Origin of the sequence: Mycolicibacter nonchromogenicus (genome assembly GCF_002101775.1) — a bacterium.
Taxonomy (GTDB): Bacteria; Actinomycetota; Actinomycetes; order Mycobacteriales; family Mycobacteriaceae; genus Mycobacterium; species Mycobacterium nonchromogenicum.
This window is the reverse complement of record NZ_LQPI01000042.1, coordinates 113,936-225,607: the sequence shown is the minus strand read 5'-3', so window position 1 is coordinate 225,607 and position 111,672 is coordinate 113,936. Positions and strand designations below refer to the sequence as shown.

At 66.7% G+C, this 111,672-nt stretch carries 108 protein-coding genes, 1 tRNA gene and 1 other RNA gene (1 of these 110 running past the window's edge); 52 read left to right on the top strand and 58 right to left on the bottom strand.

Going from position 1 to position 111,672, the window contains the following annotated elements:
* Together AWC18_RS21815 and AWC18_RS11660 are read left to right on the top strand one after the other, a co-directional pair.
* On the top strand, positions 1-353 hold a 353-nt coding region (locus tag AWC18_RS21815; RefSeq protein ID WP_208858354.1), incomplete at its 5' end, for a hypothetical protein.
* Between the two features lie 83 nt (positions 354-436).
* On the top strand, positions 437-1,549 hold the full coding sequence (locus AWC18_RS11660) for an HNH endonuclease (RefSeq protein ID WP_085138820.1): 1,113 nt from the start codon (positions 437-439) through the stop codon (positions 1,547-1,549).
* Between the two features lie 212 nt (positions 1,550-1,761).
* On the opposite strand, the gene AWC18_RS11655 is transcribed toward AWC18_RS11660, so the two are convergent.
* From AWC18_RS11655 to AWC18_RS11630, 6 genes are all read right to left on the bottom strand, one after another.
* A complete protein-coding gene (locus AWC18_RS11655) occupies positions 1,762-1,965 on the bottom strand; it encodes a cold-shock protein (RefSeq protein ID WP_085138819.1) in 204 nt (67 codons plus the stop codon).
* Positions 1,966-2,384: 419 nt separating this feature from the next.
* Entirely contained in the window at positions 2,385-3,110 is a 726-nt protein-coding gene (locus tag AWC18_RS11650; protein WP_085138818.1) for a mycothiol-dependent nitroreductase Rv2466c family protein, read from the bottom strand.
* Positions 3,107-3,907: a maleylpyruvate isomerase family mycothiol-dependent enzyme gene (locus tag AWC18_RS11645; RefSeq protein ID WP_234806501.1), complete on the bottom strand. Its 801-nt coding sequence runs from the start codon at positions 3,905-3,907 to the stop codon at positions 3,107-3,109. Before AWC18_RS11645 ends, AWC18_RS11650 begins: the two co-directional genes overlap by 4 nt.
* 127 nt (positions 3,908-4,034) lie before the next feature.
* Complete coding sequence (locus AWC18_RS11640; RefSeq protein ID WP_165757996.1) at positions 4,035-5,459, bottom strand: TIGR00366 family protein; 1,425 nt, start codon at positions 5,457-5,459, stop codon at positions 4,035-4,037.
* A gap of 91 nt (positions 5,460-5,550) precedes the next feature.
* On the bottom strand, positions 5,551-6,165 hold the full coding sequence (locus tag AWC18_RS11635; protein ID WP_085138816.1) for a TetR/AcrR family transcriptional regulator: 615 nt from the start codon (positions 6,163-6,165) through the stop codon (positions 5,551-5,553).
* Entirely contained in the window at positions 6,162-7,988 is a 1,827-nt protein-coding gene (locus AWC18_RS11630) for a flavin-containing monooxygenase (protein ID WP_165757995.1), read from the bottom strand. Before AWC18_RS11630 ends, AWC18_RS11635 begins: the two co-directional genes overlap by 4 nt.
* A 179-nt stretch (positions 7,989-8,167) precedes the next feature.
* Between AWC18_RS11630 and AWC18_RS11625 the strand changes: the two genes are divergently transcribed.
* A complete protein-coding gene (locus AWC18_RS11625) occupies positions 8,168-8,923 on the top strand; it encodes a DUF1295 domain-containing protein (RefSeq protein ID WP_085138815.1) in 756 nt (251 codons plus the stop codon).
* A gap of 11 nt (positions 8,924-8,934) precedes the next feature.
* Here AWC18_RS11625 and AWC18_RS11620 read toward each other — a convergent pair whose 3' ends face one another.
* Together AWC18_RS11620 and AWC18_RS11615 are read right to left on the bottom strand one after the other, a co-directional pair.
* Positions 8,935-9,756 carry a nuclear transport factor 2 family protein gene (locus tag AWC18_RS11620; RefSeq protein ID WP_085138814.1) on the bottom strand — a complete coding sequence of 274 codons (822 nt, stop codon included), beginning with the start codon at positions 9,754-9,756 and terminating at the stop codon, positions 8,935-8,937.
* 36 nt (positions 9,757-9,792) lie between these two features.
* A complete protein-coding gene (locus tag AWC18_RS11615) occupies positions 9,793-10,767 on the bottom strand; it encodes an NADPH:quinone oxidoreductase family protein (protein ID WP_085138813.1) in 975 nt (324 codons plus the stop codon).
* A 98-nt stretch (positions 10,768-10,865) separates the two neighbouring features.
* Here AWC18_RS11615 and AWC18_RS11610 point away from each other — a divergent pair, with 98 nt between their 5' ends.
* A complete protein-coding gene (locus AWC18_RS11610; RefSeq protein WP_085138812.1) occupies positions 10,866-11,852 on the top strand; it encodes an alpha/beta fold hydrolase in 987 nt (328 codons plus the stop codon).
* A 14-nt stretch (positions 11,853-11,866) separates the two neighbouring features.
* Complete coding sequence (locus tag AWC18_RS11605) at positions 11,867-12,865, top strand: TIGR03617 family F420-dependent LLM class oxidoreductase (RefSeq protein ID WP_085138811.1); 999 nt, start codon at positions 11,867-11,869, stop codon at positions 12,863-12,865.
* Here the strand turns inward: AWC18_RS11605 and AWC18_RS11600 are convergent.
* Positions 12,862-13,977 carry an Rv3169 family protein gene (locus tag AWC18_RS11600; protein WP_085138810.1) on the bottom strand — a complete coding sequence of 372 codons (1,116 nt, stop codon included), beginning with the start codon at positions 13,975-13,977 and terminating at the stop codon, positions 12,862-12,864. The genes AWC18_RS11605 and AWC18_RS11600 overlap by 4 nt on opposite strands.
* Positions 13,977-15,134 carry a phosphotransferase family protein gene (locus tag AWC18_RS11595; RefSeq protein ID WP_420093328.1) on the bottom strand — a complete coding sequence of 386 codons (1,158 nt, stop codon included), beginning with the start codon at positions 15,132-15,134 and terminating at the stop codon, positions 13,977-13,979. Before AWC18_RS11595 ends, AWC18_RS11600 begins: the two co-directional genes overlap by 1 nt.
* A gap of 27 nt (positions 15,135-15,161) precedes the next feature.
* On the opposite strand from AWC18_RS11595, the gene AWC18_RS11590 reads away from it, so the two are divergent.
* The 3 genes from AWC18_RS11590 to AWC18_RS11580 are packed head-to-tail and all read left to right on the top strand — an operon-like array spanning position 15,162 to position 17,450.
* Entirely contained in the window at positions 15,162-15,764 is a 603-nt protein-coding gene (locus AWC18_RS11590; RefSeq protein WP_064999673.1) for a TetR/AcrR family transcriptional regulator, read from the top strand.
* Positions 15,765-15,768: 4 nt separating this feature from the next.
* On the top strand, positions 15,769-16,464 hold the full coding sequence (locus AWC18_RS11585) for a PIG-L deacetylase family protein (RefSeq protein ID WP_085138808.1): 696 nt from the start codon (positions 15,769-15,771) through the stop codon (positions 16,462-16,464).
* A complete protein-coding gene (locus tag AWC18_RS11580; RefSeq protein ID WP_085138807.1) occupies positions 16,461-17,450 on the top strand; it encodes a Gfo/Idh/MocA family protein in 990 nt (329 codons plus the stop codon). The genes AWC18_RS11585 and AWC18_RS11580 overlap by 4 nt, the downstream gene beginning before the upstream one ends.
* 20 nt (positions 17,451-17,470) lie before the next feature.
* Here AWC18_RS11580 and AWC18_RS11575 read toward each other — a convergent pair whose 3' ends face one another.
* The 27 genes from AWC18_RS11575 to hisN all read right to left on the bottom strand — a co-directional run bounded on the left by AWC18_RS11575 (position 17,471) and on the right by hisN (position 45,811).
* A complete protein-coding gene (locus AWC18_RS11575) occupies positions 17,471-17,959 on the bottom strand; it encodes a flavin reductase family protein (RefSeq protein ID WP_085138806.1) in 489 nt (162 codons plus the stop codon).
* A gap of 40 nt (positions 17,960-17,999) precedes the next feature.
* Complete coding sequence (gene nuoN, locus AWC18_RS11570) at positions 18,000-19,613, bottom strand: NADH-quinone oxidoreductase subunit NuoN (protein ID WP_085138805.1); 1,614 nt, start codon at positions 19,611-19,613, stop codon at positions 18,000-18,002.
* A 2-nt stretch (positions 19,614-19,615) separates the two neighbouring features.
* On the bottom strand, positions 19,616-21,175 hold the full coding sequence (locus AWC18_RS11565) for an NADH-quinone oxidoreductase subunit M (RefSeq protein ID WP_109560061.1): 1,560 nt from the start codon (positions 21,173-21,175) through the stop codon (positions 19,616-19,618).
* Positions 21,176-21,189: 14 nt separating this feature from the next.
* Positions 21,190-23,130: an NADH-quinone oxidoreductase subunit L gene (nuoL, locus tag AWC18_RS11560; protein ID WP_085138803.1), complete on the bottom strand. Its 1,941-nt coding sequence runs from the start codon at positions 23,128-23,130 to the stop codon at positions 21,190-21,192.
* Positions 23,131-23,143: 13 nt separating this feature from the next.
* Entirely contained in the window at positions 23,144-23,443 is a 300-nt protein-coding gene (gene nuoK / locus AWC18_RS11555) for an NADH-quinone oxidoreductase subunit NuoK (protein WP_064999679.1), read from the bottom strand.
* A complete protein-coding gene (locus AWC18_RS11550; protein WP_064999680.1) occupies positions 23,440-24,282 on the bottom strand; it encodes an NADH-quinone oxidoreductase subunit J in 843 nt (280 codons plus the stop codon). The genes nuoK and AWC18_RS11550 overlap by 4 nt, the downstream gene beginning before the upstream one ends.
* Complete coding sequence (gene nuoI / locus AWC18_RS11545; protein ID WP_064999681.1) at positions 24,282-24,851, bottom strand: NADH-quinone oxidoreductase subunit NuoI; 570 nt, start codon at positions 24,849-24,851, stop codon at positions 24,282-24,284. Before nuoI ends, AWC18_RS11550 begins: the two co-directional genes overlap by 1 nt.
* Positions 24,844-26,076, bottom strand: a complete 1,233-nt coding sequence (nuoH, locus tag AWC18_RS11540; RefSeq protein ID WP_085138802.1) for an NADH-quinone oxidoreductase subunit NuoH — start codon at positions 26,074-26,076, stop codon at positions 24,844-24,846. Before nuoH ends, nuoI begins: the two co-directional genes overlap by 8 nt.
* A complete protein-coding gene (locus tag AWC18_RS11535; RefSeq protein ID WP_085138801.1) occupies positions 26,073-28,472 on the bottom strand; it encodes an NADH-quinone oxidoreductase subunit G in 2,400 nt (799 codons plus the stop codon). Before AWC18_RS11535 ends, nuoH begins: the two co-directional genes overlap by 4 nt.
* Positions 28,469-29,821, bottom strand: coding sequence for an NADH-quinone oxidoreductase subunit NuoF (gene nuoF / locus AWC18_RS11530; RefSeq protein ID WP_085138800.1), 1,353 nt, complete (start codon positions 29,819-29,821; stop codon positions 28,469-28,471). Before nuoF ends, AWC18_RS11535 begins: the two co-directional genes overlap by 4 nt.
* Complete coding sequence (nuoE, locus tag AWC18_RS11525) at positions 29,818-30,597, bottom strand: NADH-quinone oxidoreductase subunit NuoE (RefSeq protein WP_085138838.1); 780 nt, start codon at positions 30,595-30,597, stop codon at positions 29,818-29,820. Before nuoE ends, nuoF begins: the two co-directional genes overlap by 4 nt.
* A 50-nt stretch (positions 30,598-30,647) precedes the next feature.
* Positions 30,648-31,952 carry an NADH-quinone oxidoreductase subunit D gene (locus AWC18_RS11520; RefSeq protein ID WP_085138799.1) on the bottom strand — a complete coding sequence of 435 codons (1,305 nt, stop codon included), beginning with the start codon at positions 31,950-31,952 and terminating at the stop codon, positions 30,648-30,650.
* Positions 31,952-32,647 (bottom strand): NADH-quinone oxidoreductase subunit C, encoded by a 696-nt coding sequence (locus tag AWC18_RS11515; protein WP_085138798.1) that lies wholly within the window; start codon positions 32,645-32,647, stop codon positions 31,952-31,954. The genes AWC18_RS11520 and AWC18_RS11515 overlap by 1 nt, the downstream gene beginning before the upstream one ends.
* The gene (locus AWC18_RS11510; RefSeq protein WP_064999687.1) at positions 32,644-33,198 is read right to left on the bottom strand and encodes a NuoB/complex I 20 kDa subunit family protein; all 555 of its coding nucleotides are present in this window, start codon (positions 33,196-33,198) and stop codon (positions 32,644-32,646) included. Before AWC18_RS11510 ends, AWC18_RS11515 begins: the two co-directional genes overlap by 4 nt.
* 22 nt (positions 33,199-33,220) lie before the next feature.
* Entirely contained in the window at positions 33,221-33,598 is a 378-nt protein-coding gene (locus AWC18_RS11505) for an NADH-quinone oxidoreductase subunit A (protein ID WP_076047547.1), read from the bottom strand.
* A gap of 387 nt (positions 33,599-33,985) precedes the next feature.
* Positions 33,986-34,390: an Rv3143 family two-component system response regulator gene (locus tag AWC18_RS11500; RefSeq protein WP_085138837.1), complete on the bottom strand. Its 405-nt coding sequence runs from the start codon at positions 34,388-34,390 to the stop codon at positions 33,986-33,988.
* A gap of 87 nt (positions 34,391-34,477) precedes the next feature.
* The gene (locus AWC18_RS21090) at positions 34,478-34,828 is read right to left on the bottom strand and encodes a DUF6285 domain-containing protein (RefSeq protein WP_109560052.1); all 351 of its coding nucleotides are present in this window, start codon (positions 34,826-34,828) and stop codon (positions 34,478-34,480) included.
* Positions 34,825-35,805 (bottom strand): phosphotransferase family protein, encoded by a 981-nt coding sequence (locus tag AWC18_RS11495; RefSeq protein ID WP_109560051.1) that lies wholly within the window; start codon positions 35,803-35,805, stop codon positions 34,825-34,827. The genes AWC18_RS21090 and AWC18_RS11495 overlap by 4 nt, the downstream gene beginning before the upstream one ends.
* Complete coding sequence (locus AWC18_RS11490) at positions 35,802-37,043, bottom strand: acyl-CoA dehydrogenase family protein (RefSeq protein WP_085138797.1); 1,242 nt, start codon at positions 37,041-37,043, stop codon at positions 35,802-35,804. The genes AWC18_RS11495 and AWC18_RS11490 overlap by 4 nt, the downstream gene beginning before the upstream one ends.
* A gap of 24 nt (positions 37,044-37,067) precedes the next feature.
* The gene (locus AWC18_RS11485; protein ID WP_085138796.1) at positions 37,068-37,682 is read right to left on the bottom strand and encodes a TetR/AcrR family transcriptional regulator; all 615 of its coding nucleotides are present in this window, start codon (positions 37,680-37,682) and stop codon (positions 37,068-37,070) included.
* Between the two features lie 8 nt (positions 37,683-37,690).
* The gene (locus AWC18_RS11480; RefSeq protein WP_085138795.1) at positions 37,691-38,596 is read right to left on the bottom strand and encodes a hydroxymethylglutaryl-CoA lyase; all 906 of its coding nucleotides are present in this window, start codon (positions 38,594-38,596) and stop codon (positions 37,691-37,693) included.
* Positions 38,593-39,819: a CaiB/BaiF CoA transferase family protein gene (locus AWC18_RS11475; protein WP_085138794.1), complete on the bottom strand. Its 1,227-nt coding sequence runs from the start codon at positions 39,817-39,819 to the stop codon at positions 38,593-38,595. The genes AWC18_RS11480 and AWC18_RS11475 overlap by 4 nt, the downstream gene beginning before the upstream one ends.
* Positions 39,816-41,000: an alpha/beta hydrolase family protein gene (locus tag AWC18_RS11470; RefSeq protein ID WP_064999695.1), complete on the bottom strand. Its 1,185-nt coding sequence runs from the start codon at positions 40,998-41,000 to the stop codon at positions 39,816-39,818. The genes AWC18_RS11475 and AWC18_RS11470 overlap by 4 nt, the downstream gene beginning before the upstream one ends.
* Positions 40,997-42,091, bottom strand: coding sequence for a homogentisate 1,2-dioxygenase (locus AWC18_RS11465; protein ID WP_064999696.1), 1,095 nt, complete (start codon positions 42,089-42,091; stop codon positions 40,997-40,999). The genes AWC18_RS11470 and AWC18_RS11465 overlap by 4 nt, the downstream gene beginning before the upstream one ends.
* Positions 42,092-42,226: 135 nt before the next feature.
* Positions 42,227-43,435: an acyl-CoA dehydrogenase family protein gene (locus AWC18_RS11460; RefSeq protein WP_064999697.1), complete on the bottom strand. Its 1,209-nt coding sequence runs from the start codon at positions 43,433-43,435 to the stop codon at positions 42,227-42,229.
* A gap of 49 nt (positions 43,436-43,484) precedes the next feature.
* The gene (locus AWC18_RS11455) at positions 43,485-44,888 is read right to left on the bottom strand and encodes an acyl-CoA dehydrogenase family protein (protein WP_064999698.1); all 1,404 of its coding nucleotides are present in this window, start codon (positions 44,886-44,888) and stop codon (positions 43,485-43,487) included.
* 110 nt (positions 44,889-44,998) lie between these two features.
* Positions 44,999-45,811 (bottom strand): histidinol-phosphatase, encoded by an 813-nt coding sequence (gene hisN / locus AWC18_RS11450; RefSeq protein ID WP_064999699.1) that lies wholly within the window; start codon positions 45,809-45,811, stop codon positions 44,999-45,001.
* 23 nt (positions 45,812-45,834) lie between these two features.
* Here hisN and AWC18_RS11445 point away from each other — a divergent pair, with 23 nt between their 5' ends.
* On the top strand, positions 45,835-46,158 hold the full coding sequence (locus tag AWC18_RS11445; RefSeq protein WP_064999700.1) for a hypothetical protein: 324 nt from the start codon (positions 45,835-45,837) through the stop codon (positions 46,156-46,158).
* Positions 46,159-46,164: 6 nt separating this feature from the next.
* Here the strand turns inward: AWC18_RS11445 and AWC18_RS11440 are convergent, their stop codons facing one another.
* On the bottom strand, positions 46,165-47,625 hold the full coding sequence (locus tag AWC18_RS11440) for an FAD-dependent oxidoreductase (protein ID WP_082961284.1): 1,461 nt from the start codon (positions 47,623-47,625) through the stop codon (positions 46,165-46,167).
* A 97-nt stretch (positions 47,626-47,722) separates the two neighbouring features.
* Here AWC18_RS11440 and prfB point away from each other — a divergent pair, with 97 nt between their 5' ends.
* From prfB to AWC18_RS11405, 7 genes are read left to right on the top strand one after another with little or no spacing between them, the layout of a single operon-like run.
* Entirely contained in the window at positions 47,723-48,838 is a 1,116-nt protein-coding gene (gene prfB, locus AWC18_RS11435) for a peptide chain release factor 2 (protein ID WP_085138793.1), read from the top strand.
* 3 nt (positions 48,839-48,841) lie between these two features.
* Positions 48,842-49,744 carry a mechanosensitive ion channel family protein gene (locus AWC18_RS11430; protein ID WP_064999702.1) on the top strand — a complete coding sequence of 301 codons (903 nt, stop codon included), beginning with the start codon at positions 48,842-48,844 and terminating at the stop codon, positions 49,742-49,744.
* Complete coding sequence (locus AWC18_RS11425; RefSeq protein WP_085138792.1) at positions 49,741-50,277, top strand: Rv3103c family proline-rich protein; 537 nt, start codon at positions 49,741-49,743, stop codon at positions 50,275-50,277. Before AWC18_RS11430 ends, AWC18_RS11425 begins: the two co-directional genes overlap by 4 nt.
* A gap of 22 nt (positions 50,278-50,299) precedes the next feature.
* Positions 50,300-50,989, top strand: coding sequence for a cell division ATP-binding protein FtsE (ftsE, locus tag AWC18_RS11420; protein ID WP_064999703.1), 690 nt, complete (start codon positions 50,300-50,302; stop codon positions 50,987-50,989).
* Position 50,990: 1 nt separating this feature from the next.
* Positions 50,991-51,884, top strand: coding sequence for a permease-like cell division protein FtsX (gene ftsX, locus AWC18_RS11415; RefSeq protein WP_076048194.1), 894 nt, complete (start codon positions 50,991-50,993; stop codon positions 51,882-51,884).
* 2 nt (positions 51,885-51,886) lie between these two features.
* On the top strand, positions 51,887-52,387 hold the full coding sequence (smpB, locus tag AWC18_RS11410) for an SsrA-binding protein SmpB (RefSeq protein WP_064999705.1): 501 nt from the start codon (positions 51,887-51,889) through the stop codon (positions 52,385-52,387).
* A complete protein-coding gene (locus AWC18_RS11405) occupies positions 52,384-53,229 on the top strand; it encodes an EamA family transporter (protein ID WP_109560050.1) in 846 nt (281 codons plus the stop codon). The genes smpB and AWC18_RS11405 overlap by 4 nt, the downstream gene beginning before the upstream one ends.
* 37 nt (positions 53,230-53,266) lie before the next feature.
* On the opposite strand, the gene AWC18_RS11400 is transcribed toward AWC18_RS11405, so the two are convergent.
* Positions 53,267-53,974 (bottom strand): DNA-binding response regulator, encoded by a 708-nt coding sequence (locus AWC18_RS11400; protein WP_085138791.1) that lies wholly within the window; start codon positions 53,972-53,974, stop codon positions 53,267-53,269.
* A 286-nt stretch (positions 53,975-54,260) separates the two neighbouring features.
* Between AWC18_RS11400 and ssrA the strand changes: the two genes are divergently transcribed.
* Positions 54,261-54,653: a transfer-messenger RNA gene (ssrA, locus tag AWC18_RS11395) on the top strand.
* Positions 54,654-54,818: 165 nt separating this feature from the next.
* Positions 54,819-55,694 carry an SDR family NAD(P)-dependent oxidoreductase gene (locus AWC18_RS11390; RefSeq protein WP_234806500.1) on the top strand — a complete coding sequence of 292 codons (876 nt, stop codon included), beginning with the start codon at positions 54,819-54,821 and terminating at the stop codon, positions 55,692-55,694.
* Positions 55,695-55,721: 27 nt separating this feature from the next.
* Here AWC18_RS11390 and AWC18_RS11385 read toward each other — a convergent pair whose 3' ends face one another.
* Positions 55,722-56,123, bottom strand: coding sequence for a hypothetical protein (locus tag AWC18_RS11385; RefSeq protein WP_133054991.1), 402 nt, complete (start codon positions 56,121-56,123; stop codon positions 55,722-55,724).
* Positions 56,124-56,226: 103 nt separating this feature from the next.
* A complete protein-coding gene (locus AWC18_RS11380) occupies positions 56,227-57,567 on the bottom strand; it encodes a PPE family protein (protein WP_085138788.1) in 1,341 nt (446 codons plus the stop codon).
* A gap of 127 nt (positions 57,568-57,694) precedes the next feature.
* Between AWC18_RS11380 and AWC18_RS11375 the strand changes: the two genes are divergently transcribed.
* Complete coding sequence (locus tag AWC18_RS11375; RefSeq protein WP_085138787.1) at positions 57,695-58,066, top strand: DUF488 domain-containing protein; 372 nt, start codon at positions 57,695-57,697, stop codon at positions 58,064-58,066.
* Here AWC18_RS11375 and AWC18_RS11370 read toward each other — a convergent pair.
* Positions 58,024-58,596 carry a hypothetical protein gene (locus AWC18_RS11370; RefSeq protein WP_085138786.1) on the bottom strand — a complete coding sequence of 191 codons (573 nt, stop codon included), beginning with the start codon at positions 58,594-58,596 and terminating at the stop codon, positions 58,024-58,026. The genes AWC18_RS11375 and AWC18_RS11370 overlap by 43 nt on opposite strands.
* 49 nt (positions 58,597-58,645) lie before the next feature.
* Between AWC18_RS11370 and AWC18_RS11365 the strand changes: the two genes are divergently transcribed.
* From AWC18_RS11365 to AWC18_RS11340, 6 genes are all read left to right on the top strand, one after another.
* Positions 58,646-59,998, top strand: coding sequence for an MFS transporter (locus tag AWC18_RS11365; RefSeq protein WP_165757994.1), 1,353 nt, complete (start codon positions 58,646-58,648; stop codon positions 59,996-59,998).
* Positions 59,880-61,430 carry a PucR family transcriptional regulator gene (locus AWC18_RS11360; protein WP_085138785.1) on the top strand — a complete coding sequence of 517 codons (1,551 nt, stop codon included), beginning with the start codon at positions 59,880-59,882 and terminating at the stop codon, positions 61,428-61,430. Before AWC18_RS11365 ends, AWC18_RS11360 begins: the two co-directional genes overlap by 119 nt.
* Before the next feature lie 59 nt (positions 61,431-61,489).
* The gene (locus AWC18_RS11355; protein WP_085138835.1) at positions 61,490-62,746 is read left to right on the top strand and encodes an NAD(P)/FAD-dependent oxidoreductase; all 1,257 of its coding nucleotides are present in this window, start codon (positions 61,490-61,492) and stop codon (positions 62,744-62,746) included.
* A 55-nt stretch (positions 62,747-62,801) separates the two neighbouring features.
* Complete coding sequence (locus AWC18_RS11350) at positions 62,802-63,251, top strand: GreA/GreB family elongation factor (protein WP_085138784.1); 450 nt, start codon at positions 62,802-62,804, stop codon at positions 63,249-63,251.
* Positions 63,252-63,312: 61 nt separating this feature from the next.
* A tRNA-Ala gene (locus AWC18_RS11345) sits at positions 63,313-63,385 on the top strand.
* Between the two features lie 352 nt (positions 63,386-63,737).
* A complete protein-coding gene (locus tag AWC18_RS11340; protein ID WP_085138783.1) occupies positions 63,738-64,109 on the top strand; it encodes a hypothetical protein in 372 nt (123 codons plus the stop codon).
* A gap of 148 nt (positions 64,110-64,257) precedes the next feature.
* Here AWC18_RS11340 and AWC18_RS11335 read toward each other — a convergent pair whose 3' ends face one another.
* Entirely contained in the window at positions 64,258-65,226 is a 969-nt protein-coding gene (locus tag AWC18_RS11335) for a D-2-hydroxyacid dehydrogenase family protein (protein ID WP_234806498.1), read from the bottom strand.
* Positions 65,227-65,533: 307 nt separating this feature from the next.
* On the opposite strand from AWC18_RS11335, the gene AWC18_RS11330 reads away from it, so the two are divergent.
* A complete protein-coding gene (locus AWC18_RS11330; RefSeq protein ID WP_085138781.1) occupies positions 65,534-66,790 on the top strand; it encodes a cytochrome P450 in 1,257 nt (418 codons plus the stop codon).
* Positions 66,791-66,810: 20 nt separating this feature from the next.
* Here the strand turns inward: AWC18_RS11330 and AWC18_RS11325 are convergent, their stop codons facing one another.
* The 3 genes from AWC18_RS11325 to AWC18_RS11315 all read right to left on the bottom strand — a co-directional run bounded on the left by AWC18_RS11325 (position 66,811) and on the right by AWC18_RS11315 (position 70,168).
* On the bottom strand, positions 66,811-67,608 hold the full coding sequence (locus AWC18_RS11325; protein ID WP_109560057.1) for a L,D-transpeptidase: 798 nt from the start codon (positions 67,606-67,608) through the stop codon (positions 66,811-66,813).
* Between the two features lie 128 nt (positions 67,609-67,736).
* Positions 67,737-67,931 (bottom strand): YbdD/YjiX family protein, encoded by a 195-nt coding sequence (locus AWC18_RS11320; protein WP_076048205.1) that lies wholly within the window; start codon positions 67,929-67,931, stop codon positions 67,737-67,739.
* Complete coding sequence (locus tag AWC18_RS11315) at positions 67,907-70,168, bottom strand: carbon starvation CstA family protein (protein WP_208858353.1); 2,262 nt, start codon at positions 70,166-70,168, stop codon at positions 67,907-67,909. The genes AWC18_RS11320 and AWC18_RS11315 overlap by 25 nt, the downstream gene beginning before the upstream one ends.
* A gap of 116 nt (positions 70,169-70,284) precedes the next feature.
* On the opposite strand from AWC18_RS11315, the gene AWC18_RS11310 reads away from it, so the two are divergent.
* The 4 genes from AWC18_RS11310 to AWC18_RS11295 all read left to right on the top strand — a co-directional run bounded on the left by AWC18_RS11310 (position 70,285) and on the right by AWC18_RS11295 (position 75,755).
* Positions 70,285-71,043: an SDR family NAD(P)-dependent oxidoreductase gene (locus tag AWC18_RS11310; protein WP_064999718.1), complete on the top strand. Its 759-nt coding sequence runs from the start codon at positions 70,285-70,287 to the stop codon at positions 71,041-71,043.
* Between the two features lie 22 nt (positions 71,044-71,065).
* Entirely contained in the window at positions 71,066-73,231 is a 2,166-nt protein-coding gene (locus AWC18_RS11305) for an acyl-CoA dehydrogenase family protein (protein WP_085138778.1), read from the top strand.
* Between the two features lie 99 nt (positions 73,232-73,330).
* Positions 73,331-75,067: a ubiquinone-dependent pyruvate dehydrogenase gene (poxB, locus tag AWC18_RS11300; protein ID WP_085138777.1), complete on the top strand. Its 1,737-nt coding sequence runs from the start codon at positions 73,331-73,333 to the stop codon at positions 75,065-75,067.
* Positions 75,068-75,257: 190 nt separating this feature from the next.
* On the top strand, positions 75,258-75,755 hold the full coding sequence (locus AWC18_RS11295) for a 2-isopropylmalate synthase (protein WP_064999721.1): 498 nt from the start codon (positions 75,258-75,260) through the stop codon (positions 75,753-75,755).
* On the opposite strand, the gene AWC18_RS11290 is transcribed toward AWC18_RS11295, so the two are convergent.
* Positions 75,752-77,230, bottom strand: coding sequence for a cytochrome P450 (locus tag AWC18_RS11290; RefSeq protein WP_085138776.1), 1,479 nt, complete (start codon positions 77,228-77,230; stop codon positions 75,752-75,754). The two genes, AWC18_RS11295 and AWC18_RS11290, sit on opposite strands and share 4 nt — an antisense overlap.
* Before the next feature lie 162 nt (positions 77,231-77,392).
* On the bottom strand, positions 77,393-78,868 hold the full coding sequence (locus AWC18_RS11285) for a cytochrome P450 (RefSeq protein WP_085138775.1): 1,476 nt from the start codon (positions 78,866-78,868) through the stop codon (positions 77,393-77,395).
* Positions 78,869-78,985: 117 nt separating this feature from the next.
* Here AWC18_RS11285 and AWC18_RS11280 point away from each other — a divergent pair, with 117 nt between their 5' ends.
* Both AWC18_RS11280 and AWC18_RS11275 read left to right on the top strand, forming a co-directional pair.
* A complete protein-coding gene (locus AWC18_RS11280) occupies positions 78,986-79,636 on the top strand; it encodes a TetR/AcrR family transcriptional regulator (RefSeq protein ID WP_085138834.1) in 651 nt (216 codons plus the stop codon).
* A 70-nt stretch (positions 79,637-79,706) separates the two neighbouring features.
* Positions 79,707-80,582 carry an SDR family oxidoreductase gene (locus AWC18_RS11275; protein ID WP_085138774.1) on the top strand — a complete coding sequence of 292 codons (876 nt, stop codon included), beginning with the start codon at positions 79,707-79,709 and terminating at the stop codon, positions 80,580-80,582.
* 12 nt (positions 80,583-80,594) lie between these two features.
* Here AWC18_RS11275 and AWC18_RS11270 read toward each other — a convergent pair whose 3' ends face one another.
* Positions 80,595-81,773: an AAA family ATPase gene (locus AWC18_RS11270; RefSeq protein ID WP_085138773.1), complete on the bottom strand. Its 1,179-nt coding sequence runs from the start codon at positions 81,771-81,773 to the stop codon at positions 80,595-80,597.
* 702 nt (positions 81,774-82,475) lie between these two features.
* Here AWC18_RS11270 and AWC18_RS11265 point away from each other — a divergent pair.
* The 5 genes from AWC18_RS11265 (at position 82,476) to AWC18_RS21085 (ending at position 86,517) form a co-directional block, all read left to right on the top strand.
* Complete coding sequence (locus AWC18_RS11265; protein ID WP_064999725.1) at positions 82,476-82,715, top strand: redoxin NrdH; 240 nt, start codon at positions 82,476-82,478, stop codon at positions 82,713-82,715.
* 55 nt (positions 82,716-82,770) lie between these two features.
* Positions 82,771-83,229, top strand: a complete 459-nt coding sequence (nrdI, locus tag AWC18_RS11260) for a class Ib ribonucleoside-diphosphate reductase assembly flavoprotein NrdI (protein ID WP_085138772.1) — start codon at positions 82,771-82,773, stop codon at positions 83,227-83,229.
* The gene (nrdE, locus tag AWC18_RS11255) at positions 83,196-85,367 is read left to right on the top strand and encodes a class 1b ribonucleoside-diphosphate reductase subunit alpha (protein ID WP_085138771.1); all 2,172 of its coding nucleotides are present in this window, start codon (positions 83,196-83,198) and stop codon (positions 85,365-85,367) included. Before nrdI ends, nrdE begins: the two co-directional genes overlap by 34 nt.
* Positions 85,368-85,582: 215 nt before the next feature.
* Positions 85,583-86,440 (top strand): 3-hydroxyacyl-CoA dehydrogenase, encoded by an 858-nt coding sequence (locus AWC18_RS11250; protein WP_085138770.1) that lies wholly within the window; start codon positions 85,583-85,585, stop codon positions 86,438-86,440.
* On the top strand, positions 86,437-86,517 hold the full coding sequence (locus AWC18_RS21085; RefSeq protein ID WP_234806506.1) for a VOC family protein: 81 nt from the start codon (positions 86,437-86,439) through the stop codon (positions 86,515-86,517). The genes AWC18_RS11250 and AWC18_RS21085 overlap by 4 nt, the downstream gene beginning before the upstream one ends.
* 6 nt (positions 86,518-86,523) lie before the next feature.
* On the opposite strand, the gene AWC18_RS11240 is transcribed toward AWC18_RS21085, so the two are convergent.
* Complete coding sequence (locus tag AWC18_RS11240) at positions 86,524-87,198, bottom strand: winged helix-turn-helix transcriptional regulator (protein WP_085138768.1); 675 nt, start codon at positions 87,196-87,198, stop codon at positions 86,524-86,526.
* 154 nt (positions 87,199-87,352) lie between these two features.
* Between AWC18_RS11240 and AWC18_RS11235 the strand changes: the two genes are divergently transcribed.
* On the top strand, positions 87,353-88,162 hold the full coding sequence (locus AWC18_RS11235) for a class I SAM-dependent methyltransferase (RefSeq protein WP_085138767.1): 810 nt from the start codon (positions 87,353-87,355) through the stop codon (positions 88,160-88,162).
* 77 nt (positions 88,163-88,239) lie between these two features.
* Positions 88,240-88,953: a LysR family substrate-binding domain-containing protein gene (locus tag AWC18_RS11230; protein WP_085138766.1), complete on the top strand. Its 714-nt coding sequence runs from the start codon at positions 88,240-88,242 to the stop codon at positions 88,951-88,953.
* Between the two features lie 18 nt (positions 88,954-88,971).
* Here AWC18_RS11230 and AWC18_RS11225 read toward each other — a convergent pair whose 3' ends face one another.
* Complete coding sequence (locus AWC18_RS11225; protein WP_064999730.1) at positions 88,972-90,153, bottom strand: NAD(P)/FAD-dependent oxidoreductase; 1,182 nt, start codon at positions 90,151-90,153, stop codon at positions 88,972-88,974.
* A gap of 57 nt (positions 90,154-90,210) precedes the next feature.
* On the opposite strand from AWC18_RS11225, the gene AWC18_RS11220 reads away from it, so the two are divergent.
* Positions 90,211-90,957, top strand: coding sequence for a TetR/AcrR family transcriptional regulator (locus AWC18_RS11220; protein WP_085138765.1), 747 nt, complete (start codon positions 90,211-90,213; stop codon positions 90,955-90,957).
* 30 nt (positions 90,958-90,987) lie between these two features.
* On the opposite strand, the gene AWC18_RS11215 is transcribed toward AWC18_RS11220, so the two are convergent.
* Complete coding sequence (locus tag AWC18_RS11215; RefSeq protein WP_234806505.1) at positions 90,988-92,370, bottom strand: cellulase family glycosylhydrolase; 1,383 nt, start codon at positions 92,368-92,370, stop codon at positions 90,988-90,990.
* A gap of 188 nt (positions 92,371-92,558) precedes the next feature.
* On the opposite strand from AWC18_RS11215, the gene AWC18_RS11210 reads away from it, so the two are divergent.
* Together AWC18_RS11210 and nrdF are read left to right on the top strand one after the other, a co-directional pair.
* Positions 92,559-94,073 carry a flavin-containing monooxygenase gene (locus AWC18_RS11210; protein WP_085138763.1) on the top strand — a complete coding sequence of 505 codons (1,515 nt, stop codon included), beginning with the start codon at positions 92,559-92,561 and terminating at the stop codon, positions 94,071-94,073.
* Between the two features lie 98 nt (positions 94,074-94,171).
* Positions 94,172-95,146, top strand: a complete 975-nt coding sequence (gene nrdF / locus AWC18_RS11205) for a class 1b ribonucleoside-diphosphate reductase subunit beta (protein ID WP_109470487.1) — start codon at positions 94,172-94,174, stop codon at positions 95,144-95,146.
* 36 nt (positions 95,147-95,182) lie between these two features.
* Here the strand turns inward: nrdF and AWC18_RS11200 are convergent, their stop codons facing one another.
* Positions 95,183-95,884: a nitroreductase family protein gene (locus AWC18_RS11200; protein WP_085138762.1), complete on the bottom strand. Its 702-nt coding sequence runs from the start codon at positions 95,882-95,884 to the stop codon at positions 95,183-95,185.
* An 18-nt stretch (positions 95,885-95,902) separates the two neighbouring features.
* Positions 95,903-96,547, bottom strand: a complete 645-nt coding sequence (locus AWC18_RS11195) for an HD domain-containing protein (RefSeq protein ID WP_085138761.1) — start codon at positions 96,545-96,547, stop codon at positions 95,903-95,905.
* A 173-nt stretch (positions 96,548-96,720) separates the two neighbouring features.
* On the opposite strand from AWC18_RS11195, the gene AWC18_RS11190 reads away from it, so the two are divergent.
* Positions 96,721-97,929 carry an MFS transporter gene (locus tag AWC18_RS11190; protein ID WP_085138833.1) on the top strand — a complete coding sequence of 403 codons (1,209 nt, stop codon included), beginning with the start codon at positions 96,721-96,723 and terminating at the stop codon, positions 97,927-97,929.
* 22 nt (positions 97,930-97,951) lie between these two features.
* Positions 97,952-98,359, top strand: a complete 408-nt coding sequence (locus tag AWC18_RS11185; protein ID WP_085138760.1) for a DoxX family protein — start codon at positions 97,952-97,954, stop codon at positions 98,357-98,359.
* A gap of 5 nt (positions 98,360-98,364) precedes the next feature.
* Here AWC18_RS11185 and AWC18_RS11180 read toward each other — a convergent pair whose 3' ends face one another.
* On the bottom strand, positions 98,365-99,042 hold the full coding sequence (locus AWC18_RS11180) for a FadR/GntR family transcriptional regulator (RefSeq protein WP_085138759.1): 678 nt from the start codon (positions 99,040-99,042) through the stop codon (positions 98,365-98,367).
* A 141-nt stretch (positions 99,043-99,183) separates the two neighbouring features.
* Here AWC18_RS11180 and AWC18_RS11175 point away from each other — a divergent pair, with 141 nt between their 5' ends.
* Positions 99,184-100,344: a CynX/NimT family MFS transporter gene (locus AWC18_RS11175; RefSeq protein WP_165757997.1), complete on the top strand. Its 1,161-nt coding sequence runs from the start codon at positions 99,184-99,186 to the stop codon at positions 100,342-100,344.
* Between the two features lie 91 nt (positions 100,345-100,435).
* On the opposite strand, the gene AWC18_RS11170 is transcribed toward AWC18_RS11175, so the two are convergent.
* Both AWC18_RS11170 and AWC18_RS11165 read right to left on the bottom strand, forming a co-directional pair.
* The gene (locus AWC18_RS11170; protein WP_085138757.1) at positions 100,436-101,488 is read right to left on the bottom strand and encodes an NAD(P)-dependent alcohol dehydrogenase; all 1,053 of its coding nucleotides are present in this window, start codon (positions 101,486-101,488) and stop codon (positions 100,436-100,438) included.
* A gap of 124 nt (positions 101,489-101,612) precedes the next feature.
* Positions 101,613-102,692: an iron-siderophore ABC transporter substrate-binding protein gene (locus AWC18_RS11165; protein WP_420093327.1), complete on the bottom strand. Its 1,080-nt coding sequence runs from the start codon at positions 102,690-102,692 to the stop codon at positions 101,613-101,615.
* A gap of 138 nt (positions 102,693-102,830) precedes the next feature.
* On the opposite strand from AWC18_RS11165, the gene ctaD reads away from it, so the two are divergent.
* Positions 102,831-104,555 (top strand): aa3-type cytochrome oxidase subunit I, encoded by a 1,725-nt coding sequence (gene ctaD, locus AWC18_RS11160; RefSeq protein ID WP_064999801.1) that lies wholly within the window; start codon positions 102,831-102,833, stop codon positions 104,553-104,555.
* A 52-nt stretch (positions 104,556-104,607) separates the two neighbouring features.
* Complete coding sequence (gene serB / locus AWC18_RS11155; RefSeq protein WP_064999740.1) at positions 104,608-105,840, top strand: phosphoserine phosphatase SerB; 1,233 nt, start codon at positions 104,608-104,610, stop codon at positions 105,838-105,840.
* A 59-nt stretch (positions 105,841-105,899) separates the two neighbouring features.
* On the opposite strand, the gene AWC18_RS11150 is transcribed toward serB, so the two are convergent.
* Positions 105,900-107,285, bottom strand: a complete 1,386-nt coding sequence (locus AWC18_RS11150; RefSeq protein ID WP_085138756.1) for a PE-PPE domain-containing protein — start codon at positions 107,283-107,285, stop codon at positions 105,900-105,902.
* Between the two features lie 148 nt (positions 107,286-107,433).
* On the opposite strand from AWC18_RS11150, the gene AWC18_RS11145 reads away from it, so the two are divergent.
* The 5 genes from AWC18_RS11145 to AWC18_RS11125 form a co-directional block, all read left to right on the top strand.
* The gene (locus AWC18_RS11145) at positions 107,434-108,306 is read left to right on the top strand and encodes an ABC transporter ATP-binding protein (protein ID WP_420093330.1); all 873 of its coding nucleotides are present in this window, start codon (positions 107,434-107,436) and stop codon (positions 108,304-108,306) included.
* A gap of 47 nt (positions 108,307-108,353) precedes the next feature.
* Positions 108,354-109,121, top strand: coding sequence for an NUDIX hydrolase (locus AWC18_RS11140; protein ID WP_234806504.1), 768 nt, complete (start codon positions 108,354-108,356; stop codon positions 109,119-109,121).
* The gene (locus AWC18_RS11135) at positions 109,118-109,864 is read left to right on the top strand and encodes an enoyl-CoA hydratase (RefSeq protein ID WP_085138831.1); all 747 of its coding nucleotides are present in this window, start codon (positions 109,118-109,120) and stop codon (positions 109,862-109,864) included. The genes AWC18_RS11140 and AWC18_RS11135 overlap by 4 nt, the downstream gene beginning before the upstream one ends.
* 110 nt (positions 109,865-109,974) lie before the next feature.
* The gene (locus AWC18_RS11130; protein WP_085138753.1) at positions 109,975-111,003 is read left to right on the top strand and encodes a histidine phosphatase family protein; all 1,029 of its coding nucleotides are present in this window, start codon (positions 109,975-109,977) and stop codon (positions 111,001-111,003) included.
* Between the two features lie 126 nt (positions 111,004-111,129).
* Positions 111,130-111,672 carry the start of a histidine phosphatase family protein gene (locus tag AWC18_RS11125; protein ID WP_085138830.1) on the top strand. Its footprint extends 564 nt past the window's final position, so 543 of the gene's 1,107 nt are visible here — the first part of the coding sequence; it begins with the start codon at positions 111,130-111,132; its stop codon lies beyond the right edge, outside the window.

The following is a 111,672-nucleotide window of genomic DNA, read 5'->3' as shown; positions in this document are numbered from 1 at the left end:
ACCTTCAATCACTCGGCTACGACACGCCGGCACCGCTGATCAGGTCCGACTCGTACACCACTCTGCTGGACGCAACCCCCCGCCCGCGCTGGGGGATCATGTCCCATCGTCCTCCCGACGGCACCAGACCCGGACGTCCTGTCGATTCCTGCGAGGGCTATACCGCTGATTCCTATGATCTGGATGACCTGATCAATGACGACCCCGCCTGGCTCGAGCGGATGATCTCGTGCCGTGGAGCGCGAGGGGAGGAAACTGTTGACCGCAGAGAGGCCTCGGCAACAACCGCCGTCCCGCAGGGTTTGCTGTGCCGTATGGCATGGCGGTCCGAAATATTTGTCGAGCCGAAATAGGACATCCGCGAACGACTTCTACGTCAAGTCGTCGATTCCTGGGCCACACGAGATCAGGTCGCCGACTCTCCTGGCGGGTTCGCATGCGAAGTGAACCGTCGGACATCAAGGTTGTCACCGACCCGTTGCTCCTGGGTCAGCGCGTGGTCGCGATCCTTGAGACAGGACAACGCGACGCCACCTACAAGCTGGCCACACTGATGGCCCTGATAGACCACTGCATCGAGAATCTGCCGGACCATCCCGAAGATATTCTGCGCGTACCTCTCCCGGACCTGGCACATCGCGTCCTAGCTCTCTATTGGCCGCAGGTTCGGCCCTTCGAAGGCCAAGAACTGCGGCAACGCCGGACTGGATCCATTGCCCGTATTCCTGACGCCGCGAAGTCGCTGCGAGAAGCCGCCCAATCGGGAAACAGCGGGCTGTCGTTGGACATCGCCAAGATCCGCGCGCCCAAGCAGTATCAGGCAGCCATCGCCAAGATTGTTGTGGCGCTGGCCAAACAGCCGCTGCCAAGGCTCCAAAAACTTCCCGGCTCGCCAGTAAGCGATCCCTTCTTGTACGACGACTCCTTCCTTGGGGAGGGTGTGTCAATGCGCCAGCTCGCGGCGCACGGCAACGCCATCACCTTGAAGCCCGGTGTCGCGTTCGGCCTTGCCCGTCTGGCCGGATTGCTCAAGCCGGCTCTGGAGATCATGTGGGTTGACGACATTCGTCAGATGAACAAATTCCTCGACGCGGAGGTCCCCGACGTGGCAGGCCATCTCTTCGGCCGCGAGCGAATCGCCATGACATCGGTTCGTGCGGCATTCACAGAGGCATTCGGTCCGCACTGCTTCTACTGCGGTGTCCACCTGCCGGCCGGGAACCCTGTCGATCACGTGCTTCCGTGGTCGCTGGTGGGGATCGACGGCCTGGCGAACCTGGTGCTTGCGTGTATGAAGTGCAATGGCGACAAGGGCGGCGCACTACCGGCCATCGAGATCGTCGATCGCGTCCTGGAGCGGGATCGGGGCGTGTTGGAGGAAATTGCTCGCTCTATCGAATGGCCTACGCAACGGAACCGTGTGGTCGCCGCAGCTCGCGGAATCTTCCGTGGACAGCCCCCGGGCGTTCCAACTTGGGGCGGCTATCGGCAGACGGTCCGCCTAGATGTCGCCTTCCAACCCGAATGGATGCGGGCGGCTTACGGCTGAGCGCCGCAAGGAAGGCTCAGGCGAAGCGGGCGAGCCCGCGACCAGCTCCTCGAAAATCGCCGACTAGCCGCGGTCACGACACGGCGCCGGAATACGAACCACCTGAGCCAACCCACGGGTGCGGGTATCGCAGATGCACGTCGAACACGTAGATCACAAAAAAGGCTGTCGCAGCTTGCGCTGCGACAGCCTCTTGAAGTCTGCGTGTTCGATCAGAGTGCCGAAACGCCCACAGCCTGTGGACCTTTCGCGCCCTGTTCTACCTCAAACTGAACCCGAGCGTTCTCTTCGAGCGTGCGGAATCCGCGGCCGGAGATCTCGGAGTAGTGAACGAAGACGTCAGGCGCTCCGCCATCCGGGGCGATGAAGCCGAAGCCCTTTTCGCCGTTGAACCATTTCACAGTGCCCTGTGCCATTCTTAACTTCTCTCATTTTTCCAAGCGCATCAAGAAAAGATGCGCGTCTTTGACGGTAGCACGGATTGCCCTGGTTGTGGCCCGGGTTGAACCATCCGGAAAAGTTGACGGGCTTCGATGTCAATGTTGCTGAGATGTTGAATCGGCTTCAGGTGTCGGGATATCAAGGGCTGCAACCGTTTTAATCACATCGAAGGGAAATTGGTGCGCAGCCTGCGGGGGATTCGGCATTCGGAGCGCCTCGGTGGGCGCGCTATCAGCTCGCCCATGTCCGAATCGCAGAGAGATTCGCCGCCGATGCCTTGTCCACCAACTGGCCCCTTTCGGCTGCCGGTGCGGCAGCAGACGGAACATTGTCCAGTTTCGGGGATCCGGCGGCGGCCTGTTCGGCGCAATGCTGCGCAATGCTGATGGTGGGCCTAGGGTTCGTCGGCGGCGGGCTGCCCGTGCGCCGGACTGGCGAAGGTGACCACCTCTCCGCGGTTGATCGACACCCAGTCGCGGGCCTGCAGATAGGGACGGAAAGTCTCGGCGATGCGCTGTGCATCGGCAGGAGTTTTCGGCCGCTGAAGCTCGTAGAGGTGCGGAAACTCGGTCCAGGCGACCACAGCGTCCCATAAGCGCAGGGCGGCGTCGCCGGTGGGCGGATCGATGAGCACCGGCCCGAACAGGCATTGCCCGTCGGGAAAGAACAGCGTCGGAACCCCGTAGCCGCTGGCGGCGACCACCCGCTGATGATCGCTCAACACCTCGTCGCTGGTGGTGGGGTCAGCGATCGCCTGGTCGGCGAGCCTGGGATCGAATCCGAGCTCTTCGAGTAGTTCGCGAGCGACCGCCTTCTCGTGCGGCTTGCGGCCCTCGACGTGCAGCGCGCGGCCGGCACGCTGGTACCAGGCGTCCACGTCGGTCATCGATCGGCGACGCAGCAGTGCTCCGATGCGCATCATCGACCAGCCGTAGGACCACTCGCGTTCCCAGGGATGCTTCTTGCCTTCTTGGCGGTTGATCTCCTCCAGGCTGAAGAAGCGCCAGTTCACGGTGAGGCCGGTGAGGTTTCGGACTTCCCGGATCCACCGCGACGTCTGGTAGGCATACGGGCACATGACGTCGAAGTGGAAGTCGACGAAATCCGGGTGAGTCGTCACATCGTGAACCTCAGGTTGCGGGCGGCACGGTCGCCCAGTTCTTCATCGCCTGTCCAGGTGATGGCGCCGGAGTCGATCTGGGCCTGCGGGTCGATGCGCCCGCACGCCAGCTGGATGAAGGTCGTGGAGTCGGTGACTACCTTCACATCCGGATTATCCAGGTGGTCAACAGTTTTGGCTCGTCCGTCCACGGCGACGTGCAATTGGCGCGTGAGGGGTCCGGTCAGGTCGAAGGTGATGCTCTTGCCATCGGGAAGGCCCACCTTCTTGCCGACGATGTATCCCAGGGATCCGGCCACCTCAGCCAGCGCGATCTGGGCCCCGAGACCGGAGTCATCGGTGGTGCGCCCGAGCGGGGTGGTGATGTCTCGTTCGTGTACCCAGAAGTCGAAGACCCGGATCTCCAGGAATCGGCCGTAATTGGCGGGGCCGACCGGAGTCCACGACGGACGCGTCAGATCTGCGTCGGTCAGCGCGGCCAGGTCGCGCCGACGACCGTCATAGATCGCGCCCACCAGGTCGCGGTAGGTGGCGATGTCGGTGTCGGCGTCGCGCAGAAAGTCCGCGGCCTTGTCGAAAGGCGGCGGAGTGCGGTCGTCGTCGGGCAGCCACCCGGCCATGGCCGCTTCGATGCTGGTGACGTGGTTGATCACGTCGCGGATTGTCCAGTCGGGGCACAGTGACTGAGCCTGCCACTCGGCGTCGCTCAGATCAGCGCAGAGCGCTTCGATGGCGGAATAGCAGTCCTGCAGTGCGGTGGAGATACTGCCGACGCTGCCGGCTTCCGGTGAGTTCAACGCCGTTCTCCTTCGCATGGGGAGGCATCGGTGGTTGTTTCTGCCACGAGCATCCGATAACCCCGGGCAGATATCAAGGAACGCGCAAAGCCGCCGTCGGCACAGCCGTAGAGGGCGGTCCCGGCGCTCAGATGACCCACGGTGCGATCAGTGTCATCGCCCCCAGACACACCAAGCCGATGAGGAACGCCACGATGGTAAAGCCCATCACTTGGCGGACATTGAGTTTGGCGATCGCCAGCAGCGGCAGCAGCCAAAACGGTTGGATCATGTTCGCCACGCCCTCGCCGACGGCGACGGCCATGGACACCAGCCCGAGATAGGCCGGTGACTGCTGCCCGATCGCCAGCGCAGAGTCGACGGCGATCGGCCCTTGCACCGCCCAGTGCCCGCCGCCGGACGGCACGAACAGGCTGATGATCACCGAGCCGATGAAGGTCAGGAACGGCAACGTGTACTCGGTTGCGCCGTTGACCAGCGTCTGGGCCAGTAGCGTCTGCAGCGGCCTGGACCCCTCGGCGCCCTGGTACGCCAGCAGTCCGACCAAGCCCCCGTAGAGCGGATATTGCAGCAGCAGCGGGCCAGAGACCTTCGCGGCACCGGTGAATGCCCGGATGAAGCGAATCGGCGTGCGGTGCAGCAGGGCGGCGGTGATCGTGAAAAGCATGATCATCGACGAGATGTTCAGCGCGAAACCACTGGTCACGAAATACGTGATCCCCGCCGCGAACAGCAGCACGTTGAGGATCCACTGATTCTCCAGCCATTCGGCAAATGTCTTGCCGGTCGGGATCTCAACGGCTGCTGTGTCGTCTTCGAACACCGCGGAATCGGGGGGCAGGCTTTCCGACGGCTCCATCCGCCACACCGCGAGCGCGAGCACCCCCAACACGATGAGCGCCGAGAGCCAGCTGTATGGCTGGAAGATGGTCTGGCTCAGTGGCACAGTGAATCCCGCGATCTTGTGGATCACGTTGATGGGGCTGGCGGCATCGGTGTTCGCCAGCGCGATCGACGACGACAACCCCTGCGTCCAGACGATGAACCCCATGAACGCCGCAGCGATCAGATAGCCGAAATGCGACTCGGGGAAACGTCGCGCAACCTGGCGGGCGACCAGCGCACCGGCCACCAGCCCCAGGCCCCAGTTCAGCAGGGACAGCACGGCACTGACGGTGAAGCAGAGCAGGGCGCCCTGCACTTGGCTGCGCGGCATCGCCGCGACACGAATGATGGCCCGCTTCAGCACGGGCGCCTCGGCCAATGTGTAGCCGGTCACCAGGATCAGCACCATCTGGAAGGCGAACGTGAAGATATTCTGCGGACCCCATACCCCGGCATACCAGGCGGCCAGCATGCCGTCGGCCGACGCTCCGCGCACCAGAGCGGCGACCAGGCCCGCGACGATCAGCGTGAGCAGCACCGCGAACAGGTACGGGTCGGGCATCAGGCGTTCGACGTAGCGGACAGTGAGCCCGGTGAGTGCCTGCATGACGCCTCGGCGTTGGGTGGGCCGCTCGGTCGTCGCGCCATCCGCCCGTAGCTCGGTCATCGGGCCAACCTCTCGTCTGCAACATGGCTCGCACCGCGTTCGCTCGTGCGTTGAGCCACGATATGTGCCGGCACGGCTCGGTCTGGCTGTTTCAGCGCATGGTGGCGTGCAGCGCGTCGGTCATCGCCTCGATGGCGGCCTGCCGTTCCAGCGGCCAGCCGTCGACCAGCCACAGGTGCATGAAGGAATCGACCATGGTGTACATCATCGCGATGGCCAGCCGCAGCTGGGCTTCGGTGGCACCGGGCATGGCATCGGCCTCGATCCACTCGGTGACGTTGTCCTCCATGGTGGCTCGGTGCGCCGCGGCGAATTCCGGGTCGGCCGCACGCGCCTGATGCAGTGCCGTGTAGAGCTGCGGCGCGGAGGTGTAGAAGTCGACGACCTTCTCGAAGAAGGCTCTGATCGAGGGCCGTCCCGCTCTGCCGCCACGGGGGGCGTCCTGCTGGGACCACACAGTCATCCGGGTGTTGCGCAGTTCGCGCAGCACGGCAGCCTTGGAGTCGAAGTGCAGATAGAACGTCGCCCGACCGATCCCGGCCCGCCGCACGATGTCGTCGATGGTCACTGCGACGTAGCCGCGTTCGGCGAAAGCCTCCAGCGCGGCGGCCATGATGTGGTCTCGGGTCATGATGCGGTGCCGGTCGCGCATGGTCAGTCGTGGTGCGGTTTCGCCGGTTTCCCCGGCCAGGGTCGACTCCGTCACTTCAGAATCACCCCCTCCAACTGACCGGTGGAGCGCCAGTCGCTCAGCATCGCGAAGAAGTCGACCGGCTTGCCACCGAAATTGGTGGACAGCATGCCGTGTGGATTCTCCCGATCGCCCTCGGAACTCAGGTAACTCGGCGTGCACTCGGCGTAGAAGGCCTTGGGTTTCTCCGACGCCTCCTCCATCGCGGCCAGCCACTGGTCTTCGGCGGCCTTGGTGGCCTCGATGGTTGCCGCGCCCCGCTCGACGAATGTGCTGACTAGGTAGGCGAAGTGGCGGGCCCGTTCTTCGGCGGTGTGGGTGTAGTTGGGGGAGACCCCGGATTGGGTGTAGCCGAGGAAGAAACAGTTGGGAAAACCGTGGGTCTGCAAGCCGTGCAGCGTGCGCATGCCTTTGGCCCACTTGTCGCTCAGGCGCACGCGGTCGCGCCCGACGATGTCGAAGCCGAGCCGGCGGGTGAACTCGGTGCCCACCTCGAATCCGGTCGCGAAGACCAGCGCGTCGAGTTCGTATTCGACGTCATCGACCACCACGGCGGTCTCAGTGAACCGATCGACGCCGCGCCCGTCGGTGTCGACCAGCGTGACGTTGTCTCGGTTGAAGGTGTCGAGGTACTGGTCGTGGTAGCCGGGGCGCTTGCAGTTCAACCGATACCACGGCTTGAGCGCTTCGGCGGTCCTGCGGTCGCGCACGGTCTCGTCGATCCGCGCACGCAGCCGTTCCATTGCGAAATAGTCGGCGCGGAAAAGAAATTCGGCGATCTCCTCAGGCGTCATCTCGCGACCGAGGCGCTGGTTCTCCCGGAAGATCGCGGGCTCGCTGAGTTCGAGGGCCTTCTGCGTCCAGCCGTCGTTGGTGAGGTCGACGTCCATCTCCACGCCGCAGGTCACCCGGGTGAAGTTTTCCATGCGCTCGCGTTGCCAGCCCGGCTGTAGGCTTGCCGCCCACGCCGGGTCGGTGGGACGGTTGCCACGCACCGAGACGGTGCTCGGGGTGCGCTGGAAGACGTAGAGGTGCTGCGCCCACTCGCCGAGGTGCGGGATGCATTGCAGCCCCGTCGAACCGGTGCCGATGACGCCGACGCGCTTGTCGGACAGTTTCGTCAGCCCACCGGACTCGTCGCCACCGGTGTAGCCGAAGTCCCAGCGGCTGGTGTGGAAGGTGTGGCCGCGGAACTCGTTGATACCGGGGATGCCCGGCAGTTTCGGCCGGGTGAGCGATCCGGGCGAGACCGCGACCAGGGTGGCAGTGAAGGCGTCACCGCGGTCGGTGGTGATCTGCCAGCGTTTGGCGGCGTCGTCCCAGTGCAGGTCGGTGACGGTGGTGCTCAGCAGGGCGTTGTCGTAGAGGCGGTAGTGCTTGGCGATGTTCTGCAGGTGCTCGCGGATCTCCGGGCCGTGCGCGTATCGCTCGGTGGGTATGTAGTTCAGCTCTTCCAGCAGTGGCAGATAGATGTAGGACTCGACATCACATTGCACGCCGGGATAGCGGTTCCAGTACCAGGTGCCGCCGAAGTCGCCGGCGGTGTCGATCATCCTGATGTCGTCGATCCCGGATTCCTGCAGCCGTGCGGCGGCGATCAGGCTGCCCAGTCCCGCGCCGATGATCGCCACCTGGACGTGGTCGTGAACCGGGTCACGCTCGACGCGCTCCGTCCACGGGTCATCGGCGTAGTGCGAGAAATCCGCGGTGACCTCGATGAACTGGCCCACCGCGTCCGGGCGCAGTCGTTTGTCGCGTTCGAGCGCGTACTTGGCGCGCACCCACTGCGGGTCGTACTCCGCCGGCTGCGGTCCCAGGGAACTGACCGTGGATGACATTGCGTTTCCTCGCCTCGGGAAGATTTCACTGTACAGAGTGTCTAGTGACCAGACAGAGTGTTATCTTGCCAGATGCGACGTGTCCCGGCTCAAGGCATCGACGCGCATCGACAAGCGCAGGGACGGCGCCGGACGCATGTGCTACTACTGCCTGGCATCCCCGATGAGAGGTTTCCGCCATGGCCGGTCTGTATCACGCCGCCGTCGTCTTCCTGGTCGTGTTGACTGTGGTCACCTTCGCCAGCAGCTTCTGGTTCACCAACCCCTATGGCCGGTTCGCCAGTCCGGACGACCGCTTCACCCTGCCGGGAAAGATCAGCTGGCTGATGTTCGAATGCCCCCAATGGTGGGCTTTCACCGTCACGTTCTGGCTGGTGGCGCATCAGCATGGGGCGCCGGCGATCGTGTTGTACGCACTGTGGCAGTGCCACTACCTCTACCGCGGCCTGATCTATCCGCTGAGCCGCAGGGGAGACGGCAAGCGTTTCCCCATCTCCGGTATCGCCTTCGGTTTCATCTTCAACGCTGTCAACGGGTTCGCCAACGGGTATGCGGTGGCCCTGGCGCCGCACCTGCAGCAGGAGCGTTGGTTCCTCGACCCCCGCTTCATGGTGGGTCTCGCGGTGGCGCTGATCGGCTGGGGAATCAACTTCCAGGCGGACCGTATCCTGATCGGCCTGCGCGCCGATGGCAGCAGCGGATACCGGATCCCTTACGGCGGGGTGTATCGCTGGGTGTCGTCAGGCAACTATTTCGGTGAGCTCGTCTTGTGGGCGGGCTGGGCGATCATGGCCTGGACCGTTCCGGGCCTGATCTTCCTGCTCTTCTCCATCGCCAACCTGGGGCCCCGGGCGATGGCCACCCACAAGTGGTACCGACAGAAGTTCCCCGACTACCCGCCTGATCGCAAAGCGCTCATTCCGGGCGTGCTGTAGCGAGATCTGGCTCAGATATAGAGCCGCACAGCCGAAATCAAACCCCGGTCAGCGGCGTCTTGCGAGAACTCGAACAGTCCCACGCCCCTGTTGCCGTCCAGATGCACCGTCGCAGTCACGGTATGCCCTGCGGCCAGCAACTTTTCGACCGTCAGATGCTTAGCGGTGGCGACGAATTCGGCAACTGACGTCTGCGATACACCGTCGAGGCTCAATGCGGCGTCGGGGGCCAGATGTTCCGAAAACGCCTCCGCATCACCGTGCGCAAGCGCGCCGACAAGGGCGTCGACCCGACGCTTTCCCCGCTTGCCCACGCCGGAGAGTCCGCGCAGAAAACCGGCGCAGCCAGAAAGCCCTTGATGACGAAGCAGTTGGGGGCCCAGAATCACCGAGGCCAGCAGGCCACGCCCACCTGAGGTCAGTAACTGCCCGACCATCTTCTGCAGCTCCCAGTGGGCGAACAACTTCTGGATCCTCAGCGAGCCGTCCGGCCCCTGCGATACCAGGTCGTAGCGCAGGTGCATGGGGATGTGCATGGTGACACCCGTGGACATCGTGGTGTGCACCGTGAGGTCGCGTATCACCGACATTCCCGCGACAACGTCGTGCTGCACATCAAAGGCGATGGCGTTCGGTGCGATGAAGGTGTCGTAGAACCGCCCGATGGCGGCCGTTCCGACATGCGGAGTCGACCCGACGGGATCATTCACCTGCCCGTCTGCGGCGAAGATTCCGACCCAGGCCGACTTATCGTGTACCGCGACAGCTTTCGGCGACTGTTCGACGGCGTTCAGCAGGGCGCTGGCACTGTGTGGCGAACGCTGGTCCGGCATCGGATTCCTCTCGTTTTCGGCGCCGCAGGGACCTCTTCAGTCGCGCATCCGCAGCACGACCTTGCCCGCCGCGGTGCGGTTCTCCAATGCGGCCAACGCATCAGCGGCGGAGTCGAGGTCGAAGACATCCGGCTGCGGCGGGGCCACCTTCCCGGATGCCAGCAGCGGTTCCAACACCTCCCATTGGTGCTCCAACTCGCCGGGGTGCGACATCACCCATGCCCCCCAGCCGACGCCCACCACGTCGATGTTGTTGAGCAGCAGCCGGTTCACCTTCACCTGCGGGATGTCGCCACCGGTGAATCCCACCACCAACAGCTTTCCGGCGGGTGCCAGCGAGCGCAGCGAGTCGGTGACACGGTCACCACCCACCGGGTCGAGCACCAGGTCCACGCCGCGCCCGCCGGTCAGCTGGGCCACCGCCTCGCGGAACCCGTCGGCGAGCACCGTGTCGGTGGCCCCGGCCCTCCGGGCCACTTCGGCCTTGGCCTCGGTGGAGACCACCGCGATCACCCGTGAGGCCCCCAGCGGGCCGGCCAGTCGCAGCGTGGAGGTACCGATCCCGCCGGCGGCGCCGTGCACCAGCACCGTGGCGCCTTCGGTCATATGGGCGCGCGTGGTCAATGCGAACAGCACCGTCAGGTCGTTGAACAACAGCCCGGCGCCGGCCTCGAACGACACCGTGTCGGGCAGCTTGAACACCTGGCCGGCAGGCACTGCGATCACCTGCGCCATCCCGCCGTTGAGCATGGTCAATACCGCCACCCGGTCACCCGGTCGCACGTGCGCGCCGTCCGGGGCACTGCGCACCACACCAGCGGCCTCGCCGCCGGGCACGAAGGGCGGTTCCGGCTTGTGCTGATAGAGCCCGCGGGACTGCAAGACGTCGGGAAACGCCACCCCGGCGGCGTGCACGTCGATGACGACCAGTCCCTCGCCGGCCGGCTCGTCGAGATCGACGACCTGGGCGGCCGCCGGTCCGCTGAGTTCGGAAATCTGTACCGCGCGCATGGGCGAACCCTCCGTCAATAGTGCTTTCCCGAAAACCTAGTCCACACAGGCGTATGCTCGCGATGCGGCAGCGTTGCCGCATTTTTGATGAGGTGACGATGAGTGCTCAACGGTCCAGCCGACGGCGAAATGTCGGCACGTTTCCCACGGCGTTACCGCCGGCCCGCACCCTGGAGGTTCGGGCAGCGGACGGAACAAAGCTGCACACCCAGGTCTTCGGGCCGCCTGACGGCTACCCGATCGTGCTGGCACACGGGATCACCTGCGCCATCCGGGTGTGGGGACATCAGATTGCCGACCTGAGTGCCGATCACCGGGTGATCGCCTACGACCACCGTGGTCACGGCCGCAGCGGGGTGCCCAAGCGGGGCGGATACAGCCTGACGCACTTGGCATCGGACCTGGACTCGGTGCTGGAGGCCACCCTGGCCCCGGGCGAGCGGGCCGTCATCGCCGGGCATTCGATGGGCGGCATCGCGATCAACGCCTGGTCGGACCGTTTCCGGCATCGGGTGCAGCAGCGCGCCGATGCGGTCGCGCTGATCAACACCACCTCGGGCAACCTGCTTTCCGAGGTCGACCTGCTGCGGGTGCCGGCGCCGGCCCAACGGCTGCGCGAGCAGACCGCGCGGCGAGCGCTGCAGACGTTCGGCAGCGTCCCGATCGCGGGGCCGGCCCACATCGCGATGCGGCGATTCGTGCACATGCTCGCCGTCGGTGCGGAGGCCGACCCGTCGGTCAACGCGTTGATCTGCGACCTGTTCGCCAAGACTCCGGCGGTCGGCCGCGGCCATTGGGTGCGGGTGCTTACCGATTCGCTCGGTCCCGGATCCTTCATCGACCTCGACGGTCTGACCGTGCCCACCCTGGTCATCGGCAGCACCCGCGACCGGTTGTTGCCGATACGGGTGTCCCAGCGGATCGCCGACACCGCGCCGAATCTGGCTCGGTTCATCGAGGTCAGCGGGGGCCACTGCTCGATTCTGGAGCATCCGGGCGTGGTGAACCGCGAGCTTCGCGCCCTGGTGGAGCTGGCCGCCGGCTCCGTCCGCGGCGTGGCCGTCGGGTCCGCCTACACCTCGTAGGGGCCGGAGCTGCGTTGAGAGTCCTCGCTGCCCTCAGCGGGCTGACGGGTGTCGCCGATCAGGCACGCGAGCTGCGTGACGCCGGTGTCAGTGGAGTCTTCACCTTCGAAGGCCCGCACGATGTGTTCGCACCGTTGACACTGGCCGCCGGTGTCGGTGGCCTGGACTTGATGACCAACGTCGCGATCGCGTTCCCACGCAACCCGATCCATTTGGCGCACCAGGCCAACGATCACCAGCTGCTCAGCGGCGGGCGCTTCATATTGGGCCTGGGTACGCAGGTGCGCGCCCAGATCGAGAAGCGGTTCGGCGCCGAATTCGACCGGCCGGTGGACCGCATGGTCGAACTCGTCGCGGCGTTGCGGGCGATTTTCGAATCCTGGAATACCGGGGCTCGCTTGGATTTTCGCGGCGACTACTACCGGCACACCCTGATGACGCCGACGTTCAGCCCCGGACCGAATCCGTATGGACCGCCACCGATCTACGTGGGCGCGCTGGGCCCGCGGCTGACCCGTGCCGCAGCCGCGCACGCCGACGGTTTGCTGGTGATGCCGTTCTCCACCAAGCGATTCCTGCATGAGCACACCATGTCCGCGGTGCGCGCCGGCCTTGCCCAAGGTGGGCGTCGCGCCGAGGATTTCACTGTCGTGCCAGAAGTCATAGTGGCCACCGGCGTCACCGCTGCCGAGCGGGAGTCCGCCGAAGCCGCCGCCCGGAAGCTGCTCGGTTTCTACGCGTCGACTCCGGCATACGTCCCGGTGCTGGCCGCCCACGGTTGGCAGGATTTACAGCCGGAACTCAACGCACTGTCCAAGCAGGGCCAATGGGCGCAGATGGGCGCCCGGATCACCGACGAGATCCTGCATACGATCGTCGCCTGCGGTACACCGGCGCAGGTGGCCGCCCACATCCGCGACCGGGTAGAGGGAATCGCCGACACCGTCTGCGTGTACCAGGCGGCGCCGATCGCCCCGGCGGTCGTGGGGCAGATCGTCAGCGAACTGAGCTAGGGCGCCATGGTGACCCAGTCGGGGAATCCCGTCGGGTCATGGCGGCCCAGCACGCCGTGCTCGTAGAGTCCCCAACCCTCGACCGGTGCGGCGTCGCCGTCGCGGCACACCGCCCGCCCCACGTGGTCGATCATCCCGAAGCTGGTGCGCCCGAGGATGCCCGGATCGGTCATGTCATAGGTCCGGCGCTCGGTGAAATTCTCACCCTTCCACTCACCGTGCAGCCAATCGCTGTCCCCGCCATAGCCGCCGCCGACGTGAATGGGCACCGGCAGTTTGGATTCCACCTCGAGCACCACCGGGGTGCCGTCCGGGCGCGTTGCCTCGATGGTGGCTCCGGTGGCGATGCGGGTGCCGGACCGATAGCGCGTGGAGATCCGTGGCCAGCCCAGCTGTTCGACACGGCCGTCACGCCAGATACGGGTGCAGTCGTTGAGCGAACGGAAACCGTCGGGCTCCTCCTGAATGATCAACACCACCGCGAAATCCTCGAACGCCATCGGCAGATACAGCCACCACATGCCGTCGAACGGCGGGTCGGCGGGCCGGCCCGCCGGTTCGCGTTCGCCGACCGGACGGATGCCCCAGGAACGGTCGCGTGAACCGATCCAGACTGCGGGATCGACGGCGATCTCCACGCCGTCGATCACGATCTGGCCGCTCCAAGAACCCAGCTGAGCGAACCGCTGCGCGTCCAGGGTCACCCGGTTGCCGGTCCGCAGGATGTGCCGCTGCTCCTGCACCGGGGCGAACAGCCCCTCCCAGCGGAGGTCGACTGCGATGCCCTCGGTCTCATCCATGACCAACCGCAAGGACCGCAGCGGATCGGTGACCTCGATGCGGTAGGCCCCGACGCGCTGATTGAGCCGGTCGGAGTCGATGGCATCCGAGAGGTGCACCGCCGTCTGGGTGTCGCCGCGGCGTATCAGCACAAAGGCATCCTTGACGCCGAGGTTGGGGTAGTAGCCGCACCCGGTGATCAGGAAGATGTCGCCGGTGCGGTCATGGGCGTTGAGGTAGCACCGGTCGTAGAAGTTGCGATCCGAGGAGCCCGGCCAGGCAATCGGCTGCGGCAGTTGGTGGACCGGGAATTCGTCGAGTGGCCCCAGCATCAGCTCTGTTCTCCGATCAACCTCTTGAGCAATCCGGCGTGATAGAACAACGATTCGGGGTCTTCGGGCCTTTCCATCTCCCCGAAGTGCACCCGGCGGGCCCCGGTGCGCATGAACACGATTGCCCACATCACGCCCGCGTAGACGTAGAACCAGTGCAGGTCACCGAGTTCGACGCCGGTGAGCTGCTGGTAGGTGGCTCGCACGTCGTCCTCGCGCAGCACCTGCGGAAGACCGGGCAGCCCGGCCAGTCCGGCGAGTTCCTCGAACACCAAGTGCGCGAAGATGATCCAGGACACATCCAGTTCTCGCGGCCCCAGTGCCACCATCTCCCAGTCCAGCACGGCCACCGGCTGGAAGTCGCGGTAGAGCACATTGCCCACCCGCGAGTCGCCCCAGCACAACACCGTCTGCCCGGCGGCCACGTCGGCCGGCCAGTTCTCCTCCAACCAGGCGAAGCTGCGGTCCAGCAGCGGTGAACGTCCTATGTCGGGTACCGCGAACTCGTACCACTGCCGCACTCCGGTGAAGTGACGGTGCAGCGCGGAGTCCCCGGTCGAACCCTCGTTGAGGAAGGTGAACGTCTGCTCGGCATCAGCGATGGCGTGCAGCTTGGCGAGCACTTCGATGGTGGAGTCCTGCAGGGTCCGCTGCTGCTCGGCCGAGGCGTCGGCGAACCAGTTGCCGCCGAAGGTGTAGGGCATGACGTCCGGCGGAACCTTGCCGTCGATGCGGTCCATCAGGAAGAACGGTCGGTCCAGCACGTCACCGGTCGGCTCGATCCACCGGACTTTCGGCACCGGGACATCGGTGAGCTCACCCACCCGCCGCATTACCTCGAACTGGTGGTCCAGCCGGTAGTTCGGGAACACCGGCACGTCTTCGGCGGCGGGTGCCACCCGCATCACCCAGCGCTGCTCGACCGGCGAGCCGTCGACTGCCCAGCGGCCGGTGAGCATGATCGTCTCCGACGACATGCCGTTGGTGTCCACGCCGCTTTCCACGGTGATCTCCGGCGTGGGCGCGCCGGGCAACTGGGTGGCAAGCCAGCGAGACATTACCGTGGGCAGTGTGGTGACGTCGCGGCTGGAACGTTGGAGCCGGCCGACGTCCTTTTCCACAGTCGGTTGGTCGACCACGGTTGTATCCTCCGTCAAGGTAATTACGATACGACAGGTAGCGTTATGAAAGCAGAACCCTCAGCCGTTGACAAGGGGTCCGGCGCGGGCCGTCCCCGCGATCCCCGCATTGACGGTGCCATATTGCAGGCCGCCGCGGAACTGGTTGTCGAAGTCGGATATTCGAATCTGAGCATGGCGGCTGTCGCCGAGCGCGCCGGCACCACCAAAACGGCGCTGTACCGCCGGTGGCCCAGTAAGGCCGAGCTGGTGCACGAGGCAGCATTCGCGGTACCGCCCCAGGCGGTGACTGCGCCACCGGGCGACGTCTCCGGCGACCTGCGGGCCATGATGGCCGGTGCGCGGGACGCCTTCACCAACCCCGTGGTGCGGGCCGCCCTGCCGGGCCTGATCGGTGACATGGCCCGCAACGCCGAGTTGACCGCACGCATCCTGGAACGTTTCCAGGGGCTGTTCGAGGTGATGCGCCATTGGGTGGCCGATTCGGTGAGCCGCGGCGATGCACGAACCGATGTGGACCCCGACCGACTCGTCGAAATAATCGGCGGCGCAACACTGCTGGCCATGATGCTGCGTCCCGACGACGATCTGGGCGATGACTGGGTGCAAGCGATCACCGACATCATCGCCCACGGTGTGATGGCATAGATCCATGGCTGAGCCTGACGCGTCCACCGGGCCGCAGCCCTTCCCGCAGGACTGGGTGTCGCTGCTGGTGTTGGTGCCCCACCCCGACGATCCCGAATACGGGATTGCCGCTGCGGTGGCCAAATGGACTGCCGCCGGCAAGACCGTCCGCTATGCCCTGGCCAGCAGCGGGGAAGCGGGCATCGCCGGCATGGAGCCGGAACGGGCCGGACCGCTGCGCGAGCAGGAGCAGCGGCGCGCGGCGGCCATCGTGGGGGTCGCTGACGTCGACTTCTGGGGCTTCCCGGACAGCAGCATCACCAACACGCCGGAGTTGCGCGCCAAGATTGCCGCGGTGATCGGCGAGGTGCGACCCGATGTGGTGGTGGCGATCTACGGCGGCGCGGAGTTCGGCTCAGGCATGCCCAACCAACGTGACCACATCGAATTCGCCGCCGCGGTCACCGATGCCTGGGACATGTGCGGGGATCCGCCGCGCTGGCTGTTCCAGGGTGGCCCGGGTCCCACCCACGTCGAAGATGTGCAGGACTACCTCGAACTCGCGACGCGGTCCCTGGCCGCCCACGAGGTATATCTGTCGGTTCTCGACCCGGCCACGCCGGTCGACGAGCAGGCGCGCAGGGTCGTCGAGATGACGACCGCAACTCACCGCGGTCGGCGGGTGGCCGGCTTCCGCCTGCTGCGGAGTGCCGTCGCATGACGGCGGTGCTGCGTATCGGTGTGCTGGGAGCGGCGCGCATCACCCCGGACGCACTGCTCAAGCCCGCCGCCGCCGATCCGGAGGTCGTGGTGAGTGCGGTGGCAGCCCGCGACATCGGCCGGGCTCGTGCGTTTGCCGCCAAACATCGCATCGGCCGGGTGCACGACAGCTACGACGCGCTGCTCGCAGACCCCGAGGTCGACGCCATCTACAACCCGCTGCCGAACCACCTGCACGGTATGTGGACACGTGCCGCGTTGGATGCCGGCAAACATGTGCTGTGCGAGAAGCCGTTCACCGCCAACGCCGAGGAGGCCCGGGAGGTCGCCGCGGCGGCTGCGGTCAGCGGCCGAGTGGTCATGGAGGCGTTCCACTACCGCTACCACCCGATGACGGCGCGCATCGAAGAGATCATCGCCTCAGGCGAACTGGGTGAGCTGCGACAGGTTCACGCCGCGCTGAGCTTCCCGCTGCCCCGCTTCTCCGACATCCGCTATCAGTATGAGCTGGCCGGCGGGGCCCTGATGGACGCCGGCTGCTACGCCGTGCACATGGCCCGCACCTTCGGTGGGGCCACCCCGGAAGTGGTTTCCGCGCAGGCGAAGTTGCGTGATCCGCTCGTCGACCGAGCGATGACGGCGCAGCTGCGATTTCCCGCGGGGCACACCGGGACCATCCGTTGCTCGCTGTGGTCATCGAACCTGCTGCAGATCAGCGCCCGGGTGATCGGGGAGCGCGGCGAGCTGCGCGCGCTCAACCCGCTGATGCCGCAATACTTCCACCGGCTGCGAGTCAGCTCGCCCGATGGAAGGCGGGTCGAGCGCTTCACCCACCGGGCGTCCTATGCCTACCAGCTCGACGCGTTCGCCGACGCTGTATTACGCGGCGTTGCGGTGCGCACCACCCCCGAGGACGCGATCGAGAACATGAGCGTCATCGACGCGATCTACCAGGCTGCCGGTCTGCCGCTGCGCCAAGCGGGCTGAGGGCTGCTCGGTACCTCTCGTCAGGCGTCGTGGCCGGGTTCGAGATCAACGACGTCGGACAGCGACAGCAGCGTCGCGTCCTCATGGGCGACATACCCGGCCACGGGTTCCAGCAGGTATCCCATGTGGTCGCCGAGGTTCATCCGACGCAGCGTCTTGCCGACAAACCATGCCGGAGCATCGTCGAGGATCGGCATTCCGGCGGGGCCGCTGTGCCATGAGCAGCGTTCGAATTTGTCGATCTCGTCGCCGGTCTCACTGCCGAAGAGGCGGGCCAGTTCGATGTCGCGGCGCGCCAGCACATGAACGGCCAAGTGTTCGGCCTCGGCTGCCACCTCGAAAGTATGGTTGCGCTTGGACATTGCCACCAGAAACCTCGACGGATCGATGCTGGTCTGGGTGGCGAACCCGACCAGACAGCCGGAGGCGCTTCCGTTGCTCGTCGTGGTCACCACGAACATGGTGTAGTCCAGCATGGACACCAGCTGCTGAAACGACTCGTCGGGCATCCCTACATGATGTACCCGTTGAGCGACGGGCGCGCCGGGATTACTGCGCGAACTGTGTTGCGGCGTCCACCAGGTCCAGCAGAGGCTGCGGCAGCACCCCCAGCAGCACGGTGATCGCGGCGCACAGCGCGATGGCCGCCTTGCTCCATACGCTGGGCAGCACCAGGTGCGGCGGGTCGGCGGGGGAGTCGGTGAAGAACATCAACACGATCACCCGGACGTAGAAGTAGGCGGCCACACCGCTGGCGATCACGCCGACCACCACCAGTGGTGCCGCGCCGCCTTCGGCGGCGGCCTTGAACACCGCGAACTTGCTGATGAACCCACTGGTCAGCGGAATGCCGGCGAAAGCCAGCAGGAACATCGAAAACAGCAGGCCCACAACGGGGTAACGCCGCCCCAACCCGGCCCACCGGGACATGTCGAGTTCCTCTTCACCACCGGCACTTCGGATCAGGTTCACCACGGCGAAGGCGCCCACGGTGGAGAAGCTGTAGGCGACCAGATAGAACAGCGTCGCCGAGATCCCCGCCGGGATCGCAGAGAGCACACCGGTCAGCACAAAGCCCGCGTGGGCGATCGAGGAGTAGGCCAGCATCCGCTTGATCTCGTTCTGCGTGATGGCCGCGATAGTGGCGACCACCATGGTCAGTACCGCGATCAGCCACAGCAGCGGACGCCAGTGGTCGTGCAGGGCAGGCAGCGCGACGTAGAGGATCCGTAGCATCGCCCCGAAGGCGGCGACCTTGGTGGCGGCCGCCATGAAACCGGTGATCGGCGTCGGCGCCCCGACATAGACGTCGGGAACCCACGAATGGAACGGCACCGCGCCGACTTTGAAGAATAGGCCCACCAGCAGAAGGACGGCGCCGATCAGCGCCAGCGGGTCGCTGCTGTGGGCGAACAACTGCTCGCCGATGTCGGACAGCGTCAGTGTCCCGGTGGCGCCGTAGAGCAACGCGGTGCCGAACAGGAACAGCGCCGAGGAGAACGCACCCAACAGGAAGTACTTCAGCGCCGCTTCTTGGGAGAGCAGACGGCGGTAGCGGGCCAGCCCGCACAGCAGATACAGCGGCAGCGAGAGCACTTCCAGCGCCACGAACATGGTGACCAGATCGTTGGCGGCGGGGAACACCATCATCCCGCCGACCGCCAACACCGTCAGCGGGAACACCTCGGTCTGGGTCACCCCGGCGCGCGCCGCGTCAAGCTCGGCGACGCTGTCCGGCACCGCCGACGCCTGCGGAGTGAACGCGTCCAGACCGGCGCGTGCCCCAGCGGCGGGAGAGGTGGCGGGTGCGGCCGCTGCACCAGGACCTTCGGGAACGCCCGCACCGATGTTGCGCTCGGAGATGAACAGCACGGCCATGATCCCGACCAGCACGATGGTGCCCTGCAGCACCAGCGCCGGCCTGTCGACGGCCACCGCGCCCAGCACCGTGATGCGACCTGCGGCCGGCAGCTCGCGGCCCACTGCGACGACGGCCGCGAACGCGGCGGCCAGACCACCGACAGCGAGCAGAACCTGCACCACGTAACGCGCCCGGCGGCCGACGAACGCCTCGATGAGCACGCCGCTCACCGCGGTGCCGAAAACGATCAGAATCGGCAGCAGAAGGCCGTATTCGACGGATGGGATTGGCATGCCCGCCATGGTCAGTGCGCCCCCTCAGCGGTCAGCGGTGCCGGATCGGTCTCACCGATCGTGGTCAAGGTGTGCTCGACGCCCGGATTGATGATGTCCAGCGCGGGTTTGGGGTAGAAGCCGAGGAACAGCAGCAGCGCGATCAACGGCGTGACGACCAGCAACTCCCGCGGCACCAGATCACGGATGCCCTCATTGCCCTGCGCGACCGGGCCGGTCATCACCCGCTGATACAGCCACAACATGTAGATCGACGACAACACCAGCGCCGTGGAACCGACAGCCGCCGCCACCCAATACCGGTTGAAGGTGCCGATCAAGACCAGGAACTCACTGATGAAGGGGGCCAGTCCGGGCAGCGACAGGGTGGCCATCGCGGCGACCATGAAGGTGCCGGCCATCACCGGCGCCACCTTCTGCACGCCGCCGTAATCCGAAATCGCCCGGGTGCCACCGCGCCGGGCCACCAGGAATCCCGCGATCAGGAACAGCGCCGCCGTCGACAACCCGTGGTTGAGCATGTACAGCGTCGAACCGCTCTGCCCCTGGCTGGTCATCACGAAGATGCCCAGAATGATGAACCCGAAGTGCGAAATCGAGGTGTAGGCGATCAACCGCATCATGTCGCGCTGGCCGATCGCCACCATCGCCCCGTAGACCACGCCGATGACCGCCAGCACGATGATGGCCGGGCGGAAATACGTGGAGGCGTCGGGGAACAGCTGCAGGCAGTACCGCAGCATCCCGAAGGTGCCCACCTTGTCCATCACCGCCATCATCAGCACCGCCGTGGCCGGTGTGGACTCCACCGCCGCGTCGGGCAGCCACCGGTGCAGCGGCCACAGCGGGGCTTTGACCGCGAAGGCGAACATAAAGCCGGCGAACAGCAGCTTGAGCACGCCCGGGTCCACGGTGGTGGTCGCCGGGGAGAAGATCGAGACCAATTCTCGGAAGTCGAAAGTGCCGCCGGAACCGCTTTCGCCGGAGCTCACCACATACACCCCGATCACTGCGGCCAGCATGATCAGACCGCCGAAAAGGTTGTACAGCAGGAACTTCAGGGCCGCTTGGGAACGCTTTGCCCCGTTGCCGAATCCACCGATCATGAAGTACATCGGGATCAGCATCGCTTCGAAGAACACGTAGAACAGCAGCACGTCCAGCGAGACCAGCGAGATCAGCACCATCGCCTCGACGGTCAGGGTCAGCGCGGCGAACGCGTGCGGGCCCCGGCTGCTGCGATCGGCCCGTTCGCCGTCGTTCCAGCCGGCCAGCATCAGCAACGGCACCAGCCCGGCGGTCAGCAGCGTCAGGATCACCGCGATGCCGTCCACGCCCAGGGTGTAGCTCGCCCCGAATGCCGGTATCCAGGAGTGCGATTCGACGAACTGGTAGGGAGCGGCCACCGGGGTGGTGTCGAATCCGACGGTGACCACGATCGCCACCGCCAGGGTCGCCAGGCTCACCAGCAGGCCGGTCCACTTCGCCAGTGCTGCCGCGCGGGCGGGCAACACGATGACCAACCCGGCACCGATCAGCGGTACCAGCCACAGCAGGCTCAGCCAGGGCACGCCTCCGGTCGCGTTCACAGCTGCACCGCCAGGACCAGTGCGACGACCAGGACCGTACCGGCCAGCATCGTCAGGGCGTAGGAGCGCACGAACCCGGTCTGCAGGCGCCGCACCAGGTATGACGCGATCGCCACCAGCCCGGCCGTCAGGTTGACCGAGCCGTCGACCACCCGGTCGTCGACGCCGACCAGGCCTTGTGCCAGTCGGTTACCCGGACGCATGAGCACCTCCTCGTTGAAGGCATCGCCGTAGAGATACTTGCGCGCCGCCACGGTCAGCGCCGACACATCGGTGGGCGCGGTGATCGGTATCGGCTTGCGGCCGTACATGTTGTAGGCCACCGCAACACCGAGCAGGACAACTCCCAGGGTGATAGCGCCGGTGAGCCAGGCCGGGATGGCGTGCGCCCCCTCGTGGTGGGCGACCGCGGCCGCGGAGCTGACCACCGGCTCCAGCCAGTGCTCCAGGCGCCCGCCGATGGCCAGCGCGGCACCGGCGAACACGGCGCCCAAGGCCAGCACGATCATCGGCCAGGTCATCACCCGCGGCGATTCGTGGGGGTGCTGCAGGGCGCGCTCGGGGCTCACCTCGTTCTCGTCGGCGGCCCAGCGGCGCTCGCCGCCGAACGTCATCAGCATCACCCGGGTCATATAGAAGGCGGTGATCCCGGCGCCCAGGATGGTGACGGCCCCCAGCACCCATCCGCGAGTGCCGCCGGAGGCCAGTGCGGCCTCGATGATGGCGTCCTTGGACCAGTAGCCGGCGAACGGCGGGACGCCGATGATCGCCAGGTAACACAGCCCGAACGTCGCGAAGGTCACCGGCATGAAGCTGCGCAGGGCGCCGTAGCGGCGCATGTCCTGCTCGTCGTTCATCCCGTGCATCACCGAGCCGGAGCCCAGGAACAACCCGGCCTTGAAGAAGCCGTGAGTCAGCAGGTGCATGATCGCCACGGCGTAGCCGGCCGGGCCCAGGCCCGCGGCCAGCACCATGTAGCCGATCTGGCTCACCGTGGACGCGGCCAGTGCCCGCTTGATGTCGTCGTTGGCGCAGCCGATGATCGCGCCGAACAGCAGCGTGAGGGCGCCGACCACGACCACCGCCAGCCGGGCGTCGGGGGATAGGTCGAACACCGGGCCGGACCGCACGATCAGATAGACGCCGGCGGTCACCATGGTGGCGGCGTGGATCAGCGCCGACACCGGGGTGGGGCCTTCCATGGCGTCGAACAACCAGGCCTGCAGTGGAACCTGGGCGGACTTGGCGCAGGCGCCCACCAGCAACAGCAGACCGATCGCGGTGGTCAGCCCGCTCGGGCCGGCATCGCCGACCGCTCCGAACAGGCCGTCGTAGGACAACGTGCCGAATCCGGCGAACATCACGAACAGCGCGAGCGACAGCCCGATGTCGCCGACCCGGTTGGACACGAACGCCTTCTTGCCGGCCGCGGCCGCCACGGGCTTGGCGTACCAGAACCCGATCAGCAAGTAGGAGGCCAGACCGACACCTTCCCAGCCGACATAGAGGGCCAGGTAGTTGTCGGCGACCACCAGCAACAGCATTGCCGCGACGAACAGGTTCAGGTAGGCGAAGAAGCGCCTGCGGTCGGGGTCGTGCTTCATGTAGCCGGTCGAGTAGATGTGGATCAAGGTCCCGACGCCGCTGATCAGCAGGACGAAGCAGATCGAGAGCTGGTCGATCAGCACCCCGAAGTCGACCTGCAGGGCACCGACCGGCACCCAGCTGAACAGGTGGGTGTGGATCGCCCGATCCTCGCCGTCGCGGCCGAGCATGTCGGCCAGCAGGGCGAGCCCGATCACGAACGAGCCGAGCACCGTGGCGCAGGCCAGCAGGTGCCCCCACCGGTCGGTTCGGCGCCCGCCGAGCAACAGGATCAGCGCACCGGCCGTCGGCAGGGCCACCAGCAGCCAGCTCAGCTGACTCACGTTTGTCATAGAGCTCCCACTCCTAGCCGCGCAGTAGGTTCGCGTCGTCGACCGAGGCGGATCGCCGGGCCCGGAAGATCGTCATGATGATGGCCAGGCCGATCACCACCTCGCAGGCGGCGACGACCATGGTGAAGAACGCCACCATCTGGCCGTCGAGCTGGGAGTGCAGCCGTGCGAAGGTGACGAACGCCAGATTGGCGGCGTTGAGCATCAGCTCGACGCTCATGAACATCACCAGTGCGTTGCGCCGCAACAGCACTCCGGTCGCGCCGATGGTGAACAGCATCGCCGACAGGTACAGGTAGTTCTCCGGATTCACTGGTCCGATCCCTCCCCGTTGCCGGCGGGAGCCGCCGCAGCGTTGTCGGCGTCGTTGTCGGCTTGTCGCGCGTTGCCGGTGGAGCCGACCCAGCGGTGCGTCAGCGTGTCCGACACCGACAGCTCGGAGTAGGTCCCATCAGGCAGGCGTGCGGCGATGTCGACGGCGTTGTGCCGGGCGTAGACGCCGGGGGTGGGCAGCGGGGTGGGCCGCCGGCCGGATTGGAAGCGCTGGATGGACAGCTCGCGCTGGGTCAGCCGGGGCTGCAGACGCTCGCGGTGCGTGAGCACCATGGCGGCGAGCACCGCGGTGATCAGCAGCGCACTGGTGAGTTCGAACGCCCACAGGTAGCGGGTGAAGATCAGCGCCGCCAGTCCCTCGACGTTGTGCTGGCCCAGGTCCGCCGAGCCGGTGCCGGTGGCTGCGGGCGTGCCGATGTTGCGCAGGTGCGTTGTCGCGCCGCCGATTCCGGCGATCAGCAGGATCCCGAAGCCGATCCCGGCGAGCGTTCCGGCAACCCGCTGTCCGCGCAGGGTCTCCACCAGGGACTCGGCGGAGTCGACGCCGATCAGCATCATCACGAACAGGAACAGCATCATCACCGCGCCGGTGTAGACCACGATCTGCACCACCCCGAGGAACATGGCGTCCTGGACGAAGTAGAACACCGCCAGGATCAGCATGGTCATCGCCAGAAACAGTGCCGAGTACACCGCCTTGGAAGCCGTGACGACGCCGACGGCGCCGATGACGGCGACGATGCCCAGAATCCAGAAGGCCACCGCCTCTCCGGTGGAGGTGCGGACGACGATGTCGGCGGCGAGCGAGGTGGTGTTCATCAGGCTTTGCCCTGCTTGACTCGGTCGAGCATCACGAACAGGTCTGGGTCGGCGTCGAGCCCGGCAGGGCTGACTCGGCCTAAGTAGTAGTCCTTTTCGGTGGCGCCGGGTGGCATCGCATGCGGCGGCGCGACCATGCCGGGCTCCAGCGGCGCCAGCAACTGGTCGCGTTCCCAGATCAACTCGGCCCGATTGTCGGCGGCCATCTCGTACTCGTTGGTCATGGTGAGCGCTCGGGTGGGACAGGCCTCGATGCACAGGCCGCACCCGATGCAGCGCAGGTAGTTGATCTGGTAGACCCGGCCGTAGCGTTCACCGGGGGAGAAGCGCTCCTCGTCGGTGTTGTCGGCGGCCTCCACGTAGATGGCATCGGCCGGGCAGGCCCACGCGCACAATTCGCAGCCGATGCACTTCTCGAGCCCGTCGGGATGCCGGTTGAGTCGATGGCGGCCGTGATATCGCGGCGCCGTCGGTTTCTTGCGCTCGGGGTAGCCGTCGTTGATCGGCCGTTTGAACATCGTCTTCCAGGTGACGCCGAACCCGGCCAGGGCATCTCGCAGACTAGCCATTGACGTCCTCCTTGACCCGCGAGGGATTGCGTTGCGGCAGCGGTGGTGTCGGGAAGGTTGACTCGGACGGCGGAGGTGCGATGACCACCGGCGCCCGTTCGTCGAGACGACCACTCAATGCGCTGAACTTGCGATGCAGCACCAACAGCAGCACCACGGTGGCCAGCGTGCTTATGCCGGCCAGTAGCGGTTGCCAGTGCTCGTAGCCGTCGTTGCGCAGGCTGCGTATCCCGGCGGCGAGCAGCACCCAGGACAGCGCCACCGGGATCAGGATCTTCCAGCCCAGCGCCATGAACTGGTCGTAACGCAGCCGGGGCAGGGTGCCTCGCAGCCAGATGTAGACGAAGATGAAGCCCCACAGTTTGGCGGTGAACCACAGCACCGGCCACCAGCCGGTGTTGGCGGCCGGCCACAGGTTGAACGGGAACGGAGCGTGCCAGCCGCCGAGGAACAAGGTGACGGCGACGGCCGAAACCGTGGTCATATTGATGTATTCGGCGAGGAAGAACAGCGCGAACTTCAACGATGAGTACTCGGTGTGGAAGCCGCCGACCAGTTCACCTTCGGCTTCGGGCAGGTCGAACGGGGCTCGGTTGGTCTCACCGACCATCGCGGTCAGATAGACCAGGAACGACGGCAACATGAGGAACGTGAACCAGACCCGATCCTGGGCGGCCACGATGCCTGAGGTCGACATCGTCCCGGCGTAGAGGAACACCGACGCGAATGCCAGGCCCATCGCCACTTCATAGGAGATCACCTGTGCGGTGGAACGGATTCCGCCGAGCAGGGGATAGGCGGATCCCGATGACCAGCCGGCCAGGATGATCCCGTACACCCCGATCGACGACATTGCCAGGATGAACAGCACCGCGATCGGCAGATCCGCCAGTTGCAGTGCGGTCCGGTGACCGAAGATGCTGACCTCCGGGCCGAGCGGAATCACGGCGAAGGCGGTGATCGCGGGCACCGTCGAGATGACCGGCGCCATCGCGTAGACCACCCGGTCCACGTTGAAGGGGGTGATGTCTTCCTTGAGCGCCAGTTTGATCGCGTCGGCCAGGCTCTGCAGCCAGCCCTTGGGCCCGACCCGGTTGGGTCCGGGGCGCATCTGCATGCGGCCCACAACTTTTCGTTCGATGACGATCGCGAGGACCACTGTCAAGAGCAGGAACAAGAAGATGCCCAGCACCTTGACCAGCATCAACCACCAGGGATCGGTCATGATCTGCGTCCAATCTGTACCGTCGCGCCGAGGGTGACCCCCAGATCCCGGTGCACCGCGCAGTCGCGCGAATTCATCGGCAGCCACACCACGTTGTCCGGCATCTCGGTGACGGCCAGCGGCAGGGTGATACTGCCGTGGCTGCTACTGACGGTGACGGGTTCGCCTTCCGCCACACCGATAGCGGCGGCCGTCGTCGCCGAAAGCCGCGCCACCGGCGCGCGGGCGGTGCCGGCCAGGTTCGGCTCACCGTCTTGCAGCCGCCCTTCGTCGAGCAGCAAGCGCCAGCCGGCCAGCACGGCTTCGCCGCTGCCCGGCTGCGCGGGCGAGCCGGCGGCCACGTCGGGGTCGGCGACGCGCGCACCGGACCAGGCGCCCAGGCCCGCCAGCTCGTCGCGTGCAGCCTCCAGCGAGGCCAGTCCCAGTGCGACGCCCATCTCCTCGGCGATGACGTCGAGTACCCGCCGGTCGGGCAGGTCGCCGGTGTCACCGAGCGCGGCACCGAACCGGCGGTGGCGGCCCTCCCAGTTGACGAACGTGCCGGACTTCTCCACCGCGGCTGCGACCGGCAGCACCACGTCGGCGCGTTCGGTGACTTCGCTGTGCCGCAACTCGAGACTGACCAGAAAACCGACCGCGTCCAGGGCGGCCAGTGCTGCTGCCGGATCGGCCAAGTCGGCCGGCTCCACTCCGCCGACCACCAATGCTGCCAACGCTCCTTCGGCTGCGGCCGCCAGGATGGCGTCGGTGTCGCGCCCGGCCTGCGACGGCAGGTCGTCGGGGCCGTTGAGACCCCACGCCTGCGCGACCTCGGCCCGCGCCGCGGGATCGCCCAGCGGACGTCCGCCGGGAAGCAGGCCGGCCAGTGCGCCGCCGTCCAGTGCGCCGCGCTCCCCGGCACGCCGCGGAACCCAGGCCAGCTTCGCGCCGGTGGCCTCGGCCAGCCGGATGGCCGCAGACAGCGCTCCCGGTGAGGTCGCCAGCCGCTCGCCGACCAACACCACCGCACCTGGTTGGCGAAGAGACTCTCCGACGTCCCCGGTGTGCAGCCCATCCAGTGCCGCGGCCTCGCCGCCGGGGACGACTGCCAGCAGGGTGCCGAACATCTTGGTCAGCCCGCGGTCGGCGAACGGCGCCAGGCTGAACACCTTGGTGGCGTTCTTGCGGGCCGCCTTGCGCAGTCGCAGGAAGACGATCGGCGATTCTTCCTCTGGCTCCAGACCGGCCAGCAGCACAACCGGGGCGGTCTGCAGATCGGCGTAACTCACCTCGACACCGCGGCCTGCCACCCGGGCGGCCAGGAATGCGGCCTCCTCGGCGGACTGGGCACGTGCCCGGAAGTCGATGTCGTCACTGTGCAGCGCCACCCGGGCGAACTTGGCGTAGCTGTAGGCGTCCTCAGCCGAGACGCGGCCGCCGACCAGCACACCGGTGCGTCCCCGCGCCGCGGCCAGGCCGCGTGCGGCCACCGCCACCGCGTGGGGCCAGGAGGTGGGGACCAGGTTCCCGCCGTCATCACGCACCAGCGGTGTGGTGATCCGGTCGCTCTGAGTGGCGTAGGTGAAAGCCCAGCGGCCCTTGTCGCAGTTCCATTCCTCGTTGACGTCCGCGTCCTCAGCGGCCATCCGCCGCAGTACCTTGCCGCGCCGGTGGTCGGTGCGCTGGGCGCAGCCCGATGAGCAGTGTTCGCAGACGGTGGGGGTCGACACCAGATCGAAGGGGCGGGCCCGGAACCGGTAGGAGGCGCCGGTGAGCGCGCCCACCGGGCAGATCTGCACGGTGTTGCCCGAGAAGTAGGAGTCGAACGGCGTGTCGGTGTAGATGCCGACCTGCTGCAGAGCGCCGCGATCCTGCATCTCGATGAGCTTGTCGCCGGCGATCTCGTTAGCGAACCGGGTGCAGCGCGCACACAAGATACAGCGGTCTCGGTCCAGCAGCACCTGCGAGGAGATGTTGATCGGCTTGGGGTAGTGACGCTTGGTCTCTTCGAAGCGGGTCTCGGTGCGGCCGTGCGACATCGCCTGGTTCTGCAGGGGGCACTCGCCGCCCTTGTCGCAGGTCGGGCAGTCCAGCGGGTGGTTGATCAGCAACAGCTCCATCACCAGGTGCTGCGCCCGATCGGCTTCGGCGGAGGTGTGCTGGGTGCGCACCACCATGCCGTCGGCGGCGGCCACCGCACATGACGGTTGTGGCTTGCGCTGGCCCTCCACCTCGACCATGCACTGCCGGCACCAGGCCACCGGGTCCAGCAGCGGGTGGTCACAGAACCGCGGGACCTCGATGCCCAGTTGTTCGGCGGCCCGAATGATCAACGTGCCCTTGGGGACCGTGATCTGTTGGTCGTCGATGGTGAGCGTCACCGACTCCTGGCCTTCCGGCTGAGAAGTTTGCGTCACGCCACACCGCCTGCTGCTCCACCTGGCACGAACATGCTCGCTTTCGGGTCGAACGGGCAGCCCCCCTCGAGGTGGGCGATGTATTCGTCACGGAAGTACTGGATCGACGACTTCACCGGCATGGCCGCGCCATCGCCCAAGGCACAGAAGGACTTTCCGAACAGGACGTCGGCGATGTCCAGCAGGGTGTTGAGGTCTTCCGGGGTGCCGCGGCCGGATTCCAGCCGCTCGTAGATGGGCACCAGCCAGTAGGTGCCCTCACGACACGGCGTGCACTTTCCACACGACTCGTGTTTGTAGAACTCCGACCAGCGTCCGGCCGCGCGCACCACGCAGGTGGTCTCGTCGAAGATCTGTAATGCCTTGGTACCCAGCATCGATCCCACCGATGCCATGCCCTCGTAGTCCAGCGGGATGTCGAGGTGCTCCTCGGTCAGAATCGGGGTCGAGGATCCGCCCGGAGTCCAGAACTTCAGCCGGTGTCCGTCGCGAATCCCGCCGGCATAGCCGAGCAGTTCGCGCAGCGTGATTCCCAGCGGCGCCTCGTATTGGCCGGGCCGGTTGACATGACCCGACAGCGAGTACAGCGTGAACCCGCGCGACTTCTCGGTGCCCATGGACCGGAACCACTCCGGGCCGTTGCGCAGGATCGACGGCACACTGGCGATCGATTCGACGTTGTTGACCACCGTCGGCGAGGCGTACAGCCCCGCCACCGCGGGGAACGGCGGGCGCAGCCGGGGCTGGCCCCGATAGCCCTCCAGCGACTCGATCAGTGCGGTCTCCTCGCCGCAGATGTAGGCGCCCGCCCCGGCGTGCACGGTGATGTCCAGGTCGAAGCCGCTGCCGCCGATGTCGGTGCCCAGCAGTCCCGCCGCATATGCCTCGGCGACGGCGGCCTGCAGTCTGCGCACCACCGGCAGCACCTCGCCGCGAATGTAGATGAAGGCGTGCCGGGCACGGATCGCGTAGCAGCACACGATCATGCCCTCGATGAGCACATGTGGTGTGGCCATCAGCAGCGGCATGTCCTTGCAGGTTCCTGGCTCGGACTCGTCGGCGTTGACCAGCAGATAGTGGGGCTTGGCCGCTGCGCCTTCGTCGCCCTGGGGGACGAACGACCACTTGGTCCCGGTGGAGAACCCGGCGCCGCCGCGGCCGCGCAAGCCCGAGTCCTTGACCAGGTCGATGACCTCGTCGGGCTTCATCGCCAACGCGCGCTTCATGCCGACATAGCCGTCGTGGCGACGGTAGGTCTCCAGCGTCCAGGACTCGGGTTCGTCCCAGTAGCTGCTGAGCACCGGAGTCAGCGGTGTGCCCTCGGGCGGTGTTCCTTTGGTATGGGTCATTTCGCACCCCTATCGGCGTTGCTGCCGGCCTCGGGTGCCGTCATTCCGCGCTCGCGGGCCACCTGCAGACCGGCCAGCGTCGCCGCGCCCGCACCGCCTTGACCGTCGTCGGCGCGATCATCGGGGAAGCCGGCGAGAATCCGCTCGGTGGCGGCGAAGCTGCACAGCGGCATCCCGCGGGTGGGTCGAACCTCGACGTCCTCACGCAACTTGTCGACCAGTTCGCGCGCCGACTCTGGAGTCTGGTTGTCGAAGAACTCCCAGTTGACCATCACCACCGGCGCGTAGTCGCAGGCGGCGTTGCACTCGATGTGTTGCAGGGTGACCGAACCGTCGGCGGTGGTCTGGTCGTTGCCCACGCCCAGGTGTTCCTTGAGTTCGGCGTAGATGGCATCGCCGCCCATCACCGCGCACAACGTGTTGGTGCAGACGCCGACCAGATACTTGCCGGTGGGGTCACGCCGGTACATCGAGTAGAACGACGCGACTCCGGCGACGTCGGCGCTGGTCAGTCCCAGCAGCTCCGCGACGAACGACAGGCCGGCCGGGGTGATGTAGGTGTCCTGCGACTGCACCAGGTGCAGCAGCGGCAGGATCGCCGAGCGCGGCTGCGGGTAGCGGCCGATGATCTCCTTGGCATCAGCCTCCAACCGGGCTCGCACGTCGGCGTCGTAGGTGGTCGGCGCGCCGGGGTGGTTGAACTGATTGGGTTCTTCGGGCTGTCGGCCCAGTTGCAGAAAAACTCGGGTGCCGTCGGTGCCGGCGGTCGGCGGCATCAACCGCCCGCGTCCGGTCTTGTTGACGTCGATCTCGCCGCCGGGTGCGCTCATCGGTCCACCCCGCCCATCACCGGGTCGATGCTGGCCACCGCGGCAATCACGTCGGCGATCAACCCGCCCTCGCTCATGGCGGCCACCGCCTGCAGATTGGTGAACGACGGATCCCGGTAGTGCACCCGGTAGGGGCGAGTGCCGCCGTCGCTGACCATGTGCACCCCCAGTTCGCCTCGGGGCGACTCGACCGAGACGAACACCTGCCCCGGCGGCACCCACAGATCTTCGGTGACCCGCTTGAAGTGGTGGATCAAACCTTCCATCGAGTGGCCCATGATCCAGCCGATGTGCTCACGGGAGTTGCCGAGGCCGTCCTTGTCCAGCTTGAGGTCGGCCGGCCAGGCGATCTTGCGGTCGGCGACCATCACCGGCCCGGGCCGCAGCTTGTCCAAACACTGTTCGACGATTTTCAGGGACTCCTTGATCTCGGCGATGCGGATCAGGTAGCGGCCGTAGGCATCACAGCCGTCATCGGTGATCACATCGAACTCGTAGTCCTGGTAACCGCAGTAGGGCTCCGCGCGTCTGACGTCATAGGGCAGCCCCGTCGAGCGCAGCACCGGACCGGTGATGCCCAGCGCCATGCACCCGGTCAGATCCAGATAACCCACATCCTTGGTGCGGGCCTTCCAGATGTAGTTCTCGGTGAGCAGATCCTCGATGTCCTTGAGCCGCTTGGGCATCAGCTTGAGGAAGTCGCGAATCATGGGGATCGCCTCGTCGGGCAGATCCACCGACACCCCGCCGGGCCGGACGTACTGGTGGTTCATCCTCAGGCCGCTGATCGCCTCAAAGATGTCGAGCACCAGCTCCCGCTCCCGGAAACCGAAGAGCATCACCGAGAGCGCGCCGAGCTCCATGCCGCCGGTCGCCAGCGCCACCAGGTGTGAGGAAATCCGGTTGAGCTCCATCATCAGGACTCGGATGACGCTGGCGCGCTCGGGAATGTCGTCGGTGATGCCCAGCAGCTTCTCCACGCCGAGGCAATACACGGTCTCGTTGAAGAACGGCGACAGGTAGTCCATCCGGGTCACGAATGTGACGCCCTGGGTCCAGTAGCGGCTCTCCAGGTTCTTCTCGATGCCGGTGTGCAGATAGCCGATGCCGCAACGGGCTTCGGTCACCGTCTCACCTTCGAGCTCCAGGATCAGCCGCAGCACGCCGTGGGTCGAGGGGTGCTGGGGTCCCATGTTGACCACGATGCGTTCGCCGGGGTCGGCGGCCCTGGCGGCCTCGACCACGTGATCCCATTCCTGCCCACCGACGTTGAGGACGGTGGGCGGCGTGTCGGTGCTCATTACTTGTAAGCCCTCCGCTGGTCCGGCGGCGGTATCTGCGCGCCCTTGTACTCGACCGGGATGCCGCCCAATGGGTAGTCCTTGCGCTGCGGGTGACCGTGCCAGTCGTCGGGCATCTCGATCCTGGTCAGCGAGGGGTGGCCGTCGAAGATGATCCCGAAGAAGTCGTAGGTCTCCCGCTCATGCCAGTCGGTGGTCGGGTAGATCTCGAAAAGTGAGGGGATGTGCGGATCTGCGTCGGGGGCAGCGACTTCCAACCGAACACGGCGGTTGTGGGTGATGGATCGCAGTGGATACACCGCATGCAGCTCCCGGTCGGTGTCGCCGGGATAGTGCACGCCGGAGACCCCGAGGCTGAGCTCGAAGCGCAGCGCCGGCTCGTCGCGCAGCAGCTGGGCCACCGCCGGCAGCTCTGCGCGACGGACGAAGAGTGTCAGTTCGTCGCGGTACACCACGACTTTCTCGATGGCGTCGGCGAATTCAATTCCGTTGCGCTGCAGAGCGGCGGCGAGGGTGTCGACGAGTTCGTCGAAGTAGCCGCCGTAGGGCCTTGGGGTCTCGCCGGGGAGTGCGACCTCGGTCACCAGGCGCCCGTAGCCGGACGTGTCGCCGGTGCCCGTCGCACCGAACAGGCCGCGGCGGACCTTGATGACGTCCTCGGGTCCGGTCCGGTCTTCGCCGCTCGTCTCGCTCACCGCAGCAACCCCCTCAACTGCCAGGTGGACGGTGCCGACAGGGCGGCCTCCTCGGTCGCGGCGATCACCTGTTCTCGGTTGGCGCCCAGGGGCATCGAACGAATCTTTTCGTGCAGCTTGAGAATTGCGTACATCAGCATCTCCGGCCGGGGCGGACAGCCGGGCAGGTAGATGTCGACCGGGACGACGTGGTCAACGCCCTGCACGATCGCGTAGTTGTTGAACATGCCGCCGGACGACGCGCAGACCCCCATCGACAGCACCCACTTGGGCTCCACCATCTGGTCGTAGATCTGGCGCAGCACCGGTGCCATCTTCTGGCTGACCCGGCCTGCCACGATCATCAGATCGGCCTGGCGCGGGGAGGCCCGGAATACCTCCATCCCGAATCGGGACAGGTCGTAGTCGGGGGCCATCGTCGCCATCATCTCGATCGCGCAACAGGCCAGGCCGAAGGTCGCCGGCCACAGTGACCCGGTGCGGAAGTAGCCCGCCAGGTCTTCCACGGTGGACAGCAGGAGTCCGCTCGGCAGCTGCTCTTCTAATCCCATGTCTAAGTCCGCCTACTCCGGCTCAATCCCAATTCAGTCCGCCGCGCCGCCAGACGTAGGCGTAGGCGACGAACACGATGACGGCGAACAGCACCATTTCGATGAGGGCGAAGGTTCCGAGCCCGTCGAAGGCAACTGCCCAGGGGTAGAGAAAAACGATCTCGATGTCGAAGACGATGAACAGCATCGCGGTGAGGTAGTACTTCACCGGGAATCGCTGCCCGGGCGGGGCGTGCGGCCCGCTGACCGGCTGGTCTGTGGGTTCGATGCCGCACTCGTAGGCTTCGAGTTTGGACCGGTTGTAGCGCTTGGGGCCTACCAGAGCGGTGATGACCACGGAAAATACGGCGAAACCGGCGGCTAGCGCGGCAAGGACCAGGATCGGCAGGTACAGGTTCATGCTTAGTGACGTAGTTCCCTTCCGGGCGCCGATGTGATTTCAGGCACAGCCTAGCCCGCTGCCGCGAGGCGGTTGGGAAGAATACGAAATTGCTGGTAACTGTGACGGGTATCACCTTTGACGAACGGCGACAGGGGAATTCGCCGCTGAGGCTGCCCTAAACCGGCAGTTCAGCGAGCCTCGACGCAGGAGAGGCGAAGCTGGGACTGCCGTGTCGGTTGGCAGTTCAGCGAGCCTCGACGCAGGACAGGTGAAGCTGGGGCGCGCGGGTCGGTTGGAGCAGTTCAGCGAGCGGCGACGCAGGAGAGGTGAAGCTGGGGCGCGCGGGTCGGGCGGGGCAGGTGTGCGAGGCCCGAGGCGGCAGAGGCGAAGGTTGGGACTGCCGGGTTAGCTGGGGGTCGGCGTGCGCAGCAGGCCGAGCACCGCTCGGCTCAATTCCATCGGGTCGATCGGGTGGGACACCACGGCGTCGGCGTGTGACCATCTGGCCAGCCAGACATCGTCGGCGCGGCCGGTCAGCACCACGATCGGCGGGCACGGCGTGAGCTCGTCCTTGAGCTGTTTGCAGATGCCCATGCCGCCGGCGGGGGCGGCCTCGCCGTCCAGGATGGCCAGGTCGATTCCCCCGGCATCCATCTTCCGGATCACCACCGGCTCGGTGGCGACCTCGACATAACTCAGCTCAGGTAGGTCCGGGTGCAGCTGCCTGCCCAACGCCGTCGTAACCCGCGCACGGGTCGCGGAGTCGTCGCTGTAGACAAGGATTCGCAGCGCGGCATTGGAGTCGGACACGGTCCAGATGCTACTGCGCAGGTCCAGCCGATACATCCGGTTTGGCCCAGCGCCGTCGAAGTGATTGTCGCGCAGGAACTCTAGGGGCTACTGGGCGTATCCCGGGTGGTCGATCGCCAGCCGGTGCTCCACCAGGGTGTACAGGCATGCGGTGAGCGCCTCGGACCGATCGTCGAGATCACCGGCCCGAATGGCGGCGGCCAGCTCCGCTTCATCAGCGAATCCCAGTCCGGCCAGGGCGTCGGTGACGACGCCGCCGGTGGTGTCGTTCAGTTCCCGTTCGACGATGCGCAGCGCATTGGCCGCCACCCGGGCGTGAAACTTCACCTGGTTGTCGTTGGCGGCGTCTGCGTCGCGTTTCACCAGCGATGTTTCCAGAAACTCGGTGACCGCGGCGACCAGTTCGGCCGCGGTGGGGCGGCGCCCCCCGGCGCTCATGGCCGGACCCCGTCGAGCAGGCGCAGCACATCCCACTCCGTTTCGGAGACCCGTCGGCCGATGGTCGCCAGTTCCACCGAGCGGGTCTGGCCGCTCAGGTGGCGCTGCGCCTGGTAGCGGCAGATGATGCCCCACCGCAGCGTGCCCAGCAGCAGCCACCAGTCGAACCGATCCGGATCGACGGCGCCGTTGCCGCTGGCCTGCTCGTAGGCGGCCAACAGGGCGTCGACACTGCCCAGTCCACCGGCGGCGCGCTCCACGGGCGCGCCGAACCGCCAGGCTCGTAGACAGAACCAGGCCAGATCCTCACACCCGTCACCGAGGTGCACCAGCTCCCAGTCCAGTACGGCGGCCAGGTCGCCGTCGCCGGAGACCATGAGGTTGCCCATTCGGAAATCGCCATGTACCAGCTGTTGAGGTACCGGCGGTGGACGGTCGGCGGCCAGGCGCCGGAACGCCCACTCGAAGACAGCGGTGGTGTCGGGCATGGTGTCGAGCTGGGCGCGGCACGCGGACAGTTGGTCTTCGGCGCTCAGCGCAACGCCGCTCGGGTCGGCCCGATGGATGGCGGCCAGCGCCTGCGCACATTGGCGCAGCAGCTGTTCGCGGCCGGTCTCGTCGAGCTGGCGCTCGATGCGACGAACCACTGTCTCGCCATCGATTCGATCGCAGATGAGGTACGGATTCCCCAGTGCTGCAGGGGAATTATCGGCGACCAGCACATTCGGTACCGGAGCGCCGGCCTGACCTGCGACGCGCTGAGCGTTCGCTTCGAGCTCCATGCTGGCGTAGAGCTCCTCAAGGGGCCCGGTGCGCAGAATCAGCGGTCGGCGCTGGTGGGCGTCGGTGACCGCATCGAAAGCCCAGGTGACCCGGCTGGCGCCGCCGGTCAGGGCCCGCAGGTCCTCGACCGCGACGGGTCCCAACGCCGGTGCCAGGACATCGGCCAGCCGGTCCGCGAGCTGATCGGCGGTCATCGCCGGCGGTCGAACCCGAACAGTCGCTGCGCGACTCGGCGGATCTGGATCTCCTCGGCGCCTTCGGTGATCCGGTAACGGCGGTGGTGCCGGTAGATGTGTTCGAACTGCTCGTGGCGGGTGTAGCCGATGCCGCCGTGGATCTGGATGGCGCGGTCGGCGGCCTCGCACACCAGCCGGTTGGCGCGGTAGTTGGCCATCGACACCTTGTCGGAGACCTCCAGGTGGTGGTCGCGGTCCAGGTGCCAGGCCGCATAGTTCACCAGCAGTCGCACCATCTGGGCCTCGGTCTGCAATTCGGCCAACGGCCACTGCACCGCCTGGTTCACCGACAGCGGCTTGCCGAAGACGATCCGTTGCCGAGCGTATTCGGCGGCGCGGTCGATGCAGTACTGGGCGGCGCCCAGGCTGGAGGCGGCCTGGCGGATCCGGTTTTCGTGCAGGAAGGTCTGAGCCACGTCCAACCCGCCGTCGACCTCGCCGAGTACCGCGTCGGCGGGCACCCGCACGTTGCGGAGTTCGACCTCGCCGTGGTCGGTGGGCATGTTGAAGGTCCACCAGTAGAACGGGATGGTGAATCCCGGTGTGTCGATGGGCACCAGGAACGCGGTGATGCCGCGCGCCGAGCCCGCGTCACCGGACGTGCGGGCGAACACCAGGTCGTGGGTGGCCCGATGTACTCCGGTGTTGAACCGCTTGGCGCCGTTGATCACCCAGGTGTCACCGTCGAGTTCCGCGCGGGTCTCCAGCCACGTCGCATCCGAACCATGGTCGGGTTCGGTCAGGCCGAAGGCCATCGACCGTTCGCCGGTGATCATGGCCTCGGAGAACTCAGCGCGCTGCTCGTCGGTGCCGAACCGCTCCATCATGATCACCTGCGGGAAGTTCCCGACGATCGACGACTCGTCCTGCAGATCGTTGTGCAGTCCGAGACCCTTGTGCGCCAGGTGCTCCCGGATCACGGCCATGTCGACGTTGGTGCCGTCCCGGCCGCCGAGGGAGGCCGGCAGCCCATACCGCAGCCACCCGGCGGCATCGGCGCGCCGGCGCATCTCATCGAGCAGTTCTTCCCACTCGCGTCGGGGGACGCCGCCGCGTTCCACGTCGGTCCGGGCAAACTCACGCCGGTGGTCGAAATACTGCATGTGCTCGGCCTGCAGCGGTGCGATCTCGCGCTCGATGAAGTCGTCCATCTCGGCGAGCACCCCGGGAAGGTGTTCGGGCAGTGTGAAATCCATGGCGATTCCTTCAGCTCTCGGTGGTCAACGGCCGTACAGGGTCTTTCTCCAGATCGTGGACAACGTCTCGATGGCATCACTGTCACTGATCTGCCATCCCGGCCCCGACGGGCCGACGAACACGACGGTGAAGTTCTCGAACAGCAGCGCGATGGCCGCCGCGATGTGGTCGGGGTCGAGTTCGCGTCCATAGCCCTGCTGCTGGGCGCGTCGTACCGAGGCGGCGACGATCTCCATGCCGAAGCGGCGGAATTCGTTCTGCAGTGCGGCGAATCGCTCATTGGTGGCCGCCAGCTGGGCGACCGCGATCATGACGCCGATGTTCGGTTTGAACATGGCCCAGTAGGCACTGACCACCGAGGAGAAGAATTCGGTGTCCTCCGGCGACTCCGGCAGTCGCATCTTGAGGCCGGACGGCTCCACCTCGTGGGTGAGAAACGACTCGGCCAACGCCGCCAGCAGATCTTCCTTGTCGCGGAAGTATCGGTACAGGACCGCGGTGGACTTTCCGGCGGATGAGGTGATGTCGGCCAACGTCGTGCCGTGAAACCCGCGCTCGGCGAACAGTTCTCGGGCGGCTTGCTCAATCGCGCCGCGAGTCAGGCGTCCCTTCGAACTGAGCTCTCGCTGGGTGGACATCGAGGCGCTCAGGCCCGCTTCCGGTCTCCGGCGGCCAACAGGGCGCTGGGCAGCCCATGGCCGACCACCCTGCTGGCCACCCCGGCCGCGGCGATGGCGGCATTCAGATCGATGCCGGTGTCGATACCGCAGTCACCGAGTAGGTAGACCAGATCTTCGGTGGCGATATTGCCGGTGGCGCCCGGGGCGAATGGACAGCCGCCCAGGCCGCCGGCCGAAGCGTCGAGCCGGGTGATGCCGGCCTGAACCGCCGCGTAGGCGCAGGCCAACCCCGATCCGCGCGTGTTGTGGAAGTGCGCTCCCAGCGGGATGTCACCGATGATCGGCTGCACCGCGGCGATCAGCTCGGTGACTCGCCGGGGAGTGGCCGTGCCGATCGTGTCGGCGATGGCCAGGCGATCGACCCCGAAACCGGTTGCCGAGGCGGCGATGTCGGTGACACGTCCGGATTCGGTCGGGCCGTCGAACGGGCAGTCCCATGCGGTGGCGATGATCACCTCGACTGAGGCGCCGGCGTCGTGAGCGATGCCGGCGATGTCGGCGATGGCTGCGACGGCCTGCGCCGTGGGACGGCCGACGTTGGCGGTGCTGAAGGTGTCCGAGGCGCACACCACGTACTCGATGGATTTCAGGCCGGCGGCCACCGCTCGGGCGGCACCGCCGGGACTGGCGACCAGCGCGGAGAACTCCAGGTCGGGGTAGCGCCACAGCTCGGCGGCAAGCTCAGCGGCGTCGGCGAGGGCCGGGACTTTGGTCGGTGAGACGAAAGAGGTGACCTCTACCTCGCGCACTCCGGTGGCAGCAATGGCGGCCAGCAGTTCGAGCTTGGCGCTCAACGGGATCGGATCTTCGATCTGCAGACCATCGCGCAGCGCGACCTCGCGGATCGCAACCTGGGTGGGTAGTGCGTTCACAGCACCCCCTGGCTGCGCAGCGTGTCCAGCTCGTCGCTGGTCTTGCCCAGTAGGCCGACGTAGACCTCGTCGTTGTGCTGGCCGGGCCGGGCCGACCCGGCGTTGCGGATGGTGCCCGGGCTCTCCGAGAGCACAGGGATGACGCCGGGGCCCAGCACGGTGCGCTCGGCGCCCTCGTCCCAGTGTTCGGCAAGCATGCCGCGGGCCCACAGTTGCGGGTCTTTGACCACTTCGGCGACGGTGTTGATGGGCCCGGCGATCACTCCGGCATCGCTCAGCGCCGCGATGATGGCATCGGGGGCGCGCTGCGCCGCCCATTCGCCGATGATCGAGTCCAGCTCGTCCTGATTGCGGCCGCGCGCACCGTGGTCGGCGAACCGCGGATCGGTTGCCAGCTCCGGCTGTCCGATGACCTGGCAGAGCCGGGCGAACACGCTGTCCTGGTTGGCGGCGATCACCACCCAGCTGCCGTCGGCCGACCGATAGATGTTCGACGGGGCGATGCCCTCCAGCCGGGTGCCCGACGGCCCGCGGACCACGCCGCCGACGTCGTAGTCGGGGATGGTGGATTCCTGGATGGCCAAACAGGATTCCGTCAATGCGACATCGACCACCTGGCCTTGGCCGGTGACCGTGCGCCGGTAGAGGGCGGCCAGTGCACCTTGAGCGGCGAACATGCCCGCGAGGCTGTCGCCAAGCGACAGGGCCAGCCGTGGCGGCGGGCCGCCGGGAAAACCGTTCATGTGCCGCAGCCCGCTGGCGGCCTCGGCGACCGAGGCGTAACCGGCCTTGTGGGCGTCCGGTCCGGTCTGCCCGTAGCCGGAGACCCGAACCAAGATGATGCCCTTGTTGCGCTGGCGCAGGGTGTCATAGCCCAGGCCCCAGCGCTCCAGCGTGCCGGGGCGGAAGTTCTCCACGACGATGTCGGAGTTGTCGATGAGCTCGAGGAACAGCTCGCGGCCTCGGTCGGTACGCAGATCGAGGGTGACGGCCTTCTTATTGCGGGCGTGCACGGTCCAGAAGAAGTGGTGCCCGTCGACCTCGGCCTGTCCCCAGGTGCGCAGCGGGTCGGGTTTGCCGGGCAGCTCGATCTTGATGACCTCGGCGCCCATGTCGCCGAGCAGTCGCCCGGCGAACGGCCCTGAGATCAGGGTGCCCAGCTCCAGTACCCGGATACCGTCGAGTGCGCCGGCCGAAGCTCCGTGCTCGTGAGCGGAAGTCATGCCGACGAGCCTACGAAATCATGTCGGCCCAGCCAATCGCTGACGATCTGCACGGCCTGTCGCAGCGCGTCGCGCTGATCCGGCCCGGCGTAATAGTGGTTGGCGCCGGGGATTTCGTGCATCTCCTTGTCCTCGGTGCCGATCGCCTCGAAGAGCCGGCGGGTGTGGCTGGGCGTGCAGGCGTCGTCGGCCATGTTGCCGATCACCAGTGCGGGCACCGTGATGTCGCGTCCGCAGTCGACCCCGTCGCCGTGCGCGTCGTCGTAGCTCCATTGGGACAGCCAGCTGCGCAGGGTGCAGAACCGCGCCAACCCGACCGGGCTCATGTTGACCACCTCGGGGTCGCCCAGATAGCAGCTGCCGGGGGCGCGTTCGTTGGGGTCGACCGTGGGGTCCAGCCAGCGCGGGTCGGCCATGGTGCCGTGCACCACGAATCCGAACTCTTGATCGGGCTTGCCGGCTTCCTTGAACTCGGCGAGCTTCGCCTTGACCCAGGCAGTGATCCGGCGGTTGCGGGCGATCTGGGCGGCCCGGTAACGCTCCAGGAACTCCGCGGTGTACGGCGGCTGGTTGGGGTTGTCCGGGTTGTAGAGGTCCAGCTCGGGATCACGCTTGGTGGGGTCGGACTCGTCGAGGATCGAGGCGTCCAGCCACTCGGTCAGGGTGCCGTGGCGGCTGATGTGGGCGGCCAGCAGCATCACTCCGTCGGCTGGGATCAGGTTCAGCTTGGTCAGATCGGGCCCGTCACCCGACGGGCTCGACGTCACCGTTGGGCGCTGCGCCTGCTGCTGGTAGAACATCGACAGCGATCCACCGCCGCTCCAGCCGGCCAGCACCACCTTGCGATAGCCGAGCCGGTTCTTGGCGTCTTTGATGCATTCGCCGAGGTCTTCGACGACCTTCTCCATCAGCAGTGCGGAGTCGGTGCCGCGGAATCGGCTGTTGCAGTAGATGACATGGTTGCCGGCGCGGGCCAGGGCGTTGACCATCGGCAGGTAGGCCCCGCCACCGATCGGGTGCATGAACACCAGCACGGTGTCGCTCGGGGCGTCCTTCGGCCGCAGCAGGTAGCTCTCCAGCACCACCAGTTCGGCGACCCCGCCGTAGACGTCGCGAACGCCCGAGTTGTTCTGATAGGCGATCAGATAGGGGATTCGTTCGTAGTCGTGCTTGGCGGTCATGCGTGTTGTCCTAAGTCGGCGGCGAGCACTTCGGGGGAGGGGACCAGGCGACGGCGGGTGTCGATCGCGATGACCTGCCAGTCGATCCGGTCGAAGTCGTCGAATTTGCGGCGGGCCCGCTCCCGGGCCTTCTCCGGTGCGCCGTGATGCACGCCCTGCGGGGCGTGGCTGATCAAGCCCGGTGGCATGGGGACGCCGTAGAGCGAACCGCCGTGGAAGAACGCGATCTCGTCGAAGTCGACGTTGCGGTGATACCAGGGGGTGCGTTCGGTGCCGGCGACCTGTTCGGCGGGTTTGGGCAGGAAGTTCATCACGTAGATCCCGGTCGCCTCCATGAACAGATGCACCGTCGGTGGCAGGTGCACGCTGTCGGAGGTCACCACGTTGTAGTCGGCGATGTTGAACGAGAACGGGAAGTTGTCGCCGCGCCAGCCTTCGACGTCGATCGGGTGGTGCTGGCAGTACAGCGTCGTGGGCCCTCCGTCGTGGATCAGCCTGACCTCGTAGCTTTCGCGGCCGTCGTCATCGATGGGCGCCGGCTCGGGGATGACCACCAGGGAGGGGTCGAACGGGAAGTGCCGGCCCAGTGGCCCGGGTGGCGGAACCCGGAACTCGTCGGTGGCCTCGATCATCAGCAGCGTGGTCTCGGCCGCGGGCAGCTGTCGCCAGGTGGTTGCCTTGGGCAGGTACAGCCAGTCGCCCTCGCGGTAGTCCAGCGGGCCGAATTCGGTCTCCAGCCGGCCCGATCCGGTATGGACGAAGCAGAGCAGGTCACCGTCGACATAACGCACGTGAAATGGCATCTCCGCGGTGCGCCGCGACAGCCGGATGCGGCAGTCGGCATTGCTGAACAGCAGCAGCGGGTCCCCGGCGGCGTCGGTGGCGTCGGTGGGCTGCAGCTGCGGCGCCAGCACGTCGACGGGCCGCAACGGGCCCTCGGCGCGGTAGGCGGTGGGGTCGTTGCGCCGGTACATGTTGGCGGTGCGGCCGGTGAAGCCGCCGCGGCCCAGCTCGTCGTCCTTGAGGCCGTCGAGGTCGGCGTGTATACGACGCGGAGTTGTGCCTTTGCGCAGGTGGACGAAGGATTCCATGGGCGACTCCCGGGGGGCTCATGCAGACAACGGGCCAGAACTAAAAGTAACGTTACTTTTTGTTTTGGTCCCGGGCAAGAGTGCCCGGGCTCAACGGCCGCCGAAACCCGCGGTATCCAACCGGGGAAAAGTGCGCTACTTCAGTTCGGCCGAGGACAGGCCCAGCAACCGGCGGGCCACCACCAGCAGCTGGATCTGCTGGGTGCCCTCGAAAATGTCGAGGATCTTCGAGTCACGGCTCCACTTCTCCAGCAGCAGCTGCTCGGAGTAACCCAGAGTGCCCGCCAATTCGACGGCCTTGAGGGTGATGTCGCTGGCGACCCGGCCGGCTTTGGCCTTGCCCATGGACGCCTCTTTGGAGTTGGGGATGTTGTTGTCGGCCTGCCATGCCGAGCGCAGCGTCAGCAGGTTCGCCGACTCCCAGTCGGCCTCCATCCGCAGGAATTCCGCGGCCGGCGCGCTCTGGGCGTGTGCCGGCTTGTCATAGGAGATCTCGATACCGGCGTCGGTGAGCATCTTGCGCAGCTCCTCGAGTGCGGCGCGTGCCACCCCGACTGCCATGGCGGCCACGATCGGCCGGGTGTTGTCGAAGGTCTCCATCACCCCCGAGAAACTCTTCTCGGTGTTGATCTCCGGGCTGCCCAGCAGGTTGTCCTTGGGAATGCGGGCATTGTCGAACCGGATCACCGCGGTGTCGGACGCCTTGATCCCGAGCTTGTGCTCCAGGCGCTCGACAATGACGCCGGGGTGCTCGCGTGGCACGACGAACGACTTGATCGCCGCTCGCCCCAGGGACTTGTCCAGCGTCGCCCACACCACGATGTGGGTGCATCGCGAACCGGCGGTGACGAAGATCTTCTCGCCGTTGATCACGTACTCGTCCCCGTCGAGGGTCGCCGTCGTGCTCACCGCCGCCGAGTCCGAGCCGAAGCTGGGCTCGGTGATGGCCATCGCCGCCCAGACCTTGCCCAGCCGTTCGAGCTGTTCGTCGGTGGCCACTCCGGAGATCGCCGCGTTGCCGAGCCCCTGGTAGGGCACCGACAACATCAAAGCGACGTCGCCCCAGCTCATCTCGAGCACCTGCAGCATTGCCGCCATGTTGGCGCCGTTGCGGTTGCCGGTCTGCTCGCCGGTGTCGCGGAATGCCTCGGCGCCGGCCATCGCGTTGTCGCCCGTCCGGGAGACTCCCTCGAACAGGGTTTCCAGGGTGTCCAATTCGACCGGGTAGGCGTGCTCGCGCGCGTCGTACTTGCGCGAGATGGGGCGCAGCATTTCCGCGGCCCCGGCGTGGGTCATCTCAACGACTTCCTTCAGCTTGCGGGGCAGTTCCAGATTGATTGCCATGATCAGACTTTCGTGTTCGCAGCGGAGTGTGATTGATGTCTTGGCCGGCCTAGATGACCACTACGCCCTCGGCGACGCCGAGTGCCCGCAGATCGCGATACCAGCGCTCGACCGGGTGTTCCTTGGTGTAGCCGTGGCCGCCGAGCAACTGCACGCCGTCCAGGCCGATCTGCATGCCCTTGTCGGTGGCGATTCGCTTGGCCAGCGCAGCCTCCCGGATGAAGGGCAGGCCCTGCTCGGCCCGTGACGCGCCGCGCCAGGTCAGCAGGCGCAGGCCGTCGAGCTCGATGGCGATGTTGGCGCACATGAACGCCACCGACTGACGGTGGGCGATCGGTTCACCGAACGCCTCACGCTCCTTGATGTAGGGCATAACGTGGTCGAGCACCGCGTGGCTGGTGCCGACCGCCAGCGCGGCCCAGCCCAGCCGGGACAGCGCGATGGCCTGCGAGTAGTCGGCATCGGTGGCGGCGTCCTCGCCGAGGCGCGCGCTCAGCGGCACCGACACCCCGTTGAGCTCGAGCTGGCCCAGGGCGGCAGCGCGCAGGCCCATGCTCGGGTCGGCCTTCACGGTCAGGCCGGGTGTGGAGGACTCGACGATGAACAGCGCGGGCTTGCCGTTCAGCTGTGCGCCCACGATGAACAGCTCGGCGTCGGCGGCGGCCACCACCAACGACTTGACGCCGTCGAGCCGGTAGCCACTGGGTGTGCGCACCGCGGTCGTCTTGAGGTTGGTCGGGTCGAACAGCGGCTGCGGCTCGGCGATCGCGACGCAGGCCTGCGGGACCTTCTCGCCGGCGAACTCGGGAAGGTAGGTGGCCTGCTGGTCGGCACTGCCCCAGTGGGTCAGGGCCGAAGCCACCCCGCCGGGGGCCAGGATCGGCAGCGCCAGGCCCATGTCCCCGTAGCTGAGCGCCTCAGCGACCAGCACGTTGGTGACCGCGGAACGGTGTGCGGCGATCCCGTCGAAGTCCTCCGGGATGTTGATCGCCGTGATGCCCAGCTCGGTGGCCTTGCCGAGCAGCTCGCGCGGGTAGTCAAGGGTCTCGTCGGCATCGTGGGCGGCCGGGCGCAACAGCTCGGCCGCGAACTCCTCGACCGTGTCGATGATCATCTGCTGGTCGTCATCGGGGGTCAGATCGAAGTAGTCGCCGCCCTTGGCGCGGGCGGGGGCGCTGAGCCGCGCCGGAGGCTTGGTCAGGCCCTGGACCTTCTTGAACTGACGGGTGGAGGCTCCGGCGACGGAGAACACCGTCTTGACGCCGTAGTGCAGACCTTTGTTGAGCGGCTGGCGCAGGCCGTAGCGGTCCAGAAACTCCTGGCTGACAATCGGGGTGACCAGTGCCAGTGCAGCCGCGATCGGGCTGCGCTTGTGCCGAACCGACCCGACGCCGCTGGCGCGGCTGTTCAGCGCGACCTTTGAGCCGTTGGTGGCGGGGGCGATATCAGTCATGTCAGAGCCTCACTCGATGGAAGTTATCGATGAGGCCACCTTACTCCGAAGTAAGATGACTCGAAAGTAAGATGTGACGAAGTCGGCAGGCGCCCCCGCCGGACGCCGCTCTACTCGGGGGTCAAAGCCGCCAGCACCTGCTGGTGCAGGGCGGGGTTGGCGGCCACGGCGCAGTTGCCGTGCGGGCCGGGATTACCGGACAGGTCGGTGAACACCCCGCCCGCCTCGCGCACCAGGATGTCGACGGCGGCCAGGTCCCATACCGACACCGCCGGCTCGATGGCGGCGTCCACAGCACCCTCGGCCACCAGGCAGTACGCCCAGAAGTCGCCGTAGGAGCGGGCCCGCCACACCGCCTCGGTCAGGGCCAGGAATTGGTCGCGCAGGCCGCGCGCCGCCCAGTAGTTCAGTCCGGCGAACGTCAGGCTGGAAGAGCCCACATCGGCCACCGAGGACACCGACAGCGGACGGGCTTCAGCGCCGGCGACGGAACCGAAGGCGCCCTGTCCGCGCGTCGCCCACCAGCGCCGGTGCAACGCCGGAGCGCTGACCACGCCGAGGATCGGCACGCCGTCCTCCAGCAATGCGATCAGGGTGGCCCACACCGGTACCCCGCGCACGAAGTTCTTGGTGCCGTCGATCGGGTCGATGATCCATTGGCGCCCAGTGAAAGTGGCGGTGCCCCCGAATTCCTCGCCGAGGATCTCGTCATCGGCGCGCTCAGCGACCAGCACGTCGCGCAGTGCGGTTTCGACCGCCTGGTCGGCGTCGGTCACCGGCGTCAGGTCGGGTTTGGTGTCGACCCGCAGGTCGAGCGCACCGAACCGCGCCAGCGTGATTTCGTCCGCTCGGTCGGCCAGTGCCAGTGCCAGGGTCAGGTCCTGGTGAAGCTGTGAGTCGAGATTGTCGTTGATCTGCGCCATGGCGAAAGTCCTACCATGGCCGCATGTGGGAGTTCGGGGCGCTGCTGTTGCTACTGGCGATTCTGGCGGTGTTCCTGGCGCCCCGGTTCATCCGATCGGGGCCGGGTGGGGATGCCCAGGACGGCACGCTGCTGGTCACCGGGGTCAGTCCCCGGCCGGAGGCAACCGGCGAGCAGTACGTCACCATCACCGGCGTCCTGCATGGGCCCACGGTCGACGAGCACGAGGTCTACCAGCGCTACGCGATCGACGTCAGCAAATGGCCGAGCGTGGGAGACCTCCTGCCGGTTCGGTATTCGCCGCGCAACCCGGACAGGTGGAATCTGATCAGCGCACCAGGGGACTGATCCCCGTCACTGCGACTGCGACTCCGGCAACGGCACCGGGTAGGAGGTCTGGCCCGCACCGTCGCAGTCCGGGCAGGCGTCGCCGGAGTCCGAGCCGTGCCCGATCCGCAGCATCTCGGCGACGTCGGCCAGCTTCACGCGGGGCCGGCCATGCGGCTCACCGGTGGAGCGCTCGTGGGCGTCGATCAGCTGCCAGTGCTCGGCGGTGACCAATTCCGGTTGGCGCGACAGCAGCCACCGGTGCAGTTGCGCGTCGTAGTCAGCGTCGAGGTCGGCGAGCCCGCCCTGCGCTGCCCGGGCCGCCAGATCGGCGGCGAGTGTGTCGACGGTGGCCTGCGAGTCGCTCTTGTTGGAACCGATCACTCCCGAGGGTCCACGTTTGATCCAGCCGACCACGTACTGATTGCTGGTGCTCTCGATGCGCCCGTCGCTGTGCGGAATGGTGCAGCTGCGTTCGTCGAACGGCAATCCCGGCATCGGTACGCCGCGATATCCGACCGAGCGGACCACCAGCTGGGCCGGCAAAACCTCGCGCTCGCCGGTGTCGTGGGCGGTGACCCGCCCGTTCTCGTCGGTGGTCAGCTCGTTGCGCCCCAGCACAATCTCCTCGACCCGGCCGTTGCCGCGAATCTCGATCGGCGAGGTGCAGAACCGGAACACGATCCGGCGGTGGCCCGGGCGGGTCTCCCGTCCGACATAGTTGCGCAGCACTTTGACGTTCTGCCTGGGATGCTTGGCGGCCGCCTCGATGTCCTCGTCGGTGATCCCGGCGAACTCGGCGGCGTCGATCACCACGTCGACGTCGTCGAGTCCCTTGAGGTCGCCCAGTTCACGTAGTTCGGGGCTGGTGAAGGTGGCCTGCAGTGGGCCGCGCCGACCGACGATCACCACCTCTTCGACGCCGCGCGAACCGAGCAGTTCCAGCGCGTGGTCGGCGATATCGGTGCGGCGCAGTTCGTCGGGCTGACTGACCAGAATGCGGGCCACATCCAGGGCCACATTGCCGTTGCCGACCACAATGGCGCGTTTGCAGCTCAGGTCGGGTGCGTGATCGGCGAAGTGCGGATGGGCGTTGTACCAGCCGACGAAGTCGACCGCGGCGACGCTGCCGGGCAGGTCCTCCCCGGGAATGCCCAGTTGTCGATTGGACTGCGCGCCGATCGCGTAGATCACCGCGTCGTAGCGCTCGGCCAGTTCCTCGGGCATCACATGCTCGCCCACGGTGACGTTGCCGTAGAACCGGAATCGCGGATCGGCGGCGGTCTTCTCGAACTGCGCACTGATCGACTTGATCTTCGGGTGATCCGGAGCCACCCCTGAGCGCACCAGACCCCACGGCGTCGGCAGCATCTCGAGCATGTCGACGCGCACGTCGACCTCCCCGCCGGCAGCCAGCTTGAGCAGCGATGCCGCAGCGAAGTAGCCGGAGGGACCGGAGCCCACGATCGCGACGTGGTAGGGCCGCATCCTCGAACCTTCTTTCGGAGTCGGAAGTCGTTCATGCACCCGCGTAACCCCGATGCTAGAGGTCCCACGCCAACGGCCGCCGGTAACCTCGGTAAACGTGGAACCAGACCGCCAGCCTGACATCGACGCCCTCGACGCCACCTTGACCACGGTGGAGCGGGTGGTTGACGTCGACGGACTGCGCAGCCGTATCGACAAACTCGAGCACGAGGCGTCCGACCCGAATCTGTGGGACGACCAGGCTCGGGCCCAACGGGTCACCAGTGAGCTGTCGCACGCGCAGGGGGAGTTGCGCCGAGTTGAGGCGTTGCGCCGGCGCCTCGATGACCTGCCCGTGCTCTACGAGATGGCAGCCGAGGAGGAGGGGGCGGCCGCCGCCGAAGCTCTGGCCGAAGCCGACGCCGAACTCGCCTCGCTGCGAACCGACATCGAAACCATGGAAGTCCGCACCCTGCTCTCGGGTGAGTACGACGAGCGCGAGGCACTGGTCACGATCCGCTCGGGTGCGGGCGGCGTGGACGCCGCGGACTGGGCCGAGATGCTGATGCGCATGTACATCCGCTGGGCCGAGCAGCACAACTACAGCGTCGAGGTGTTCGACACCTCCTACGCCGAAGAGGCCGGGATCAAGAGCGCCACGTTCGCGGTGCACGCGCCCTTCGCCTACGGCACCCTCTCGGTGGAGCAGGGCACCCACCGGCTGGTGCGAATCAGCCCGTTCGACAACCAGGGGCGCCGGCAGACGTCATTCGCCGAGGTCGAGGTGCTGCCGGTGGTGGAGACCACCGACCACATCGATATCCCCGAGGGTGATGTCCGAGTCGACGTCTACCGCTCCAGCGGGCCGGGCGGGCAGTCGGTGAACACCACCGACTCCGCGGTGCGGCTCACCCACATCCCCACCGGAATCGTGGTCACCTGCCAGAACGAGAAATCGCAGTTGCAGAACAAGGTTTCGGCGATGCGGGTGCTGCAGGCCAAGCTGATGGAACGCAAGCGCTCGGAGGAGCGAGCCGAGATGGATGCCCTCAAGGGCGACGGCGGCAGCTCGTGGGGCAACCAGATGCGCTCCTATGTGCTGCACCCGTACCAGATGGTCAAGGATCTGCGCACCGAATACGAAGTCGGCAACCCCGCCGCGGTCCTCGACGGGGACATCGACGGCTTCCTCGAGGCCGGAATCCGGTGGCGCAACAGGCCGGAAGGCGACTAAGGCATGGTCTTGGCCTTCGCCCCGGGACAGCGCTGGCATGACCTGTGGCGCGGTCAGATCGGCGAGTGGATCATCACCAAGGGCCTGCGGATCGTCCTGCTGCTGATCGGCGCGGCACTGGCATCGCGATTCATCGCCTGGGCGGCGCGTCGCGTCACCCGGCGGCTGGAGCGCGGCTTTGCGGCCAGCGATGCGCTGGTGCGTTCAGAAGCCTCCAAGCACCGCCAAGCCGTGGCCTCGGTGATCTCGTGGGTGTCGGTGGTGCTGCTGTGCGTGGTGGTCGCCGTCCAGATCACCAGCATCCTCGACGTTCCGGTCGGTTCGCTGGTGGGGCCCGCCGCGGTGCTGGGTGGCGCGATCGGCTTCGGCGCCCAAAAGCTGGTGCAGGACCTGCTGAGTGGGTTCTTCATCATCACCGAAAAGCAGTACGGGTTCGGCGATCTGGTGCAGCTGGCCATGGCGGGCGCGCCGACCGAGGCGCTGGGGACCGTCGAAGAGGTCACGTTGCGGGTGACCAAGCTGCGCACCCCCAACGGCGAGGTCTACAACGTGCCGAACGGCAATATCGTCCGGTCGTTGAACCTGTCCAAGGACTGGGCGCGCGCCGTCGTCGACATCCCGGTGCCCACCACCGCCGACCTGACCCTGGTCAACGAGGTGCTTCACCAGGTGTGTGTGAATGCCCGCGAGGCCGACGCCCCGCTGCGTGACCTGTTGCTCGACGAGCCGTCGATCATGGGGGTGGAGAGCATCGAGCTCGGTGTGGTCAATCTGCGGATGGTGGCCCGCACGCTGCCCGGAAAGCAATTCGAGGTGGGACGCCGACTGCGCATCCAGGTGGTGCGAGCCCTGGCGTCGGCCGGTGTGGTCACCGCCGGCGACGTGAAGCCGGTGCAGACACTGTGAAACTCAGCATCCGACGGCCCGACGATTCCCCGCAGAAGCCCGGGGAGGCAGAGCGCAAGCACTGGAAAGTGCCGAGCCATCTGTTCGGCGGCCGGGTCCGCACGTCCACGTTGGTGCTGATCATCGCCTTCTTCGCGGTGTGGTGGGTCTACGACACCTATCGCGAGGAGCCGGCGCCGCCGCCCGCCCCGCAGGTGGTGCCGCCGGGATTCGTCCCCGACCCGGCCTATACCTGGGTGCCGCGCACCAAGCTGCAACAGCCGCCGGTGACCATCACCGAGACCGTCACACCAACGCCAACCACGACCGAACCTCCCGGCCCGGCGGAGCCGCCGGGCAGCGAACCGCCGGCCGCGACGTCGGAGCCGGGATTCCCGTTCTGCCCGCCGCTGTGTCCACCGCCCGCCCCGGCCCCGCCCGAGGAAGGACCGAGCCCGCCAGCTCCCGAGGCGCCCCAGGAGGCACCGTCGGATGCCCGCCAGCCCGTGCCTGGCCCGCCTACTCCTGCGTCCCCGGCCGGTCCGGGCGCCTGACACGGCTAAACTTCGTGCCGTGATGATCACGCTCGACCATGTCACCAAGCAGTACAAATCGTCGGCCCGTCCGGCGCTGGACAACATCAACGTCAAGATCGACAAGGGCGAGTTCGTGTTCCTGATCGGCCCGTCCGGCTCGGGCAAGTCGACGTTCATGCGGTTGCTGCTGGCTGAGGAGACGCCCACCTCGGGTGACATTCAGGTGTCGAAGTTTCACGTCAACAAGCTGGCCGGCCGCCATATCCCCAGCCTGCGCCAAGTGCTCGGATGCGTGTTCCAAGACTTCCGGTTGCTGCAGCAGAAGACCGTGTTCGAGAACGTCGCGTTCGCCCTGGAGGTCATCGGCAAGAAGCCGGAGATGATCAACCGGGTTGTCCCCGAGGTGCTGGAGATGGTCGGGTTGTCCGGCAAAGCGAACCGGCTGCCGGGCGAGCTGTCCGGCGGTGAGCAACAGCGGGTGGCGATCGCCCGCGCCTTCGTCAACCGGCCGCTGGTGCTGTTGGCCGACGAGCCGACCGGCAACCTGGACCCGGAAACAAGTGAGGACATCATGGATCTGCTGGAGCGGATCAACCGCACCGGAACCACGGTGCTGATGGCGACCCACGACCACCACATCGTCGACTCGATGCGCCAGCGCGTCGTCGAACTGTCGCTGGGACGACTCGTTCGCGACGAACAGCGCGGGGTCTACGGAATGGACCGCTGACGTGCGCTTTGGATTCCTGTTCAACGAGGTCCTGACCGGCCTGCGGCGCAACGTCACCATGACGGTGGCCATGATCCTCACCACGGCCATCTCCATCGCGCTGTTCGGCGGCGGCCTGCTGGTGGTACGCCTGGCCGACCAGTCCCGCAACATCTACCTCGACCGGGTCGAATCGCAGGTGTTTTTGACCCCCGAGGTCGCTGCCGAAGACCCGAACTGCGAACAGCAGGCGTGCAAGGCGCTGCGGGAGCAGATCGAGAACCGCAATGATGTGAAGTCGGTGCGCTACCTCAACACCGACGACGCGTATGCCGACGCGATCCGCAAGTTCCCCGAGTTCAAGGACGTGGCGAGTAAGGACTCCTTTCCGGCGTCGTTCATCGTCAAGCTGGAGAACCCGGAGCAGAGCAAGGATTTCGACTCCGCGATGCAGAGCCAGCCGGGTGTGCTCAGCGTGCTCAATCAGAAGAAGTTGATCGACCGGCTGTTCGCCGTGCTCGACGGACTAAGTAGTGCCGCGTTCGCGGTCGCGCTGGTGCAGGCGATCGGGGCGGTGCTGTTGATCGCCAACATGGTCCAGGTGGCCGCGTACACCCGGCGCACGGAGGTCTCCATCATGCGGCTGGTGGGCGCCAGCCGCTGGTATACCCAGCTGCCGTTCCTGCTCGAGGCGGTGCTGGCCGCGACGGTGGGTGTGATCATCGCGATCATCGGGTTGATGGTGGTGCGGGCGCTGTTCCTCGACAATGCGCTCAGCCAGTTCTATCAGGCGCATCTGATCGCGCGAATCGACTACGCCGACATCCTCTACATCTCGCCTATCCTGCTGCTGCTGGGCGCGGCGATGGCCGGAGCGACGGCATACGTGACGCTTCGGCTGTATGTGCGGCGATAGCGATGGCTAAGAAGTCGGCTGACAAGGGCAGCAAAAAGAAGCCGGACAAACAGATCGTTGCGTCGAATCGCAAAGCACGACACAACTACTCGATTCTCGACGTCTACGAGGCCGGGGTGGCCTTAGTGGGCACCGAGGTCAAGAGCCTGCGGGCTGGGCAGGCTTCGCTGGTGGATGCGTTCGCCACCGTCGACGACGGCGAAGTCTGGCTGCGCAACATGCACATTCCCGAATACCACCACGGCACCTGGACCAATCACGACCCGCGCCGTACCCGCAAGCTGTTGTTGCACCGCCGCCAGATCGACATGCTGATCGGCAAGATCCGCGACGGCAACCTCACCCTGGTGCCGCTGTCGGTGTACTTCACCGACGGCAAGGTGAAGGTCGAATTGGCACTGGCGCGAGGTAAGCAGGCCCACGACAAGCGCCAAGATCTGGCTCGTCGCGACGCGCAGCGCGAAATCACGCGGGCAATGGGCCGGCGCGCCAAGGGCATGTGACCGGCGCCGTCCTGGCGCTGTTGTCAGCGACGGGCTACGGGGTCAGCGATTTCGCCGGCGGCCTCGCCGCTCGCCGCGTACCCGCGCTTCGGGTGGTGTTGGTCTCCTACCCGGTGGCGCTGGCGTTGCTGGGCACGCTCGCCATCGCGGTGGGCGGCCCCATTCCTGCCGGCGCGATCGGCTGGGGCCTGGCCTCCGGTGTCGCGCTGGGGCTGGGCGGCTGGTGGTTCTACGCCGCGCTGGGCGCCGGACCGATCTCGGTGGTCTCGCCGGTGTCGGCGGTGCTGACGGCAACGGTTCCGGTCGCGGTCGGCTTGATCCAGGGGGAGCGGCCCGGACCGGTGGCCGACGGCGGGATCGTGCTGGCGCTGTTGTCGGTGGCCCTGGTGAGCCGGCAGGCCACCGATGAGGACGTCCGGCCGCACCGCTTCACCCGCAAGGTGGCCTGGCTGACCGTGGGAGCCGGGGTGATGTTCGGGCTGGACTTCGTGTTCCTCCATGAGGCGCCCAACGACTCTGGGCTGTGGCCGTTGGGGTTCGCGCGGCTGGCGGCTGCGGTGCTGGTGTTCACCGCGGCGACCGGGGCGCGTGAACTGCGCCTGCCCACCGGTGGAACCTTGAAGCTGGCCCTGGTGGCGGGGCTGTCGGACACCGCAGGCAATGTCGCGATGCTGCTGGCGTTACGCACCTCGGACCTGTCGTTGGCCAGTGTGCTGATCTCGCTGTTCCCCGCGGTGACGGTGGTGCTGGCCATGGTGGTGTTGCGTGAGCGGGTGCACCGCGGCCAGGTGGTGGGCATGGTGCTGGCTGCCGCGGCGGTGGTGATGATCACCGCCGGTTGACGGTCGCGTTGGCGGCGGTGTCCGGACCGCCGTGGTACTACAGGTCACTCAGACTGAGGATGCCGTCCTCGACGGCACGCGCCAACAGCGCGGCCTTGGTCGGGGCCGGTCGGCCTACTGCCGCGTACTTGGCCCGGGCCCGTCGTAGATGGGTGCGGACCGTCGTCGGTGAGATGTGGAGTCTGCTGCCCACGAGTTCCTTGCTTTCGGTCTGGAACCAGGTGATCAGCACTTCTTTCTCCCGCTCGGAAAGATTGGTGCGTCCCGAGGTCTTATCGTTGGCCAGCGCCTTGGCCATCTGCGGACCCACATACGGCTCGGTGGAATGCGCTGCCCGGATGGCGTCGATCAGGTGGCGTTGCCCCTCGGTCTTCACCAGATACGTCACCGCGCCGATGTCCAAGCAGGTCAAGATCACCTCGTCGTTTGGCAGTCGGGAGTAGACGATCACCCGCTGGCCCGCCTGACACATCGCACGCAGGGCCTCGAAAGCCGGCCGGCCATCGTCGCGGACTAATTCGAAGACCACGACGTCGATCTGGTTGGGGGGGTCGGGGTATTGCGCCAGCATTTCCCCACAGGTGCGGAAGCTGCCGACCACGGTGATCGGCGAGTCTGTCTGGGCGCACCACGTCCTGATGCCGGCATGTACGACATCGTGTTTGTCGATCACTGCGACACTGATGGCCTGCTCTGCGGCGCCCGCGGCCTGCGCTCCCGCGTTCGCCGCAAGTTCGCTGGTCAACTGTTGTGATTCCTCCCCGCTTCCGTGCCCAGCCCACCAAAATGGTGATTACTAGACACTTCAGTGGACCCAGGTTCGTATCTAGGGCCTCGGTGTCTAGAATAGTCATCAACATTCCGGTAGCCAAATTTGCTCAGACGGGCGTGTCGGCTGTCTCCGGTCCTGGCGCGCTCGGACGGGCCGGCGGTGAGCGTATGACGGGAAGAAACTGTCGTGTCCTGTCGTTGGACACCGGTACCATGAGTTGTTCCGCTGAATCGGCGGGCGAGTGAGAGATCAAAGACAGGGGGCTGAAAGGTTTCGACTGCGTGTGTCGAATCAAGGGAAGCGTGCCGGTGCAGGCAGGAGACCACCGTTAAGCGTCGCTGTAACCAAGTAAGCGCCAAGGTTGCACTTACTCCGGCTAAGGTCGCTCTTCAGAGCGACTTCGCTCTCGCTGCCTAAGCGATAGCGGGCCTGTCAGACCGGGACCTCCCTCGGCCCGGACCCTGGCATCGACTAGAGGGATCCACCGATACGTCCGGTCGCGGGATTTATCGGGACACCAACAGCGACTGGGATCGTCATCTCGGCTTGTTCGCGTGACCGGGAGATCCAAGTAGAGGCACAGCGAACTGCGCACGGAGAAGTCTTGAGGGAATGCCGTAGGACCCGGGTTCGATTCCCGGCAGCTCCACAACCGAAGAACCGGAACGGGCCAGGACGAAAAGTCCTGGCCCGCCTCCGTTTTCACTCCTATTCCACCGGGCGCCGGGCTCTCGGCCGCATCATTGCCGTGGCCATAGCGGCGGGGGATCGCCCCGGACATATCCTGTTCGCGTCCCGCCGGTGGCGAGGCCTCTGCATGGGCTCACGCGAGATCGCGTGGCCATCCATCGCATTGAAGAGTTCGCCGCACGAGGAGACAGAGGCAGTTGATCGAGATGATGCGCCGATGACGGACAGCCCAACCCAGGGACGAGGACGCCTCCTCGGAAAGTCGGCTGTGATCACCGGGGCAGCCTTTGGCATCGGTCGCGCCACCGCGGTGCTCTTCGCGCGCGAGGGTGCGCATCTGGTCGTGACCGATATTCAGGGCGAACCGCTGCTGGCGCTCGCCGACGAATTGCGCAATACCGGGGCGCAGGTTGAGGCAGTGGTCGGCGACGTGGCGGACCAGACGGACGCGCAGCGAATGATCACCGCGGCGCTCGACCGCTTCGGACGGCTCGATGTGCTGGTCGCCAACGCCGGCATCATCCCACTCGGTGATGCGCGTGAAGTCAGCGTCGCCGACTGGGACAACGTGATGGCCATCGATGGCCGCGGCATGTTCCTCACCTGCAAGTTCGCCATCGAGGCCATGTTGCCGACCGGCGGTGGCGCGATCGTCTGCCTCTCGTCGATCTCGGGGCTGGCCGGGCAGAAGCGCCAGGCGGCCTACGGGCCCGCCAAATTCATCGCCACCGGTTTGACCAAGCACTTGGCGGTCGAGTGGGCCGACCGGGGGATCAGGGTCAATGCCGTGGCCCCCGGAACGATTCGCACCGAGCGAGTCCAACAGCTCCCCGAAGAGCCGGGTGGCTCAGAGTATTTGGCGGCGGTGGAAAGCATGCATCCGATGGGACGTATCGGCGAACCATCCGAAGTCGCGCACGCCATCGTCTTCCTCGCTTCCGACGAGGCATCGTTCATCACCGGCGCCGTGTTGCCCGTGGACGGGGGATACCTGGCGCAGTAGCGGCAATTGCGTTGTCCTGGACCCGCTTTAGTGCGGGGTCAGGCCGGCCACGTAGTAGCAGGGCCAGACCTGTTCTCCGGGCAGTCCCGGCCTGGGCATTGCGCCCGGCGGGAACCATTCGGGACCGGTGCTGTACATCCAGCAGTGGATGTCTGAAAGGTCGCCCTTCTTGGAGGCGTCATTGTTGGCGGGGTTATTCGCGGAATTGTTATTGGGGGTGTCGAGTCGTGGCGGGGAGAACCCCTGTTGCTGCTGTTCGTCCTGCTGGTTCTCGGCCGGCTCCTGCTGGGTTGAGGGCTCCGGATCCGCGGAGGCGATGGGTGCGTAGCACAACCCCGCGACGGTGGCCCCGATCGCGACGGCCCTGAACGCACTGCCGGCCAAGCCGGTGATCCAACGATGAGAAGACGCCGCCGTCTGATCGGCCATCGATGCCTCCAACACATCCGTAGTGATTGCCTGTGACGGTAGGCGGAGCGGGGGCGGGTTGGCTAGAGGGATTTCCCTTGCGAGGGGGGCCACGGCACAGTGGCTAGGACGGCACCCGCTCGTCGGGGTCGTAATCCCAGGTTTCGGGCAGCAGTGGTACCGCGGGTGCGGCATCGAGGGTGCTGCCACCCAACCGGGCCAATCCCGCTGCTCTCGCATCGCCTCGCTGCGTCGTCCCGGTGAATCCCAGCGCACCCGCGCCGGATTCCGAGCAGGCGGGTGTCGTTGTCTCCGCGGGCATTTCGCTGTCGTCGACGGCCAGCGTCATGGTGGCGTCGGCATATTCCTTCATGTGCGTACGGCGCCGCCGCCGGGCGCGCAGTGGGGCGCGCGCCGCGGGGGCGCGAGCCGAGGTCGCTGCCGCGACGCCGGGGGCCGGCGCCTTGGACTGGTCGTGATCGGTCAGGGTGGGCCCGAAGCCTTCGGCGTGGCCGCCGGTCACCAAGTAACCCAGCATCTCGGCGCCGACGACCGGCGGGGCCGGCCCAGCGCTCGTGGTGCCGGCCGAGCCGGCCGACGACGTCCCTGCCGATCCCGCGAGAGCGCTTCCGGCACCGACGGCGACGGCGACCGGTTCGTGAGCCGGTCTGGCAACGATCGGCTGCACCACGGGGAGGGGCTGGGGCGCGGGCTCCGCGACGACGGGCTCCGGCGGCGCCTGCATCGATGCGATGTAGTCATTGATGGCGTTGATCATCAGCGGGAGCACGATCGGTATCCGCACCGCAATCGATACGAGGTGCAGGAGCGTCGACCAGATGACGACGTTCCAGAAGATGAACCAGAACCAGCGTTCGGCCTCGTCGACCGGATCGGTGGGTTCGTCGTCGCCACCGGGTCCGGTGTCGGCGGCCAAGATCGGCGGCGGGGGGCCCGTGTCGGGCACTGACGCCAGGGCAGCGCCGGCGATCGCCTCGTAGGTCGCCATGACGGTGGCCGCCTGTATCCACATGCGGGCGTAGTCAGCTTCGTTGACTGCGATCGGGATGGTGTTGATGCCAAAGAAGTTGGTGGCGGTCAGCACGGCGTGGGTGGTGTGGTTGAGCGCCAGCTCTACTTGGGTGGGCATGGCGGCCAGGGCGGTGCTGTAGGCCGCCGCGACGACTTCGTATTGGGCGTTGGTGCGTGCGCTGTCGATGCTGGCGCGTGTCAGCCATTGCAGATAGGGCGCGTGTGCGGCGGTGTAGCTGTCAGCGCTGGGGCCCTGCCAGGCCGTTGACCGGACGTCGCTCAGCACGGTGATCAGTTCGGTGGCCGTGGCGGCGTATTCGCCACTCAGCGCCGACCAGGCTCCGGCGGCCGCCAGCAGCGCGCTGGGGCCGGGCCCGCTGCTCAACAGCGCAGAATGCACCTCCGGAGGAGAGGCGATCCAGCCACTGTTCACACCACACCCAATCCTCTGAGCGGACCGACAAATAAGCGCAAAGATAGCATTGCCTAAGCTAACTCGACGGGCGTGCGGCTGGGGCAGTGACGGCTGACATGCGCCGCGGCCGGCGATAGCCTCGGGTATGAGTCCCAAAACCACATTCCGGATTGCCCGGGTCTACGACGAAGTCCGCGCTGAGGACGGCGAACGGATCCTCGTCGATCGGGTGTGGCCGCGCGGCTTTCGCAAGGACGACCCGCGGGTGGGGCACTGGTACAAAGACGCAGCGCCGTCCGATGACCTGCGTCGTTGGTACAACCATCAGCCCGAGCGTTTCGCCGAGTTCGTCAGCCGCTACGAACACGAACTGCGCAGCGCGAATGGGGCGACCGGGCTCGCCGGCCTGCGCGCGCTGGCGCGCGGCAAGGCGACTGTCACCTTGGTGACGGCGAGCCGCGATGTGCAGGTAAGTCAGGCAGCCGTGCTGGCCAAGCTGCTGGCCGCCAGTGACTGACTGCGACCGGAAGTGGTGATCGCCATGCCGATCGGAATGCTCACCACAAGTGCCGCCAGGAACAGTCGGTAGGCCAGTGGGGCCCAGCCCCGCCGCGTGCTGCGCCGAACACGGTAGAGAAACCAGGCGAGCACGGCGAACAGCAGTGCAGAGCCCGCATAGAACACCGTGAGGTGGTCGGTGACGACGCCGAGCACGATGGCGGCGCCGGAGACGTTGAACGCCGTGGCACTCAGCGTTGCCTCGCGCCTCGACGGTGAGGTGACCGGCAGCAGTGCTTGGCCGGCCCCGACAACCAGCTGGCCCGCGCCGAGGACGAGGACCAGATAGGCCACCGCCCAGACCCCGTGGCGGGTGGGCGCCGGAGCCGCGATGGCGGCCGCGATGGCGCCACCGACCACGATCGCGGTGGCGCCGGCCAGGGCGAACGGCTTGACGGCGGCCCACTGCTCCCACAGCTGCAGCAGTATGGGCCGTGGCGAGCGGCGATCGGGGCCGCCGGCGTTGGCCGCATCGATGCTGTCGCTCATGATCAAGCCTCCCGGGTCGCAGATTACCGAGGTTGTCTAAAGTTATCGGGTGACTACCGACTCCCCGGCCGCTCAGCCGCGGCTACAGCGGGAGATCTGGGTACTGCTCGTCGCGAACTTCTTGATCGCGCTCGGCTACGGCCTGGTGTCGCCGGTACTGCCGGTCTATGCGCGTCACTTCGGGGTGAGCATCTCCGCGACGACCTTCCTCATCACCGCGTTTGCCCTGACGCGACTGATCTTCGCGCCGGTCAGCGGTCTGCTCATTCAACGCTTGGGCGAGCGCTGGGTCTACGTGGCCGGCCTGTTGATCGTCTCGGTGTCCACCACGGCCTGCGCCTTCGTGCAGACCTACGGGCAGCTGCTGTTCTTCCGTGCCCTCGGCGGAGTGGGATCGACGATGTTCTTCATCGCCGCGGTGGGCCTGATGATCCGGATCAGCCCGGAGGACGCTCGCGGCCGAGTAGCCGGGCTGTTTGCCACGGCGTTCCTGCTGGGCACGGTGGGCGGACCGGTCCTGGGCAGTCTTACGGCAGGTTTCGGCCTCAGCGCGCCGTTCTTGTTCTACGGTTCGGTGCTGATCGTGACGGCCACCGGCGTCTTTGTCAGCCTGCGCCACTCGCATTTGGCCGAAGCGGCCGAGTCGACGGGGCCCACGGTGTCGGTGCGGACGGCGCTGAGCAATCGCGCGTACCGCTCGGCGCTGTTGTCGAACTTCGCCACCGGGTGGTCGGTATTCGGTCTGCGGGTCGCGTTGGTGCCGTTGTTCGTCACCGAAGTCTTGGACCGCGGCGCCGCCTTCGCCGGACTGACGCTGGCCGTGGTCGGGGTCGGCAACGTCTGCGCGGTGTTGCCCAGCGGTCAGCTCTCCGACCGGATCGGCCGCAAGGGGCTGCTCATCGCGGGGCTGACCGCATCGGGCGTCACGACGGTCCTGATGGGCGTGAGCGCATCGCTGGTGGTGTTCTTGGTGGTGGCCTACCTGACCGGGGTGGCCTCCGGGATCTACGGGTCGCCCCAGCAGGCCGTCATCTCCGACCTGGTCGGCAACCAGGCCCGAGCGGGCACGGCGGTGGCGACCTATCAGATGATGGCTGATTTGGGCTCGATCGTGGGTTCGTTTGCGGTCGGCCAGATCGCCGAGCGGATGTCCTTCGAATGGGGTTTTGCGGTCAGCGGTGTGGTGTTGCTGGTGGCGGCGCTCACGTGGCTGTGGGCACCGGAGACAAGGTCGAGCGACCCGATCGGCGAGCCGGCCGACACGGCGTGGCTAGGCTCGATTGATGGTGACACTGGACCGGCTGGTCAACGTGGTGGGCAGCTACGGGGTTCGGCTGAGGTTCTGCTCCATCCCGAGGACGACGCAGCTGAGCAGCGTCGTGATGCACGAGGTGACCGGTGAGCGCGTCGTCGTCGGCGACGTCTTGCTGGCGGTCGGCGCCCGTTCGGTAAAGGAGGCGGTGCGCTGGGCGGTGGCCGCCAAGGCCGTCGCCGTTCTGGTGCGCGACGCCGAAGACAAGACCGCCTTCGCCGGTGAGGGCGAGTCGCTGGCCGTTCTGGTGGTAGACGCGGCGGTGTCGTGGAGCGAGCTGGCGGCCGTGGTCTACGGACTGGTCCTCGAAGGTCGCGAGACCGAATCGGGCCGCGGGCCAACGGATCTTTTCGCCGTGGCCGACAGTCTCGCCGAAGCGGTCGCGGGTGCGGTCACCATCGAAGATCAGCTGGGCAGGGTGCTGGCCTACTCGCGCGGACAGCGCAATGCCGACCCGGCGCGGTCGGCGACGATCCTCAACCGGCAGGAATCCGGGCCGCTTCGGGAGCTGTTCAAAAAGCGCGGTGTCTTAGCGCATTTGGATACCCGCGACGAGCCGTTGTTTGTCGCCGCCGATCCGGATTACGGCCTGACCGGCCGGATGGTGGTGGCGGTGCGTGCCGGCCGGGAGCTGTTGGGCGCGGTTTGGGTGGCCTGCCCGGACCCGTTGAGCGGCGAGCGGCTGACCGCATTGGCCGACGGTGCCCGCACGGTGGCGCTGCACATGCTGCGGTCACGGGCCAGCGCGGACTTGGAGCGGCAGGTCGAATCCGATTGGGTGACCCGGCTTTTGGAAGAGCAGACCGATCCCGACGACGCTGGCGACCTGATCGCCAGGCTGGGGTTGCCACAGGCCCCGCTGCGGGTGATTGCCGTGCACACCCAGATCGCCACGCAGCCGCACGCCGGGCTGCTGCTGGCTTTCGAGGCCGTCACCACGGGATTCGGCTGGTCGCGTCCGGGTCGAAGTGCACTGGCCGCCAACACCGTTTACACCCTGTTGCCGGCCGAGGACGCCGCGGTGGCCCGGCAGTGGGTGTGCGGCCTGGCCGGGGCCCTACCGCCGCACGCCATCGTGCGGGCCGGGATCAGTGCGGTTGCCACGGTGACCGAACTCGCTGCTGCGCGCCGCGAGGCCGAGGAGTGCCTCGCGCTGCACGAAGCCGGGCCACCCGAGGACGTGCCGCCGGCCTACGACGAGGCCTGGGACGAGATTGTGCTGCGCCGGCTGAACGCCGCGGCACGGGCCGGCCGGGTACCGACGCGCGGGCCGGTCGCAGAGCTGCGCCGCCACGACGCGGCCCACAACACCCCCTATGTGGCCACGCTGCGGGCCTGGCTCGACGCTCAGGGCGACCTGGCCCGCGCCGCCGAGCGGCTGGCGGTGCACGAGAACACGGTCCGCTACCGGCTGCGCAAGATGGCCGAGGTCACGCCGCTGGGGCTGGAGGATCCACGGACCCGCTTCGCGGCGATGATCGAGCTCGCGACGGGGGACATGTCGGAACTCGACAAACGCTGACGCCACCGTTGTGCGAATTGGTCAAGCAGAGTCTCTGAGGGCAGTCGCATCATGGAGTGATGGGTGCGGCTGACCGAATCGACGGCGCGCCACGGTCGGTGATCGTGGTGGGTGCCGGCGTGGTCGGCTTGTCCACCGCCTGGTTTCTGCAGGAGCGCGGTGTCGAAGTCACCGTGGTCGACCGTGTCGGAGTCGCAGCCGGTTCCTCGTGGGGCAATGCCGGCTGGATCTCCCCGGCACTGGCGATTCCCCTCAACGAGCCGGCCAACCTGCGCTTCGGGCTGCGGTCCCTGCTGAGCCGGACCGCACCGCTGCAGGTACCACTCAAGGCCGGCCCGGAGCTGTGGAGTTTCTTGGCGCGCTTCGCCGCGAACAGTCGGCCGGCAGCCTGGCGCCGCGCGGTCCGGGCCAACGCTCCGCTGAGCGCGGAATGCATTGAGGCCTATGACGTTCTGCTCGCCAACGGGGTGGACGCCCCGGTCACCGATGCCCCGATCACCGCGATCTTCCGCACCTCGGCCGACGCCGAGCGGCTGCTCGACGAGTTGCGCCGGTTCTCCGAGGCGGGCCGGCCGGTGTTCGGCACCGAACTGACCGGTGCCGCACTGGCCGAGCGGGTCCCCCTGGCGTCCTCGGCCGTTGCCGCCGGGGTGCAGATCGACGGCCAGCGCTTCCTCGACCCGGGCCGGTTCGTGGTGGCACTGGGCCGTGCGGTGGTGCAGCGCGGCGGCGTCCTGCACATCCAAGACGTCGCCGACGTATCGCCCCGAAGTGGTGGCGTGGCCGTGACCAGCGGCGACGGCACGATTTTGACGGCGGATGCGGCGGTGATCGCCAGCGGCGCCTGGCTGTCACGTCTGGCCGCGCGCTGGATTCGTGTGCCGGTGCGGGCCGGGCGCGGCTACTCCTTCTCGGTGCCGGTCGACGGACCGGTCACCGGGCCGATCTACCTGCCCGACGCGCGGGTGGCGTGCACACCGTTGAACGCCCGGCTTCGGGTCGCGGGAACCATGGAGTTCGGCGATCCCGACGCCCCGATCGTCCCGGCCCGCGTCGAAGCGATCGTCGCCGCCGCCCGCCCCATGCTCGACGGTGTCCGCTGGGATGAGCGCACCGATGTGTGGGTGGGTCCACGCCCGGTCAGCCCCGACGGGCGACCCCTGGTGGGGGAGGTGTGCCCGGGGACCGTCTACGTCGCCGGTGGCCACGGTATGTGGGGTATGACGCACGGTCCGGTGACGGGCCGACTGCTGGCCGAGCAGATCACCACCGGCAAACAGTCGGCCGTGCTGCGGGATCTCGATCCCTTGCGCTGACCCGCTCGGGTCGGTGAGCTTTCGAATCAATTGCTGTTGTGAAGGAGAACTGTCGATGACTGAAACGCATGGCGTCTGGATGACCCAGCAGACCAAGGACCGACTGCTGGCAGAGTTGGCGGAACTGTCTGCGCCGCAGTCTGTCTCGGGCGGCGAAGACATCGAGGAACAACAGGCTCGGCAGGCTCGGATTCACCAGATCCACGACCTGCTGGCGGTCGCGGTGGTCGGCCAGGACCCGCCGGATGACGGGGTCGCCGAGCCCGGCATGGTGCTCACCGTGCGCTACAGCGACGGAGACACCGAAACCTTCCTGCTCGGGGTGCGCGATGACGACCAAAGCGGGCTGGAGGTCTACTCGCCGCAGTCACCGCTGGGCAAGGCGATCGCCGGAGCACGGCCCGGGGAGGAGCGCACCTACCAGGTTCCCAGCGGTGCCACCGTGACGGTGACGCTGCTCGACGCGGTGCCCTACGGACTGCATCAGACCCAGCATCCGGCGTGAAGACGGAGCTGTTTTGAACCTTGGTACGGCTGTGGTGTAGCTTCGATGAGCACGACAACGCGGGGCTATGGCGCAGCTGGTAGCGCACCACACTGGCAGTGTGGGGGTCAGGGGTTCGAGTCCCCTTAGCTCCACTCATTTCGATGGGCATCCCGGTCGGCCCGCGCTGGCCGCGCGGAATTGCGACCGGGCCACTGGGTAAACAGTGAGTCACAATCCTCGAGTCGCATCGTTACACTAACGAGTCAATTGGCTGCCGCGGTAACTTACACGGCTGTGATACGGTTCTTTTTGCAGTCAGAAGATTGCGTGTCCGGGGGGGACTGGATACTAATCATCGGAGTTTACGTGAAGAGCCTCGGGAGACTCGGTAAAGCGATATTCGCCGGTATCGGCTTTTGTGCGAGCGGGTTGATTTTCAGCGGCCAGGCGGGTGCCGCTCCCGTCGCGCACCTGCCCCTTGGGGGGCCGGTGTGTGCGGGTGGCGTGGTCTCGCTGTCGTCCGCTGAGGGCGCGCCGGTGGGTGGGGTGCCGGTGGGCGGGGCGCCTGTGGTCGCCCCGGTGGCCGGTGCGGCACCTGTGCCCGGCGAGGCCGACGCAACCCTGGTGGCCGGCACAGGCCTGCCCTGTGGTCCTGCTGCTGCTGACCTCACGACCCTTGCCGGTCCGGTGCCGATGGGGCTGCCGGGTCCGGTCGCCCCGATTCCGATCGCGCCGATTCCGGTGGTGCCCGGAATGCCGGCACCCATCCCGGTGGTGGCGCCGGGACCGGCCGGGGCCGCTGCGGCCAGTCCTATCGCCGGATTGGCGACAGATGCCGCCAGTGCCCCTATCGGCCTGGCCGGCGGCACCAAATAAGACAGCAACGAAAAGGCCCGCGAACATTGTGTTCGCGGGCCTTTTCAATTACGCGAACAGTTTCCAGCCTGTCGACGATAATTTATTTGTCGAACCGTTATTCGAGTGCGATGAAATTGTGACGGAATCCTGTTAATGGAAGGCGTGATTACGGTTTCACCAGCCGGCGCGGAGTGCCCGCACAATAGCCGACGATGTCGTCGACGATATCGCGGTAAAACACGTTCATACAGTTGTCGGTCACGTACCCCAGGTGCGGGGTCAGCACCGTGTTGCCCAGCGCGGTCAGGGGGTGCCCGGCCGGCAGCGGCTCCTGGTGGTAGACATCGAGCCCTGCGCCCCGGATCCGGCCGGTACGCAGGGCGTCGATCAAGGCCGCCTCATCGATCAACCCGCCGCGCGAGGTGTTGATCAGGATCGCGCTGGACTTCATCGCGGCCAGGTCATCACGACCGATGAGTCCCCGGGTCGACTCGGACAGCACCAGATGGAGAGACACGACGTCGGCGGTCTGGAACAGACTGCGCCGATCCAGCAGCTCCGCCTGGGCCTCGGCGGCCCGCTCGGGTGTCAGATGCGGACTCCACGCCGTCACCCGCATGCCGTAGGCGTGGCCCACCGCGGCGACCCGTCGGCCGATGCGGCCCAGCCCCACCAGTGCGAGCGTCGCACCGGCCAGATCGGCGCCGACGCTCTGCTGCCACCGGCCGGCCCGCAGCGCCGCGTCCGCATCGATCAGATGACGTTGCAGAGCGTGGATCAACGCCCAGGTGAGTTCGACCGTGGGCGCGATGATGCCGCCGGTCCCACACACTGTGATGCCCAGCCGGTGGGCTGCGGCTACGTCGATGGCGGCGTTGACCGGACCGGTGGTGACCAACAACCGCAACGCCGGCAGCCGGGACAGCAGATCGGCGTCGATCGGCGTGCGCTCGCGCATCGCCACCAGCACTTCGCGGTCGGCCAGCCGGGCGATGAGTTCGTCACCGGGAGGCAGGTGCTCGCGGATCGCCAGCAGATCGACGGGTCGGGGGATGGGTGACCAATCGACCGTGTCGGCGATGCCCTGGTAGTCGTCGAGTACCGCGATGCGTAGTGGAGGCGCAGCGGCGGCCACGTTCAGAACGCATCCCGATTGCGGACCGCTTCGGCCTGTCCGTAGAGGCGCCGAAGGCCAGTGGTGGGAGCTGCCACGGATCGAGTGTGCCAGACCGGGCCGCTTTCCTCGGTTCCTCAAATCGCTCAGTTCCGGCCGGATTCGTGGCATACGATCGCGCTGCGAGAGGGACCATGGCGTGCAGCACTGGCGGCGACGGGGAGATCCATCCGGTCCTGCAGGCGGTCATCGGAGCGCTGAGGACTACATCGACAGCGCCGGTACAGGTTTGGCGTGGCAACCGCTCAGCAGGGGAAGAGGGAGCACGATGACCGAGACACAGCACCTGCTGCCGGAGGGGTTCGACTTCACCGACCCCACGCTCATCGGCGAGCGAGTTCCGCACGAGGAGTTCGCCCTGTTGCGCAGGACCGCGCCGATCTGGTGGAACGCCCAACCCTTCGGGGCATCCGGGTACCCGGACGAGGGCTATTGGGTGGTCACCAAGCACGCCGATGTACGGGCGGTGTCGCTACAGGACGAGGTGTTCTCCTCGCACGAGAACACCTCGCTGATCCGGACGAACACCACGAGCAATCAAGAGCTCCACGATGCCAGCCGCGACAACATCATGCTGTTCCTCGACGGACCCAAGCACGCCAAACTGCGCCGGATCGTCTCGCGGGGCTTCACGCCCCGAGTGGTTGCCGGCATGCGGGATTCGCTCGACCGCCGGGCCCGCGAGATCGTCACCGCTGCCGCCGCGCACAACACCGGCGATTTCGTCACCGAGGTGGCCTCCCAGCTGCCGTTGGCGACCATCTGCGAGCTGATCGGGGTGCCGGCAGACGAGCGTCAGCAGGTCTTCGACTGGAGCAACCGGCTGGTGGGCGGCGGTAACGGCGAAGAGGAGGCCGGTGCCGACGGGACCCAAGCCGCCGCTGAGCTGCTGGGCTATGCCTACCAGATGGCCGAAGCCCGCAAGGCCCACCCGCGTGATGACATCGCGACAGCCCTGGTGACCGCGACCATCGACGGCGAGGAGCTCACCGCGCTGGAATTCGGTTACTACGTGATGATGCTGATGGTGGCCGGCAACGAGACCACCCGCAATGCCACCTCGCAGGGGATGCTGGCGTTTTTCGACCACCCCGATCAATGGCGGCTGTACGTCGAAGAGCGTCCGGCCACCATGGTCGATGAGGTGGTCCGCTGGGCGACGCCGATCATCTCCTTCCAGCGCACGGCGTTACGTGATGTCGAACTCGGTGGGGTGCAGATCCGTAAGGGACACCGCGTCGGCATGTTCTACGGTTCGGCCAACTACGACGACGAAGTGTTCGACGACCCATTCAAGTTCGACATCCTGCGAAGCCCCAACCCCCACTTGGGTTTCGGGGCCCCAGGAGCGCACTACTGCATTGGCGCCAACCTCGCCCGCATGCAGATCAATCTGATCTTCGGTGCACTGGCAGACCTTATTCCCGACATCCACCAGTTGGATCGCCCGTCACGGTCCGTGCTGCCCTGGATCAACGGGATCGATTCGATGCCGGTGGAATTCGGCAGTGCTGGGACGTCCTAGCGAACGTCCCAGCGGCCCCGTCACTCCTCGACGATCACCGGGTCACCGATGTTGACCCGGTCGAAGTACCACTCCGCGTCGGTGGGGCTCAGGCCGATGCAGCCGTGGCTGACATTCTCCAGCCCCAGTGAGCGCAGTGCCCACGGTGCGGCGTGCACGTAGAGCCCGCGTCGGGTGATGCGTACCGCGTTCTCGACCTCGAAGCGATAGCCCTCTTCAGAGTCGATCGGGATCCCCACGCTGCTGGAGTCCATCAGGACCTTGCGGTCCTTGCCCAACACGGTGTAGTGGCCCGTCGGCGTCTCGTATTCGGCCTTGCCCATGGTGGCGGGCAGGACGCCGTCTTCGCCCCAGTGCGGGCGATGGTGCGGCGTGGGCAGCGGGCCGGCCTCCTCACCATCAACGGTCACGGTGAAGGTGTGTGCCGAGATGCTGGCCACACCAACCACCTTCGGGCCGGTGCTGAAGTCGACAGATCGCTTGCCCACCGACAGCGCCACGGTGCTGTGCGCCGGCCAGTAGTGGTCGGGAATCCACTGCACCTCGGTGTCGTCGACCCAGTCAAACCGTCCGGTCATCGGCGGGGTGGACCGCACCGCGATGGTGCGCTCAGCGGCCTGGCGATCGAACACCGGCGCGGAGAAGGTCACTACGACCGGGTGTGCCACACCGACCACGGCGCCCGCCGCGGGCTGGATCGATGCGATCCCCGCGCCGGGCGGTTGGATGGCCGCGGCCGCACTCGTTCCGGTCGGTGTCACGAGCGTTGTGACCGCGACCCCGATCACCACCATTGCTGAGCGCACCGATGTCCACATCGTCGGCATACCTTCCCGATCTTCTAACTTGGGTATCGCCGTTGATGGTAGGGAGATTCAGCTCGATAAGCCTCGCGCACATGCCCACGAGACGGTCAAGGCTTCATTAAGGTTTGGACACGGCGGTGTCAGCAGCAGCGCGCCCCCGGATCGCCGTCATGACGGCGTCGCCAGTAGTCGCGCTCGGAGAGCACCGGTTCGCCGGGATGAGCACGGCGCCGGTATTCCAGGTAACGGTGGTAGTGGTTGTCGCCCAACAGCGATGCCCAGTACCAGCCGACGTGGCGAGCGGCTCGCGTCAATGAACGCAGTGGGCGTCCCATTGCTCCTGCACCTTTTGTTCGGCCGCCGTGGGGATCAGCCCGGCCGGCGCGAATCTCTTCGATGGCACCGGCGGCGACTCAGCGCTCGACGCCGCGCCGCGAACCGCCCGGAGCGACACCACAATTCCGGCCACCACCACCACTGCCACCAGGGAGGCGAACACAATCGACAAAGTGCCCTGGATGAAGGTGTTGCGGATGACATCGTGCAACTGCGCCGGATTGGCCGCTGACCCGAAAGACGTTTCCCCGGCCCGTTCTGCGGCCCGGTAGGCGAAGTGCTGCGTCCAGTAGCCCACCGACGGATCGCCGGAGAAGATCTTCTGCCATGACGCCGTCATCGTGACGGTCAGATCCCACAACAGCGGAATGCCGGGAATCAGAGCCCATTTCAGGCCAGAGGTTCCCGCGCCCTTCTTGATCACGATCACCGTCACCACGGTCAACGCGATCGCGGCGAGCAATTGGTTGGCGATGCCGAACAATGGGAAAAGGGTGTTGATCCCGCCGAGCGGATCGGTGACGCCCATCAACAGGATCGATCCCCAGCCGGCGACCACGGCCAGGCTGCACGCCCACGCCCCGATCCGCCAACTGGGGTTCGACAGCCGGCGCAGCGGTCCACCCAGGTTGCTCAGGGCGTCGGAGAGCATGAATCGGGCCACCCGGGTGCCGGCATCGACGGTGGTCAGGATGAACAGCGCCTCGAACATGATCGCGAAGTGGTACCAGAAGGCTTTGAGCGCCGGCCCGCCGAAGGCACGCCCCAAGACGTCGGCCATGCCCAGCGCCAGGGTGGGGGCCCCGCCGGTGCGCGACACGATGGACTGTTCTCCGACCGCGGCGGCGGCCTCAGTGATCTGCTCGGCGGACACCGGCGCACCGCCGAGTCCCAGTCCGTTGACGTAGGCGGCGGCGCTCGAGGCGGTGCCGCCGGTCGCGGCCACCGGCGCATTGAGGGTGAAGTACAGGTGCTGGTCCAGTATCGACGCGGTGATCAGCGCCATCACCGCCACGAAAGACTCGGTGAGCATGCCGCCGTAGCCGATCAGGCGCATCTGGCTCTCTTTTTCGAGCAGTTTCGGGGTGGTGCCCGAGGCGATCAGCGAGTGGAATCCCGACAGCGCGCCGCAGGCGATGGTGATGAAGAGGAACGGGAACAGCGACCCGGCGAACACCGGCCCTTCGCCGGTGCGGGCGAACTCCGACACGGCCGGCGCGGCCATCAGCGGCCGGGCGATCAGGACGCCGACGGCCAGCAGGACGATGGTGCCGACCTTCATGAACGTCGACAGGTAGTCACGCGGTGCCAGCAGCAACCAGACCGGCAGTACCGACGCGGCAAATCCGTAGCCGATGATGCACCACGACAACGTGACCGGTGAGAGTGTGAACCATGCCGCACCCCAAGAGGTTTCGGCTACCCACCTGCCGGACGCGACAGCCACCAGCAGCGCCACGATTCCGATCAGAGACACCTCAGACACTCGGCCCGGACGCAGGAACCGCAGATAGAACCCCATGAACAGGGCGATCGGGATCGTCATCGCGATGGAGAACACGCCCCAGGGACTGACGGCCAACGCGCGCACCACGATCAGTGCCAGCACCGCGATCAGGATGACCATGATGACCAGCACGCCGACTATCGCGGCGGCGCCGCCGATCGGGCCCAGTTCCTCTCGGGCCATCTGCCCCAGGGAGCGGCCGCGTCGGCGTACCGAGCACCACAGCACCAGATAGTCCTGCACGCAGCCGGCGACCACCGCGCCGATGATGATCCAGATGGTTCCCGGCAGGTAGCCCATCTGCGTGGCCAGTACCGGGCCGACCAGTGGGCCCGCGCCTGCGATGGCTGCGAAATGGTGGCCGAAGAGAACCCGCCGATCGGTGGGCAGATAGTCGGTGCCGTCCTCGAAGATTTCGGCAGGCGTGGCGTGGTCATCGCGCGGACGCACGATCTTGCGCTCGATAAGTCTTGCGTAGAAACGGAATCCGAAGATGTAGGTGCATGCCGCGGCGACCACGAACCACACCGCGTTCACCGACTCGCCGCGGGCGAACGCGATCGATGCCCAAGCCACCGCGCCGGCGACCGCCAACGCGCCGAACACCACTTTGTGCCGTGTCGAGATGGGGGAGCGGTCGATGACCGCCACCGCGGGCAACTCCGGGTCGGTGTGCACATAAGTCACCGGCCCGTCGTGTCGCTCGACTGGTGCCGACGGAGCGGCCACGGGTACCTCCTTGAGGCCTAATTGGTGCCCGAGGGGCAGCGGATTCCGAGCGGAACGATAACTTGTCCTAGATTCTCAACTACTAGATTCTCCGTAACAGTGGCGAGGGAGTGTGCATGGACATCAACGGTAAGAAGGCCATCATCGTCGGCGGCGCCTCCGGAATGGGCCGCGCCACCGCCGAGCTGCTGGCTGCCGGCGGGGCGGACGTTGCGGTGCTCGACCGGGAAGGCTCGGAGGGCAAGCAGGTCGCCGAAGGTTTCGGCGGCGCCTTCTACCCGGTGGACATCACCGACTTCGACGCCACGGAGAAGACTCTGGCCGCCGCGGTCGAGGGCCTGGGCGGGTTACACGTCATCGTCACCACGGCCGGCGGTGGTATCGCCAAGCGCACGCTGTCCAAGTCCGGTCCGCACGACCTGGAGTCCTTCCGCGCGGTGATCGACCTGAACCTGATCGCCACGTTCAACATCAACCGGCTGGCCGCCGCGCACATGAGCACCAACGAGCCCGAAGACGAAGAGCGCGGGGTCATCATCAACACGGCGTCCATCGCGGCCTTCGAGGGCCAGATCGGCCAGGTCGCCTACACCGCCGCCAAGGCGGGCGTCGCCGGGATGGCGCTGACCATGGCTCGCGACCTCGGCTCGGTGGGCATCCGGGCGCTGGCGATCGCGCCGAGCCTGTTCGCCACCGGCCTGACCAAGGGCATCCCCGAAGAGTTCGCCACCGCCCTGACGAAGGACGCTGCGTTCCCCAAGCGACTCGGCCGGCCCGAGGAGTTCGCCAAACTGGTTGCCGCCATCGTCGACAACCCCATGCTCAACGGACAATGCCTGCGGCTCGACGCCGGGCAGCGGTTCGCCCCCAAGTAAACGAAATCCAGGAGATATCCCCATGGGCATTGGACTGACCGACGACCACCGCGAACTTGCCGAGGTGGCCCGCGGATTCTTGACCGCGCAGAAGGCCCGCTCGGCGGCCCGCGCGCTGCTGGACGCCGACGAGGAGACTCGGCCCCCGTTCTGGTCCGAGCTGGCCTCGCTGGGCTGGCTGGGCCTGCACATCGGCGAGGAGCACGGCGGATCCGGCTTCGGGCTGCCCGAGTTGGTTGTGGTGATCGAGGAGCTGGGCCGGGCGGTGGCCCCCGGCCCGTTCGTTCCGACCGTCATCGCTTCGGCGGTGATCGCCGCCGCCGGCACCGCCGAGCAACAGGCTCGCCTGCTGCCCGGGCTTATCGACGGTTCGGTGACCGCCGGGGTGGGGCTGGGCGGTGACGTCGTCCTCGACGGCGGCACGGCCTCCGGTGACGCCGGGGTGGTGCTGGGTGCGGGGCTGGCCGATGTGCTGCTGCTGGCCGCCGGCGAGGACGTGCTGGTGCTCGAGCGGGACCGGGCCGGGATCAACGTCGAGGTGCCCGGCAACCTCGACCCGACTCGCCGGTCCGGTCGGGTGACGCTGACCGGTGTGGCAGTCAGCGCCGACGACATCGTGACCGGGGGGCGCGAGTCCGCGCTGGCCCGCGCCCGGGTGCTGCTGGCCGCCGAAGCAGTCGGCGGTGCGGCTGACTGCACCGATTCGGCGGTCGAGTACGCCAAGGTGCGCGAACAGTTCGGTCGCCCCATCGCCACGTTCCAGGCGATCAAGCACCACTGCGCCAACATGCTGGTCGGCACCGAATCGGCAATCGCCGCGGTCTGGGATGCCGCCCGGGCCGACGGTGAGGACGAGTACGCCTTCCGGCTGGCTGCCGCGGTCGCCGCGACGCTGGCGTTCCCCGCCTACGTGCGCAACGCCGAGCTCAACATTCAGGTGCACGGCGGCATCGGCTACACCTGGGAGCATGACGCCCACCTGCAGCTGCGCCGGGCCCTGACGGTGCAGGCGTTGTTCGGCGGTGACGCACCGGCCCTGGCCGTCTACGCGAGCGCCGCGGCCGGCATCACCAGGGGCAACAGCCTGGACCTGCCGCCCGAAGCCGAGGAGCTGCGCAGCCAGATCCACGCCGACGCCGCCGAGATCGCGGCGCTGCCCGCCGAAGACCAGCTGGACCGCCTGATCGCGACCGGCTACGTGATGCCGCACTGGCCCAAGCCGTGGGGCCGGGCCGCCGATGCCATCGAGCAATTGGTGATCGAGCAGGAATTCAGTGCCGCCGGCATCGAGCGGCCCGACTACTCGATCACCGGCTGGGTGATCCTGACGCTGATCCAGCAGGGCACCGACTGGCAGATTGAGCGGTTCGTGGAGAAGGCGCTGCGCCAGGAGGAGATCTGGTGCCAGCTGTTCTCCGAGCCCGGCGCCGGCTCGGACGCCGCCGCGGTCAAGACCAAGGCCACTCGGGTCGAGGGCGGCTGGAAGATCAACGGGCAGAAGGTGTGGACCTCCGGTGCGCACCTGTGCCGCCGCGGTCTGGCCACGGTACGCACCGACTTCGAGGTCCCCAAGCATGCCGGCATCACCATGGTGATCATCGACATGAAGGCGCCCGGCGTCGAGGTGCGGCCCCTGCGTCAGATCACCGGTGGGTCGGAGTTCAACGAGGTGTTCTTCAACGACGTCTTCGTTCCCGATGAGGACGTCGTCGGCGAAGTCAACGAGGGCTGGAAGGTAGCCCGTGCCACCCTGGGCAATGAGCGTGTCAGCATCGGCGGTGGCGGCGGCTTCACCGCGGGCGTCGACAAGCACCTGATCGCGCTGGCCCAGCAACACCCCGATGCGGTGGCTGACGCCTCGGTGCGGATCGGCCGGTTCGTCGCCGACGAGCACGCGTTGCGGCTGCTGAACCTGCGCCGGGTGGCGCGCAGCATCGCCGGAGCCGGCCCCGGACCCGAGGGCAACGTCACCAAACTCAAGCTCGCCGAGCACATGGGTGACGGTGCGGCCATCGGAGCGGCGTTGCTGGGTCCCGCCGTCGCCCTGGAGGATGGGCCGGGCGCATTGGCCGGCCGGATGGTGATGGGCGCGCGCGGCATCGCGATCGCCGGCGGCACCTCGGAGGTGACGCGTAACCAGATCGCCGAGCGGATTCTGGGCATGCCCCGTGACCCGCTGATCAAGTAGCGTTTCTTCACATACGACGCGAGCGGGCGTGTTTGCACCACGACACGCCGCCCGAGCTGGCACTGTGCGCACGCTCGCTCGCGGTGAGGAGGGCGCGAAATGGCAACCGTCGCAGACCATGTCGTCACCGTTCTCCAACGCAGCGGGGTGCAGCGCATCTTTGGGATACCCGGCGACAGTCTCAACGGGCTCACCGATGCGATCCGCCGGGCCGGCGACTTCGGCTGGGAACAGGTGCGCCACGAGGAGACCGCTGCGTTCGCGGCCGCTGCGGAGGCAGCGCTGCGCGGTGGTCTGGCGGCGTGTGCCGGTAGCTGTGGACCGGGCAACCTGCACCTGATCAACGGACTGTTCGATGCGCAGCGCAGCCGGGTGCCGGTGCTGGCGATCGCCGCCCACATCCCGCTGGCCGAGGTCGGCTCCGACTACTTCCAGGAAACTCATCCGCAGAACCTGTTTCGTGAGTGCAGCGTCTACTGCGAACTGATCAGCACACCCGAGCAGGCGCCGCGGATCCTGGAGCTGGCCATGCGTGCGGCGGTGGAGGAGAACGGTGTCGCCGTCGTGGTGGTGCCGGGCGAGATCTTGAGTCACCACCTCGACGAGACCGCCTGGGGGACGCGCCCGGTGCGACCCACCGGATCGGTCTGCCGCCCCGACGACCAGGGGCTGCGGGCGGCCGCGGCCATGCTCAACTCCGCCGCCAACATCACCATTCTGGCCGGTGCGGGGGTGGCCGGCGCCCATGACCAGGTGATTGAGCTGGCGCACACCTTGGCAGCGCCGATCGTGCACGCATTGCGCGGCAAGGAGTACATCGAATACGACAATCCCTACGACGTCGGCATGACCGGACTGCTGGGTTTTGCCTCGGGATACAAGGCGATCCGGGAAGCCGATGTGTTGCTGATGCTCGGCACCGACTTTCCCTACCAGCAGTTCTATCCCGAACGTGCGCAGATCATCCAAGTCGATATCCGCGGTCGAAACCTGGGCCGACGCACCCCGATCGATCTCGGACTGCTCGGCACGGTTGCCGACACGGTGGCCGCGTTGATGCCGTTGCTGACGGCTAAGAACGACCGCAGTCACCTGGAAAGGTCGCTCAAGCACTACCGCAAGACCCGCCAGCGACTCGACTCGCTGGCGTCCAACGATCGAGACCGCACGCCGATACGGCCCGAATATGTTGCTGCGGTTGCTGATCGGCTGGCCTCAGATGACGCGGTGTTCACCGTTGACGTGGGATCCCCGGTGGTGTGGGCGGCGCGCTACGTGACCATGAACGGGCGACGACGATTGATCGGGTCGTTCAACCACGGCACCATGGCATGCGCGCTGCCGCACGCGATCGGCGCGCAGTCCGTCGACCGGAAACGCCAGGTTGTCGCCTTCGCCGGCGACGGCGGCCTGGCGATGCTGTTCGGAGAGCTGCTGACCCTGATGCAGAATCGGCTGCCGGTCAAGGTGATCGTCTTCAACAATTCGTCGTTGAACTTCGTCGAACTGGAGATGAAGGCGGCCGGCATCGTCAACTTCGGTACCGAGCTGGACAATCCCGACTTCGGTGCTGTCGCCACCGCCCTGGGCATGTTCGGTCGTCGGGTGGAGCGGCCCGCCGATCTGGAAACGGCCTTGGCCCAGGCGTTCGCCCACGACGGGCCGGCAGTCGTCGATGTCGTCACCGCCCGCCAGGAACTCTCCATCCCGCCGGCTATCACCGCTGAGCAGGCCAAAGGCTTCTCGCTCTACGCGATCCGGACCATCCTGGCCGGCCGCGCCGACGAACTGCTGGACCTGGTGACCACCAACGTGGCCCGCCGGATCTTGAATTGATATCGATCTCGATGCCAGTCCATAAATGCGTTGGACGGCGAGCGGCAACACCACTAGCCTTGGGGACATCATGCGTTATCCAATCGTAGTAGCCAGCACCCGCAGCGGGGTCTGATCCAGACCGACTCCCCGCTGTGGGTCGGAAGCTGCTACCCGTCGGTCGCTCTCTTCGAGCAGAAAAGACCGCACCATGGCCAACACATCCTTCGCAGACCGGTTCGACACCCGACTCCCTCGCGAACTGCGCGACCCGGGTGCCCAGCTCACGTGGGACGGTTTCGTGGCCAGCTATGGGCGCTGTGCAGGACCGCTGCGGCTGGGCCGGTGGCGCTGCCTGGACGCCGATCGCCCGGCGGCACGGCTGGGTCTGGCGGGCCGCACCTATCAGGCGACGATCGCCATCGGAGACCGGATCGGCACGTGCACCGCAGCGGCGCACGGCCCGCTGGCCGCGCTCACCGAGATGCTGTACGCGCGTGGAATCACACTGGAGATTCTGGGATTCCATCAACTCCATTGCGGCAACGAGATAGCAACCTTTATCCACGGGTCAGACGGTCGATCGACGGCCTGGGCGGTGGGCTTCGCGCCCGACGCCGGGGCGTCGGCGGTGGATGCCGTCGTCACGTGCGTCAATCGGCTGTTGACCGCAGGGGGAGCGACGTCTGCGGGCGGCGTCCGGAACTAGAGCCGGCGCAAGACGATCGGCATTCCGTCCGCCGCTACGGGCATGCCGCTGTAGTCCCAGCGGGTCTGATAGCCGGGATGCGGCAACTCCAGCCGGTACCGCCGTAGCAGCCGGTGCATGATCGCCTTGACTTCGAGGCGGCCGAAGGTCATGCCGATGCACTTGTGCGCACCGCCGCCGAACGGGCTGAACGCATAGCGGTGCCGCTTGTGCTCGCTACGGGGTTCGGTGAACCGGTCCGGGTCGAATTTCATTGGATCCGTCCACAACTCAGGAAGACGGTGATTCACCCCGGGGTAGGCGATGACGTTGGTGCCCTTGGGCAGGAAGTAGCCCAGGAGTTCGGTGTCGCGGACGGTCTGGCGCATAGCCCACTGCACCGGCGTCACCAGGCGGATCGATTCGTCCATCACCAAGTCGAGCGATTCCAGCTTCTCCAGAGACTCGATGTCGAGCGGTCCGTCGCCCAGGCGGTCCGATTCGTCACGGCAGCGTTGCTGCCATTCCGGGTTGCGGGCGAGGTTATAGGCCATGGAGGTGGCTGCCGACGTCGACGTGTCGTGGGCTGCCATCATCAGAAAAATCATGTGATTGACGATGTCGGTGTCGGAGAACCGGTTGCCCGCCTCGTCTTCGACATGGCACAGCGCGGTGAGGAGGTCCTCGCCCTCTTTGCCGCGATGCTCCTGGACCCGGGCGGTGAAGTAGTCCTCCAGGAGCGCGCGGGCCTTGAGGCCACGCCACCAGGCGAACGGCGGCACGCTGGTTCGGATCACTGCGTTGCCGGAGCGGGTGGTCGTGGTGAACGCCTTGTTGACCTTCGTGACCAGGTCATGGTCGGTGCCGGGCTCGTGCCCCATGAACACCAGCGCGGCGATGTCGAGGGTGAGTTCCTTCATCGCTGGGTGGAGCAGGAAGCGCGGGTCGTCGGTGATCCAGTCGTCGGCGATCACCTGGGAGGCGACCCGGTCGATCTGTTCGACGTAGTTGACCAGGCGGGGGCGGACGAATGCCTCCTGCATGATCCTGCGATGGAACAGGTGTTCCTCGAAGTCGAGCAGCATCAGCCCCCGCTTGAAGAACGGCCCGATCACCGGGACCCATCCCTTTTGCGAATAGTCCTTGTTGCGGTTGGAGTAGACGGCCTGTGTCGCATCGGGTCCCAGCGCTGCGACGGTGGGCAAGACGGGCGAATCACCGAACAACAGTGGGCCGTGCGTGTGGTACTGGCGCATCAGGTAGTCCGGGCCGCCGCGCAGCCACTCGATCATGTGCCCCAGGATGGGCAGCCCGGAGTCGCCGACGACCGGCTTGAGGCCACTGCCCGGGGGCGGCTCGGCGAGCTTCTTCTCCGGGAACTCCGTGTTCAACAGCCGCTTTTCCAGCGCCCCCATACCGGGGAAGTTGTTGAACGACGGCGTGAACCGGCGCTTGGCCTGGTCGATCAGGTACTGCGGCGTGCTGATCGTCGTCACTGACGCTCCTTTGACGCGCCCGACGGGCTGTGGCGCCCGTCACTTTCGCCAATCTTTGGGTCAAACTTGACGACTGTCAAGGCTGATCGCAGCGTGGCGATGTGCGAAGTCCCGAGCCGCGGGGCGCGGGCGTGTCAGGAGCTGATGCGCCGGGTGCGGGAACTAGAGCCGGCGCAGCACGATCGGCATCCCGTCCATCGGGATGGGCATGCCGCCGTAGTCCCAGCGCGGCTGGTAGCCCGGGTGGGCCAGCTCGATCCGGTACTGGCGCAGCAACCGGTGCAGCACCGTCTTGATCTCGAGGCGGCCGAACACCATTCCGATGCACTTGTGCGCGCCGCCACCGAACGGGGCCCAGGCGTAGCGGTGCTTCTTGTGCTCCGAGCGCGGCTCGAGGAACCGCTCCGGGTCGAATTGGCGCGGGTTGGTGTACAGCTCGGGCAGCCAGTGGTTCATTCCCGGCCAGGTCACGATGTTGGTACCGGCCGGCACGAAGTGGCCCAGCAGGTCGGTGTCGCGCACCGCCTGGCGCATGTTGAACGGCAGCGGCGTCACCAGTCGCAGCGACTCGTCCATGACCAGGTCGAGGGTCTCCAGCTTCTCCAGCGACTCGATGTCCAGCGGGCTGTCGCCCAGACGGGTCGACTCGTCGCGCGCCCGGTCCTGCCAGTCCTGGTGTGCGGCCAGGTGGTAGATCATCGTGGTCACCGTCGAGGTGGTGGTGTCGTGGGCGGCCATCATCAAGAAGATCATGTGGTTGACGATGTCGGTGTCAGAGAAGCTGTTGCCGTCCTCGTCGGAGGTGTGGCAGAGCACGGTGAGCATGTCGGTGCCCTCGACCTTGCGGCGCTCCTTGACGCGCTCCACGAAGTAGTCCTCGAGCACCTTGCGGCCCTGCAGGCCCTGCCACCACTTGAACGGCGGCACGCCGGTGCGGATGATCGCGCCCCCGGCCCGGGTGGTCTGCTCGAAGGCACGGTTGACCTTGGTGACCAACTGGTGGTCACTGCCCGGCTCGTGGCCCATGAACACCACCGAGGCGACGTCGAGCGTCAGCTCCTTCATCGCCGGGTACACCAGGAAGCGGTTGTCGTCGGTGGGCCAGTCGGCCACGATCGCCGAGGCCACCCGGTCAATGTCTTCGACGTAGCTGGCCAGCCGGGGCCGGGTGAAGGCGGACTGCATGATCCGCCGGTGCGCCATGTGCTCGTCGAATTCCAGCATCATCAGGCCGCGGTTGAAGAACGGCCCGATCACCGGGAGCCAGCCCTTCTGCGAGAAATCCTTGTTCTTGTTGGTGAAGATCGTCTGGGTGGCGTCGGGACCCAGCGCCACGATCGACGGCAGGATCGGCGAGTCGGCGAAGGTGATGGGGCCGCGGGTGTTGTAGAGGTGCAGCGGGAAATCGGGGCCCTGGCGGAACATCTCGATGATGTGGCCCAGCAGCGGCAGGCCGGAGTCGCCCACGACGGGTTTGAGGCCGCTGCCCGCGGGCGGCTCTGCCAGGGTGTGCTGCGGCCAGTCGACCTTCATCAGCCGCTTTTCGATCAGACCCATGCCGGGGATCGTGTTCACGGTGGGGGTGAACCGGCGTTTTGCCTGGTCGAGCAGGTAACGCGGGGTGCTGATGGTGGTCACAGACGCTCCTCTAGATGCCTGGAAAGGTTGTGGTAACCGTCACTCGGCCCTAATCCTTGAAGTAAGTTTGACGCCTGTCAAGTTTGAATCCGGCTCGGCGTGGTGCAAGGTGCAAAGGTGAGTAGTGAGGTTGACGAGGGAGAGCGGGCTCCCGACGATCTGCCGTTGCGACGGGGCGACAAGCAACGCCAGGCGATTGTGCAGGCGGTACGGGAACTGCTGGAGGAGAAACCCTTCGCAGAACTGTCGGTCAGCACTATCAGCGACCGGGCCGGGGTGGCGCGCTCGGGGTTCTACTTCTACTTCGACTCCAAATACGCCGTGCTCGCCCACATCCTGGCGGAGGCCACCCACGAGCTCGAAGAGCTGACGCACTATTTCGCACCGCGGGGCGCCGACGAATCGGCGGAGGCGTTCGCCCAGCGCATGGTGGGCAGCGCGGCAGCGGTCTACGCCCACAATGATCCGGTGATGTCGGCGTGCAACATGGCGCGCAACAGTGACGCCGAGATCCGGGAGCTGCTGGACGCTCAGATCGATGCGGTGATCACCCAGATCGTCGCCGTGATCGAGGACGAGCTCGCCGCCGGAACGGCGAACCCGATCAGCGACGACATCCCCGCCCTGGTGCGGACCCTGGGCGCGACCACTGCCTACATGCTGTCCGGCGACAGTGCCTTCGTAGGACCCGACGGCGATGTGAGCCGCGGCGTACCGGTGCTCGAGGCGCTGTGGCGCAATGCATTGTGGGGCGGCCGCAGGAGCTAGCGCATCGCGTCCGGGCCCCAGTGGGGGATCGACGCGGCATTGCGCGGTGCCGCCGGTATCGTCTGCACCCATGACACGCGTAGCGCAGTACTACCGGGGCAAGCGGTGCTTCATCACCGGAGCGGCCAGCGGGATCGGACGGGCCACCGCGTTGCGGCTGGCTGAGCATGGTGCCGAGCTGTACCTGACCGACCGCAATGCCGAGGGCCTGGCCGAAACGGTCGCCGACGCACGTGCTCTGGGCGCGCTGGTGCCCGAGCACCGGGCGATCGACGTCGCGGACTACGACGCTGTCGCAGCCTTCGCCGCCGACATCCATGCGCGTCACGAGCCCATGGACGTCGTGATGAACATCGCCGGGGTGTCGGCGTGGGGGACAGTCGACCGGTTGACCCATCAGCAGTGGCGAAAGATGGTCGACATCAACCTGATGGGGCCGATCCACGTCATCGAGTCGTTCCTGCCGCCGATGGTGGCCGGTGGCCGCGGCGGCCACCTGGTCAATGTGTCCTCGGCGGCCGGAATCGTGGCCCTGCCCTGGCATGCGGCCTATTCCGCCAGTAAGTACGGCCTGCGCGGTGTGTCGGAGGTACTGCGCTTCGACCTGGCCCGTCACAAGATCGGGGTGTCGGTGGTGGTTCCGGGTGCGGTCAAGACCGGACTGGTCCACACCGTCGAGATCGCCGGCGTGGACCGCGAGGATCCGAACGTGGAGAAATGGGTGGGCCGTTTTGCCGGTCATGCCGTGTCGCCGGAGAAGGCGGCGGACAAGATCCTGGCCGGGGTGGCACGCAACCGTTACCTGGTTTACACCTCCGGCGACATCCGGGCGCTGTATGCGTTCAAGCGGCTGGCCTGGCTGCCCTACAGCGTGGCCATGCGGCAGGCCAACGTGCTGTTCAGCCGGGCGCTGCGGCCGTCGCGGGAGTCGTTGCGCAGCTCGTGAGCCGCTCAGACGTCAGCGACCGCCCCAGTCCCACGCCGGGGTGTTGAGCAGCCCCAGGCCGGCGATGCGCGTCTCGCCGAAGTCTTTGTAGACCTCGATTTCCGCGGTGTCGCCTCGATCGGCATCGGCGACAGGCACGGCAGACAGCAGTTGCGGCATGCTGCGCGCGTGGGTGACAACCACAACTTGTGTTCGGGCGGCGGCAGCGCGGATGAGTTCGGCCAGGGGCGCCACCAAGTCCGGATGCAGCGACGTCTCGGGCTCATTGAGCACCATCAGTGACGGCGGCTGCGGGCTCAGCAGGGCGGCGGCCCACAGCAGGAAGCGCAGTGTGCCATCGGACAGCTCGGCGGCACGCAGCGGCCGCAGCATGCCCCGTTGGCGCAGCTGCAGGTCAAACATGCCGTCCTGGGAGCTGACCGACAGCGTCGCCCCGTCGAACGCGGCCGCGACCGCACGGTCCAACTCGTCGTCACCGGACTCGATGATGGTCTGCACCGCCGCCGCCAGATCGACGCCGTCACCGGCGAGCACCGGGGTGCGGGTACCCACCTGCGGCCTTCGCACCGGTGCGCCCGAATCCACCCGGAAACCGTCATAGAAACGCCAGTCCCGCAACCGATCACGGACCGCGGCGAGTTCCGGATGCGCCGCGGGGTGGGCGAATTCGGCGAGAACGCTGCGATAGGTGGGCAGGGTCCGCGACAGTTCCTCGACGCCGGAGTCCGTGCTGGACTGCGCAAATGCCCGGATACGGCTCACCAGGGTGGCGCCGCGTCGCGGCACCGGCCCGGCGAACACGATCTCGCGTTTGATCTCCGGATCGTGCGTGAACGCCGAGTCGACACCGGGAGACTGTGGCAACCCCAGGTCAACCAGGTAGCCGAAGTCGTCAGAGGCGAATCCCATCTCGAGTGAGACCGGTCGGGTACGCACGCTGCCCTGAGCGCCTCCTCTGCGGCGTGCTTCGCCGAGCTGTTCGGGGCCGGCCCACAGCACCGATTCCAGACCACCCTCGCGAGCCAGCGAGCCGATCACCTCACCACGCCCGCAGTCGGCCAACAGGCGCAGCGCCCGGTACAGCGACGACTTGCCGGTGCCGTTGGCCCCGGTGACGACCGTGAGCGGACGCAGTGGCAGCACCACCTCACGCAGGGAGCGGTAGCCGCGTACCGCCAGCGTGGTAAGCATGCCCGGCAGGTTATCGCGCGCCTCCGACGCGGTGGGCGTGGTCAGCAGATCTGTCCGGCGGCCCGGGCGCCGAGGATCGGGCGTTCTTGCCTGCCCCGCGGGCCTTCCTTTGCTGGGGTATTGCTGGGTGGCATCGGGTCAGCCCGGGCCTAACTCGACCCGGTTCTGCCGCGGTCATCGTGGTGTCGCTGGTCCCGGCGCTGCTGGGCGTGGGTGGCGGTCGTCGGCAGCGAGGTGCCCGGGGGCGGGCTCGGTTCCCTGCGGCGAATCCGTCGGCAGCCGCACCTGCCGATATGCGCTGAACCCTGGCTCGGGAAGCTTTGCTGGACGGTCGCCGATGGGTTGCTCGGCCCGCGACTTGTCGGTGCTTGGTGGTAGACCTGCGGGTATGAGCAGAAAGTCGTTCGAATGTGAGATGCGACACGCCGACGTGGATGCTGGCGCAAGCTTACGACCAGCGAATTTCAACAATGTTGTTCAGAACATCTAGTATTGACCCCAAGGGATGACCACTAGGTGTAGTGTTCGGAGGACCGACAGGCCCGGGATCGTCCAGTTAGTCGGGCCGCGGCAGCCGGCACCTATTCGGTGCTCTGCCACGGCTGCGGAACTGGGGAACGCACCGTCCTGGCGGCCCGTTGAACGTAGTGCACGATCCGTCATCCAACTCGTTGTCGACGATTCGCTGAGGAGCCTGCCGCCATGAGCGTCACCGTTTACACCAAGCCCGCGTGCGTGCAGTGCAACGCCACCTACAAGGCGCTGGACAAGCAGGGCATCGCTTACGAGAAGGTTGACATCTCGCTGGACCCCGACGCCCGTGACTACGTCATGGCGCTGGGATACCTGCAGGCCCCGGTCGTGGTGGCCGGAGACCAGCACTGGTCGGGATTCCGGCCGGACCGGATCAAGGCGCTGTCGCAGACAGCGATGAGCGCGTAGGCCGGCCGTCGGTCGGGTACGGGTGGGGTCTGACTGAGAGCTGAAGGGGGTCGCCATGTCTGCGGATTCGCGATGCAGCCTGGTGTATTTCTCTTCGGTGTCGGAGAACACCCACCGCTTCGTGCAGAAGCTGGGCCTGCCGGCCATCCGGATCCCGCTGCACGGGCGCATCGAAGTCGACCACCCTTACGTATTGGTCCTGCCGACCTACGGCGGCGGACGTCAGCAGCCCGATATGAACGAGGGCGGCTACGTGCCCAAGCAGGTCATCGCTTTTTTGAACAATGAACACAACCGGGGGCTGCTGCGCGGCGTGATCGCCGCCGGCAACACCAACTTCGGTGCGGAGTTCTGCTATGCGGGCAATGTGGTGTCGCGCAAGTGCGGGGTGCCGTACCTGTATCGATTCGAATTGATGGGAACCGACGAGGACGTACAAGCCGTCCGCGCGGGTTTGGCTGATTTCTGGAAGGACGAGGCATGCCACCAACCGCTGCAACTGCAGAGCAGGTAACCCCGACCACTCGCAGCGTTCCGGTGGGCGAGCTGGACTACCACGCGCTCAACGCGATGCTCAATCTGTACGACGCCGAGGGCAAGATCCAGTTCGACATGGATGTGCTGGCCGCCCGCCAGTACTTCTTGGAGCACGTCAACCAGAACACGGTGTTCTTCCACAATCAGGACGAGAAGCTCGACTACCTGATCCAGAAGGAGTACTACGAGCGCGAGGTGCTCGACCAGTACTCGCGCAACTTCGTCAAGTCTCTACTGGATCGGGCCTACGCCAAGAAGTTTCGGTTCCCCACCTTCTTGGGGGCCTTCAAGTACTACACCTCGTACACGCTGAAGACCTTCGACGGCAAGCGTTACCTTGAGCGGTTCGAAGACCGGGTGTGCATGGTGGCGCTGACCCTGGCCGCCGGTGACACCAAGCTGGCCGAGCAACTGGTCGAGGAGATCATCGACGGCCGCTTCCAGCCGGCCACCCCGACATTCTTGAACTCCGGCAAGAAGCAGCGTGGCGAGGCGGTCAGCTGTTTCCTGCTTCGCATCGAAGACAACATGGAGTCGATCGGCCGATCGATCAACTCCGCCCTGCAGCTGTCCAAGCGTGGCGGGGGAGTCGCCTTGCTGCTGAGCAACGTTCGTGAGCACGGCGCCCCGATCAAGAACATCGAGAACCAGTCTTCCGGCGTCATTCCGATCATGAAGCTGCTGGAGGACTCGTTCTCCTACGCCAACCAGCTCGGCGCCCGTCAGGGTGCTGGTGCGGTGTACCTGCACGCCCACCACCCCGACATCTACCGCTTCCTGGACACCAAGCGGGAGAACGCCGACGAGAAGATCCGGATCAAGACGCTGAGCTTGGGCGTGGTGATCCCCGACATCACCTTCGAGCTGGCGAAGAAGAACGAGGACATGTACCTGTTCTCGCCTTACGACGTCGAGAGGTTCTACGGGGTGCCGTTCGCCGACATCTCCGTCAGCGAGAAGTACTACGAGATGGTCGACAACCCGGCAATCCGCAAGACCAAGATCAAGGCGCGCGAGTTCTTCCAGACCCTGGCCGAGCTGCAGTTCGAATCCGGCTACCCCTACATCATGTTCGAGGACACGGTGAACCGGGCCAACCCGATCGCCGGCAAGATCACCCACTCGAACCTGTGCTCGGAGATCCTGCAGGTCTCCACTCCGTCGGAGTTCAACGCCGACCTGTCCTACGCCAAGGTGGGCAAGGACATCTCCTGCAACCTGGGTTCGCTCAACATCGCCAAGGCGATGGACTCACCCGACTTCGGCCAGACCATCGAGGTCGCCATCCGGGCGTTGACCGCGGTGTCGGATCAGACCCACATCTGGTCGGTACCGTCGATCGAGCACGGCAACAACGAGTCGCACGCCATCGGTTTGGGTCAGATGAACCTGCACGGGTACCTGGCTCGGGAGCGGATCTTCTACGGCTCCGAAGAGGGCATCGACTTCACCAACATCTACTTCTACACGGTGCTCTACCACGCCCTGCGCGCCTCCAATCGCCTTGCCCTGGAAAGGGGAAAGGCGTTCGCGGGCTTCGAACAGTCCAAGTACGCCTCTGGCGAGTTCTTCGACAAGTACACCGAGCAGGTGTGGGAGCCCAAGACGGAGCGGGTGCGGCAGCTGTTCGCCGATGCAGGCATCCGGATTCCGAACCAGGACGACTGGCGCCGGCTCAAGGCATCGGTGCAGGAGCACGGGATCTACAACCAGAATCTGCAGGCCGTGCCCCCGACCGGTTCGATCTCCTACATCAACCACTCGACTTCGTCGATCCACCCGATCGTGGCGCGCGTCGAGATCCGCAAAGAAGGCAAGATCGGCCGGGTCTACTACCCAGCGCCCTACATGACCAACGACAACCTGGAGTACTACGAGGACGCGTACGAGATCGGCTACGAGAAGATCATCGACACCTACGCCGCGGCCACCCAGCACGTGGACCAGGGGCTGAGCTTGACACTGTTCTTCAAGGACACCGCGACCACGCGCGATGTGAACAAGGCTCAGATCTACGCCTGGCGCAAGGGAATCAAGACGTTGTACTACATCCGCCTGCGGCAGATGGCGCTGGAGGGCACCGAGGTGGAGGGTTGCGTGTCCTGCATGCTGTAGGCGGCTTCGCGGTCAGCTGCTCGATCGGCGTCGGCGTCGCCGTGCGAGCAGGAAACTCCGTCGGCTAGGCGAATGTATGGGCTGCACCGCCGATGGTGCTGTGTGAATGGCTTTGCCCTTTCCGGGCCATTCCGGCACTAACCGGTCGGGCCCAGGGAACATACTGTTGAGGCACTGATTTATCGGACACGATAATTAGAAGGAGTCTGTTTAGCTTGAGCGATATCAGCAAGGTTCTTGTCTTGGGCACCGGTGTTCTAGGCGCGCAGATTGCGTTTCAAACCGCTTACAAGGGTTTCTCGGTCACCGCGTACGACATCAACGAAGCGGCTTTGGCTGCGGCGAAGACCACGTTCACTGGACTGGTGGACACTTACCGGGCCGCGTTTCCCGATGCAGAGGCTGAAGCTGCCGATAAAGCCCTCGCCCGCATCGGCTACTCCTGCGATCTGGCTGCGGCGGTCGCCGATGCGGACATTGTGATCGAGGCGATCCCAGAGATCCTACAGCTCAAACGGGATACGTTTGCCAAGCTCAATCAGGCGGCGCCGGAGCGGACGATCTTCGCCACAAACTCGTCGTCGCTGTTGCCCAGTGCGATTGCGGACGCGACAGGGCGGCCAGACAGATTCCTGGCCATGCATTTCGCCAACATGGTGTGGCAATTCAACACTGCGGAGATCATGGGCACGCCGCAAACCTCGCCGGAGGTTTTCGAAACCGTGGTTGAGTTTGCGAAGGAGATCGGAATGGTCCCCATTCCGATCAAGAAGGAGGTCGCCGGCTACCTGCTGAATTCGCTGCTGATCCCGTTCCTCAACGCTGCACTGTCGCTGGTCGCCGGCGGCTATGCCGAACCCAATGTGGTCGACGAGGTGTGGCGAACCGACACAGGCTCTCCGATGGGCCCGTTCCAGATTTACGACATCATCGGACTGAGTACCCCGTACAACATGATGGCCCACGGTGACGAGCACGACCAGAAACTCGCCGCGTGGCTCAAAGAGAACTACATCGACAAGGGTCGTACCGGAGCAGCCGCGGGCGCTGGCTTCTACGACTACAACCAATAGGCGCCTACGGCTTCTCCACCGCGTTCGCCTGGGTCAACGACCGATTCGGAGTGTCCTGGCAGCTCAACCTGCCCTGAGCGTATTCAGGCCGGCCGGGGCACCGAGGCGGCCCGGCCCTGCCCGATCCAGGTGGGGATGGCTCGACGCACATCGGTGGGTCCCGACAGTGCGACACCGCCGTCGCGCATGGCAACTGACCAACCGAGGTCCCCGCGCCAGATCCGGGTCAGGACGGCCAGGCTGGTCTCGACAGTGCCGGTCACCTCGTAACCGGGGTCGAAGTCGCACACCTCGGCCTCGCCGTTGGCGACCACCAGCCACCATCGCGACGCCTTGGCAGGCACCCCGCCCAGAGTGAATTCCAGGGTGGTGCGTGTCCGCGGCCAGTTACCGATCGGGATGGTGCGGCGGATGTCCCAGAACAGCAGGTGCGGGTCGAGGTCGGCGTCGCCGAGGTCGCCGATCCAACGCACCCCCCACGCGGTGAGCGCCTCCACCACCCCGGCCAGCTCTTTGCCGCATGGGGTGAGGGAATACGTTGCACGGCCGTCGGTTTCGGTGCGCTCGACGACTCCGGCGCGGACCAGCGACTTGAGCCGCTTGGAGAGCAGCGCCGGCGACATCTTGGGGACGCCGCGGCGCAGATCGTTGAAGTGGGTGCTGCCGAGCAGCAGTTCGCGCACCACCAGCAATGTCCAGCGTTCATCGAGCAGCTCCATAGCCTTGGCCATGGGGCAGAACTGGTTGTATCCCGACATCTGCGTACCTTTCGTGGACCACCTGAAATCTATGGTCTCGCAGCCCGCCTGCCCAGTACAGATTCTGTAGCGCGGTCGCTACAGATCTAGTACTGGATGCGTGTGCCGGGCGGACCGACGATGGGCTCACAGGGTTCGACAGGAAGGTGAATCGATGACCGCTGTAGTCAATGACATTGAGGCCAAGCACCGTGCGCTGTGGGCGTTGGGTGACTATGCGGCGATAGCCGCCGACGTGGTGGCGCCGTTGGGGCCGGAACTGGTGAGCGCCTGCGGGATCGGGCCGGCCGACCGCGTGCTCGATGTTGCCGCGGGAACCGGCAATGCCGCGATCCCCGCTGCGGCCACCGGCGCGCGCGTCGTGGCCAGCGATCTCTGCCCGCAATTGGTGCAACGCGGGCGCGAGACGGCCGCGGAACGCGGTGTGGTGCTGGATTGGCGCGAGGCCAACGCCGAGGCGCTGCCGTTCGACGACGACGAGTTCGACGTGGTGATGTCCTGCATCGGCGTGATGTTCGCACCACACCATCAGTCGGCTGCCGACGAGCTGATCCGCGTCTGCCGCTCCGGTGGCCGCATCGGTGTGATCAGTTGGACGCCTGAGGGTTTCATCGGGCAACTGTTCGCCACCATGAAGCCGTACGTGCCTGCGCCCCCGGCGGGGGTCGGCGCGCCGCCGCTGTGGGGCGGCGAACCCTATGCGCGCGCCCTGCTCGGGGAACGGGTTGCCGATGTGGCGATGCAACGTCGCGAACTGCCGGTCTCCGCCTTCGCCGACGGCGCCGCGTTCCGGGACTACTTCAAGGCGAATTACGGGCCGACCATCGCCGCCTACCGGGGCATCGCCGACGACCCGGATCGCGTGGCCGCACTCGACGCCGACATCGCGGCGTTGGGCGATCGCGCGCTGCGCAGCGGGTCGATGGGTTGGGAGTATCTGCTGCTGACCGCCCGTAAGCGCTGATTCGGGCCGGCGGGCACTGCGGGGCCAGTCCTCGCGCGCTTTGCGCTGGTCCTGAAGCCCCTCGGTAGCCTGAGGCGGTGAACCCGACCTCCCTCACCCTCGGCTACGTCCCCGGCGGGACGCCCGCGAAGTGGGCACGAGTGTGGGCGGAACGGCATCCGGACATTCCGTTGCTGCTGCACCCCGTGGAAGCCGCCGAGGCGGCCGCCGCGGTGCGGGCCGGCACCGTCGACCTGGCGCTGCTGCGGCCGGGGCCCGACACCGCGGGGCTGGCTGGTATCCCGCTCTACGAGGAGACGACGGTGGTCGTGGTGCCCAAAGACCACGTCTTCAGCGCCGTTGATGAGATCACCTCGGCGGACCTCGACGGCGAGCCGTTGCTGCTTCCACTCGACGACGTCGTCGGCTGGGCGGAGGCGCCGGGCAACCCGATCGACCATCGCCCGGAAACCACCAAGGACGCAATAGAACTCGTCGCCGCCGGGTTGGGCGCGCTGATCGTTCCGCAGTCACTGGCGCGGCTGTATCACCGCAAAGACCTGACGTACCGCCGGATCAGCGACGCGCCCACCTGCCCGGTGTCGCTCGCCTTCCCCGAAGGACCGCAGTCGGAGCTGGTGGACGAGTTCGTCGGCATCGTGCGCGGCCGCAGACCCGGTTCGTCGCGGGGCCAGTCCGAGCCCGCACCGAAGCGCAGCGCGCGGGAGAAGACCCTTGCCAAGCAGGCCGCCCGAGCCGCCGCCGGCAAGGTCGCACGCAAGCCGGGCCGAGCTCAGCGCGGCCGACGCTGACGTAGTCGACGTGCGCCCTCAGTGGGTGTGCGCCGGCCCTTCCTGGCCCCGGTACAGCCGGGTGAGCAGCAGATCGCGGAAGCGCGCGTTGTCGAGCAGCTTGAGTCCGGCGTTGGCCAGTGCCGGCTTGCCGGCCAGTTTGTGGAAGAACCGGCCGCGCCGGTACTCACGGCCCCAGGCCGCCTCCATCCGCTGCGCGTAGTTGGTGAAATCGTCGGGTCCGCCGTTGAGCAGCGCCGACACCGCACACTCGCCGGCGGCCAGTCCCGACTCCAGCGCCTTGGAGATCCCGGCGCCCGAGGTCGGCCTGCCGGCACCCAAGGAGTCTCCGGCGAACAGCACGCCCGGCCGCCAGGGCGGCCACGCGGTGAAGCCCATGGGCAGGCGCCAGGCACGCACGGTCTTGGACTGCTTGAGTTCGCTGATCGACGGCAGTTCCCACTCCCGTGGCAGCGTCTCGAGGAAGTCGCCGAGGAAGTGGGTGGCGTTGATGGCCTGCCAGTTCTTGTAGCTGTTGACGTAACCCAGGCCGATGTTGACCCGGCCGCCACCCAGCGGGAACACCCACCCGTAGCCGGGCAGCTGGTCGCCCTGAAAGACCAGCTTCAGATAGATGTCGAGGGAGTCGACGTCCGGCCGGACGGCGGGCATCTCGGCCCGGATCGCGATCGCGGAGTAGCCGTTGTAGGCCGAGTCGAGCTTCAGCGCCCGCTTGATGGGCGAGTAGGCGCCGTCGGCGGCGATCACCGCGTCGGCCAGCACCTTCTCGCCGCCCTTGAGCAGCACACCGACCACGCGGCCCGTGTCGTCGAGCACCGGGCCGGCGGCCTCGGCCGACTGCCGGACCTGCGCACCGGCCGATTCGGCATGCTTGAGCAGCAGCGTGTCCAGCTCGGGCCGGCGTGCGACGTAGCCGTGGTCGGGCATGCCCGGGCGGCGCGGAAACGACAGCTCCCACTCGCTGGGGCTGAACACCTTCACCCGGTTCACCCGGTGGAACTTGTCCACCTCCTCGGCCAGGCCCATCTTCTGCAGATAGCTGACCGCCCGCGCGGTCAGCCCATCACCGCAGGGCTTATCCCGCGGGAACTCCGCCTTGTCCAAGACCACGACGCTCGCGCCGGCCTGCCTGGCCTGCCAGGCGGCCGCCGACCCTGCTGGACCTCCGCCGACAACTGCAAGGTCGAATCGCTGCACCACAGCGGCGATGGTAGCCGACCGCCGGTCTGCCCAGGTCAGCGACGGCAACGCTGTAAGGTGCTTGACGTGCGCGGAACCCCTAAACCCAAGCCGACCGAAAATGGTGGGCAGAAGGTCGACGCGCGCAGTGAGCGTTGGCGTGAGCACCGCAAGAAGGTCCGCCGCGAGATCGTCGACGCCGCCTTCCGGTCCATCGACCGGGTTGGCCCCGAAGTGAGCGTGCGCGAGATCGCCGAGGAAGCCGGCACCGCCAAGCCCAAGATCTACCGGCACTTCGCCGACAAGGACGACTTGTTCGAGGCGGTCGGCGCCCGGCTGCGTGATGACCTGTGGACGGCGATCTTCGCCTCCATCGATGTCGCCACCAACTCGCTGCGCGACATCGTCCAGCGCAGCGTCGAAGAGTACGTCGCGTTGGTGGACGAGCACCCCAATGTCCTGCGGTTCTTCATCCAGGGAAGGGCGCGCGCGCAGTCCGAGTCGCGGATGCGTGCTCTCAACGAGGGCCGGACCATCACATTGGCGATGGCCGAGATGATCAACAACGAACTACAGGACCTGGACCTCAACCGCGGGGCGCTGGATCTGGCCGCTTTCGCGGCGTTCGGGAGTGCTACCTCTGCCACCGACTGGTGGCTGGGGCCGGAACTGGACAGCCCGCGGCGCATGCCCCGCGAGACTTTTGTGGATTACCTGACCACGATCATGATCAGCGTTGTCAGTGGAACCGCCCAGAACCTCGGCATCGAGATGGACCCTGATCAGCCGATCCATTCGGCGGTCCGGACTCAACCGGTCGCCTGAACGCCTGTTCGGCTGATCCAGGCGGGGTCGCTAGAACCCGAGGTCGAGCAAGATGCTGATGGTGTCCACGACCAGTGGTTTGGTGGCCTCCAGAAATTCGGTGGTGGCCGCGGTGATGAAGTCGGACAACGCGGTGAACGCCTGCTGCAGGGGCTCCGGCAGCACTTCGTAGATCGCCCCCATCAGGACGTTGGGGATGATCAGGCTCTGATTGATCAAACCGGAGACCAGCGAGGCCAGCTGGATGTAGATCGCCTCGGCTTCGGGAAGCGGTGGGGCGGTGTAGTCCGGCAGGACGCCGTTGGCGCCGGCGGCGATCAGGTTGGCCAGCACCTCGGCGGCCGGTTTGGGGGTGCCGTCGTCGGTGAACAGCCCGAAGTTGGCCTCGTGGTTGAGCATTCCGGTCGCCACATCTTGCGCGCTGTAGACAAACGCCGGGCCGGTGAACGGGAGCTTTGACCAGGCGATCAGGAAGTCTTCGAGGAAGCTGGCCTGTACGGCTTCGCTCACTCCGAACACCGGGGTGGTGGGAAGGCCGTACTCGGTGGCCCAGATCTTCAGATCGCCGTCACCGTTGGCGGCCATGATCGCATTCAGGGCCAGAACCTGGTCCAGAGGTGAATTGGTCACGCCCAGTCCTGCGGAGAACGGCATCGTGTAGTGGTAGGGGTGGTAGCTCACCGCGTCGAAATAGCCCTGGGCCCCACTGGCGTACATCTGCTCCAGGAACTCCTGGGGACTGACGCTGAGCCCGGCGATGGTGGTGGTCGCGCCCAGCGCTCCGGCCAGCACGGTGGCGTCGGGGTCGACATCCTTGATCGCGGCGTAGGCGGCCTGCAGCACGGTGGTGTAGGACTCGGCGCTGACCGGGGAGTAGAAGATCACCCCGTTGGGTTCGTTCCAGATCTCATAGGCCGAGATTTCGTCGCCGTAGCGTTCGGCGACCTCGGCGGCGAAATTCGCATAGGCGGTCGGGTCGGGTGCGCCGGAGATGATGGGGCCGTTCCAGGCGGGAGTGCCGGTGATGGCGGCGGTGATCGTAAAGCCCATCGAATGCGCCGTGGTGATCACGGTGTCCATCTGGGCCCATTCGTAGGTGGTGGCCGTGGGCTGGATGTAGAGCCACGGCACGCCCAGGCGCAGATCGGTGACCCCGAGATCGCGGACCTCGGCGAGCTGGGCAACAAGGTCGGCTTGACTCAGGTTGTACAGCTCGGAGTCGGCCACCCCGAACACCTGGGTGCTGACATCGCTGGTCTCTGCGTTGACAAGGCTGACCGTCTCCAGGTGGATCAGTTGCGGCGCGGCGAGCGACGGGGCGGCGCCGGGGCGCGCGGACGGCAGGCTGGCGGCGCCGGTCAGGGCGCAGACAGCAAGCATGGCTGCGGCGAGGGCCGTGTAGATGCGACGCACAGTGATCAAGGGACCGCCTCGACAGTGGTGGTGGGGGTTGAGCGTATCGCCGAGGCGGGGGAGATTTCAGGCCGAAACGAAGACGTTTACGGCTGTGTCATGTGGCGGCTGATTGGTGACTATCTGCCGTTGACGGGCGCATGCCGGGGCAAACAGACTGGACAGCGAACCCAAGGGAGGGATGCGCGATGACGCTGACCGATCACACCGCCGAGGACGCCGGACGCCAGACTCCGGTACACACCCGGGCGCTCATCATCGGGACCGGGTTCTCCGGCCTGGGCATGGGCATCGCCCTGCAGAAACAGGGCGTGGACTTCGTCATCGTGGAGAAGGCTGACGAGATCGGCGGGACCTGGCGGGAAAACACCTACCCGGGCTGCGCCTGCGACGTGCCGTCACATCTCTACTCGTTCTCCTTCGAACCGAAGGCCACCTGGAGCAAGTTGTTTTCGCCGCAGCCGGAGATCTTGGACTACCTCAAGGGCGTCACCGACAAGTACGGCCTGCGTCGCCGGATCCGGTTCGGTGAACGCGTCGAGCGCGCGATCTGGGACGACGAGGAATACCGGTGGCATGTGTTCACCGACTCCGGGCAGGAGTACGTGGCGCAGTTCGTCATCTCCGGCGCAGGTGGGCTGCACATTCCACGTCTGCCGGAGATCGAGGGGCTAGAGCAGTTCGAGGGCGCGATGTTCCACTCCGCCCAGTGGGATCACTCCGTCGATCTGGCCGGCAAGAAGGTCGCGGTGATCGGCACCGGCGCCAGTGCCATCCAGATCGTTCCGGAGCTGGTGCGCAACGCCGATGTCGCGCAGGTGCAGCTGTATCAGCGCACCCCGCCGTGGGTGGTGCCACGGCCCAACTCGCCGTTTCCCCGGGCTTTGCTCACCGCGTTCGCGACGGTCCCAGGACTGCGGCTGGCGGTGCGCTGGGGGATCTACTGGTGGCTGGAGGGCCTGGGCTACGCGATGACCAGACGTCCCAGCCTGCTGCGCGCCGTCGAATTCGTGGCGAAGTGGAACATCAGGCGCAATGTGCGTGACAAGGAGCTGCGTCGCCGGCTCACCCCGAATTACCGCGCCGGCTGCAAACGGATCCTGTACTCGCCCAACTACTATCAGGCGGTAGCCGACCCCAAGACGACACTGATCACCGAGCGGATCACCCGGATCACGCCGACCGGCATCCTCACCGCCGACGGCGCCGAGCATCCCGTCGACGTCATCGTGGCCGCCACCGGCTTCCACGTCACCGACTCCTACACCTATGTCGACGTCAAGGGGCCGCACGGCGAAGATCTGGTGGACCGCTGGAACCGTGAGGGAGTGGTCGCCCACCGCGGCATCGCGGTGGCCGACATGCCCAACCTGTTCTTCCTGCTCGGCCCCAACACCGCGCTCGGCCACACCTCGGTGGTGATCATGATCGAGTCGCAGATCCGCTACGTCGCGCAGGCGATCGCCGCGGCTGATCAAGCCGGTGCCCAGGCGCTGGCGCCCAGTCGGGCCGCTCAGGACCGCTACAACGCCGAATTGCAGGACAAGCTCGCCGGCTCGGTGTGGATCACCGGCGGATGCAACAGTTGGTACCTCGACGAGCACGGCGTCAACCGGACTCTGTGGAGCGGCATGACCTGGCAGTACTGGCAGGACACCCGCACGTTGCGGCCGAGCGAGTACCGGTTTTCCGGCGTGGCGTGACACGACACGCAGACCACAACTTCTTGTGTTGGCGCGGGTTGTCGGCCCCCAGGGGTAGTGTCAGAGGCCTAGATTTCGGAGGGTGAAATGGGGTTCTGGTGTCCGAGAATGTGAAGCTGATCGACCGCACTTCGGCCATCAACTGGAACCGGGTGCAAGACGACAAGGATGCCGAAGTCTGGGACCGCCTGACCGGCAATTTCTGGCTCCCGGAGAAGGTTCCGGTCTCCAACGACCTGCCGTCCTGGGGGACCCTGACCGATCACGAGAAGCAGCTCACGATGCGGGTGTTCACCGGATTGACGTTGCTGGACACCATCCAAGGCACGGTCGGGGCGGTCAGCCTGATTCCCGACTCGCTGACCCCGCACGAGCAGGCGGTCTACACCAACATCGCGTTCATGGAGTCGGTGCACGCCAAGAGCTACAGCCAGATCTTCTCCACGCTGTGCTCCACCAGTGAGATCGACGACGCGTTCCGCTGGTCGGAGGAGAACCCCAACCTGCAGCGCAAAGCCGAAATCGTCATGCAGTACTACCGGGGCGACGAGCCGCTCAAGCGGAAGGTGGCCTCCACTCTGCTGGAGAGCTTCCTGTTCTACTCCGGCTTCTACCTGCCGATGTACTGGTCGAGCCGGGCCAAGCTGACCAACACCGCCGACATGATCCGGCTGATCATCCGCGACGAGGCGGTGCACGGCTACTACATCGGCTACAAGTATCAGCGTGGCCTGGCCCTCGTCGACGAGGCCAAGCGGGCTGAGCTCAAGGAGTACACCTACGACCTGCTCTATGAGCTCTACGAGAACGAGGTCGAGTACACCCAGGATCTGTACGACGATGTCGGTCTGACCGAAGACGTGAAGAAGTTCCTGCGCTATAACGCCAACAAGGCGTTGATGAACCTCGGTTACGAGGCGCTGTTCCCGCGCGAAGAGACCGACGTGAACCCGGCGATCCTCTCGGCGCTGTCGCCCAACGCCGACGAGAACCACGACTTCTTCTCCGGTTCCGGATCGTCGTACGTGATCGGTAAGGCCGTCGTCACCGAAGACGAGGACTGGGAGTTCTGAAGCCTCGGGGTCCGTCGATATGACGGCCTCGATTCCTCAGCCCGCCGATGCCACGGCGGGTGCCAGGTAGTCATGCGGCCACAGTGGCGCCGGCACGTCGATGCCGAACGCCGTGCCCCAGCGGTTTCGTGATGAAACCTCTTGGACGGGACGCCGATTGGCGGCGACCCCCCACTTTCCGCGTGGATAGCCGAGGGCGAGCATGGCCGACATCGTCCAGCCTTCGGCGACGGGCACGCCCAACAGCTCGTTGACCCGGTCTTCGAAGTTGCGTAACACCATCGTCATCACGCCGCCGACTCCTTCGGCGCGAGCGGCCAACAATATGCTCCAGATCGCCGGGAAGATGTTCGCGCCGCCGAGGTCGTCGATGGCGAAGACGAACAGCAGTAGCGGAACTTCCTCGAAGTGGTCGGCCAGATAATCACCGGACCCCTTCATGCGGCGCATCGTCTCGGCGTGCTGAGTCAGATTCGCGCCGGGAGCGGCAGCCGCCATCGGCCCCGCACCGGTCGCGAACTTCTCGTATTCGACGGCGCGCCCCTGCCGAAACAGCTGGGCCAGTTCACGCTTGAGATCGGGTTCGTCGACGACCAGGAAGTGCCAGCGTTGGGTGTTGCCGCCGTTGGGGGCGCGGACGGCCGCATCGAGGATCCGGGCCTGGGTGTCCAGCGGAATCGGATCGGGCCTCAGCCGCCGCATCATCCTGGTGGTGTACAGCGCTTCGTGGATCTCCATGTTGCCTGCTCCTCTCCGCTATTCGGGCCATGGGCTGTTGAGGACGGCGTCGACGAGGTTGCCGCGCTGGAATGCCGGGTCGAAATACGCCAGCACGTCGTCATTCATCGTCCCGAAAGTGCTCTCCGGGCGGTGCTTCATACCGTTGTTGAAGGCCGCCAGAATGCGGTTCTTGAAGTCCGGCCGCGGATGGGCGGCCACCACCGCGGCAATGTCGGCAGCGGACAGATCCGCGTGGCCCACACCGACCACATCGGTCTTGACACCCGCTGCGAGCAAAGCGGTTTCGGCGCCAAGCCGCGCCGTGATCTCGGGCGTCGTGTGTAGAGCGATGCCGAGCCAGACGTTGTCGGCATCGGCCTGCGCTACGCCGTGGTCGACCAGGAACTCAAATGCGGCATCGGCACCGTCGATCTCGAAGCGCTGGGTGGAGTGCCGGTAGCGCGGTGTCAGGCCGATGTCGTGAAACAGCGCCGCCACATAGAGCAGCTCCAAGTCCGGTTGCAGTCCCGAGCGCCGACCGTGCAGTGCGCCGAACAAGAACACTCGTCGGGAGTGATGGAAAAGGACGTCATCTTCGGCGCTGCGGACGAACTCGGTTGCCTCGCGGGCGAGCTGCGAGTCGGGTACGACGATGTCGGCGATGTCTTGCTGCGTTGCCATGGCCAGTCTCCTCGGTGGTCGTTCTGACCAGCTTGCGCGCGCTGCCTTTCCGTGACACGTGGAGAACGGGCCGTAGATGCCACAGATCGCGACAGGGGCGTGGGGGCCACAGGGCCGGCATTTTGAACGAATGGCGACCCGTCAGCGCCTTGGAGTGCTTGCATGAATTCGTGATGAGCGCTGATGAGCCCGGTGGCGGCGCCGGTCCGGGCGTGCAGTTGGCCCTGGCCACCTGGGTCTCGGTCGTCTGCTTCTGGGCGTGGACCTTGATCGGCCCGCTCTCGACGCGCTATGCCAGTCAGTTGTCACTCAGCTCCAACCAGCAGGCACTGCTGGTGGCCACGCCGATCCTGGTCGGAGCGCTGGGCCGGATCGCCACCGGAGTGATGACCGACCGCTTCGGCGGCCGCAGAATGTTCATCGGGGTCTCGCTGGCCTCGCTTGTGCCCGTGTTGGCGGTCGGATACGCGGCGAAGATCGGTTCCTACCCGCTGATGCTGGTGGCTGGCTTCTTTCTCGGGGTGGCCGGCACCGTGTTCGCGATTGGAATCCCGTTCGCCAACAACTGGTTTGCCCCGCAGCGCCGCGGATTCGCCACCGGGGTGTTCGGGATGGGCATGGTCGGAACCGCGGTCTCGGCGTACTTCACGCCCCGATTCGTGAACTGGTTCGGGTTGTTCACCACCCATCTCATCGTTGCGGCGGCCCTGGCGATTTCGGCGCTGCTGTGTGTGGTGTTGATGCGCAACGGCCCGCGCTTTGTGCCCAACACCGCCTCGGTGCTGCCCAAGCTCAAGGCGGCAGCACGGTTGCGGGTGACGTGGGAGATGTCGTTGCTGTACGGGCTGGTCTTCGGCGGCTTCGTGGCCTTCTGCAGCTACCTGCCCATCTACATCAAGACGGTCTACGACTTCTCCGCGGTCGGCGCGGGGGAGCGCACCGCGGTGTTCGCCCTGGCGGCAGTGCTGGCCCGACTACTCGGGGGAACGCTGGCCGACCACATCGCGCCCAAGTACGTCGTCTTGGCCTCGCTGGCCGGAATCGCGGTGCAGACCCTGATCTCGGTGTTCAAGCCGCCGGCCGACATCTGGTCGGGCCTGACGTTTCTGCCTCTTGCGGTTGCGCTCGGCATCGGCACCGGTGGGGTGTTCGCCTGGGTGTCCCACCGTGCTCCGGCCGGTGCGGTCGGCTCGGTCACCGGAATCGTGGCCGCGGTCGGCGGGTTGGGCGGCTATTTCCCGCCGCTGGTGATGGGCGCGACCTACGATCCGGCGCGCAACAGCTATGCGACGGGACTGCTGCTGCTGGTGGCGACCGCGGTGCTGCTGTTCGGCTACACCACGGTATTTCTGCGTGCGCGAGAACCGATCACTACACAATGACCGTCGAGTTTAGGGAGACAAGATGACGACAAACGCCGAACCCACTAAGCGGTCTCGGGCGTGGGTCACCGGAGCCGTGATCACCGCCGTGCTGGGGCTGTTCTTCGCATTCGATGCCATCCCGAAGATCCTGGGTGTGGAGTTCGCCCGCGAGGGCACCGAAGCGCTTGGCTTCTCACCGGACAAGACCGCGGTGATCGGCTGGGTCCTGTTGGTGTGCCTGGCCGTTTTCCTGATTCCCCGCACCGCCGTGCTGGGCGCACTGGGCCTGACCGCCTACCTGGGCGGGGCGGTGACCATCAACCTGCATGCCGACAAACCACTGGCAGGGTTTGTCCTGTCGGGGGTCTACGTCGGCGTGCTGGTGTGGATCAGCCTCATCTTGCGTCGACCGGAGCTGCTGCGCGTGTTGGGGCTTCGACGCGACTGAGCGGTTCAGTGCGGCGGCGGTAGTTGATCGAGCAGCTCGTCGAGGAATCCGCCCGCCTCGCGTCCGGCTGCCTCGACGTCGGCCGCGGCGATCGCCTCCACCAGGCCCCGGTGCCGGATCTGGTCGGCCTGTACCGGCTTCGCACTCGTGGTGGCCACGCTGGCCATGAGTACCTCGGTGAGTCCGCAGTACAGCTCGGTCAGCACCGCATTGTGTGAGCAGCGGACCACCGCGAGATGGAAATCGGTGTCGGCGCGAACAAACTCTTCGCGTCGGCCCTCCTGCTGGTAGCCGTCGCGGCGATCCAACAGTGCGCGCAGCTCGGCAAGGTCCTCATCGGTGCGGGCGACCGCCGCCAGGCGTGCGCCCTCCACCTCCAGGCAACGTCGGACCTGTAGCACGTCGCGCAGCTCAGAACCGCACAGCCGGCGCACTGCGCCGGACACTTCGCTGGTGGCGCGCACGTAGGTCCCGTCGCCCTGGCGGACTTCCAGGATGCCGCTGTGGGCCAGCGCCCGGACCGCCTCACGGACCGTGTTGCGGCCGACGCCGAGGGCCTCGGCGAGCTCTGGCTCGGTGGGAATCCGGGTATCGACCGGCCATTCTCCGCAGGTCACTGAGGTGCGAATCTGCTCGATCACCTGATCTACCAAGCCGGTGCGGCGGGTGGTGACCAACGGCACACCATCCTCCCTTCATCCAATCATAGGATGTATGCGATCCTACTTCAGGTGTCCTGCACTGCCCGCAACGAAACGCCCGGCCAATACGAGCGCGATCTCGAACTGGAACTCGAGGGCGCGGCCGAACTCCCACCGGCGGCAATGGCCGCCGGGGGTGCCCTGCTGACCGTCGCGGTGGTCTTGACCGCACTGAACCTGCGCCCGGCGATCACCAGCGTGGGTCCGCTGCTGCCGGAGATGCGTGCAGCGCTGGGCGTCTCGGACACCTGGGCCGGTGTCCTGACCACCTTGCCCGGACTGTGCTTCGCCGCGGCCGGGCTCGGCGCGCCGTGGTTGTCGCGACGGATCGGGCTGGGACGCACGGTGGCGGCGGCACTGCTGATACTCGTTGCGGGACTGCTGATCCGGGTCTGCAACGGGCCCATAGTGGTGCTCGGTGGAACGCTGGTGGCGACTGCCGGAATCGCCTTGATCAATGTGCTGATCCCGGTGATCATCCGGGGATCCTTCCCGGCGCAGGTCGGGCTGATGACCGGGGTCTACACCGCCGCGCTGCAGGGGGGAGGGGCCTTGGGCTCGGCGGTCACCCCGGTACTCGACACCGCACTGGGCGGTTGGCGCGGCGCCCTGGGCGCCTGGAGCGCGCTGGCGCTGCTGGCATTGGCGGCCTGGGTGATGGGGGCCCGCGGACTCGACCGGCCAGGCGCCGCCACGCCCGAGACTACGAGCACACGCCGGTCGCTGGTGGGCAGCAGACTGGCCTGGACCGTCACGCTGTTCTTCGGCACCCAGTCGTTTCTGGCCTACGTGGTGCTGGGCTGGCTGCCCGAGGTGCTCATCGACAACGGCACGAGCGAGACGCAGGCGGGCCTGCTGCTCGGCTTCATCTCGCTGATCGCGGTGCCGATCAGCCTGATCATTTCGCCGCTGGCCGCGCGGCGCGACAGCCAAAGCGGATGGATCGTCGGTTTGGGCGTGCTCGGCATGGCCGGGGTGCTCGGCCTGTTGATCGCACCCGCGGCCGCACCGCTGCTGTGGAGTGTGCTGGTGGGCCTGGGAATGAGCGTGTTCTCGTTGGCGCTCACCGTGATTGCGCTGCGCGCCCGTGACGCGCAGGAGACGGCGAGTCTGTCGGGAATGGCGCAGGGCTTCGGCTACCTGCTCGCCGGCGTCGGCCCGTTCCTGTTCGGCCTGTTGCACCAGGTCAGCGGCGGCTGGACCGTGCCGTGGCTGATGATTCTGGCGGTCTACCTGGTGCAGACGCTGACGGGCGCATTGGCGGGGCGCAACCGCTACGTCTGAGGCCTCTGGTCATTTCGCCGAACGTGCACTGAGACCGGCGATTTCGCGATTTTTCGGTCTGAGTGCACGCTCGGCGATCGAACGCTCGGTGCTAGGGCTGCCGCAACGACTCGGTGTCGATGACGAAGCGGTAGCGCACGTCCGAGGCCAGCACCCGCTCGTAGGCGGTGTTGATGTAGTCCGGCTCGATGACCTCGATCTCGGGGCGCACGCCGTGCTCCGCGCAGAAGTTCAACATCTCCTGGGTCTCGGCGATCCCGCCGATCAGCGAGCCCGTCACACTGCGCCGCATCCTGACCAGCGGACTCGGCGGCACCGTCAGGGCATGCTCGGGCATGCCCAACTCGACCAGTGTGCCGTCGAGGGTGAGCAGGTTCAGGTACGCGCCCAGGTCCAGGCTGGCCGAGACGGTGTTCAAGATGACGTCGAATTTGCCGCGCAGATCCTTGAACGTCGCTCGGTCACTGGTTGCGTAGTAGTGCTCGGCCCCCAATCGCAGGCCGTCCTCCATCTTCTTCAGCGACTGCGACAGCACCGTCACCTCGGCACCCATCGCGGCCCCGAGCTTGACGGCCATGTGTCCCAGCCCGCCGAGGCCAACGACCGCAATCCGCTTGCCGGGACCGACATTCCAGTGCCGCAGCGGCGAATAGGTGGTCACCCCGGCGCACAGCAGGGGAGCGGCGGCATCCAGGGGGATCTCGTCGGGGATGCTCAACACGTAGTTCTCGTCGACGACGATCGCGCCGCTGTAGCCGCCCTGCGTGGGCTGGCCGTCGCGGCCGACGCCGGCATAGGTACCGATCATGCCGCCGCCGGTGCAGTACTGCTCAAGGCCGGCCTGGCAATTGGTGCACTCGCGGCAGGAGTCGACGAAGCAACCCACGCCGACCCGGTCGCCGACCTTGAACTTCGTCACCTCGGACCCGACGGCCGTCACCACACCGGCGATCTCGTGGCCGGGCACCAGGGGGTATTGCGGAGTGCCCCACTCGGCCCTGACCGTGTGGATGTCGGAATGGCAGATGCCGGCGAAATGAATGTCGAACGCCACGTCGTGCGGGCCGGGGTCCCGCCGGGTGATGGTGGTCGGGCTCAGCGGGTCGGTTGCCGACGTGGCGGCATAGGCGGAGACGGTGCTCATAAACGGAAATTCCTCTTCAGATATGCATCGACACGTAAAAAGATAGCCTAGCAAAGTTATTTGCTGCCAAGCCTGCCCGCGGGCGTGAGATCGATCACCGCCGACGCGGAGTGGGGGCGCCTGCTCAGTTGATGGGTGCGTTCACCCAGCGCAGGTCTTCGGCCACGCCGCGTGCCGCGATCGGCCCCTGCCCGGTCTGCCACACCTCGTTGTTGACCACGAAAACCCGGCTGTCACGGTTGGCTCCCAGCCGCCGCCAGGCGACGCTGTCGAACACTGTGGCCGCCCGCGCCTTCACCGCCGGCGACGAGAAGGACACGTAGATGATGTCGCCGTCGGCGGCCGAGAAATCGGCCCGGCCTTCCAGATCGGCATCGTTAGCTGGGATCTCGATGAAGGGCCGATCGGTGAACCGCTGCAACGGGGGGCGGTCGACCCCCACGGCCCGGAGCACGCTGGCGGCGAAACCGGAGGCCCCGTAGACGCGCACGCTGTCATCGGTGAGCTGCACCACCGACACCTGGAAGTGGGTCGCGTCGCTGACCTCGCGGGTCTCCGTTGCGTATTCGCTGAACCGCTCGAGCACCTCGTCGGCGGCGCCGCTGCGTGCGGTTGCCGCGCCGACGCCGCGCACGTTGTCCTCCCATGCCGCACCCGGCGCTTCGGTGAACACCGTGGGGGCGATCGCCGCCAGCTCCGCGTAGCGGGGTGTCAGACCCTGTGCACCCAGGATCAGATCGGGATGCAGCTCGGCGATGGCAGCGGTGTCGGGGTTGCTGCGTGAGCCCACTGCGGCGACGCCGTGCACCACCGCGCCCAGGTAGGACGGTTGTTTGTCGGCACCGTCGGGCAACGCGGCCCCGACCACGCGGGACTGCAGACCCAGGGCGCACAGTGTGTCGAGCTGGTCGCCGGAGAGCACCACGATGCGCTCGGCCTGTTCGGGGACTTCGACGCTCGCAGGCTCCATGTCCGCGGCGTTGTGGACCCAGCGCAGGGAGGGGCCGGGGTCCGGATGTGCCGGCTCCGGGGCGCAGGACTCGTCGGGACGACGGTCATTGCCGAGTACGCCGGCCCCGGCGACCATGGTCGTCGGGGTCGAGGTCGGGGCGGCTTCGCCGGCATCGCCCCCGCATCCGGCTGTCGTGAGCAAGGTCACGGCAAGCGCTACTGAACACGCCGTCCGCCGGTCCACCCTGGTCACGCCGTGACGTTAACACCCACCGCGGAGCGTCCCTCGAGGAGACGAATACGACGGTTTGTAGGAGGCCTATACCGACGGGACGACGCTCGGGGTTAGGATTCGACCAAGTTTCCCGGGATGCCCATGTTTGGAGGAATCTTGACCGCCGAAGCACCCCCACGCGCAGAACTCGAGGCCAGTCGGCCCTTCCCTGCGTTGATGGGCCCCAAGGGCAGCCTGATCTACAAGCTGATCACCACCACCGATCACAAGCTGATCGGCATCATGTACTGCGTCGCCTGCATGGCCTTCTTCTTCATCGGTGGCCTGCTCGCGCTGTTGATGCGTACTGAGCTGGCGGTGCCGGGCCTGCAGTTCCTGTCCAACGAGCAGTTCAACCAGCTGTTCACCATGCACGGCACGGTGATGCTGCTCTTCTACGCCACCCCGATCGTGTTCGGGTTCTCCAACCTGGTGCTGCCGCTGCAGATCGGCGCCCCGGACGTGGCCTTCCCGCGCCTGAACGCCTTCTCCTTCTGGCTGTTCCTGTTCGGCGCGACCATCGCCCTGGCCGGCTTCATCACCCCCGGCGGTGCTGCTGACTTCGGCTGGACCGCCTACACCCCGCTGAGCGACGCGGTGCACTCCCCGGGTGCCGGCGCCGACCTGTGGATCGTGGGCCTGGCCGTCGGTGGTCTGGGCACCATCCTCGGTGCGGTGAACATGATCACCACGGTGGCCTGCATGCGTGCCCCCGGCATGACCATGTTCCGGATGCCGATCTTCACCTGGAACATCCTGGTCACCTCGATCCTGGTGCTGATCGTGTTCCCGTTGCTGACCGCGGCGCTGTTCGGCTTGGCTGTTGACCGCCACCTGGGCGGGCACGTCTACGACTCCGCCAACGGCGGGGTGCTGCTGTGGCAGCACTTGTTCTGGTTCTTCGGCCACCCCGAGGTGTACATCATCGCGCTGCCGTTCTTCGGCATCGTCAGCGAAGTGTTCCCGGTCTTCTCCCGCAAGCCGATCTTCGGCTACGTCACCCTGGTGTACGCGACGTTGAGCATCGCCGGGTTGTCGACGGCGGTGTGGGCGCACCACATGTTCGCCACCGGTGCGGTGCTGCTGCCGTTCTTCTCACTGCTGACCCTGATGATCGCCATCCCGACCGGCCTGAAGTTCTTCAACTGGATCGGCACGTTGTGGCGGGGTCAGCTGACCTTCGAGACCCCCATGCTGTTCGGGCTCGGCTTCATGGTCACGTTCCTGGCCGGTGGCCTGACCGGCGTGATGCTGGCCAGCCCGCCGCTGGACTTCCACGTCAGCGACAGCTACTTCCTGATCGCGCACTTCCACTACGTGCTGTTCGGCACCATCGTGTTCGCGACGTTCTCCGGGATCTACTTCTGGTTCCCGAAGATGACCGGCCGGCTGCTCGACGAACGGCTCGGGAAGCTGCACTTCTGGTTGACCTTCATCGGGTTCCACACCACCTTCCTGATCCAGCACTGGCTGGGCAACATGGGTATGCCGCGTCGTTACGCCGACTACCTGCCCACCGACGGCTTCACCACGTTCAACATCGTGTCGACCGTCGGGGCCTTCATCCTGGGCTCGTCGATGATCGCCTTCACCTGGAACGTCTTCAAGAGCTGGCGTTACGGCGAGGTCGTGACCGTCGACGACCCGTGGGGCTACGGCAACTCGCTGGAGTGGGCCACCAGCTGCCCGCCGCCGCGGCACAACTTCACCGAGCTGCCGCGGATCCGTTCGGAGCGTCCGGCTTTCGAGCTGCACTACCCGCACATGGTCGACCGGCTGCGGGCTGAGGCGCACGTCGGCCGTCACCCCGGTGACGAGCTGTACGAACCCGCAAACGCTTGATGAGCCCGCTGGGGGAGAGGCGGCGCCCGGTCGATCCGGGCGCCCGCCACGGGTGAGCACGCTCAAGGTGCCGGTGCTGATCACCGTCACCGGTGTCGATCAGCCCGGCGTGACGTCGGCCCTCTTCGAGGTGCTCTCGCGCCACCAGGTGGAGTTGCTCAACGTCGAACAGGTCGTGGTTCGCGGTCGCCTCACGTTGGGCGTGCTGGTGTCGGTAGAGCCGCAGGTGGCCGACGGCGCAGAGTTCGCCGACGAGATCACCGCGGCGATCCGCGGCGTGGGACTTGACGTCACGATCGAGCGCAGTGACGACGCGCCGATCATCGCGGCTCCCTCCACCCACCGGATCGTGGTGTTGGGCCGCCCGGTGGCCGCCACGGCGTTAGGAGCACTGGCGCACGAGATCGCCCAGATCGACGCCAACATCGACATGATCCGCGGCGTGTCCGACTACCCGGTGACCGGACTGGAACTGCGGATCTCGGTGCCGGAGGGCGCCGCCGGCCGGCTGCAGTCCGCGCTGAGCAAAGTCGCCGCGGAGCAGCAGGTCGATGTGGCGTTCCAAGACGCCAGCCTGTCGCGGCGGACCAAGCGCCTGATCGTGTTCGACGTCGACTCCACCCTGATTCAGGGCGAGGTCATCGAGATGCTCGCCGATCGCGCCGGGGCGGGGGACGCGGTCGCCGCGATCACCGAGGCCGCGATGCGCGGCGAACTCGACTTCGCCGAGTCGCTGCATCACCGGGTGTCCACCCTCGCCGGTCTGCCTGCCAGTGTCGTCGACGAAGTGGCCGAACAGATCGAGCTGACTCCCGGCGCCCGCACCACGGTGCGCACGCTGCGCCGTCTCGGTTTCAAATGCGGGGTGGTCTCTGGCGGCTTCCGGCAGGTGATCGAGCCGCTGGCGGCCGAGCTGCAGCTGGACTTCGTGGCGGCCAACGAGCTGGAGATCGTCGACGGCAAGCTCACCGGTCGGGTGATCGGGCCGGTGGTGGACCGGGCCGGCAAGGCCGACTCGTTGCGGGAGTTCGCCGCCCAGGCGGGCGTGCCGCTGGAGCAGACCGTGGCGGTCGGAGACGGCGCCAATGACATCGACATGCTGTCCACGGCGGGCCTGGGTGTGGCGTTCAACGCCAAACCGGCATTGCGGGAGGTGGCCGACGCGTCGCTGAGCTACCCCTATCTGGACACGGTGCTGTTCCTGCTGGGCGTCACCCGTGCCGAGATCGAGGCCGCCGACGCCCACGACGGCGTACTGCGCCGGGTCGAGATCCCACCGGCCTAGCGGCGATCGCAAGCGCGGCGGAGCCGGGCGCTGCGGGTCGCCGCCATCGGCCTAACGCGCTACAGCAACGCCCCGATCAACGCCAACGGCAGGAGCCCGGCGGTGGCGGCGAGCGGTATCCCGATGGCGTCGAGGAGATCGCCCTCGGCGATCTCGGACATGAAGACGTTGTAGCTGTACTCGGGCAGTGTGAACATCAAGGCACTGAGCATGTCCAGCGGCGGGTAGCCCGTATGCGGCGGGAACGAGCCGAAGAGGTCGTCCCACGTGGTGGGCACCGTGACTCCGGCAGAGGACTCCCCGCCGACCATGACGTCGCCCAGGCTCGCCAACTGTTCGGCCCACTCCGGCAGCGAGTAGACGTAGTTGTCCGGATCCATCAAGGTGTTGAAGGCGTCCGTGAGGCCCTTCTGTGCTCCGTCAAGGAGGGCTTGCGGAACCTGCTGCAGGACACTGAAGTCGGGCAGGAATTCGATGCTGGTGGGGGTGTCGGCGAATTCCGGGCTCCAGCCGTGCTCGATGTTGCCGTACCCCAGGTTCACCAGCACCCGCAGGACCGGATCCAGCAGATCGACCAGCGGATTGCCGATGTAGGGCAGCAGCTGCAGCGGAGCCAGCAGCGGCAACGTGGCCGAGGGGATCATGTAGTAGTCGGTCAGGAGATCAGGGCTCGACGTCGGAAGGAGCACCGCGTTTGCGATGTCCTCGGGACTGAGCCCCAGATAGGTCGTGTGCGAGAAGATGATTCCCATCACGGCGTTGATCGTGGACAACAGGTTGATCGGATACTGCGGGAAATTGGCGAACCCGTCGTACTCGGTGGTGTAGACGGTGGTGGGGAACAGGTTGGCGGGCGCTGCGCCACTGAATGTCATTCCGAGGCTGGTCAGTACCGGATACGTACCTGTCGGAAGGTCGAAGCGAGACAGCATTCCGCCGTTGGGAAGGCTCTCGTTGCCGAGCAGAACGAAATGTACGTAGTCGCTGGGCACGCCTTGGTCGGCGAGTTGTTCCATCAGCAGCGACGAGATCACCGAGCTCTGCGACCACCCGAACACCACGACGGGGTCGTCGGCGTCGACCTGACCGCCGGCGATCTGGTCGAGGATCGCTGCCTGAAGGATCTGGATGCCCTCATCCACCGAGCTGTCGAAAGTTTCGGTGAACGCGCCCAGAAACGGATACAGCGCCTCGGGCGTGGTCAGGATCTGGGTGGTACCGGTGAAGCCGAGGGGCGCCAGGTAGAGCTCGTTGACCAGATCCGCATAGCCGGGGCCGGGCGTAGACATACCGCTGCCGCCCATGATCAGCGCGGTCCCGCCGCCCAGCGGCGCGCCGGCGCCGGTCAGCTGGATCGCCTGGACCGCGGCGTCGGCAGGGGAGGGGCAGGCAACGAGGCCGGCGCTGACCAGCGCGACCGCAAGAGTGCTGGGAATCCACGACATCGAAGCCCCTCTCTGAGGTGACGCCTAAAAAACAATGTGTGCTGGCCGTGGCAGACACTACAACAATGCAACCGTGCACCGGAGGTCGCCAGATTGTCCGGAAAAGTGCCGTGGGGACCGGCACCCGGTCGGTCGCCGCGCAGCCGGGATACGGCACGATAGGGCGGTGCCCGATATCGAACGTTCCGCTCCCACAACGGGGGCCGATCAGGATCTGCTGATCCAATTCGAGGGCATCTCGCTGTGCCGTGACGGGCGCTGCCTGGTGGGCCCGCTGGACTGGTCAGTCGAACTCGACGAACGCTGGGTGATCATCGGGCCCAACGGTGCGGGCAAGACCTCTCTGCTGCGTATCGCCGCTGCCACCGAGCACCCGTCCTCGGGTGTGGCCTACGTGCTGGGCGAACAATTGGGCCGGGTCGACACCACGGAGCTGCGGGCGCGGGTCGGGCTGAGTTCCGCCTCGCTTGCGCAGCGGATTCCGGATAGGGAAACGGTCAGTGACCTGGTCGTCTCGGCCGGCTACGCCGTGCTGGGACGGTGGCGGGAACGCTACGACACGGTCGACCACGAGCGGGCTGTCGACCTGTTGGAGAGCCTGGGTGCCGAGCACCTGGCCGACCGCACCTACGGCACCCTGAGCGAAGGCGAACGCAAGCGGGTGCTGATCGCGCGCGCCCTGATGACCGACCCCGAGCTGCTACTGCTCGATGAGCCGGCAGCCGGCCTGGACCTGGGCGGGCGCGAGGAGTTGGTGGCGCGCCTGGGGGATCTGGCCGCCGACCCCGACGCACCGGCGATCGTGCTGGTCACCCACCACGTCGAGGAGATCCCGGTCGGTTTCAGTCACTGTCTGCTGCTGTCCGAGGGCCGCGCAGTGGCATCGGGCCTGCTCGAAGACGTTCTCACGGCCGAGAATCTGTCGGCCGCCTTCGGCCAGTCGATCTCCTTGGATGTCATCGACGGGCGCTACTTCGCGCGCCGGACTCGTAGTCGTGCAGCCCACCGGAGGCTCTCGTGAGTGAATCCCAGCCCCCACCGTTGCCGGCACGCCCGGCGGCGACGGTGATGTTGGTACGCGAGGACGCCGGCGGCGGGCAGGGCCTCGACGTCTTTCTGATGCGCCGCCACGCTGCGATGGAGTTCGCCGCGGGAGTGATGGTGTTTCCCGGCGGTGGCGTCGATGACCGTGACCGGAGCACCGAAATCTCCTGGCACGGGCCGGACCCGACGTGGTGGGCGCAGCGTTTCGGAGTGGACGTCGAGTTGGCCGCCGCCCTGGTGTGCGCGGCCGCGCGCGAGACCTTCGAGGAATCCGGGGTGCTGTTCGCCGGGCCGGCCGATGACCCGGACCGGGTTGTCTCCGATGCGTCGGTGTACGCCGAGGCCCGGCGAGCGCTGAACGCCGGTGAGCTGTCCTTTGCCGACTTCATGCGAACCGAGAAGCTGGTGCTGCACGCCGAGCTGCTGCGCCCGTGGGCGAACTGGGTGACTCCAGAAGCCGAGCGCACCCGCCGATACGACACCTACTTCTTCGTGGGTGCCCTGCCGGTCGGGCAGCGGGCGGACGGTGAGAACACCGAATCCGACCGCGCCGGCTGGTTCACGCCGGAAGCCGCGATCGAAGAGTTCGCGGCCGGGAACAGCTTCCTGCTGCCGCCGACCTGGACGCAGCTGGATTCGCTCGTCGGTCGCAGCATCGAGGCCGTGATGGCGGTGGAGCGTCAGATCGTGGTGGTGCAGCCGGACCTGGCGCGCCGCGGCGACAATTGGGAGATCGAATTCTTCAATTCCGAGCGCTATAACGCCGCGCGCGGGAAGCGGTGGGTCGGATGAGCGAATTCGTATCGGTGCACACCTCAGCGGAGGAGCCCGGTGTGGCCACCCTGGTGATCTCGCGGTCGCCGACCAATGCCATGACCCGGCAGGTCTACCGGGAGATCGCCGCGGCTGCCGGCGAGGTCTCGGCACGCGACGACGTCGCCGCTGTGGTGCTCTACGGGGGCCACGAGATCTTCTGCGCCGGTGACGACGTGCCCGAACTGCGCACGCTTATCGCGGCTGAGGCGCAGGTGTTCGCCCGGGTGCGCCACGATGCCGTGCAGGCGGTGGCGGCGATTGCCAAACCGACGGTGGCGGCGATCACCGGCTACGCCCTGGGCAGTGGTCTGGCGCTGGCGCTGGCCGCGGATTGGCGAATCAGCGGCGACAACGTCAAGTTCGGGGCGACCGAGATTCTGGCCGGCCTGGTTCCCGACGGTGGCGGGCTGGCTCGCCTGGCCCGAACCATCGGTGCCAGCCGTGCCAAGGAGTTGGCGTACAGCGGCCGCTTCTTCGATGCCGAAGAGGCGCTGGCCCTGGGGTTGGTCGATGACATGGTCGCTCCCGACGGCGTCTACGACGCCGCGGTCAGCTGGGCCCGCCGCTTCATCGCCACCCCGGCGCAGGCACTGGCCGCGGCCAAGGCCTCGATCGACTCCATCGAGACGCAGCCTGCGGCCGGCCGCGCCGTTGCCGACCAACGCCGCTACGGCGAGTTGTTCGCCGCGGGAATCCGGCCCGCCGGGGACGGGATTTAGCCGCCCACGCCGACACGGTTTTGGGGCGGTGACGGTTTCTTTTCACGTTTTTATCAGCTAACGTCCAGTCAGCGGCGAAGGCCGCCTCGATCCCGGCGTTAGGAACCACCATGCAGTCACCTGCCCTCCGTCCCTGGACCACCGCGGCCGTCGCACTGCTGGGCGCGGGCGTCGTTGCGGCCGGCCCGGTCGGGGTTCCGCAGGCCGGAGCGGTTGCGATCGACTTCGCATTGGCCGCCCAGGACATCACCCTGGACCTGGTGCGCCACGGCCAGTCGGTGGACAATGCCGAGGGCATCCTGGGCACCCTTCCGCCGGGGGCTGATCTCACCGAACTCGGGGAGCAGCAGGCCGCCTACCTCGCCGATCCCGCCAACCCGCTGCATCTTGCCGACCCCACCTCCTATGCCGGGATCTACGCCTCGGAGTTCCTGCGCTCGCAGGAGACGGCCGCCGGGTGGCTGACCGCGGCCGAGGCGCCGGAGACGCCGGTGACGATCCTGGCCGGGCTCAACGAGATCAACGCCGGATGGCTCGAAGGCAAGGACCTCAACCTCCTCACCGAGATCGGCTACGCCCTACCGACATTCATGTGGGCCCTGGGCCAGTACTGGGTGCCCATGCTGGGATCCACGATCGACCCCAACGGGGTGGCGTTCAACGACCGCGTCACCGAGGCCATCGACACCATCTACAACAACACCATCGGTGTCGAGGAGGGCTCGCTGAACGACGTGGCGTTCGCCCACGCCGGAACGATCGCGATCTGGACGCTGATGAACGTCCGGAACCCCGACTTCGGGCTGGTGCTCAGCGAACTGCTCGACACGCACACCCCACTGGCCAACACCGGCCAGGTCATCATCGAAGGCAACCCCACCGACGGCTGGACCCTGGTCAGCTGGGGTGGTCACGAGGTGTCGGCGACGCCGGATCTGTTGACCGGGCTCTTCGTCGACTGGCGGGACCTGAACGTCGCACCGCAGATCGCCACGTGGCACATCCTGGAGGCGCTGCAGGGTGGGGACGAGGCCGAGATCCTGGCTGCGGTGCAGACCGGGTTCGACCAGGTGGTCGGGGCGATCGCGGCGTTCCCGCAGGCCGTGATCGACACCATCACCGACGCGCTGAGCGGCTAGCGCGTCGGGCCGGGGGGCCGGCGAATTAAGCATTGACATAGGTAAATCGACGGGATACTTTCAGCAAAGCATTGCGATACGCGTCGGAGCGTAATGAAAGCGATGGGCCTGCCGAAGGAGAACGTCATGCACCACACCCGCCCGTGGATCACCACCGGGATCGCTCTTGTCGGCGCCGGCCTGGTGGCTGTCGCCCCCGGGGCCCCGAGCGCAGCGCCGCTGCCCGTGCGGCCCGACATCACGCTGACCGCCGTCGACATGGTGCTCGATCTAATCCGTCACGGGCAGTCGACGGAAAACGTGACGGAGTACATCGGGACGACGCCGCCGGGTGCCGCACTCACCGAACTCGGCGAGCAGCAGGCAATCACTGTCGGCGAGCAGCTGTACAACGGCGGCGACAACGACATCACGCGGGTGTACGCCTCGGACTTCCTGCGGGCCCAGCAGACGGCGTGGCCGCTGATCCAGCTGCTGGCGGGCAACGAGGATTACGACCAGATCCCGGCGGGCCCGACCCCGCTGCTCGACCCGAGTCAGATCCTGTCCGGGCTCGGCGAGATCAATGCCGGGTGGATGGAAGGGCAGGACGGCACCATCCCCGGCCTCTTCTATCTCCTGCCCACCATCGCGTGGATGACCGGGGCCTACTGGGTGCCGATGCTGGGC

Bases quoted from the DNA above. Each gene is read 5' to 3' on its own strand.
- AWC18_RS11310 (WP_064999718.1), top strand. From the start codon at position 70,285: ATGGACATCAACGGTAAGAAGGCCATCATCGTCGGCGGCGCCTCCGGA.
- AWC18_RS11390 (WP_234806500.1), top strand. From the start codon at position 54,819: ATGGGCTCACGCGAGATCGCGTGGCCATCCATCGCATTGAAGAGTTCG.
- AWC18_RS11190 (WP_085138833.1), top strand. From the start codon at position 96,721: ATGAGCGCTGATGAGCCCGGTGGCGGCGCCGGTCCGGGCGTGCAGTTG.
- AWC18_RS11575 (WP_085138806.1), bottom strand. From the start codon at position 17,959: ATGCCCGACGAGTCGTTTCAGCAGCTGGTGTCCATGCTGGACTACACC.
- AWC18_RS11330 (WP_085138781.1), top strand. From the start codon at position 65,534: ATGACCGAGACACAGCACCTGCTGCCGGAGGGGTTCGACTTCACCGAC.
- nuoI (WP_064999681.1), bottom strand. From the start codon at position 24,851: ATGGCTAGTCTGCGAGATGCCCTGGCCGGGTTCGGCGTCACCTGGAAG.
- AWC18_RS11655 (WP_085138819.1), bottom strand. From the start codon at position 1,965: ATGGCACAGGGCACTGTGAAATGGTTCAACGGCGAAAAGGGCTTCGGC.
- AWC18_RS11360 (WP_085138785.1), top strand. From the start codon at position 59,880: ATGGTGACACTGGACCGGCTGGTCAACGTGGTGGGCAGCTACGGGGTT.
- AWC18_RS11615 (WP_085138813.1), bottom strand. From the start codon at position 10,767: ATGCGCGCGGTACAGATTTCCGAACTCAGCGGACCGGCGGCCGCCCAG.
- AWC18_RS11580 (WP_085138807.1), top strand. From the start codon at position 16,461: ATGACGGCGGTGCTGCGTATCGGTGTGCTGGGAGCGGCGCGCATCACC.
- AWC18_RS11130 (WP_085138753.1), top strand. From the start codon at position 109,975: ATGCAGTCACCTGCCCTCCGTCCCTGGACCACCGCGGCCGTCGCACTG.
- AWC18_RS11640 (WP_165757996.1), bottom strand. From the start codon at position 5,459: ATGACCGAGCTACGGGCGGATGGCGCGACGACCGAGCGGCCCACCCAA.
- AWC18_RS11520 (WP_085138799.1), bottom strand. From the start codon at position 31,952: ATGAGCACCGACACGCCGCCCACCGTCCTCAACGTCGGTGGGCAGGAA.
- AWC18_RS11185 (WP_085138760.1), top strand. From the start codon at position 97,952: ATGACGACAAACGCCGAACCCACTAAGCGGTCTCGGGCGTGGGTCACC.
- AWC18_RS11375 (WP_085138787.1), top strand. From the start codon at position 57,695: ATGAGTCCCAAAACCACATTCCGGATTGCCCGGGTCTACGACGAAGTC.
- AWC18_RS11385 (WP_133054991.1), bottom strand. From the start codon at position 56,123: ATGGCCGATCAGACGGCGGCGTCTTCTCATCGTTGGATCACCGGCTTG.
- nuoN (WP_085138805.1), bottom strand. From the start codon at position 19,613: ATGGCGGGCATGCCAATCCCATCCGTCGAATACGGCCTTCTGCTGCCG.
- AWC18_RS11200 (WP_085138762.1), bottom strand. From the start codon at position 95,884: ATGGAGATCCACGAAGCGCTGTACACCACCAGGATGATGCGGCGGCTG.
- nuoF (WP_085138800.1), bottom strand. From the start codon at position 29,821: ATGACCCATACCAAAGGAACACCGCCCGAGGGCACACCGCTGACTCCG.
- AWC18_RS11170 (WP_085138757.1), bottom strand. From the start codon at position 101,488: ATGAGCACCGTCTCCGCCTATGCCGCCACGTCGGCAACCGACCCGCTG.
- AWC18_RS11350 (WP_085138784.1), top strand. From the start codon at position 62,802: ATGACTGAAACGCATGGCGTCTGGATGACCCAGCAGACCAAGGACCGA.
- AWC18_RS11590 (WP_064999673.1), top strand. From the start codon at position 15,162: ATGAAAGCAGAACCCTCAGCCGTTGACAAGGGGTCCGGCGCGGGCCGT.
- AWC18_RS11505 (WP_076047547.1), bottom strand. From the start codon at position 33,598: ATGAACCTGTACCTGCCGATCCTGGTCCTTGCCGCGCTAGCCGCCGGT.
- AWC18_RS11135 (WP_085138831.1), top strand. From the start codon at position 109,118: ATGAGCGAATTCGTATCGGTGCACACCTCAGCGGAGGAGCCCGGTGTG.
- AWC18_RS11370 (WP_085138786.1), bottom strand. From the start codon at position 58,596: ATGAGCGACAGCATCGATGCGGCCAACGCCGGCGGCCCCGATCGCCGC.
- AWC18_RS11150 (WP_085138756.1), bottom strand. From the start codon at position 107,285: ATGTCGTGGATTCCCAGCACTCTTGCGGTCGCGCTGGTCAGCGCCGGC.
- AWC18_RS11210 (WP_085138763.1), top strand. From the start codon at position 92,559: ATGACGCTGACCGATCACACCGCCGAGGACGCCGGACGCCAGACTCCG.
- AWC18_RS11490 (WP_085138797.1), bottom strand. From the start codon at position 37,043: ATGGATTTCACACTGCCCGAACACCTTCCCGGGGTGCTCGCCGAGATG.
- AWC18_RS11630 (WP_165757995.1), bottom strand. From the start codon at position 7,988: ATGTCATCCACGGTCAGTTCCCTGGGACCGCAGCCGGCGGAGTACGAC.
- AWC18_RS11620 (WP_085138814.1), bottom strand. From the start codon at position 9,756: ATGCCGGACCAGCGTTCGCCACACAGTGCCAGCGCCCTGCTGAACGCC.
- nuoE (WP_085138838.1), bottom strand. From the start codon at position 30,597: ATGCCGCCGACCGCCGGCACCGACGGCACCCGAGTTTTTCTGCAACTG.
- AWC18_RS11510 (WP_064999687.1), bottom strand. From the start codon at position 33,198: ATGGGATTAGAAGAGCAGCTGCCGAGCGGACTCCTGCTGTCCACCGTG.
- AWC18_RS11475 (WP_085138794.1), bottom strand. From the start codon at position 39,819: ATGACTTCCGCTCACGAGCACGGAGCTTCGGCCGGCGCACTCGACGGT.
- AWC18_RS11465 (WP_064999696.1), bottom strand. From the start codon at position 42,091: ATGGAATCCTTCGTCCACCTGCGCAAAGGCACAACTCCGCGTCGTATA.
- AWC18_RS11275 (WP_085138774.1), top strand. From the start codon at position 79,707: ATGACACGCGTAGCGCAGTACTACCGGGGCAAGCGGTGCTTCATCACC.
- AWC18_RS11320 (WP_076048205.1), bottom strand. From the start codon at position 67,931: ATGGGACGCCCACTGCGTTCATTGACGCGAGCCGCTCGCCACGTCGGC.
- AWC18_RS11240 (WP_085138768.1), bottom strand. From the start codon at position 87,198: ATGTCGGGATACAACCAGTTCTGCCCCATGGCCAAGGCTATGGAGCTG.
- AWC18_RS11625 (WP_085138815.1), top strand. From the start codon at position 8,168: ATGGCCGGTCTGTATCACGCCGCCGTCGTCTTCCTGGTCGTGTTGACT.
- nrdI (WP_085138772.1), top strand. From the start codon at position 82,771: ATGTCTGCGGATTCGCGATGCAGCCTGGTGTATTTCTCTTCGGTGTCG.
- AWC18_RS11355 (WP_085138835.1), top strand. From the start codon at position 61,490: ATGGGTGCGGCTGACCGAATCGACGGCGCGCCACGGTCGGTGATCGTG.
- nuoH (WP_085138802.1), bottom strand. From the start codon at position 26,076: ATGACCGATCCCTGGTGGTTGATGCTGGTCAAGGTGCTGGGCATCTTC.
- AWC18_RS11550 (WP_064999680.1), bottom strand. From the start codon at position 24,282: ATGAACACCACCTCGCTCGCCGCCGACATCGTCGTCCGCACCTCCACC.
- nrdE (WP_085138771.1), top strand. From the start codon at position 83,196: ATGCCACCAACCGCTGCAACTGCAGAGCAGGTAACCCCGACCACTCGC.
- AWC18_RS11175 (WP_165757997.1), top strand. From the start codon at position 99,184: ATGGCCGCCGGGGGTGCCCTGCTGACCGTCGCGGTGGTCTTGACCGCA.
- AWC18_RS11455 (WP_064999698.1), bottom strand. From the start codon at position 44,888: ATGACTGATATCGCCCCCGCCACCAACGGCTCAAAGGTCGCGCTGAAC.
- AWC18_RS11485 (WP_085138796.1), bottom strand. From the start codon at position 37,682: ATGTCCACCCAGCGAGAGCTCAGTTCGAAGGGACGCCTGACTCGCGGC.
- AWC18_RS11305 (WP_085138778.1), top strand. From the start codon at position 71,066: ATGGGCATTGGACTGACCGACGACCACCGCGAACTTGCCGAGGTGGCC.
- AWC18_RS11195 (WP_085138761.1), bottom strand. From the start codon at position 96,547: ATGGCAACGCAGCAAGACATCGCCGACATCGTCGTACCCGACTCGCAG.
- AWC18_RS11495 (WP_109560051.1), bottom strand. From the start codon at position 35,805: ATGACCGCCGATCAGCTCGCGGACCGGCTGGCCGATGTCCTGGCACCG.
- AWC18_RS11610 (WP_085138812.1), top strand. From the start codon at position 10,866: ATGAGTGCTCAACGGTCCAGCCGACGGCGAAATGTCGGCACGTTTCCC.
- AWC18_RS11660 (WP_085138820.1), top strand. From the start codon at position 437: ATGCGAAGTGAACCGTCGGACATCAAGGTTGTCACCGACCCGTTGCTC.
- AWC18_RS11440 (WP_082961284.1), bottom strand. From the start codon at position 47,625: ATGCGGCCCTACCACGTCGCGATCGTGGGCTCCGGTCCCTCCGGCTAC.
- AWC18_RS11585 (WP_085138808.1), top strand. From the start codon at position 15,769: ATGGCTGAGCCTGACGCGTCCACCGGGCCGCAGCCCTTCCCGCAGGAC.
- hisN (WP_064999699.1), bottom strand. From the start codon at position 45,811: ATGGCGCAGATCAACGACAATCTCGACTCACAGCTTCACCAGGACCTG.
- AWC18_RS11470 (WP_064999695.1), bottom strand. From the start codon at position 41,000: ATGACCGCCAAGCACGACTACGAACGAATCCCCTATCTGATCGCCTAT.
- smpB (WP_064999705.1), top strand. From the start codon at position 51,887: ATGGCTAAGAAGTCGGCTGACAAGGGCAGCAAAAAGAAGCCGGACAAA.
- AWC18_RS21090 (WP_109560052.1), bottom strand. From the start codon at position 34,828: ATGAGCGCCGGGGGGCGCCGCCCCACCGCGGCCGAACTGGTCGCCGCG.
- AWC18_RS11270 (WP_085138773.1), bottom strand. From the start codon at position 81,773: ATGCTTACCACGCTGGCGGTACGCGGCTACCGCTCCCTGCGTGAGGTG.
- ftsE (WP_064999703.1), top strand. From the start codon at position 50,300: ATGATCACGCTCGACCATGTCACCAAGCAGTACAAATCGTCGGCCCGT.
- AWC18_RS11265 (WP_064999725.1), top strand. From the start codon at position 82,476: ATGAGCGTCACCGTTTACACCAAGCCCGCGTGCGTGCAGTGCAACGCC.
- AWC18_RS11430 (WP_064999702.1), top strand. From the start codon at position 48,842: ATGGTCTTGGCCTTCGCCCCGGGACAGCGCTGGCATGACCTGTGGCGC.
- poxB (WP_085138777.1), top strand. From the start codon at position 73,331: ATGGCAACCGTCGCAGACCATGTCGTCACCGTTCTCCAACGCAGCGGG.
- AWC18_RS11600 (WP_085138810.1), bottom strand. From the start codon at position 13,977: ATGCTGGGGCCACTCGACGAATTCCCGGTCCACCAACTGCCGCAGCCG.
- AWC18_RS11445 (WP_064999700.1), top strand. From the start codon at position 45,835: ATGTGGGAGTTCGGGGCGCTGCTGTTGCTACTGGCGATTCTGGCGGTG.
- AWC18_RS11235 (WP_085138767.1), top strand. From the start codon at position 87,353: ATGACCGCTGTAGTCAATGACATTGAGGCCAAGCACCGTGCGCTGTGG.
- AWC18_RS11295 (WP_064999721.1), top strand. From the start codon at position 75,258: ATGGCCAACACATCCTTCGCAGACCGGTTCGACACCCGACTCCCTCGC.
- AWC18_RS11140 (WP_234806504.1), top strand. From the start codon at position 108,354: ATGTTGGTACGCGAGGACGCCGGCGGCGGGCAGGGCCTCGACGTCTTT.
- AWC18_RS11325 (WP_109560057.1), bottom strand. From the start codon at position 67,608: ATGTGGACATCGGTGCGCTCAGCAATGGTGGTGATCGGGGTCGCGGTC.
- AWC18_RS11460 (WP_064999697.1), bottom strand. From the start codon at position 43,435: ATGGCAATCAATCTGGAACTGCCCCGCAAGCTGAAGGAAGTCGTTGAG.
- nuoL (WP_085138803.1), bottom strand. From the start codon at position 23,130: ATGACAAACGTGAGTCAGCTGAGCTGGCTGCTGGTGGCCCTGCCGACG.